The organism is Geobacter sp., assembly GCA_009684525.1.
Lineage (GTDB): Bacteria > Desulfobacterota > Desulfuromonadia > Geobacterales > DSM-12255 > Geoanaerobacter.
Window position 1 is genome coordinate 57,672 of the sequence record WKKR01000003.1, and the last position, 115,343, is coordinate 173,014.

Sequence of the window (115,343 nt, forward strand, 5' to 3'; positions counted from 1 at the left end):
GGGAACGATGCCTTGTCTTTCACGGTGAGGCTCCTTTGCAACAGCTCTTAGGCCATCGGCAGGGTCACGGTTACCGTTGTTCCTCTGCCAGGTGTCGACTCAAAGTGGAGCGTGCCATTGTGTTCGTGGATGATGGATGCGGAGATGGAAAGACCGAGACCGGTGCCTCCCCGGTCGAGTTTGGTGCTGAAAAACGGTTCAGTGAGCCGGTCCATGACCTCCCTGGTCATGCCGGCGCCTTCGTCCTGTACCATGACGGTTACAGCCCCTGCATGCCGGTCCCATGTAGTTGCGACGGTGACTCCGGCCCGCTTGTCCGGCAGGGCCTGGAGCGCATTCATGATCAAGTTTATCAGAACCTGCTCAATTTGCTGGGCCTTCCCGTTGGCCGGCGGCAGATCGTCAGCCAGCGTCAGCCGAAAGTGATCGGTCAGGCTGTGAATCTGATGGCTGAGTATGGTCTTGGCATCGAGAATGATGCGGTTTATGTCGATTGGCCTATGGGTCTTGGAAGTGTCTTCGCGAGCAAAATCCTTCAGGTTGGACACAATGGCGCTGATGCGTTTCGAACCTTCCTTGAGTCCGGTAGTGAGGCGCGGGATGATCTCCACAAGTTCGGAAGAGGGCAATCCGCCGAGGAAAAATTCACCCTCCTCGTTGTGGTACGCCGAAAGGATGGGAAGGATGTCATGCCAGATCTTTTCGAGCAGCATGGCATTACCCTGGATGAACGTATTGGGGTTGTTGATCTCATGGGCAATGCCGGAAACCAGCACCCCGAGCGACGTCATCTTGTTTGCATGAATCAGCCTGGCCTGGGTCGCGCGGGCTTCCTCCTCCAGCCTGATCCGCTCGCTGATGTTACGGATAGAGCAGTAGATGACCTCTTCGTTTCTGAGGTTGATGACCTTGCCCCAGAGAGAAATGGCTATCTGCTCGCCGTTTGGTCTGCTGGCACCGACCTGGCCGAGATGGAAAGAACGTCCTCCATCCTCGAAGGTAAGGGCGTGGAGAACCGTGTTGTAGTATTCAGGTGCAATCAGCGGCCAGAGCCCGATCTCTGCCAATTCCTGACTTGAGCGCTCGGTGAGGGTTTCCGCAGCCGGGTTCGCATCGATGATCTCGAACGTATTGCGGGAAAGGAGCAGGATCGCATCCTCGTTCTGCTCGAACAGTTCACGGAAACGTTCCTCGCTCAGGCGGATTGCCGTCTCGGCGTCCTTCCGTTCGGATATATCCTGCACGGTCCCCTGCATGCGCAACGGAGAACCATCGGTTCCGCATTCCACACTGCCTTGCTCGTGCACGGAACGGATCTGGCCATCGGCAAGGACGATCCGGTGTTCGATGGAGAAGGGGACCCGATTGTCCAGGGAGAACTCGACAGCGTTCCTGACGGCCTCAAGGTCGTCCGGATGGATGAGGTTGAGAAACGCTTCATAGCTGGTGCTGCATTTTCCAGGGTCAAGGCCGAAAATCCGGTAGACCTCATCCGACCAGACCAGGGTATTGGTGCGGATATCCCAGTCCCAGTTGCCCAGCCGGGCGATCTGTTGCGCCTTGGCCAGACGTTTCTCGCTCTCGCGCAGGGCGTCTTCGGCCCGCTTGCGCATGTCGATGTCGCGGGAAATCCCGGTCGTGCCGGCGATATTCCCATATTCATCGATAACCGGCATCTTGATGGTTTCTACCCAGTGTCGCTCGCCGGAAGTATCCTCGACAAGCTCCTCGAGCTGCTTCTTCCGGCAGAGCGTCATGACTTCCCGGTCGTCGGTGCGGTAGGCTTCCGCAAGGTCACGCGGCCAGATATCCAGGTCGTTCTTGCCGACCAGTTTCTGGGGGGTTGATCCACAGATGTTGGCAAAAGCCTCATTGGTTACCACGAATCTGCTCTCCGCATCCTTGAGCCAGACCAGGTCCGGGATGTTGTCCAGGATGGCCTGGACCCTCCTCTGATGGACCCTGAGCGTTGCCGTGGCCTGCTTCATCTCTGTGACATCGACCATGACGTTGACGATCCCTTCGGGAGTCCTTCCCTGTCGGCCAAACGTCGCCTTGCTGAAAATAAGGTCATGGTTTTTGCCATCGGCAAAGGGGAGGGACGCCTCGAAGGTCTGAACTCCCGGATTGGCGAGCAATTCCCGGTCCTTCTCGGTATACCATGCCGCCAGGTCGGGCTCCAGCAATTCAAAGACCGTCCGCCCGATGATATAGCCTTCCTCATGGCCGAGTGCGTGGGCAAATGCCTTATTGCAGCCGATGTAGACCCCGGCGGCATTTTTGTAGAGGACCGGATTCGGGATCGTGTCGATGAGCGTTTTCAGAAAATAGACATTTGCCTGTAGCGAGTCGAGGATATTGTGCCGCTCGATGGCCAGTCCTGCCAGGTAGGTAATACGTTCGGCGAGCTGCAGTTCAGCTTCCTGCGGTTCCCGGACCGTGGGGAAATAGATGGCAAATGTGCCGAGCAGATCGTTGTTGCTGGCGATGATCGGAATGGCCCAGCATGCCCTCAGCTCGTACTTGAGCGGTACAGCGGCACTTTGCGCACAGCGCGGGTCAGTGGTGATGTCGGCAACGATCTCTGGTGAACGGTTATAGGCGGAGGCCCCGCAGGAGCCGCAGTTCGGACCGATCCTGGTTTCGTCGATCTCCCTGGCGAATGCTTCCGGCAGGCTCGGGGCAGAGCAGATTCGCAGAAGTGTCTTGTCCGGGTCCAGGGAGAGAATGACACACCGGGATGACGGTATCTGCCCCTCCACGGTGCGACAGATGAGATCAAGGGTGGCGGTGAGCGGCGAGGCTCCGGCGATCTGTTCCATGATCCATCGTTCCTGGCTCAGGAACTGTTCGGTTTTCTTCCGCTCGGTAATGTCCAGATACGACATGACGCTCTGTGAGGTGCCGGGGATCAGGCAGACACTGGCAAGGATGCAGTGGGCCTCGTCATTCCGATCGATAAAATCGAATTCGTAGACGGAAGGGGCATGTCCCGATCCGCTACGCCGGCGGTAGTGATACCCGAGCATCCGCTCGCGATCATCGCCGGTAACGAATGCGGTCCAGCTTTTCCTCCCTTCGATCTCTTTACGGGGAAATCCGGAAAGCCGGACAAATTCCTCGTTGACAAGGGAGATGGTGGTGTCTTCCTCAATGATAACCATGGCTGTTCCGGTGGTCTCGAAGACGGTCCGGTAGCGCTCTTCCGAGCGCCGCAGCAGGTTTTCCGCTTCCAGTTCTGCCGAGATATCCGAGAAGACGATGACGAAACCGATGACGTTGTTCTTTCCATGCAGCGGCGTGCAGTAATACTGGACAGAGAAACCCGTTCCGTCCTTTTTCCAGAACAGCTCGCCCCTGCCCCTGTGCGGTGTGCCGTTTTCCCTGACCTGATGGATGGGGCACTCCGCAATCGGGTAATCGCTGTCGTCTCCCCTGTGATGATGGAGAGTGGCATGACTCGGCCGGCCGATGAGTTCTTCCACTTCATAGCCGAGCATGGCAGCGGCAGCGGGATTGATGAAGGAGATATTGCCGTCAGGATTGACGCCGTAGATCCCTTCCCCGACCGATTCCAAAAGGAGCCTGGTGTATGCCTCGCTCTGGATGAGGGCCTCGTTGGTCCTGCGTCGTTCCAGTTCGCCTTCGGCTCCGGTGGCAATTATCCTGAACAGGGGTTCCAGCTTGGCCCGATCAGGCAGGCGTTCCTTGCCCAGAATTGCCAGGATGCCGATGAGCAGCCCCCTGGAATCGTAGAGGGGGACCCCCATGTACCCCTCGATCTCCATATCCTTGACTACCCGATCATCGGGATAGAGTGCACTGATGCCTTCCTGGCAATAATAGATGCCCTGCTCGGCTGCCAGGCCGCAGAGAGTGCCATGCAGAGGGTAAGAGAAGTTCGGCACGATGCCGTCGTTGCGGGCAACGGCTATGGTATCTGCTTGCGGGACTGCACCGGAAATTTCAGCGATAAGGGCAATGTTTGACCCGGTGAGCCTGCAGAGCTGCAGCACCAGGTTCCGGAAGAATGATTCGCCGCCGGGTTCCGACAGGACGGTGGCGATATCCCAGAGTCTGTTTTCCAGCTGCCGACGCTCGGTGACATCGTGTACCGTGCCGAGCAGGAGCATCTCACCGTCGAGAGGAATGGATTTGAGCGCAACCTCTGTCTCGACGACGGAGCCATCTTTTCGCCTGTGCAGCCAGGGGAAATATTCGGTCGAGCCGGCCAGGGCCTTTTGCACATGGTCGGCGGATTTTACCGCCGATGACTGTCCATCGGGTTGCAGTTCAGGGGAAAACTGCGCAGGGGTGAGGCCGATCAGTTCGCTGCGCTCATAGCCGAGCAGTTGCAGTGCCTGGGCGTTGCAGTCGATGATCACATCGGAAAAGAGCATGATGGCTTCAGGCGAGTCGGCAAACAGGGCATGGAATTTTTTTTCGCTCTGCTCGAGGGCCTCATCGATCTTGCGGCCGATGGTAAGGAGGGCAAAGGCGAAGATGCTGGCAATGATGCAGAGGAAAACGGAGGTTGCGATGACGTTGCGCCTGATCAGCTGGTAATGCCGGAGATATTCGCTTTCCTTGACCCCGACATAGATGGCGCCGATCATCCGCCCCGAGGCGTCAATGATCGGATCGTAGGCTGCGAAATAGGGTTCGCCGAGGATGATCGATTCGCCGCGGTACGGCACCTTTCTGACGAAGAGGGCCTGATAGGCAGGGCCAACAAGTTTCGTCCCCACGGCCCGCTGCCCCCTCTCGTTCCGGACGCTGGTGGCAATCCTGGTGTCGCCGAGGAAAATCGTTGCAGTTCCGCCGAAGATGGAACTGATGGTGTCGGGCATCTCAAAGTTGTTGTTCAGTACCATGTTGCCGAGATACAGGGTGGATCCTTCCACCCGGAAGGTGCCACCTTTGGACCTGATCAGCTGCCAGAAGGTCTTGATCCCCTGGTCCTGTTCACGATGGGCATGGCGAAGCCCTTCCTCCCGGATCTGTTCGAGGAAATACCTGGTCATCAGCGTGAAGGCCGCAAGGACAATGACCAGGGAGAGCAGGATGGGGCGTGCCTGAAATTTCACGTGCATGTCATCTGCCTGGTTTGGGTTGCTGCACAGTCGTTTCGGGGATGGTATGGCGTCAACGTCGGTCTCCCTGTCGTCTCGTGCAAAGTCAATTTATAAAGCGGATTAATTTCAGGGGGTTGGTTTTTCACCGGTAGGCTCACATATCGGTTTCGGGGGAGATATCTTGAGTTTGCGCCGCGGCACTGGGGGACGAACAGTGCCCGGGCAGGGACGGGACGTGCCAGCGGGTTCAATGCAGGCGAAAAGTGCAAAGGATACGGATATCTGGTTGACAGCCCCTGCTTCTTCGGGAGAAGATGACGGGTCAATGCAGAGAGGGGCACGGGATGTGTCCCGTACAACGATGGGGTGGTTGGGCATGGCCGAACCCCTGTCGACCGCCGGGAGAGAACATGATCAAGCGCCGGACAACCATCAACCGGATTTTCAAAATCTCAGGCATCGGCCTGCATACCGGGTGCGAGATAAATCTGGAGTTTCTCCCCAGGCGCGAGCCCGGGATCGCCTTCGTCAACAAGTCATGTGTCATTCCGGCGCGTTACGATAAGGTAGTGGATACCCGGCTGTCGACACAGATCGCCGGCGACTGTGCGTCTGTTGCTACCATCGAGCACCTGATGGCAGCCTTTTATTTTGCCGGGGTCACCAACTGCCTGGTCTACATCGACGGCCCTGAGGTGCCGATTCTCGATGGCTCGGCGTGGGAGTTCTATCACGAGATGTGGCGGGCCGGGATCTACGAATTCCCCGAGACCGGCGTCTACCTGAAGGTGTTGAAGCCGGTCGAGGTGCAGCACAACGACGCCTATGTCCGGATCAAACCGCTGAATACCCTGGATATCACCATGTCCATCGAATTCCGGGAGCCGGTCGGCAAGCACAAGAAACGGGTCATGGACGTTGAAAATGCCTTTTCCATCTTGAATTCACGTACCTTTGGTTTTATGGAGGAGTTCGAGGCGATCCAGAAGGCAGGGCTGGCAAAGGGGGCCTCGCTGGACAATGTGGTGGCGATCGGGGAGGACAGCATCGTCAACCCCCAGGGGCTTCGCTACAAGAAAGAGCTGGTGAACCACAAGATCCTCGATTTCATCGGTGACCTCTATACCAGCGGCTATCGCATCCTCGGCAAGGTCGAAGCGTCCAAGACCGGCCACTACCTGAACAATATGCTGCTGAAGGAGATTTTTTCCGATCCGGAAAACTACGTAATCTACTGAGCAGAGAGTTTTTTCGCGAGGGTTGATAACATGAGGCCCCGGAGGCGCAACTCCGGGGCCTGTTCTGTTTCGGAAGCGGCGCCGGGGAAGGGGGCGCGCAGGAGCCCCCTGGCTGCCGGTTTTGGGTTTACTGCAGCTGGGGGTGGGAAATGGTGCCGCGGATCGGGATCTGGTAGTGCCCCGGAGTGGTGAGGTATCTGGCGAGGAGGAGGAAGATGAACTTCTGCTGTTCCATGAACTCCGGCCTGGGCATCAGTTCCAGGGTCAGATTGAGGCTCCCCGCAGGTGCTGCGACCAGCGGGATGTCCCCTTTCAACCTGGCATAGAGCCCATCCCCTGCCAGGGTCACGCTTTCCATGATCAGGCGCCCCGCATTGATCCGGAGTGCCCCCTGGATGGTCTTGTAGGCCGCATCCGGCAGGGGCGTCCCGCTGATCTTCACCCCCCGCAGGTCCACATCCCGCACCTCAAACTGTAATGTCCCGCTCGCCTTGCCCCCTTTGCCCCGGATGTTCCCCCGCAGCCAGAGCTCTCCCTTGGCCCTGGCATCGGCAACCGTGGCAAAAAACGGGATATCTTCCAGGTGTACCCCCTGACCCGCCAGTTCGAGCCCGCCGGATCTGGTCAATTCCAGCTCACCCTTCAGGCTGCCCGCGCCGATGGCCGCGTCACCGGCAACAACGATCCGTCCGGCCAGGAGCGGAAGGATCCTGAGCCTGACCGTCGCGCGGTCCAGCTTCATCAGGTTCCCCCGTTCGTCGGCAATGGCAAGTCCGCGCGCATGGAGACCCAGGGGGAAGGCCTTGCCGAAATCGAGGGTGGTCAAGGTGAGGCCCTGTCGGGCGCAGGCTCGCACGGCAAGTCGCTGCACTTCGGAGGCGGGGATGAAGAGCAGGGTTGCCGTCAGAAAGACCAGGCCTCCTCCGCAGACGGCAAGGATAGTGATGAGCCAGCGGCGGGGTAACGGCTTCATTTCGTTGCTGCCGTCTTTTGCAGTGCCATGGTGAGGGTCAGGTCGAGCCGCGCAGGATCGTCGAACCGGCTCTTGAGCAGCACCTTTCTGATCGTTACAGGCCTGCTCCCCTGCTCGATCCGGTAGAGCAGGTTTATCGTCTCGTTGAGGGTCAGGCCGTCCATGCGCACTTCGGCGGCGTCTTCCAGGAAGGCGCCCCGTTCCTCGGCCTTGAGCGGCCTGATCTGCAGGCTTTTCCCCTTGATGCCGATCTCTTCGATGATGCGGGCGGGCGAATCGTCGGGTCTCACTGCAGCCAGGCGGTTCGTGATCTTCTGGGAGGCGGTTCGCGCTTCGCGGTAGCGCTGCTGCAGCACCAGGAGTTCGGCCACGGCAGCCTCGTTGCCGGCGCGTTTCTTCTCCAACCGCCTGACCTGGTCGTTTGCCAGCGAATAGAGAAGCGTCACGGCCAGTAGCAGGGCGCAGCCGATCCCGAAGCGGAGCCTGACGCGCGGGTCGAGTTCGCGGAACCATTCCATGAGGAGCTTGAGTCTCATCGGGTCGCCTCCTTCATGGTGCCGCGGAAGGCAAAGGATACCCCGCCGGTGGTTTTGGTTTTGATCTCGGAAACCTCCGGTGAGTCGAACAGGGCTGCTGCCCGGCCTTGCAGGGCGCTTGCGGCCTGAGCCGACCGCGCATCCCCCTTCAGGCGGACCTGGGTTCCATCCAGTTCCACCTCATAAAAGCCGGTGATCTCTTCCCCCTTGAGTTCGGCGAGGCTGCGCAGCGTCGGTAGGACCCTGGACGCGGCAGCCCCCCCGGTCAGGCGGCGGATTTCGGAGCGAACCTCTGACACGGCGTCCACCGGCTTCTGTCTGGTGGGGAAGATCTCCCGGTAGATCTTTCTGACGGATCCATCCAGGGATGCCACATCCTTGTGCAGCAGGTAATAGCGGACACCGACTTCGACAAAGAGCAGGATCACTAGGCTGACGGCCAGCAGCAGGGTGAGCCTGAGTCGTTGGCGGCTTTTCGCCTGGCCGGCGGTGTAGGCAAGGGGGCCGCTGCGGAAATTGACGCAATCGCCGCTTGTGCAGGCCTTGGCCACGGCATAGGTCCCTGCCAGGTCGAGGGCGGCGGCGCTGTCGTCGGCAAAGGTCTCGCGCAGTCCCGATGCCAAGGAGAGTGACGGCTCTGCAGTCGAACCGGCCCTGCCGTGGCGGATGATCTGCGAGATCCGGATATCCCGGCTCACCTCCAGTGCTGTCAGGGCCCTGGTCAGTTCCCGGTCGTCGCCGGCATCGGGCAGGGTCCGCGCCACAAGCGGTCCCGCGGTAGTACCGACCATCAGCCCCTGGCCGTCGGTTACTGCAACAGGGCCAACGGTATCGGTCGGGATAAGGTGGTGCCAGGCGAGCAGTCCGGCGGTGACGATCTCCGGTTCGAGCCCCAGGGGGGCCAGGCGTCCGAGCAGCTCGGCCACTTCGTGCCGGCGGCACCAGAGGGCCAGGGTTGTCCCTTCCCCGAGGGGAATGCCGTCGAAAACCAGTTCCTCTGCCTGGAGAGCGGTTTCCCCCCCCAGTTCCACCGGGAGGATCTCGCGGATCTTGCGCCGGTCGGAGATGGGGAGGGCAAGTTCGCGGGCATAGACCATTGCCGGGGGGAGAACGAGGATGATTTTCTGTTCCCCCTGCGGCGGATCGAACCCGTCGAGAAGGCCTGCCAGCGCACCGTCATCGGGCAGTGTGCGGCGGCTTCCCTGGAGGAAGGTCAGGGTGCCGCGCCGCCGTTGGAAGCGGGCGACGACGGCATCGGTTTCGTTCAGTTGTATGATCAGTAGGTTCATTGAAAACCTCGGGGAGTTTGTTCCGTTGTTGCGACACGGTTGAGCGGTGCGTACTCCCGCCAGTAGAGAAAGACCGGTTGGCCGCCACCCAGTCGCACTACCGCCTCGATGGCGCGGCTGACATCCTGTACACGACCTTCGGCTCTGATGCGGTAGACATTCCCCTTGACGGTGATCTTGTCAATAAGGCCGATGCCGATGGTCTCGAAACCCGGGACCGTGGTGAGATCCGCGGCGCTCTTGAACGGAGTGTCCCGCCGCCGTTCCATGATCCGCTTCGCCATCTGGTCGTTGATACGGTCGTCCAGCGCGGTGAGGACCTCCAGTGGCGCGGTGTTGATATTGATCGGCCCGGTCGGCGCAGCAGGGACGTCGGGATAGACGGTCACCAGATGCCGGAGCCTTTCCAGGGGCGTACCCGCAAATCCCCGCACCAGGGCAAGCTCCTCCACCGTTTCCAAGGGGGCATTCTTTGCGCTGTAGGGCGGCTTCAGGTTGCGGTAATAGACGTCTTCGCCGCCGCCGGGATGGGGTGTCTCATTCAGATCCACCCAGTCGGCCAGGGCATCGATCAGGTCCGGGCTCAAGTCCAGCTTGCGGAACAGCCGTGTGGCGACCTGCGCGGCATACATCCCCTCATATGCTCCATTGGGCGGCGACACGTAGTTGAGGTTGAGCTTGCCGGTCTCCTCCTCGATGACGATCTGCAACTCCCCCCGTTCGTCGCTTGCTGAGAGCGGTTGCGCCCACTGATCGGCCAGAGAGGTATAGGCCTGCGTGCTGCGGTTCAGTTGCAGCAGCTTGATGCCGCCCGTAATCCCCGATTCCGCCAGGAGGCTTGCTTGCTGGCCTGCCACGAAGTTATGGCGGGCCGAGGTGTCGACAAAGACCTCGGTAGTGAACTCGACGGTCATGGCGACCAGGAGGGCCGTGATCAGCAGGGTGATTACCAGGGCAAAGCCCCGCTCGTTGTTCATGACCCTGCGATCCGTATGGTCGCCAGGGTCGTATACCCTACGGTGCGGCCGTTCTCGTGAAGCTGCAGGGTTACACGGACCGCCTTCGGCATGGTGCCGTTGATCCCGGTATCCCAGCTCCGAACCCATTTCGAACCGTCGGCAGAACACTCGACCAAAAAACCTTCAATATTCTCCATCTGTGGGTAGTTGAGCGGTTCTTCGTCCAACTGGACCCCCTGGGAGGACCGGGCAAGGGTCAGATGCTCTCCCTTTGCCACCACGCTGTAGGTGACCGCCACCTGGTCTGAAACCGGCATGCCCGGAGGAGCCGGTGGTGCCATGGTGGCAAAGGCAAGGCGGGAGGCCGGTTTGCCGAAATGATCGCGGTCTTCCACCACGAAACGGAGATGCTGGTTATTGCTGCGAAACCATGCCCCGTTCAGTTCCCGGCGCAGGGAATCCAGGGTTTCCCGTAGCGCCCGGCGCTCCTCCATCCCCGCGATGGTGGATTCCTTTCCCGCGAACAGGGTGAAATAGGTACCGTATACGGCGGTTGCTATGATGGCAAGCAGCGCCAGAGCGACCAGTACCTCCAGCAGGGTGAATCCTGCCACGCTCCTTGCCGTTCCGGAGAACGGTTTCCGCGACGGCTGTCCGGAACGGGTCATTGCTTTTCCCGGTACTTGGTCAGTATCAGCCGCTGCTGTTCCCGGTTCCACGAGACCGTCAGGTTGAGCTGCTCGATACCTGGCCACTGGGTAGATTCGGTGGCCAGTTTCCAGCTGATCTCCGGCCAGTCGGGGGTAAAGGTGCCGGTTCCCGTTTTCTCGCCGCGCAGGACGGCATCGTCAATCCTGGCACGGGCCAGAACCATGGCGACGGTCTCTTCCCGGTCGCGGGTTGCGATGCCCAGGTGATATCCGAAGGAGGAGATAACCGTCATCAGGACCCCGGCAATGATCGCCAGCGCCACCATGACCTCCAGCAGGGTGAATCCTCTCACAGGTTAGCCTCCAGATATCCCTCCCCAACCGTTACCCGACCGCCGTAGGAGAGGGCAACCACCGTCATCTGCCCGCCGTTGCCTCCGCGCAGGTGAATGGTGGCGACTTCGGCAAGCCCGGCAGGCCCGATGTCCATGGTGACCACGCCGCTGGAGACGGTGCCGAGCCTGGGGGTCTGGACATCAGTGATGGTGACCCCCTCGCGAAGGATGGGGCCGGAGAAGAACGGGTCGCGCGGGTCGCTTTCCGTTCCGTCGGAGGAGACGACGGCTACCCGTATCTCGCCGGTGCCGGGGGTGAGGCGGAGCCGGTAGAGCTGCCGGGTGGTCGCGACCTGATCCTGAAGGTAGCGCAGGGTGGTTGCCAGTGCCCGTGCCGAGCCTTTCAGGGCTGTGCCCTGGCTGTCGGGGAGGCGCGGAATGACTAGGAGCGTCACCAGTGCCAGGATCGCCAGCACCACTACCAGTTCGATCAGAGTGAAACCGTGCGCTGCCAACAGGGGTCGATCCTTGGGCATCGGCAGCCGAAGAGCCCATTGGCGCTTCATCGAGAGCTGCGGAGCATGCACGGTGTCTCCCCTCCCGTCACCGTTGCCTCACTGCTGCAGATTCCAGTTGCAGATGTCCGCACTCGTTCCTTCTCCACCCTTGACACCGTCCGAACCTTGGGAGCAGAGGTCGTAGTCGCCATGCTCACCGGGGGAGAGATAGATGTACTCGTTGCCCCAGGGGTCCTTGGGGACGTTCTTGCTCTCCAGGTACCCCCCTTCCTTGAAGTTCTTGGGGATGACGCCGGTGGTCGGCTTGGTGATGAGGGCCTGCAGACCCTGCTCGGTGGCGGGATAGGCACCGTTGTCCATCTTGTACAGCTTGAGAGCGGTTTCCAGGTTCTTCACCTGGACCTTGGCATCGGTTATCTTGGCATCGTCGGTCCGGCCGATGATCTTGGGGCCGACAATGGCCGCCAGCAGGGCGAGGATGACGATAACCACCATGATCTCGATGAGGGTGAAGCCGCGATTGTCGTGCAACGTATGGTTCATAAGGGCCTCCATGAAGATTCAGTCAATAAGCGATTCCTGTTCCGGGTCTGCTGTTATTTGATCAGTTGATTCATCTGGAATATGGGGAGCAGCACTGCCATCACCACGGTCCCGACGGCCAGGCCCATCCCGAGAACCAGCAACGGTTCCAGCAGTGCCATGCCACGGGTAACGGCGGTCTCGAACTCCTTCTCAAAGGCGGCGCCGGCCCTGATCAGCATCTGCTCCAGTTCGCCCCCCCGTTCGCCGACGGCGATCATATGGATCAGGAGCGGCGGGAAGAGGGGGCTCCTGCCGAGACTGGCGGAGAGCCGGCCCCCCTCGATGATCTCGGCCTTGACCTGGTTGAGCACGCTGCGGTAGGTGCGGTTGGCCACGACCTCGGCGGCGATCTCCAGTGCCCGTATCATCGGGACCCCGCTGACGAGCAGCAGTCCCAGCGCCCTGCCCAGGCGTGCCAGGGCCAGTTTCTGAACCAGCGGCCCGGCCAGGGGGAGCCTGAGCACCATGCGGTCGCGCCACTCTTGGACATCGGGGCGGTGGCGGAGCCGGTCATAGAGCAGTGCCAGGCCGCAGGCGACAATGACCACCAGCCACCACCACTGCTGGAAAAAGTGGCTGACTGCCATGAGGGCGACGGTGATCAGGGGGAGCGCCGCCCGGTTCTGCTCGAAAACGACCACGATCTTGGGGATGACGAAGGCGAGCAGGAACAGCATGACCCCGCCACCCACCACCATCATCAGGATCGGATAGGCCAGGGCTGTGGAAACCTTGCTCCGGATGGCCGCCTGATCTTCCAGGAATTCGGCGAGCCTTTCCAGGACCGATTCCAGGGCGCCGCTTGCTTCCCCGGCAGCAACCATTGCCACGTAACTGTCGTTGAAGACATGGGGCTCGGCAGCAAAGGCCCTTGCCAGGGGTATCCCTTCCCGGAGCCGCTCCCTGACCCTGCCGAGGATGTTTTTCAATTCACCGGGACGCTCCTGCTCCTGCAAGGCGCTGACCGCCTCGAAGACCGGCACAGACGAGCCGAGCAGGGTGGCAAGCCTGCGGGTTGCCAGGGCCTGTTCCGGCAGGGATACGCCGCGGCGCAGCCGCCAGCCGCGAACCTCTCCCGTCCCGGTTCCAAGGGGCGAGATATCCTTGGCAAAGAGCCCCTCCTTTTTCAGGCGCATCTGCGCGTCGCGCAGGCTTTCGGCTTCGATGGTGCCGCTGACCTCCGCTCCGGCGGCCTTGTATGCGCTATAGCGGAAGGTCGGCATAATCGTCCTGGGTCACCCTGAGCACTTCCTCGATGGTGGTGATCCCCGCAGCGACCTTGGCAAGGCCGTCGTCGCGCAGGGTCTGCATGCTGCGGGAGATGGCGTACTCCTTGATCAGTCCGGCGGGTTTGCGCTGCATGATCATGCTGCAGATCTCGCTGTCGATCAGGAGCATCTCGTAGATGCCGATCCGGCCGATGGAGCCGAGGTTGAAGCACTTGTCGCAGCCACGCCCGCGGTAGAGGGTCGGCGGGAGGGTGATGCCGGGATACTCCCGGTCGGGCGCATATTCTTCGCGACAGTGTGGGCAGATGACCCGGACCAGACGCTGGGCAATGACCGCCGAAAGGGTGGAGGCGACCATGAACGGCTCGATCCCCATGTCGATGAGCCGCGTTACCGCACTGGCTGCGTCGTTGGTGTGGAGGGTCGACAGTACCAGGTGGCCGGTGAGGCTCGCCTGCATGGCGATCTCGGCGGTCTCCGCGTCGCGGATCTCCCCCACCATGATGATGTCCGGGTCCTGGCGGAGGATGGAGCGCAGACCGTTGGCAAAGGTCAGGTCGATCCTGGCGTTGACCTGGATCTGCCCCACCCCCTTCAACTGGTATTCGATCGGGTCTTCGATGGTGATGATGTTTTTCTCCGGCGAGTTGAGCCGGGAGAGTGCCGCATAGAGAGTGGTGGTCTTGCCGCTGCCTGTCGGGCCGGTGACGAGGATGATGCCGTTGGAGCGCGACAGAAGCCGCTCCATGAGCGCGACCTGGCCGGGTGCCAGCCCGATGTTGGCCAGCGAGATGACCCCCTTCTGCTTGTCCAGAAGTCGCAGGACGACCCGCTCGCCGAAAAAGGTCGGGATGATGGAGACGCGGATGTCCACGTCGCGACCGGCCACGATGACCCGGAGACGGCCGTCCTGGGGGAGCCGCTTTTCCGCGATGTTCAGCCCGGCCATGATCTTGACCCGGGAGGTCAGGGCATCCTGCACCACCTTGGGGGGGGTCAGCATCCGGTAGAGGATGCCGTCGATCCGGAAGCGTACCTCCAGCTCCTGCTCGAACGGTTCGATGTGGATATCGCTGGCCCGCTCCTTGACCGCCTGGAAGAGGATGGAGTTGAGCAGGCGGATCACCGGCGCCTCGTCGGCCAGCTCCATCAGGTCGCGGGGCCGGGAAAGCTCGGTGGCGATGGTGGAGAGATCTTCTCCTTCCAGTTCCTCCACCACGTCCTGGGCCGATCCGGCCAGGCGGGAATAGTGACGGTTGATGGCGTCGAGCACCTGCGGGCGCGGCACTACCACCCCCTGGGGCGGTGAGCCATAGAGCCCGCGCAGTTCGTCCAGTGCCAGGAGGTCGGTGGGGTCGCCCATGGCAACCAGCAACCTGCCATCAACAAGGTGCAGGGGGAGGACCTGACGGTTGCGGGCGAATGCGAGTGGCAGCTTGTGCAAAAGCACCGTATCCACCTGGGAATCGTCGATCTCTTCCTGGAACGGCAGATCCAGTCGGGCTGCCAATGCTGCTGGGTCGAGAGTTACGGTCATGGCGTGCGGTTCAGCTCATTCCGGATATTCACCGGTTCGGTCCGTTCGGTGGCCTGGCCGAAACGCTCCTTCTGTTGCTGGGAGATGTCGGCCAGATCGGCGGCGTCCCGGACGATCCGGGGGGTGAGGAGGATCATCAGGTTGGTCTTGGTGCGCGAGACCTTCTTGTATTTGAACAGCCAGCCCAGAAACGGGATGTCACCCAGAAGCGGGACCTTGTTGATGGTTTCCTGGTCCTGGTCCTGGATCAGGCCGCCGATCGCCACGGTATCCTTGTCTTTCACCACCACCGAGGTCTTGGCGGAACGCTTGGTCGTTACCAGGTCGGTGGCCTGCCCCTTGCTGTCCTTGACCGCGGAGATCTCCTGGTAGATGTCGAGCTTGACATATTCCCCTTCGCTGATCTGAGGGGTCAGCTTGAGGGTGATGCCGGTGTCCTTCCGTTCCACCGACTGCTGGGAGAGTCCGGTGGAGGAGAGGTTGGTGGCGGTTACGAACGGCACGTTCTCGCCGACGAAGATCTCAGCTTCCTTGTTGTCCGAGGTCAGGATGTTGGGGGTGGAGAGGACGTTGACGGCGCCGTTCGTGTCCAGGGCCTTGAGCACCGCGGCAAAGTTCGCTGGAGTCCCCAGGCTCGGGATGGTGATGAGGTTGCTGGTTCCCGAGGTCGTCAGGGTGGAAAGGATGGTCGAGATGGCCCCCTGCGGGTCGTATTGGCCGACAACGGTGGCGTATTTCCCGTCCGACGCGGCACCGAGCATCCCCCACTGGAGCCCGAGTTCATGCAGCTTGTCCAGAGAGACTTCGGCGATGATCGCCTGGACAAAGACCTGGCGCCGCCGTCGGTCGATCTTCTGGATGACCTGGAGCAGGTTCTGGTAGTCCGTGGGTGAAGCCATGATGACTAGGGCATTGGTCGACTTGTCCGCGGTGATGGAGATCTTCCCCCCTTCAAAGGGGGACTGCTGCGTTGCGGCGGCAGTCTGTGCCTGACCTGCGGCCGGTGTGGCAGTGGAGCCTTTCACCACACCCTCCAGCAGCTTGGCGACCTCGGTGGCATCGGCATTCTCCAGGTAGTAGACATTCACCTTGCTGCTGGTACTGGGGGGGGCCACGTCGACGAGTGCCACCAGCCGCTTCACGTCTTCTTTCATGGCATCGGAGCCGAACACCATCAGGGCGTTCAGCCGGGTGTCGGCAACGACCGTGGTACTGCCGGACGTGGCTTGCATCCCGCCGGGTTTTGTCCCTTTGTCCTTGCTCCCGAGCCATTCGCGGACCACGTTGGCAACGCTCTCTGCCGAGGCGTTTTTCAGGAAGACCAGTTCGAGCCCTTCGCGGCGTTGCTCGGTATCGATCGCCTGCACGATATCGAGGAGCTTCTGGATATTGAGTGCCGCATCGACCACAAGGAGGAGGTTGCCGGGGCCGAAGACGGCAATGCTGCCATCCTTGGAGACCATCGGTTGCAGAAACGCCATTGCCTCGCTGGCGGAGATATGTTGCAGGGAGATGACCCTGGCAACGTAGGAATCGTTCACCGGCAGGCGGTCACCCTCTTCGAAGATCCTGGTGCCGCTCTGCTTGGCGACTGACGTGGGAACGACTTTGTAAACCTTTCCGGAGGGGACAATCGTGAAGCCTTTCAGCTCCAGAACCGACGTGAAGACGTTGAAGGCGTCTTCGGTGGAGAGTTTGGTCGGAGAATAGACCGATATCTTCCCCTTCACCCGTTCGTCCATGATGAAGTTGCGCCCGGTGAGGTCGCTGATGAACTTCACCATGGTGGCGATATCCACGTCGTTGAAGTTGAGTACCACCCCCTTGGCCAGTGCCTGGACCGGCAGGCAGAGGAGGGTAATGGCGATGATGATCCGGGCTATGCGTATCTTCAAGAGAGTCCTCCTCTATCGGCTAGCAGGTTGTTGAAAACCAGCCATCTCGCCGCCGTCCTCGAAAAGCCGCCTTGTGCGGCGTAGCGTGGCTCAAGCCTCCGCGGGGCTTTCTGCGGATGCGACGACCTGACCGTTTTTGAACAACCTGAGGTTTTCGACAACCCTTTAGATGCCGTCGTTAAGCGATCCCCGGTTTGCCGTTCGTGGGCATCTCCTCGGACAGCCATGTCTGTCAGCCTCGCGCTAGCGTATGTCATAACTGAATGTTGCCGGCTGGCCATCGCGGATCAGGTCGAGCTTGATCCTGGTCTGTCCCTTCAGGGATGCCAGCGACTGGATGGCCTTTTCCGGGGAGTCGATGGCAAAGTCGTTGAGTCGGAGCAGAACGTCGCCGTTCTTGATCCCGATCATGGCGAAGATGCCGGAAGGGCGGACCTCCGAGACCTTGAATCCTTCAACCTTCCCCTCTTTGGAGCTGGGGAGCAGGCGGGCGTCGGTCATGGCCTGGCCGATATTGTCGAGTGCGGCGTTGAGGGCGCGCTGGTCGATGATGTAACTCCCGGAGGAGACCTGGGTTGCCAGGCCGGTCTGAGATGGGGGAATCGTGGATGGCGGCGAAGCGCCGGCTGCGCCCATGGGGGCTGTAGGAGAGAATATCCTGATCGGCCGTCCGGCGACCACGATGTCGGCAAAATCCTTGTGGACCGCCACCAACCGGCCGCCGGTGAATACCGTGTCTCCCAGGCGGAAGACGCGCTCTTCCTTGGTGCTCGTTTTCTGGATCAGGGCAAACGTCTCCCGGAACGAGCCGACAGCCGTACCGAGCAGGAGCAGGTCTCCCTGGTTGACCGTGGAGGTTGTCCCCTGCTGCTGCGCGGCAACGATGGGGGTCAGTTTTCCCCTGGTGGCGGGGCCGAACAGCCCCAGTTCCAGGATCGGTGCAAAGGAGGCGAGCCCCTCCACATTTGTAGTAGCCACGGCCGAAGACGTACGTGCCGTTGAGGAAACGGGAAAGGTCTTGGCGAGCCGGGAGGAGAACAGGTCGGCGGTAATCATGGCCAGGGCCATTATGATGAAAAGCGCCAGGCTGCTGTTGACCGGCGTTATCCATTTATCCATGGGAAAACCCTTTGCATGATGGAGAAACTGCCGAATAATAATGAATTTAGGGGTCGTATGCAAGGGAAAAGAGGGGCAGGGCGGGCTGCTGCGCCGGCATCCGGCCAATAAGCCGCCTCTGCCAGAACGGAGTTGATGCAATCCGGGTGCTGTGGTATTATCCCGGCATTTTGGGGGTGGGAGAGCAGCGTATGCAGCCGATCCTGGTGATTGCGTCGGTGGCTCAGGAGCTTGCGCTTCTGGTTCGCTCACTGCAGGGTAAGAGCGAACAGGGAGCGGGTTTTCCCGAGCTCTTCAGCGGAAAGATCCGGGGCCGGGATGTCCTGGTTGCAGCTACCGGCATTGGCAAGATCAATACGGCCATGGGATTGACCTCCCTCATTTTGCAGTGCAGTCCCCGGCTGATCATCAATACCGGCTGTGCCGGCGCCTATCCGGAAAGTGGGCTCGAAGTCGGGGAGCTGGCGCTGGCCAGCAGCGAGGTCTTGGGCGACGAGGGGGTTGCGACACCCTCGGGGTGGGAATCGCTGGAATATATCGGTATCCCCTCCCTGGAGCGCAAAGAGACCCGATATTTCAACGAATTTCCGCTCACCTTTGCCCCGACCGAGCGGGCGATGCAGCTTGCCTCGGCCCTGGATCTCCCCTTGCGTCGGGGGCGCTTCGTGACCGTCTCCACCTGTAGTGGGACTTCCCAGCGTGGGCGCGAGCTCTATGCCCGTTTCAGCGGTCTCTGCGAAAACATGGAGGGCGCTGCTGCCGCTCAGGTCGCCCTTCAGTATGGTATCGACTGTCTGGAACTCCGTGGCATCAGCAATTTGGTCGAGGACCGCGATCTTTCGCGATGGGATCTGTCCCTTGCCATGGAGCAGGCACAGCGCTTCATTCTCAGGTATCTGGAGCATTATTGATCATGGGCTGCCACCAGCACGCCACAACCCTTACCCTGGGCTATTCGCCCTGTCCTAATGATACCCATATCTTCCACGCCCTGGTGCATGGACTGATTCAGACTCCCTTTCTGCTGCAGGAGCGGCTGGAGGACGTGGAAACCCTGAACCGGCTGGTGCTGGCGGGCGAGCTGGATATGAGCAAGGTCTCCTATCACCTGTTCGGGCATGTGCGCGATGCCTATTGCCTCCTCCGTGCTGGAGGCGCGCTCGGCAGGGGGTGCGGTCCGCTCCTCGTGGCCGCGAACCGGGTTTCTCTCGCGGAGCTGCGCAACAAGCCGATTGCCGTGCCGGGGGAGTTCACCACGGCATGCCTTCTGCTCAGGCTGTTTGATCCCGGATTGTCCCGGCTCGTGTTTATGCCGTTCCACCGGATCATGGAGAGCGTGAGCCGGGGCGAGGTGGCTGCCGGCGTGATCATCCATGAGTCGCGGTTTACCTTTGAAGGGCTGGGATTGGTGAAGCTTTTGGACCTGGGGGAGTGGTGGGAAGAGACCACCGGCGCTCCCATCCCCCTTGGCGGGATCGTTGCCAGGCGTTCGCTGGGAAGAGAGGCCATTGCTGCCCTGGATCGGGGGCTTGCTGCCAGCGTGGCCCATGCCAGGGCCAACCCTGCGGCCAGCCTCGATTACATCCGTCATCATGCCCAGGAGCTTTCCGACGAGGTCTGTGCTGCCCACATCAACCTCTATGTCAACGAGTTCTCGCTGGACCTGGGGGAAGAGGGAGTGCGGGCCGTGGAGGTCCTCCTGGAAAGGGCTGCCGCTGCCGGGGTCATCCCCCGGAGTTCCCGCGGGATATTTGCCGACTGATACGAACCGGGCTGTCGCAAAGGAGCACATGGAAGAGCGCGTAATCAAAGTGCTGTTGATCGACGACGATGAGGACGATTACGTCATAACTCGTGAATTCCTTGCTGCCAGCAGGTGGGGGTCATTCGAGCTCGAGTGGGTGTCGGGATTCGAGGTGGGGCGTGAAACCATGCTCCGCAAAAGCCACGATATCTACCTCCTCGATTACAACCTTCGCGGACGGAACGGGATCGAGCTGATCAAGGAGGCAAAGGGCGCGGGATGCCAGGCCCCGATCATCGTTCTGACCGGGATCAACAACCGGGAGATCGACCTGGAGGCGATGCAGTCGGGTGCGGTGGATTTCCTGCTCAAGGGAGAGCTGAACGCAGCGCTCCTGGAACGCTCCTTGCGCTATGCCCTGCAGAGAAACAGGACCGAAGAGGCTTTGCGCAAGAGTGCCGAGGGTCTGGCCAAGGCGCAGATGATCGCCCATGTGGGGAACTGGGAGTGGAATATCCTTACTAACGAGATGACCTGGTCCGATGAGATCTACCGGATTTTCGGGCTCTATCCGCAGGCGTTTCCCGCCTCCTACGAGGCTTTTCTCCGCATTGTCCACCCCGACGACCGGAGCCTGGTCAACCTCAAGATCAACCAGGCTCTCTATGACCGCCAGGCGTACAGCTTCGAACATCGCCTGATCATCCCGTCGGGGGGCGAACGGATCGTGCACCAGCAGGGAGAGGTCACCTTTGCCGAAGACGGCAGGCCTGTCTGGATGGTCGGCACGGTGCAGGATATCACCGAGCGACGCAGTTCCGAGGATGCGCTCCGTCTCATGGAGGAGAAGTATTCCAAGGCATTCCATTCGAGCCCGGACTGGGTGGTGATGACGCGGGTTGCCGATGGGCGCTACATAGAGGTGAACGACGCGTTTCTGGGCATTACCGGTTACCGGCGCGAGGATGTCATCGGCAAGACCTCCATTGAACTGGGGATCTGGTTCGACCCTCGCGACAGGGTCAGGATGCTCAAGCTGCTCGACGAGTACGGCAAGGTCCGCAATCTCGAAACCAGGTTCCGCATCAGGTCGGGGGAGACACGCACCATGCTCTGGTCGGCAGAGGTGATCGAATTCAACGGCGAGGCCTACCTCATCGCGGTTTCCAGGGATGTCACCGAACAGCGACAGCTGGAAAAGGAGCTTTTGGACAGCCAGAAGGAACTGATCAAGAAGCACCACGAGTTGACCCTGCTCTTCAACCAGGTGGAGACCGTCAAGAAAGAGTGGGAAATGACCATGGACCATGTGGGAGACATGGTCATCCTGGCGGATAGCGAAGGAAAGATCAAGCGGTGCAACCGGGCGTTCCAGGATTTCGTCAGGCTCCCCTACAGCGAGATCCTCGGCGCCGACTGGGTCGAGCTGCTCCATCAGTATGACCTGATCACCGGTATGATCTATCTCCAGAGCATGGAACTCTATCACGAGCCGTCCGACCGCTGGTACGTCCTCAACCCCTATCCCTTTCAGGATGAAAAGATGCAGGAGCTTTCCGGAACGGTCATCACCATCCACGACACCACCGAACTCAAGCAGGTTTCAGCGCAGCTCGAACAGGCCGTCCGTGAGCTGGAGGCATCGGGATGCAACACCTTTCCCAGCCGGAAGTAGACGAACCCACTGCAAGACCCTGGTAGTGCCTGCCCCATAAAAATCGTTGTATTACAATATGATACGCTAAAAATACGGGATTTTGCCTTGACCCTCGGGATGAGGGTGTGCTATAAGGTTGCCTCGCCCAAAAAGGAGGTGCGCATGGCGCCAGTGAATCTGCGGGGCAGCCTGTTGGCGATACTTGTCGTCACACAGCTGTTTCTGCCGCTCCACACACTTCCTGTGCAGGCCGAAACCGTTACCGAGAAGAGTGGTCAAGCGCAGAGTGCCGAACAGGCACAACCAGCGGCGGATGGAGACGAGGGGTTTGCCTCGTATTACGCCAAACGCTACAAGGGTAGACGGACAACCTCGGGGGCACGGTATAACCCCGGAAAAATGACAGCGGCACATTCCTCGCTTCCCTTTGGCACCAAGGTCAAGGTTATCTGCCTTAACAGTGGTCGGGAAGTGGTGGTGACAGTGAATGACCGTTGCAAGCCACGCAAGAAGCCGTTCATCGATCTTTCCCGGGCAGCTGCACGCAAGCTCGGATTCCTGGGAAAGGGGACTACTCGGGTCAAGATCATCGCGATGAATGAGGACGACGCGGGGTAACAGGTACAATAAAAAATCACAGGGCGAAAAAAAGGAAACGGCCGGGAGGATTATCCCGGCCGTTTCCTTTTCCGGCAGCGTGCAGGCGGCGAGGCTGCTGTCAGCTCTCCGACCAGTTTGTCGTTAGCGGGATTTGCTCTTGGTTGTCGTCTTCTTTTTCTTTTTTGTTTTCGACACCTTTTTTGAAATTTTCCCCTTTTTTGCTTTCCCTTTTTTCTTCTTGTACTTCTTAGTGTCGGGGGAGAGTTCGTCACGAATGTTGCTCAACAGGACAGTTGGCTCTTCGAGGGTCGGGTCGGCCCTCTTTGCGGACTCCAGAGCCTCTTTTGCCTCGTTAATGTGACCGGTTTTCATATAGACACGGCCGAGGGCGTTCAAGGCTTTTGCATGATCATCCTTAAGAGCGACCGCTTCCTTGTATGAGGCCAGGGCGTCTTCGTAGTTCTTTTTGAATTCGTAGACCAAACCGAGTTTGTAGTGACTGTTGGCGTCCTTGGGGTTGAGTTCTACGTTTTCCTTGAGCAGCGTGATCAAGTCGTCGTAGTTCTTGTTCTTAACGTAGATGGTGGTGAGGGCGTTGCGAGCCTCGACATCGTCTTTCTTCAGCCGGAGTATCTCTTTGAATTCGCGTTCAGCCTCGTCTCCCATGCCGTGCTTGCGATAGAGAAGCGCTAGTTCGTGGTGGGCATCGAGCGAGTCGGGCTTGATTTTGATGATTTCCTGATATTCGGCGATCGCATCTTTGGGGTCCTTGGCATTGCCATAGAGCCTGGCGAGTTTCAGGTGCAGCTGGACATCCTCGTTTCGCAGCTTGAGGAGTTCTCGGTACTGTTCTATTGCCTGGGGGGTGCTGCCGCGCGAGGCGTAGATATCTCCAAGGCGCTGGCGGGTATCCCCTTTTTCTCCAGCGAATTTTAACGACTGCCGGTATTCTACGACTGCTTCGTCGAGAAGCCCTTTCTTTTCGTAGAGAATTCCCAGCTTGTAGTGCAGCCCCTCATCGTCGGCCTTGAGGCGTGATGCTTCCTGGTAGGCGGCAATGGCTTCATCGAGCTTGTCGCTGGCGGCAAGGGCATCCCCGAGTTTCTGCTTTGCTTCTGCCCAGGCGGGTTTTATCTTAATAGCTTTCCGGTATTCGGCCACTGCCTTGTCGTAGTTCTTTTCGGCAAGAAACGCATCGCCGTTTTTCAGATATTCCTGGGGCTGGTCGGCTTGGGGATTCTGGGCAACACCGGCGAGCAGGAATTCATAGTCGGCGGATTTCTTGTCTCCAAGCTGTTCGTACAGTTCTCCGAGGCGCCGGTGGACTTCTTTGCTCTGGGGATGTGCGTTCTGGGCCTTTTTCAGCTCGTCGAGTGCCTTGTCGGTCTGCTTGCGGGCCAGGTAGACCTTGGCCAAGCCAAGGCGAGCCGGCTCAAATGCCGGGTTGATGGAGAGGGCTTGATTGTATTCGGATTCGGCACGATCGAGGTCGTTTCCCTGGATCTGGGTATCTGCGAGGTCGGCATGGAGTTGGGGGTCGTCCGGAGCTGATTTCAGGGCTTCGTTGAAGTGATACTGGGCGAGTGAGTAGATCTTCCGCTGGGCAAAGATGCGGCCGAGGCCACGGTGGTAGGGTGCTGCCGACGAGGATTTGACAGCCTTGGTAAGTTCCACGGCCGCTTCGTCGGTCATCCCTTTCTCCAGATAGAGCAGTCCGAGGTTGCCGCTCGCCTGGGTGAAGCCGGGATCAAGTCGCTCTGCCTCGCGGTATTCGGCGATGGCGCTTTCCAGCTTTCCGCTTTCCGCAAGCCTTCGCCCCTTGACGAAATGTCCGGCAGGGCCTTCGGGGCAAAGTTCCGCTGCCCGTGTTTCTATTCGGGACCTTTCTGCTGCATCGGATCTGGAGGGGATGCCTTCCAGGATCTCGCGGGCATCTCCGCACTTGTCCTTGCCGGCGAAGCCCCAGTCGAATCCGCACGTGAGGGTGGCCGTCAGGCAGAGAAGGATAAGCAAAAGGCGTTGATTCATGGCTCTCCTCACTGTGTCACTATCCGCTGGAATGCTGAAGAAGCGCGCATTATACATGGCGCATGCCGCAAATTCAATCCATATCAAAGTTGGAGGGCGTCCATCCCCGGCAATAGCCGCTTTAGCCAGCCCCTCCTCCGCGTTGCCTTGACTTTCGAGGCAAAGATGGTTAAATCATGAAAGTCTGCCTCGTGGCAGTGATTCCAGGAGATTGTCGTTTATTCCTCTGGAGGGGGATTGATGCCTGTCATACCCAAGGATCCTCTGGACTGGCTGACCTTGTTCCGGCAGCAGGTTGATGTCATTTTCAACTACCTCTCCAGCCTGGAGCGGGGTGCGGGCAAGCAGGAACAGGAGTACGTGCCGCTGGTCGATATCTATGAGACAGCGGACGACTATATTGTAGAGTTTGAATTGCCGGGGTTCGAACGTCGTGACCTGAGGCTCTCCATCTGCTGTACTACCCTGATTTTTGAAGGAGTGAAGCGGCGGGACCATACCCGCAAGGGGCACCGCTTCATCCGGGTGGAGCGGCATTTCGGGCACTTTTCGCGGATGATAGAGATTCCGCCGAGCGTGGATATCCAGAGCGTTCAGGCTTCGTATGACCGGGGGGTACTGTCGGTACGGTTCAAGAGACTGCATGACCGGCAGATGGTAATCCGCGACATAGTTATTGACTGAGAGTGAATCCTTCAAGGAGATAGTGATTTATGGAAACTACCAAGCAGCAGGATGCTGAAGAGCTCAAGATTCCTGACGTTCTGCCGCTGCTTCCGGTGCGGGATGTGGTGGTCTATCCCTACATGATCCTGCCGCTTTTTGTGGGGCGTGAGATTTCTATTGCCGCTGTCGATCATGCGCTTTCCGGTGATCGTCTGATATTCCTCGCGACCCAGAAGGATGTGAGTGACGAGGATCCCGAGCCCGAAGCCATTTACGAGGTCGGGACAGTGGCAATGATCATGCGGATGCTCAAGCTTCCCGATGGCCGGGTGAAGATCCTGGTACAGGGGCTGACCAAGGGAAGGATCAACGAATATCTGGCGTCGCGTCCCTATTATTCCGTCCGGATCGAACGGATCACCGAGCCGGCTGCGCTGGACGATTCGCTGGAAACCGAGGCGCTCATCCGGACAATCAAGGAGCAGCTCAGCAAGATTGTTTCCCTGGGCAAGGTCATCTCTCCCGAGGTCATGGTCATTGTTGAAAATATGCAGGAGCCCGGCAGCCTTGCTGACTTGGTTGCCAGCAACATCGGGCTCAAGGTCGAGGAGGCACAGAAGCTCCTGGAGATTTTCGACCCGATGGAGCGGCTCAAAAAGGTGAACGAACTCCTGAACAAGGAGTACGAACTGCTCGACATGCAGGCGCGGATACAATCAGCTGCCAAAGAGGAGATGGGCAAAAGCCAGCGGGAATATTATCTCCGTGAGCAACTCCGGGCCATCCAGCAGGAGTTGGGGGAGACCGATGCCCGCGCCGAGGAGATTGCCGAGTTGCGCAAGGCGATCGAAAACGCCAAGATGCCGCCACCGGTTGAAAAAGAGGCACTCAAACAGTTGGGGCGCCTGGAGCAGATGCATCCCGATGCCGCTGAATCGGGCATGTTGAGGACGTTTCTCGACTGGATGGTCGAACTCCCCTGGGGGAAATCGACTCGCGATGCGCTCGATATCAAGAAGGCGAAAAAGATTCTCGATGAGGATCACTATTATCTCGACAAGATCAAGGAACGCATCCTGGAGTTCCTGGCGGTCAGGAAACTGAAGAAAAAGATGAAGGGCCCGATTCTCTGTTTCGTCGGCCCTCCCGGCGTGGGCAAAACGTCTCTGGGCAAATCCATTGCCCGCTCCATGGGGAGGAAGTTTGTCCGGATTTCCCTGGGCGGCGTTCGTGACGAGGCCGAAATCCGTGGCCACCGTCGCACTTACGTGGGTGCCCTGCCGGGGCGGATCCTGCAAGGGCTGAAACAGGCAGGGTCCAACAACCCTGTTTTCATGCTGGACGAGCTGGACAAGCTCGGCTCGGATTTCCGCGGCGATCCGTCTTCGGCCCTGCTGGAGGTTCTCGACCCGGAACAGAACTTCATGTTCTCCGATCATTACATCAACCTGCCGTTTAACCTGTCCAATGTCATGTTCATTGCCACGGCCAACCAGATCGACACTGTGCCGGGACCGCTCCGTGACCGGATGGAGGTGATCTCCCTTGCCGGTTACACCGAGGAAGAGAAGCTGCAGATTGCCAAACGGTATCTGGTGCCCCGGCAGACCAAGGAGAACGGCATCTCTGCCAAGTACCTCGCCATCACCGACGAGGCGATCAAGACGGTCATCGCCAAATACACCCGCGAGGCCGGTCTGCGCAATCTGGAGAGGGAGATCGGCACCATCTGCAGGAAGGTTGCACGCAAGGTTGCCGAAGGAGAGAAGCGACACTTCGCGGTGAATGCCTCTACCGTTGCCAAGTATCTGGGGCCGGCAAAATTCCTCCGCGAGGAAGAGATGGAAAAGAATGAGGTCGGGCTTGTTACCGGTCTGGCCTGGACACCGGTTGGCGGGGAGGTCCTCCTTGTCGAGGCGACCATCATGGCCGGCAAAGGCGGGCTCACGCTTACCGGCCAGTTGGGTGACGTGATGAAGGAATCAGTTCAGGCAGCCCTTTCCTGGATTCGAGCCAAGGAAAAAGAACTGAATCTTTCGGAGGATTTCTTTCATAACGTGGAGATCCATGTGCATGTCCCGGCAGGGGCAATCCCGAAGGACGGCCCCTCGGCCGGCATTACCATGGCCACGGCACTGGTCTCGGCTCTCACCAAGATCCCCGTGCGCAAGGATGTGGCAATGACCGGCGAGATTACCCTGCGGGGCAAGGTTCTCCCCATTGGCGGGCTCAAGGAAAAAATCCTCGCTGCTGTCAGGGCCGGCATTACGACCATCATCATCCCCGAGCAGAACAAGAAGGACCTTGAGGATGTTCCCAAGAATATCCTCAAGAAGGTCGAGATCGTCACGGCAAAGCAGATCGACGATGTTCTCAAGGTCGCCCTCGAAATTTATCCGCCGCCGCCCCAGGGGGCTTCAAAGGCATCGGCGCCCGCCAAGAGCGGCGCCCGCAGAGTGACTGCCAAGGCCCCGAGGGCCACGGCTTGAACCTTCGTTCACTCGGTGAATTCGGGCTCATTGACCGTATCGCCGGCAGGGTTGCAGCCGGCACCGGGATAATTCGCGGCATCGGCGATGATGCCGCGGCTGTGAAGCCGAGCCCGGGGACCGTCCAGCTCCTGACCTCCGACATGCTGCTGGAGGGGGTGCATTTTGACCTGACGTTCACCAGCCCGGAAGCGTTGGGGCGCAAGTCCCTGGCGGTCAATCTCTCCGATATGGCGGCCATGGGTGGGCGGTCGCGCCACTTTCTCCTGTCGCTGGCAATCCCGCCGTCGGTGTCGCTGGAGTTTCTCGACCCGTTCATCGGCGGTCTTCTGGACATGGCTTCATGTCATGCTGTTTCCCTTGTCGGCGGCGATACGTGCGCTTCCCGGAGCGGGCTGGTCATCAGCATAACCCTTGTGGGAGAACAGCTTCCGGAGCGGGTGGTCTACCGTCAGGGAGCCCGGCCCGGCGATCTGGTATGCGTGACCGGATTTCTTGGCGACTCTGCCCTGGGTCTTGCCGAGCTGAGAGCCGGCTTACGGGAAACCCCTGCCGTCAGTCGCCACCTGGAACCCTCTCCCCGCTGCAATGAGGGACTTATGCTTGCCGAAGCAGGGCTCCCCACGGCCATGATCGACGTGAGCGACGGGCTTCTTGCCGATCTCGGCCATATCCTGGAGTGTTCGGGAGTGGGAGCAAAGGTCTTTCTTGACCGTCTTCCGCTCTCCGAATATTTTTCGGCCGAGGCGGGCAGACTGGTGTCTGAGCCGATACAATTGGCCCTGGCCGGCGGAGAGGATTACGAACTCCTTTTTTCGCTGCCGCGGCAGTACCTGCCGCAGGCACGGCAATTGTTGTCTGCAAGAGGAATCGGCTGTGCCGTGATCGGAGAGGTGACCGAAGAGGCCGGGCTACAAGTCACGGCTCCGGATGGCTCTTCTTACCAGCCCACGGGTCTGGGATTCAGCCACTTCTGAAAGTCCCTGCCGGCGCACTCTCAAGCTGGGGGTGCTCTCGTCCTTCCTGCAGACCATAACCGCAATGCCGAATGTTCCCCGGGGCAGACTTGAGTCGGAATATCGCCGTTTTTTCAGCCAAGGGTGAGTGATGTCCAGCGAGGGAAGCGGACGAGTCATGGATGCTGTCATACCGGATATCCCCGCTGAGGATCTGGAGCTTATCCGGCAGCTCCTTGCAGAGCGAACAGGCTTCCTGCTGGACGGTTACAAGGACAAATGTATCAAACGGCGGATCAACATCCGCATCCGCGCGACCCATAGTGACAGTGCCACAGCGTATTACCGCCTGCTTGCGCGGGATGGGCGTGAACTGGCACTCCTCCATAAGGTTCTTACCATCCATGTGAGTCATTTTTTTCGCAACCCCTCCATGTTTCGCAAGCTGCAGGAGGAGATTCTCCCTGTTCTCTTCGCCCAGGCGGCTGAAACGGGTAAGGCGGGTTTTACCGTCTGGAGTGTGGGGTGCTCAAGCGGTGAAGAACCGTATTCCGTGGCCCTGCTGTTGAAAGAACATTTTGGCGTCCACTCTGAGCACAATCTGGTCAGGATCATTGCTTCGGACATCAATCAGGAGATCCTTGATACTGCCCGCAAGGGAGTGTACGGAACTGAGAGGCTTGTCGAAGTGGATCAGGGACTCCTGAATCGTTATTTCAAGCCGATAAATGGTAAATATGAATTGTCTCCCGAAATTCGGGGGATGGTAACCTTTTCCCGTGGCGACCTGTTCAACAGCGGGGACTTCCCCGCATGCGACCTTATTTTCTGCAGAAATGTCTTGATCTATTTCGAACGCAGCCGGCAGGAGCGGATACTTGAGGGATTTGCCGCATCGCTTGCCGGCGGAGGATTCCTGGTTCTGGGCAAATCAGAAACATTGGTAGGGGATTCGCGGAAGAAATTCCAGACGGTCTGTCCCGTGGAAAGGATATACCGGGCACTCTGCTGAACAGTGCGGCGAGCCGAGTGGCCCTGACGTTGCCCTGTTTCCGGGCACTGGAGAGGAGGAGGGAAGTAGATGCAAATCCCGATAGGATATAAATTCATACTCGGCTGTATCGTGGTAGTGGCGGTGGTGGCCTTTGTCCCCGACCTGATACGGTTGCTCGGCTATGCCCCAGAGATTACCACGATCCTGACCTATGTGCTGGCAATTACCATCGGCCTCATCCTCGGTTGGTTCTTTTCTCGTCGGGTAAGCCGGAATATCGCCATCCTGACTTCCTCTACCGAGGCGATCAGCGCCGGGGACCTGACACGGGATGTTGCCCTCGGCAGTTCCCATTTCCCTGATGAAACCCACAGCCTTGCCGAATCTATCAATGTAATGGCCGAGAACCTCCGTATCCTGGTCCGGCAAATCCGTGAAACCTCGGGGAGGGTCTCAGAGGCGGCCCGGACCCTTTCGTCGTCGGCGCTGGAAATCAATGCCTCCACCGAGGAGGTTGCCCAGGCAGTAGAACAGATATCCCGTGGTGCCGAGACCCAGGCGGAGATGGTGACCAGGGGGTCGAAGGTGATCCACGAGATGGCCATTTCCGTGGAACTGGTGGCGAAACGGGCGAAAGAGTCGGCCAAGGCAGCCCGCCAGACCAGTGTGACCGCACAGCGCGGCGGAGAATTGGCCAATGATTCGCTGGATCGGATGAAGGGATTCTATGATTCGGTCGAGCTTTCCGGGCGTCTGTTCCTTGACCTGAACAGGAAACTCCAACAGGTCGGAAAGATTGCCGACATCATTGTCGAGATCGCCCGCCAGACCAACCTGTTGGCGCTTAATGCTTCCATTGAGGCTGCCAGGGCCGGTGAATACGGCAAGGGATTCGCCGTCGTTGCCGAAGAGGTTCGAAAACTTGCCGATGGGACCGGTACGTCTGCGGCGGAGATCGTTGAGCTGATCGGGGCGATCAAGGAAGATGGCCAGCGGGTGTACGAAACCATTACGGAAAGCTCCCGCTCCATCGGCGAGGGGAAGAAGAATATCGACATCACGGCCTCTGCATTCCGTGAGATTCTCACCACGGTCATTGAAACCGAACGAAGGGCCAACAGCATTGCCGACCTTTCCCACATGCAGACGGAGGGGGCGGAAAAGATGGTCCGGATGGTGGATGAGATAGCAAAGGTGGCCGAGGATAATGCCGCTTCCACCGAAGAGGTCTCAGCGGCGACCGAAGAGCAGTCCGCAGCCATGCAGGAGATGGCGCTGGCGGCACAGGACCTGGCACGCATGTCCGATGAGTTGATGCGTTGCGTCGAGCGTTTTCGGGTGGCGGGCACACAGGGTGCCAACCCGTGACGGATGCGCCTGGCCGTTTGGTCCTGTTTCGTATGGCCGGGAGACGCTGTGCCTTCGATCTTGCGGAAGTCGCCGAGGTGACTGAACTCCCTGCCGTCTACCCGGTTCCTCTGGCCCCCCCATCCTTCAAGGGGGTAATGAACTGTCATGGCAGGCTGGTGTCGCTGCTCGACCTGGGGGTCTACCTGGGGTTTGAGAGCAGTCGGGAGGGGGGGAAGGTGCTGGTGCTCGACCGGCGTTTTGCCGATCTTGCGCTCTGGGTGGACGAGGTGGAGCGCATTATTCCCGTAGCAGAGGTGCTGTCCGAGCGTGAAGGAGAAGAGGAGCATGTGAAGCAGCTCCTGACCCTCAATGATGGAGAGGTGCAGCTGTTGTCGGCCTTGGACCTTGTTGAAAAACTGGATGCGGAGCTGCAGGTGATTATCCACTCCCCCAATGGCGACAGGGGAGACAGCCGCAGGAGAGAAGCTACCTGACATGGATATGTCACAGTACCGGGATCTGTTCCTGGCGGAATCGCGGGAGCATGTGGGTCGTCTGAATGAGTTGATCCTCTGTCTGGAACAGGTTCCCAGTGATCAGGAAAAGATCAATGCCCTTTTCAGGGCCGCACACTCCCTCAAGGGAATGGCAGCGTCCATGGGATACGATCCCATTGCGGAACTTGCCCACAAGATGGAGGATCTGCTCTGCCGGGTACGGGAAGGTGAGTTCTCCTTTGCCGAAGATGTGGCATCTCTCCTCCTGGAGGGTGCCGACCTCCTGGCGACGCTCCTAGATGATGTTGCCGGGGAGCGACCATTTTCACACAATACCTCTCCCCTGATCCAGCGATTGATCACTTTTTTGCCGCAGGAGGCCGTAACCGACCAATCGAACATTCCCTCCCCGGTCGAAACTGTTTGCACTGATCTGCCGCATTCCGCTCCGTTGCCGCCTTCGAGCCGGGAATCCATCCAGACGGTCCGGGTGCGGACCGAAATCCTTGATCGGCTGATCGATACCACTGGTGAGCTTTTTACCACAAAGCACCGGCTTCTTGATGCGCATCGGCAGTTGCACGGCCAGGGCATCGCCGAAGGTCTGAATGATCTGGCTCGCCTGCTACGTGAACTGCACCAGATGGTGATGAAGGTGAGGCTCATGCCATTCTCGCTGTTGGCGGAGCGCTTTCCTCGGCTGGTCAGGGAACTTGCCCAGAAAAACGGCAAGGAGGTTGCGCTCGCCATAGATGGCAGGGATATCGAGCTCGATCGGGGCATTTTGGAAGAGCTGGCCGATCCCCTGGTCCATATCCTGAGGAATGCGGTGGATCATGGCCTGGAGCCACCACAAGATCGCCTCGTCGCCGGAAAGTCGAAAACGGGGAGAATCCGACTTTCTGCCTGGCGTGAAAAAGATCAGGTGGTCATTGCCGTTGAAGACGATGGTCGTGGCATGGACCCAGAACAGTTGATCGCGGTGGCAGTAGGAAAATCGCTCATTTCCCCGGAAGAGGGGATGCGGATGACTCCGCGAGAAGCCTATTTGCTGACAACGCTGCCCGGTTTCTCAACGGCCCGCGAGGTTACGGATGTATCGGGGCGCGGAGTGGGCATGGATGCCGTACGGGCCACGATACAGGCTCTCGGAGGCGATCTGCTGATCGATTCCGAGCTGGGCAGGGGAAGCAGGATCAGTCTTCGCCTCCCGCTCACCATCGCCATAATCAATGTGCTCCAGATCGTTGCCGGCCATCTGAAGGTAGCGGTGCCGGTCACCAGCGTTCTGAGAACTCTCGAACTGTCCCGCGACCAGGTAGTGGTGAAGGATCGCCGCGTATCGTTTTCCCTGGATGACGAGGAAATCCCGCTCGTTAGTCTCAACAGACTGCTGGGGGTTCCCTTGTCCGCCACCGGGCTGGAGCTGTTGCCGGTAATCGTAGCCGAAATCAAGGGGCGACGGATCGGTGTCGCTGTTGACCGGGTGTTGGGGCAAAAAGAGGTACATGTGAAACCGGTAGGCAGGCCGTTGAACCGGTTACGCGGGATTTCCGGAGGGGCAATCCTCGGGGACGGCGAGATTATCTTCATCCTTGACCCCGCCACGCTCTTCTGACGAATAACAGGTTGCGCTGTCAGTGAAATTATGGCACAATTTCCCGCTACTAAGGGGGCTATCATGCTGCAGTTTCGAAGCTTGTTCCTGGCCTTGGCGCTGCTGTCGGCAGCCGTGATACCATCTTTTGCCGTCACCACGGTGCCGGCACCGGTCAACATCGGGTTGAGAGACGTGATCAATACTGTCGAGCAGTCCTTCTCCTCGGCGAACAGATATGATTCTCCCGATAATGATATTTTCCTCGTTGATCTGACGGCAGACTTCTTCCAACGTTCCATTCTGGCGAAAAACAATCGCGAGTTGCGTGCCGATGGCCAGTTCTATCTGAAAAACGCCGATTATCAGCGGCGCGATCCACTGATGTTCCGTTTTGATTACTACCGGCCCACGACCCATGAAATCGTCTCCGATGGTTCCACGCTCTGGACATATCTTCCGGAAAACCGCCAGGTAATCGTCAGCGACATGAGTTCATTTTTCAATCCGGATCTCTCCGATCCTGCCCGGAATTCCGGTTTCAATTTTCTTCAGGGTCTGTCCCGGATATCCAAGGATTTTGAGATACTCTTTTCGCAGCAGGGGAGGGACATGGATGGTAACTACATCCTCGAACTCACCCCCAGACGCGCCATGGAATCCATCGAGAAACTTTTTGTCGTGGTACGCTTCGAATCTGTGCGCCGTTTTGTGCAGAATGGCCGCCGCATAATCAACCCCGCCTATAAGAACAATCGGCGGGCCGACCTCCCCAGGCCGGAATGGGCGTTTCCCATTCTCTCGACCACCGTGATCGATCACCAGGGGAATTCCACCACCCTTGAGTTCAGCAACATCAAGGCGAACATGGGTTTGTCCGGTGGGCTCTTCAAGTTTGATATCCCTGCGGATGTCCAGGCGGTTCGCCCTCCCGGCAGTCGCTGATGGCAGGGAGCCGGAGTGCTCCGCATGATAAGGCGACATGATCCGGTGTCGCCTTTTTTGTGTAACGGGAAAGGATTGTTATGAAACGATTTACGATGCTGGCATTGGCTCTGGTCATGTTACTGCTTCAATCCGGCACCACGTGGGCTGCGGGTGATGCCGATTTGAAGGCGGTTGTGGCAACCCTTGAGGATGGCTATCGTCTTCTCAAGGATCTGCAGGCGGATTTCAGTCAGAAGACGACCCTGACGGCGCTTAAGCGGGATGAAAAAGGGAGTGGAGAACTGGCCATGAAACGTCCTGCCAATGGTCCAGCCATGTTCCGGTTCGATTACCGCAAGCCCCGTCAGCAGATTGTGTCCAACGGCAAACAGGTCTGGTTTTACCTCCCCGACAACAAGCAGGTTATGGTGAGCGATGTCAATACCATGCTCGCGCAGGGAGGGGTGGCACTCAATTATCTGACCGGAATGGGAAACGTTTCGCGCGACTTTGCTATCTCCTTCTCCGGTACAGGCCGCGATGCCAGGGGTAACTATCTACTGGACCTGACGCCGAAGAAGGGGGGGCAGGCTTTTGCAAAGCTTCAGCTGACCATCGCGGCAGCGGCGGTCGCAAAGTACCGCGATTCAGGAGCAGCCCAGGTGCCGTTCCCAATACTCTCGTCGGTTGTCTACGACCAGATGGGGAATCGCACTGCCATCGAATACGGCAAGGTACGGGCCAACCAGGGGATTGCCGCGGACAGATTCAGCTTCAAGATACCCAAGGGCGTGGAAGTCATCAAGCCGTAACCGCTGCTGCGAAATTCTAAGAGGTGCCTGACCGCCCGGGGAGATCTTTGCTTCGGAGTTTCAATACACCAGGAGGTTCTTGGAATGCCATCATTCGATATCGTGTCAAAGGTTGACATGCAGGAAGTGGACAACGCCGTCAATCAGACGGTGAAGGAGATTGCACAGCGGTACGATTTCAAAGGGTCCAAGAGCGAGATCACCCAGGAGAAGGATACCATCAAGGTGCTGGCCGACGATGACTTCAAGCTCAAGGCAGTGATAGACATCCTCCAGTCGAAATTCCTCAAGCGAGGGATTTCCATCAAATCGCTCCAGTATGGCAAGGCAGAAAATGCCTCCGGCGGCATGGTCCGCCAGATCATCACCATTCAGCAGGGCGTCTCCAAGGAGAAGGGGAAAGAGATCATTGCTGCCATCAAGGAAACCAAACTCAAGGTCCAGGCGCAGATCATGGAGGATCAGGTCAGGGTTACCGGCAAGAATATCGATGACCTGCAGGAGGTCATCGGCCTGCTGAAGGGCAAGGACCTGGGCATCGAGATGCAGTATATCAATTTCAGATCATAGGATGGGTGAGAGCTTGCACAAGATTCAGGATAAGGTCAGCATGGTCAGCCTCGGCTGCCCGAAGAACCTGGTGGATGCGGAAGTGATGCTCGGCTACCTGGCCGAGAAGGGCTACACCATCACCACCGATGAGCATGAAGCGGACATCATCATCGTCAACACCTGTTCCTTCATCAAAGAGGCAAAACAGGAGAGCATCGATACCATCCTTGATCTCGCCGATCGAAAGCACGACGGTCGCTGTCGGCTGCTGGTGGTTGCCGGCTGCCTCCCTCAGCGCTATCAGCAGGAACTGGCCAAGGAGCTTCCCGAAGTTGATGTCTTCATCGGCACCGGAGATTATCCGCGCATTGCCGAGATCATCGCAGAAAAGCAGGAAACCGGGGGGCAGGTCCTCTATACCGGGGACCCCAATTATCTGTACGACATCGACCTTCCCCGCCTGCAGTCCTCACCCTACTACACCGCCTACCTGAAAATTGCCGAGGGGTGCTCCAACTGCTGTTCATATTGCGTGATACCGTCGTTGCGCGGATCGTTCCGCTCCCGGCCATTGCGGCAGGTCGTGGACGAGGCGCGCAGGCTGGTCGAAAACGGCGCCAAGGAGCTCAACCTGGTTGCCCAGGATGTGACCCGTTATGGCAGTGACCTGGCGGATGGTGAAAACCTGGTCCGGCTCATCGAAGAACTCCATGGCCTGCCGGGTCTGCGTTGGATCCGGCTTCTCTATGCCTATCCGGACGGCATAACGGATGAGCTGATTGCCATCATTCGCGATGGGGAAAAGGTCTGTAAATACCTGGATCTCCCGCTCCAGCACATTGCCGACCCGGTCCTTTCGCGGATGAACCGTCGCAGTTCCGAGGCGGATATCCGGGCGCTCATCGAAAAGTTGCGCTCAGCCGTCCCTGACATTACCCTGAGGACTTCGTTCATCGTCGGATTTCCTGGTGAGACCGAAGATGACTTCAAGAAGCTGCTGCATTTTGTGGAAGAGACCCAGTTCGACCGGCTGGGGGTTTTCTGCTATTCCCGGGAAGAGGGGACCCCTGCGGCAGAGATGAAGGACCAAGTCTCGGAGCGGGTAAAGCGTGAACGCCACAAGAAGTTGATGCGTGCCCAGGCACGGGTTTCGTTCAAGCGGAATCGCCGACTGATTGACACCGTTACTGAGGTGATGGTCGAAGGATACAGCGAGGAGACAGAACTCCTGCTCAAGGGGAGAACAGCGCAACAGGCGCCGGACATCGACGGCCAGGTCTATATCACTGCCGGCCAGGCCAATGTGGGTGAAATAGTGCGACTCAAGATCACGGATTCATCTGACTATGATCTGATAGGAGAGATAATTTCTTAATTTATTCAAATAGTTAGCCTCTGGGGCTTTTCCCTTGACAACAAGGGAAATTGCTGTATCATTGCGACGCCCTGGCGGGCGAGGGTTGTTAATTTTTTTTCTGGAGTGTCGTGTATATGGTTGATGCGCAGTCGGAAATGAAAAGTGTTCTCCTTAAGATGAAGGAGGATACTCTCAGCGAAATAAAGAGGGCCTTGAAGTCAGGGGCCAATACCACTACCGGTGAACCGAGTGGCGATATCTATGACCAGGCATCCAGTGAGCGGGACCGGGAGCTTGATCTGCTGCTGGGAGACCGTGAGCGGGAAAAGCTTGCGAACATCGAGGAAGCGCTGTTGCGCATTCAGGATGGTGAGTATGGCATCTGCGAGGAATGCGAAGAGGAGATCCCGCTGGGACGGCTCAAGGTCCTTCCCTTTGCCCGTTATTGCGTCAAGTGCAAGTCGGATATCGAGAAGCAGCAGGCACAGACCAAGCGGTTTGAAGAGGATCGTGTCTATCGCGAGATAGCTCTGGGTGAAGAAGAGGAAATGTAGAAGATTCCGTATTTTCAAGCAGGATGAGATGTTGCAAAGGGCGCCAGACGGCGCCCTTTTTATTTCCCCAGCAGGCGTGCGTAATCGGCCAGCGTGATGGATGTCTGCCAATGGCCGGAGAGTTTCCCCACCAGAGTTCCGCCCCAGAAACCTGCGACCACGAAAATTGCGAACAGGATGCCGTTTATGGCAAGCCGCCCGCCCGTCAGTTTCATCTCCAGGGCTCCGCTGGCTCGACAGTGGCTTATGCAACGCCAGCAGCCGATACACTCGGGAGAGTGCATCCGTTCTTTTGCCATGACCGGAAGGTATGCGGGGCAAACCTGGCTGCAGGCACCGCACGAAACGCACTGCTGGTGCGAGCGGGTCACTTTGAGGGGGGAGAGTGTGGAGATGAGCCCGAGAAGTGCCCCATAGGGGCAGAGATAGCGACAGAAGGCATTGCGGACCGGGATGGAGAGCAAGGCGAGAATGAGAATGAACGCAGCCGCACCCGCCGAGGGGGACTGAAAGAAGGCAAGGAGTCTTACATCAGCGACCTTGTGGTAGTCGGAATAGATGAAGGTCGAAACCGCTGTGCTCGGCATCTGCCAGAGGATCGAAACAAGGAAAAATGCGAGCAGCAGGTACTTGATGCCACGTAGCAGGACATCGAGCCAGTGTGGTAGGCGGACGTTCCTGCGTAGAGTTCTGAACCCTGCCTTCCAGAGGAGTTCTGAAATGGTCCCTACCGGGCAGATCCATGAACAGAATGAGCGTTTGAAAAGAAGCGAAACGCCGATTATGGCCATGAAAATAACCACGGCTGCCGGGTGGATGGGGTTAATATCGCCGTGTGTCAGCCAGTCTTTCATCCCGAGGAGTCCGGAAATTGGCAGGAACCCCTCAATCGCTGCAGGCCTCGGGACAAAGGATGCCGTCCCTCCTGCACGAAAGTAATGGACAAACTGGGCGAATCTGATTCCCAAGTAGAGCATGAACAACAGATAGCACCATTGGATCGCTATTCGCAGTGGTTGTACAAAACGTTGGTGCATGATACCCCCTATGGTCGATCCGAATACCTTATCCCACCTCTGCTGACTTGTAAACCCTCGCCAGTCGAAGTGCTGTCAAGGGATTGACTGCCGTGCTTTTGGCGGTATGCTTGACCCTGTCGCCTTAGCAAAGAGATCGTCATTGCGATTCGGAGACGTACATGGACGCAGTTGAATCGCATTCCCACAATCGGATAATCCTTGCGGCATTCCACAACTCGACCAATGTTGAGCGGATAAGGTTGAGTCTTGAGGAAAGGGGATTCGAGTTTGACCTGGCAGGCAGCGGCGCTGCTGTCCTTGCATATTGCAGATACAAGCGGCCGGATCTGATGATATTCGAAAGTACGCTTCATGACATGGGGGCGGAGCAGCTCATCGCCGAACTCGAAACGATAACCTTTCTCCCCCCTTATGTAGTTGTGGTGCGTCAGGTCGACACGGGCAGTGCTGTAACATTGATGAAGGATGGTGCCGGAGATGTGCTACCGGACGATGCAGACTTGCCTGAACGGTTGCCAGCGGTTGTGTCCCGATTGTTGGATGAAGAAGAGGGAAAACGCCGGCTGGCAGCGCTGGAGCGTTCACTGCGGGAGAGTGAAGAGCGTTTCCGCTCGCTTGCCGAAAACGTACCGGATCTGTTGATCCGCTTTGACCGGAACCTTCGGCACCTGTACCTCAATCCAGCTGCAGAGCGCTTCTATGGGCAGAGCGCTTCGGATGTGATGGGCAAGTGGCTGTCCGAAATGGCTCTCCCTGACGGATTGGCTGTGGCATGGGATGACGAACTTCAGAAAACCCTGTCCTCGGGAGTGGCGCAGGCATTCCAATGGGAGCAGGAGGGTACGCATGGCAAGGTCAGTTATGATCTGCGATTGATTCCCGAATTCGATGTTCTCGGGAGGGTATCGACCATTCTGGTGACAGGTCGTGACATTACCGCCTTGAAGCGTCTTGAGGAGCAACTCTATCATGCCAGGAAACTGGAAGCGATCGGGACCCTCGCAGGGGTTGTCGCCCATGATCTGAACAACCTCTTAACGCCGATTCTTGGCTATGCCAACATCCTGAAGAGAGACATGTCTGGTGATCACCCCCTGGCAAAAGGGGTGACGGTCATCGAGAAGGCAGCGGAACGGGCTGCCGGACTGCTGAGCAGGCTTTTGGTTTTTGCCCGGCAGATCAAGCACCTGAATATACCCGTCGAGCTGTCGGTTCTTTTTGACGATCTGTTGGCAGGACTGAAAGCGCATCCCGGAAAAAACGTGACAGTGATTGATCAGCGTTCCAGCGATACCCCGCCGGTACTCGGGGATCCAATGCAACTGGCGCAAGTGCTGCAGCACATCGTCAGTAATGCCATCGATGCCATGCCGGACGGTGGCGAGTTACGTATCGGTACGGAACGAGTCATGCTGGATGCGGATTTCTGCCGGCATCATCCGACAGTTGCCATTGGCCCCCATGTCTGCGTGAAAATTTCCGATAGCGGTTCCGGTATTCCTGCCGATGTACGCGAACGGATATTCGAACCGTTTTTCTCCACCAAGGGAGTCACACCCGGTCGCGGACTGGGTCTGGCCATGGTCTACAGCATCGTCAAAAGTCATGCGGGTGCCATTGTTGTCGACAGTACGGAAGGGAAAGGAACCACGGTATCTCTCTTCCTCCCGGCTGTGCAGCCCCCCTCTGTTCCCTCCAAATAAGATTTCCCCACCAAGTTTCAGAATAGTTTGTGACATATTGTGACATCTTCACCGGCTATGATTTATTCATCATGGTTTTGGAGGTGAAAGATGGAACCGATGGTTGCGTTCAGTGTACTGGTTGTCGTGTATGGTGGGGCGATATCAGTTCTCGACGAATGGGCGGCCTGGCGGAAAAGCCGGATGAGAAGGGCTGTCAGGGTGTCGGAGGTACGGAGTCGACGGAGCCGTCAGGTACGGAGTAAAGTTTTTTGTCCAAAAGATGGCGTGGTTGGACGTTGGCAAGTGCCCGCAAGAGGCTCTGTTTGACATGAGGAATGCCCTTCTCCAGATCTGCGAGAAGGTTTTTCATGCGTTTGCGCTGCTGGTCGGCTTGTCCGCAGGCAGGACAGCAGCAGCATACAATCGGAAAATTGCGGTCACGGGAAAAACGGATGATATCCGATTCGGCAACGTATACCAGTGGACGGATAACCGTGGTCACCCCGTTATCTGCGAGCATGCCAGGAGCCATGGCCTTGAGAGAGCCGACAAAGAACTGGTTGAGAAGCAGCGTCTCGATAAAATCGTCGAGATGATGACCCAGCGCCAGCTTGTTGCAGCCGAATTGCTGGGCAAGAGTGTAGAGGGTTCCTCTCTTCAGCCGGGCACAGATCGAGCAATATGAAGAGCCGGGCCGTCGTTTTTCCGCAATGATCCGGTAGTGGTCGGTGCTTTCCACGTGGTACCGGATTCCGTGGTTGCGAAGGTGCTGGGCAATGATATCACTGCGATACCCCGGATATCCGGAATCGATGGTGATGGCGAATAGCTCGAACCTGATGGGAGCCCGCTTCCGTAACTCCTCCAGAATATGCAGCAGGGTATATGAATCCTTTCCTCCTGAAACAGCTACCGCAATCCGGTCTCCATCCTTGACCAGACCGTAGTCAGCAATTGCCCTGCCGACGGCATTCTTGATTTTCTTGTACAATCTTTCGTCGCGCATATTCATGTGAAGGGTCTCTAGAACACGTCAAGATCGGCAGCGATGCCCAGTTCTCTACAGAGATCGCGGAAAAGGGTATCAACGGGTGCTGTTGCCGAGACTGGCTTGTTGTGAAGGCCGTTGAAGGCCATGGTACGGCAGTGAAGCATCATGCGGGATGCCTGGGGCCCTCCATAGGAGGTATCGCCGATGATTGGCAGGCCGCAGTGCGACAGGTGTACGCGAATCTGGTGAGTGCGGCCGGTGAGGGGGCGAGCTTCCACGAGTGTCGAGGTCTCGCCTTTGACAATAACACGGAACTCGGTCGTCGACTCCTTACCAGGGGAGATTACGCCGTAGCGGAATTTGTTGAGTTTGCCGATCGGTTCCGAGATGGTCCACGACTCCTCTTTGGGGTGACCAGCCACTACCGCCCAGTAAACCTTGGTCACCCTGCCAGCTTTCAGCTCTGCGGAGATATGGGTAGCCGCACGTTTATGCTTGGGGAAGAACAGCACTCCCGAGGTGCCCCGGTCAAGACGATGGACAATCCGTGCCTGTTCTTTGGACCCGTGCGTGCGGAGATAGCATTCCACGGCATACTCGGCGGTTCCCTTCAGCTGATATGGGGTCCGCTGGCTGTTTATCCCCACCCCCTTGTTGACTGCAAGGTAATCCATATCCTCGTAGAGCATATCAGTGGGAATATAGGCAAGATCAATGCAGCGTTCCTTCTCGATCAGACCGAGGGCTATGGTATCACCCGAATGCAGGGTGCGCGAGGCCACGCGAACTAGTGAGAGATTGACCGTGCAACTTCCCCAGTCGAGGAGGCGACGGATTTCGGTTTTGGAGAGTTGTGGGAAGAGAGCTTTGAGTCCATCGTCAAGACGCAACCCTGCCTGCTCGGAACCGACTATTGCCTGGAGTATCAAGGCCGCCCCGCTGCAGCCCGAAGAAGTGCGGCTATGGTTTTCCCATCGCTGATCCTGCCATCCTGCGCCATGCATAACGCTTCACTCAAAGGGATTCGTAGCGTGGTGATATCTTCATACGGATCTGGTTGGGACACCCCTTGAGAAAGGCCCGTGGCAAGAAAGAGGTGGATGATTTCGTCGAAAACGCCAGGTGAGGTAAATATCTGGCCGAGAGGTGATAGGACAGCAGCCGTGAGCCCGGTCTCTTCAACCAGTTCGCGACGGCCGCAATCGATCGGGTTTTCACCCGGACTCAAACGGCCTGCCGGAATTTCAATGGTGAACTCTTCGACCGCAGGGCGCAATTGACGGATCAGGGTCACCGTATCGTCGTCATGGAGAGGGAGAACGGCTGCCCCGCCGGGGTGCCGAACGATCTGGTAGGTGTGCCAGCCTTTGGAGCCGATTTGTACATCCAGTTGTTCCAGATCTACCACCAGCCCATTGAACAGACGGGATTTATGACGAACTTCCATGGTATATGCCTCCGTACGGTCTATTGATATCATGATCGAAAGGTCATGTGAAGAAATTTGATAGCGCTTTACCGGCGCTTAGTCTGTGTTAAGCTTGAGGAAAATAAACCGCTAGGGAGGGTGCTATGTACGGTTCCGACAGGGTTTACAAAAAGGTGGAGGTAATCGGTGTGTCCAAGAACGGTGTCGAAGCAGCCATCCAGGCAGCTTTGACAAAGGCACACAACACACTGGAAAAGGTTTCCTGGTTTGAGGTGCAGGAAGTCCGTGGTCATGTGGGAGATGATGGCATGGTTTCAGAATACCAGGTGATTCTCAAGGTGGCATTTCAGTTGAAGGATTGACGATGGGGGAAACCCGCAATTGAATAATTCTTTTCCTCATATTCTTTAGGAGTTTTAAACTCAGGCCGATAACGTATTAAAACGTATCTGAAAGTAACGGCTCAAGGGCTTCAGGTCGATACTGCTAGTCGGTTACTACGTCTTAGCCCTTGACTTGAAAGATGCTGGATTAACATGCTTGACGATTGAGCCGGTGCATTCTTGTATATTCCATACGTGTGATAACTCGAGTGAGATTAATTAAAAGAATATGTTATGGTAAAGACTTGATGAAGAAAAATGCCTTTTCTTACCTGTCTCTAAATGGAAATGTTGTATGTGAGTCGGTTGCCGATGCCGGTCAGGCTTGGAGAGAACTTTCAGTGGATAACCGTGGTTTCACTTTGATAGAACTTATTGTGGTTACCGCTATCTTAGGGGTTTTAGCCCTCATGGCGATCCCTGCGTATAATTCGTATGTGAATTCATCGAAAATCGCCAGAGCAGAGGGTGATATCCGGACCATGGAAAATGATATCACTGCATATCTCGTAGACAGGGGAACTTTGCCCGATAACCTCAATGATATCGGCAGGGGAACTCTGCGTGACCCATGGGGAAATCCTTACGAATATTACAACTTCGCAGTTGGCGGGAAAACACCGCTGCAGGATCTGGGCCTTCATGACCTCAATTCTGAATTTGACCTTTACAGCAAAGGTCCGGATGGCGCGAGTGCGGCGGATTATTCTGACCCTTCAAGTGCCGATGATATTGTCAGATCTGGCGATGGTGGGTACGTTGGGAACAGATAAGCGTTTGGAAGCAGGGAATTGATATGTGTGAGTCAAAGATATCTGGTTCATGTTTGCCTTTGCAGACATGTTATGTGAAAAGGTGAACGATTTATGATTTGTGCATGCCCGAAATGTGCCGCACGGAACGAGGTGGATCTTGCCGAGATACCAGAAGGCGGTACTACGACCAATTGTGCAGCATGCAAGGCTCGCTTTCTCATCACTCGTGAGAGTATCGCTCACAGGGCCTACCGGAAAGCAGAAGATGCACATTGCGCAAAGTGCGGCAACGACCTCGGTTCGTCTCTTCACTGCCCCTCTTGTGGCGAATTATATCCTGACTATTTCGTGGCGGAAGCACCCGATGTAGCTCGCAAGAAGATCAGGAAGATTGCAGATGCATTTTCCAGTCTGAAGGACCTTTCTTTCGAATGGGGGGCTAAGCCAAAAGGTGTTTCGGGGTACGCGTCTAAGGCAAAGAGCGTCACACCGGTATCCCGTGAAAAATCGCGTAAGTTTGCAATGATTGCTGCCGGAGTGATGCTTCTTGTGGCAGTAGTTGCTTCGGGTGGGTGGTTTTATCTGCAACATAAGGCTCAGCAACAATATGCGGAAAATTATATAAAGGCGCTGTACGGGGTAAAATCCGGAATGGAGTATGGTTTGACGGCGTGTTCCAAGATTTCTGAAGAGATGAACTCGAGAGGTAATGCTCGGATTAGCCCAGAAGATGAAATAAAGATGAGTAAGGTCAAGGACGAAGTTGACAAGATCATGCAGAAGTTGAATAATCCTCCAGGGAAATTTGATCAGGCAAACGATAAGCTGATGAAATTATATGAGATTTATAAATCTATTCACACCCTCGCCATTTCACCGACAGGCTCTCCGGCAAGGATCTCAGGGGTTGCGAGCAAGGCCGAAAGTGAATTCAGGCAGGGAACGCAGGAATTGAAGAACAGTCTGCCGGAGGAGCTTTCGGCCGCACTCAAAAGAGGTAAGAGCAAGTATCGCGGATTGAGAGATCTATAGCGGCATTCTATCTGGGCAATACCTGGCATGGCCCAGGTGATATTATGGAAAAGGCCACCGGCTTGTGCAGCAAACCGGTGGCCTTTTTTCGTGGAGATAACCAAAGATTGCTCGTGGTCAGTCCGTGAGAGGTGACACTGTCTTCAGAACGCTATTAACGGCTGGGGTCGAGTTCCCTTTCCCCCTTTCCTGGCGGTCAGTTTTCCGTCAGGAAGTGTTGCTCGTAGAGGTCTTCAAGGATCTGCAGGTGACGGCTCTCGTCGGCAAGCAACCGGTCGAACAGGCTTGCATTGGGAGCGCCGGTACACCCCTGTGCCATCCGGGTGTAAAAGTCTATGGCACCTTTTTCAAGATGGATGGCATAGGCAAGGGCCTCACGCGCATCGGAGTTTGGTGTCAATTCCTTTTTAGCGAGCACGTAGCCAAGATTCATGGTCGGAACGGGTTGTACCATTCCTTCGCCTGATATCTGGCCTTCCAGGAGGGCCAACTCCAACTGCTGCTTGTGATGCAACTCGTCAATGGCCGCATCCTTTAGGATTTCTTTGGCCCCCTTGTTCTTCAATATGCGAATAGCATTCAAATAGTGTCTGAACCCTTCCTCTTCCATGGTGATGGCCATCTCAATTGCGGCCTCAAATGTATAACAGACCTGATCCTGATCGTTCATAAGCATATCCTCCCAGTTTGAAGAATTAACGACTTTTTATCACACCTGCTGCGCAAGTACAAGCTGATTGTATACACATGCACACGAGAGGTCGATGTCTGAGCCGTTCGCAACTGGCTTTTGCCGGCGGGTGCGGTAGAATTTGTTCTGCACATTAGCATGAGCAGGGAAGGAGAAGGGAGTCGTGCGGGTATTTATCGCTGGAGGGACTGGCTTTGTTGGAGGTCATTTGTGCCGTGAATTACGAAAGCGTGGCCACGAAATTACTTTATTGACGCACAGCCGGAAAGGCTCTGCACTTGATGGGTGTAAAATGGTCGAGGGTGATGTCACCAATGCCGATGAATATTATCGTGAAATTAACGGCTGCGATGCAGTCATAAATCTTGTGGGGATTATCCGCGAGTTCCCGGCCCACGGGGTGACTTTCGAGAAGTTGCATGTCGCAGCAACCCAAGCCATGATAACTGCGACGCACAAGGCCGGCGTCGAACGTTACATCCAGATGTCGGCCCTTGGCACAAGGCCAAATGCAGTTTCTCGTTATCATCAGACCAAATGGCGCGCCGAAGAACTGGTGCGTGCTTCGGACCTTGCCTGGACCATCTTCCGGCCTTCGGTAATCTTTGGCCCGGGCGATGCCTTTATTTCCATGCTTGCCGGATACATCCGCAGATATCCTGCTGTTCCGGTTATTGGCGACGGGATGTATCGGCTGCAACCGATCGCTGCTGTTGATGTTTGTCGATGCTTTGCCATGGCGTTGGAAATGCGAGAGACCATCGGCAAGGCTTACGAACTCTGCGGTCCTGATCGATTAACCTATATTGAGTTGCTTGATGCAATCGGTACTGCCCTTGGAAAGTCTACGGTTCTCAAGCTGAAAAATCCTGTAGGGCTACTGAAACTGGTGACGCCAATGCTCCAGGGCTTTTCGTTTTTCCCGCTTTCCATGGATCAGATCCAGATGCTGATCGAAGAAAACATTTGCAATGGTGACTGGCGTACGACTTTTGATTTTGATGCGCAGCATTTTGCTGCCGGCATTTCCTTATATCTGCGCGAAAATTGAATGGACAGGTTTGGATCGTGAGTATCGGGCTCAAAACTCGGGTTGCAGTTGCAATTTCGGCCCTCTTCGTCCTTTTTGCCACTCTGTTGGCAATGTATGTTCATTACGCCAGTGAGCGGGATTACCGCCGGACCATAGCAACCCAACAGCTTTTGCTCGTGAATTCGCTTGCAGAAACCATTGATGATAAGCTCTCAGTTGCCCAGCACGCATTGTTGGCCGAATCCGCCAAAGTTCAGACCGATATTGCTGCAAATGCCGACAAGGCGCAGGGTTTCCTGGACCATCAACATTCATTGCATGCCATCTTTGATAATGGACTCTTTCTTTTCAGCACTGATGGCCGGCTCATTGCTGAAAGCCCCTTCCTTTCCGGCCGTCGCAATCGGGACATTTCCTATCGGGATTATTTTCAGATTACGATGAAGACGGGGAAACCGATCATCTCCGCTCCATATCAATCGACCCACTCCCCAGGGCATCCGGCCATCATGATGACTGCTCCCATTTTCTCTGAGCAAGGACGCATTGCAGCAATCATGGGGGGGAGTCTGGATCTGCACGGTAGCAACATCCTCGTAGAACTCCCCCGCCGAAAGATGAATAACCATGGAGATCTGTTTTTGCTCTCGGCGGACGGGATGGTGATCATCCATCCCGACAAGACGATGATCATGCAACGTCACTGGGGAGGTGACAATTCTCAGCTGGCGATGGTTTTGAAAAATCCTGAGGGGACAACCGAATTGGTCAATGCACGCAAACAGCCTGTACTTGCTTCGTTCAAGCGCTTGCAGCGTACCCCCTGGATCGTGGTTGCGGAGTATCCTTTGACACTGATGCTGGCCCCCCTCGAACGGGCCAAGCAGGCTCTCCGCCTGGTGGTGCTGGGGTCTACCATTGTCGTACTGGTTGTGGTTTGGTTGATGATGTACTACCTGATGGCGCCGCTTTCTTCTTTTACACGGCATGTGGAAACACTCGCGGAAAACGGCAGTGAAGAAAAACTCTTCCGCATAAAAGGCGTTAATGAAATTGCCACGCTGGCAACGGCATTCAATTCCATGGTCGTTGCTCTTGACAGCGAGCATGATGCACTCCTGGAGAGCGAAAACAACTTCAAGGCACTTGCCGAGAACGCCCATGAAGGGATGTTGATTGTTGTCGGTCTCGGCATCATTCTTTACTCTAACCGACAGGCTGCAATTCTGCTCGGGCGTGCTATCTCAACGTTGCAGAACGTTTCGGTCGAGAGTCTCGTGCCAGATGAATCACGTCCTCGTTTCATGGAGTATTGTTTACGGGCTTGTGCCGGTGAACAGGTTGAGCCTGTCTTTGAGTGTGAAGTGCTCAGAGGGGATGGAGTGACGATACCCGTCGAGGTCACGTGTGCCCGCACGGTATGGCAGGGGCAGCCGGCAGAACTCCTGGTCATCCGCGACATTTCACAGAGAAAGCTGGCCGAAACCCTCCTTCGGGAAAATGAAGAGCGACTCTTTTTTCTCGCCCATCATGACAATCTTACCGAACTTCCCAATAGACTTCTCTGCTATGACCGATTGCGCCAGGCAATTTCTCGGGCGCGTCGCGCTGGCCAGTTGGTGGGGTTGCTGTTTATCGATCTGGACAGATTCAAAAATATTAACGATTCCCTCGGTCATGAGATCGGTGACATGCTGTTGCGCGAGGTTGCTAAGCGGTTCAGTTACTGGGTGCGCGAGACCGATACCGTTGCGAGGCTGGGCGGGGACGAATTCGTCATCATTCTGGAAGAGATCGAGGATGCACGGTATGCCGCCATGGTTGCCCAGAAGCTGATAGGCATTCTGGCACAACCGATCGTGGTCGGTGGGCACGAATTGTATATATCCATCAGTATCGGCATTACCCTGTTTCCTTCTGACAGTACCGATGTGGATGGTTTGATGAAATGCGCCGATATTGCCATGTATTCCGCCAAGGAAAATGGGCGCAACAATTATCAGTTTTACACCACGAACATGAACCGGCGGACCCGTGAAATGCTTGACCTGGAGGGAGAACTCCGCCGAGGGTTGGACCACGAACAATTCATGCTCTACTTTCAGCCCCAGTTGAGCTTGGCCACGGGAGCCCTGGTCGGTATGGAAGCGCTCGTGCGCTGGCGACATCCGGTACGGGGTGTTGTTATGCCGGACCGATTCATCCCCCTTGCCGAAGACAACGGCTTGATCGTACCCCTTGGTGAATGGGTCATCCATGCTGCCTGCCAGCAAGGCAAGTCATGGCAGCAACGGGGAGGAGTACCGTTTCGCGTGGCAGTAAACATTTCCCCCCGGCAGTTCCGATACGGGAATCTGTCTAAAGTGATCGCCCAGGCCTTGGAGCAAACAGGTTTTGACCCATCCTGTCTGGAACTGGAGATAACCGAAAGCATGATCATGGGGAACGTTGAAGCTGCGGTTCGGATCATGGAAGAGCTCAATGACATGGGCGTAATGCTGGCCATTGATGATTTTGGTACTGGATATTCATCCCTGGGTCACTTGAAGCACTTTCCCATCAGTCGGCTCAAGATCGACAAGTCGTTCATCCGTGATATTTCAGAGAATGCCAATGATGCGGCCATTGCCGCTGCCATCATTGCCCTGGCACACAGCATGAGCCTGGAAGTGATCGCGGAAGGGATAGAGACCGAAGAGCACCTGCGGCTTCTGCGAGAACTTGGGTGCGAACAGGGGCAGGGATATCTGTTCAGTCGCCCACAACCTGCTCACCTTTTGCAGTCTTTTCTCAATCTATAGGGCTCAGAAGTGATTACCAGAGTCTGGGAGTTCTGCAATCTCACTCCTTGACATCCATCACCGCATGGTTTATGAGTTTGTGCTACGTAACTCACTGTCGGTGTTACGTTTTCGCGGGCGTTGCCGGTCGATTTTATCTAAGCTATTGTTTTCTGTGCCTGGAACGCAGAGTGTTCCACTGGTAAACGTCGTTCATCCTCTGATTCCTTCTGTTTCAAGTGGAAGGGATGTTGCTTAGTGAAAGGGCCCGATGGGGAAGCTGGTCAGTATCATGCCGGAGATCGGCTTGCTGGATACCCTGGCAGCAAAAGATTCATTTCTGCACCGGCTCGACCCCCGCGCAAAAATCCTGACAACCCTTGCTTTCATGGTTGCGGTGGTCTCCTTCGACAAATACCAACTTTCAGCCCTGCTGCCCTTCTTCATCTTTCCCGTGGTCATGATGTCCGTGGGAGGGATTTCGCCGACATTCCTGGCTCGCAAGGTGCTGCTTCTCCTGCCGTTCATTCTCGTCATGGGATTTTTCAATCCGATTTATGATCAAACTATTGTCGGAAGCATCGGTAACGTTGCAGTGACCGGAGGGTGGTTGTCATATTTTTCAATGGTAATACGTTTTTGTCTCACGGTCCTTGCTGCGTTTATCCTGATTGCGGTAACCGGATTCAGTGATGTCTGTCTTGCCCTCGAACGTCTGGGGATGCCCCGCGTGTTCGCAGTGCAACTGCTGTTTCTCTATCGCTATCTGTTCGTATTGTCGGCAGAAGGGGGGAGGATGGCTCGAGCACGGTCGCTTCGCTCCTTTGCCGGGAAAGGCTTGGGGATGCGTGTCTATGCATCGCTTGTCGGCCATCTGCTTCTCAGGACCTTCGAAAGGGCTCAACGGATCTATCAAGCCATGCTGTCGCGGGGGTTTCGCGGCGAATTCCCTCCCCGCCGGCCTTTGCGGTTCGGTCTGCTTGATTTTCTTTTTGTTGCAAGCTGGGCTATGCTCTTTCTTTTATTTCGGGTAGTGAATGTTGCTTCCCTGTTGGGAGAACTGATTTCGGGAGTAATGCTGTGAGCCATCATTTGGTTGAAGTAAAGGATCTCTGCTACAACTATCCCGACGGGACAATGGCTTTGAACGGGATTTCGTTCCGTATCACCCATGGGGAGTCGGTTGCTCTGGTGGGCGCCAACGGAGCCGGGAAATCGACCCTGCTCCTGCACCTGAATGGCATACTGATGGCCAGTATGGGGCAGGTACGCATCGGTGATCTCCCGGTGACCCGGGCGACTCTGGCTGAGGTGCGCCGTACTGTGGGGATGATTTTTCAGGACCCTGATGATCAGCTGTTCATGCCGACGGTTGGCGAAGATGTGGCTTTTGGTCCTGCCAACCTCGGATTGCCGAGGGAGGAGGTTGACGAACGGGTCAGGAAAGCGCTGCAAAAAGTCGGGATAGAACACCTGGCCGGTCGTCCGCCGTACCGCCTGTCCGGGGGGGAAAAACGACGCGCTGCCATTGCCACGGTTTTGGCATTGATGCCGGATATTCTCGTGATGGATGAACCGACAACCGGTTTGGACCCCCTGGGCCGTCGCCAACTCATCAAGTTACTTGCTGATTTTCATCATACCAAGATAGTGGCTACCCATGATCTTGATCTGGTCCTGGATATCTGCCCGCGAACCATTGTCATCAAGGATGGCAAGATAGAGGCGGATGGGAGCACAACGGAGATCTTTCGCAACAGTGAGCTTTTGTCCGCGTGTCATCTGGAAATGCCTCTCGCAATGCAAGGGTGTCCGCTGTGCGCTAGGATAGAACCTGCTGAGGAGGTAAAGGAGAATTCCCCTTAAAGCAATCCTTTGTCAGCAAGGCTGACATAACTGCCGTCACCGATAATGACATGGTCGAGGAGGCGGATTCCCATCAGTTCGCCCGCTTCCTTGAGTCGACGGGTCAATTCCAGATCTTCGCGGCTGGGGGTCGGGTCGCCTGAGGGATGATTGTGGACGATGATGATGGCGGCAGCCGAGTCGCGGACGGCGGGGTTGAAGACTTCGCGAGGATGAACGATGCTTTGGTTGAGCGATCCTTCAGAGATTTGTAGATTCCGCATGACCCGATTTTTGCCATCCAGGAGCAGGGCATGCACATACTCCTTCCGGCGCTCACGGAAGTGGGGGTAGTAATGTTCAAAAACCTGTGCAGGCGAGGTATACCGGTCACCATCCGACAGAGTTCGGGCTGTACAGCGGTTGGCAATTTCGATTGCGGCCTTGATTGAAACCGCCTTGGCAGGACCGATCCCCTTGACGCGGCAGATTTCCGCTATGCTCGCACTGCCGAGACTGCGCAGGTCGCCGAACTCCTTGAGCAGTTGCCTGCCCAAGTCGATTGCACTCTGTTTGGCTGCGTGATCGCCGGTTCGCAGAATGAGGGCAAGCAACTCGGCATCACTTAAACCTTCAGAGCCTTGCCTGATCAATCGTTCCCGTGGCCGCTCTCCCTCAGGCCATCCCTTGATCCCACCTGACATCTTCGTCTCCTCTATAGCAGGAGTTTAATGGAAGATAAACAGATACCCGATCACTCCAAAGCCTACCAGTACTCTGTACCAGACAAACGGATAGAGCGAATTCTTCTGCACATATTTAAGGAGGAAAGCCACACTCACGTAACCGAAAATGGCTGAAGCTGCAATTCCGATGATCAATGAAGGGAGTTCACCTGCGGGCATGCCGTGCCTGATCAGATGTCCCAGTTTCAGGATGCCAGCCCCGGCAACGATGGGAAGTGAAAGGAGAAAAGAGAAACGGGCTGCAGTTTCGCGGGTGTATCCGAGGAGGAGCGCAGCCGTTATGGTTATTCCGGAGCGGGAGACTCCGGGGACAAGGGCCAGGCATTGGGCCAGGCCTATAGTGATGGCTGCACCAAAAGTTATCCGTTCCATTTTCCAGCGTTTTGCCCCTATCGTGTCGGCAAAGGCGAGTAAAATGCCGAAGCCGACCAGGAGGATGGCGATGAGCATGGGACTTGCACGGAAGATGGCCTCGATCGGTTCTTCAAAAAGCTTTCCAACGATGGCTGCCGGGAAGGTGCCGACAATGATATAGAAGGGGAGGCGTTGAGCGCTGCTTCTGCTTCCTTTTGTTGAAAATGAATCACAGAAATTGAGCCCGAGTTCCAGGATATCTCGCCAGAAGTAAGCACAGAGCGCCAGTAAAGTCCCCAGGTGGAGGGCGACGTCAAAGGTGATTCCTGATTCCTGCCAGTGGAGGAGCCAGGGAACTAAAATCAGGTGAGCTGAACTGCTGATGGGCAAAACTTCGGTGAGCCCTTGCAGGGCACCGAGAATGGTCGCGTGAAGCGGGTTCATGGAATTTGGCTCTCCTTGGGGGTGCCCGGACACATTAGACTAACAGGTCGGGAAAAGCAAGGAATGCCCTTTGATCCGGCTTGGCAGAGTCCGCATGGTGCGATATTGTAACATAGATGTAGCATTGGTTCCATTTCTGTGATAAATATATGCGGTTTTATTGAACGGCGACAGTTGCCGATCTGCAGCGGAGGATGCCATGTTCGGACTCATTCCCAAAGACGAAAAGTTTTTTGCCATGTTTAAGGAGATGACCAGAAACATTATTGAAGGAGCGCAACTCCTCAAGGATATGATGGACAATTTTGAAGATCCTGTCGGGAGCCAGCGACGGATCAAGGATGTGGAGCACAAGGGAGACTCCCAGACCCATGATATCATCAAGAAGCTGAACAAGAGCTTTGTTACTCCATTTGACCGTGAAGATATCTATGCCTTGTCGTCGGCTCTCGATGACATACTTGACCTGATAGATGCCTCTGCCCAGCGCTTCGTCATGTACAATGTGGAAAAGCCGACCGCAGAGGCGAAAGAGTTGGCGTTTCTGATCCTCAAGTCGTGCCAGACCATCGATAAAGCGGTTGCCCTGTTGGGTGGGAAGCTCGAGCCCATAGCGGAATATTGCGTCGAGGTAAACGCCTTGGAGAATGAGGCGGACCGCGTCTGTCGCGAGGCAATCAGCCGGCTTTTCGACGAAGAGAAGGATCCTATCCAGCTGATCAAGTGGAAAGAGATTTACGAGACCTTGGAACGGGCCACGGATAAATGCGAAGATGCTGCCAACATACTCGAAAGTGTGGTGGTAAAGAATGCTTGATACTGCATTCCTCATGCTCTGCCTCGTTATATTCTCTGCCTTGGCATTCGACTATATCAACGGTTTTCATGATACTGCAAACGCAATTGCCACCTGTGTTTCGACCCGGGCATTGTCGGTCAAGGCTGCAATCGTTATGGCTGCCGGACTTAATTTTGTCGGGGCAATGGTATCCACCAAGGTTGCAGCTACTATTGGCAAAGGTATAGTTGATGCCAACCATATAACCCAGATGGTTGTTTTGGCCGGAATCATGGGAGCCATTATCTGGGATTTGATCACCTGGTATTATGGCCTCCCCTCATCATCTTCCCATGCCATCATCGGCGGCCTCATCGGAGCGGTTATCGCACATGACGGGGCGTCTGTCCTGCATTGGGGCGGGCTGGAAAAAATCGTGCTGTCACTGGTGATTTCACCGATTGTGGGAACCATCATCGGTTTCACTTTTATGGTGATCATGCTCTGGAGCTTCAGGCATTCCGCTCCAAGCGGTCTCAATAATAGTTTCCGCAAACTGCAGATACTTTCGGCTGCAGTTATGGCATTTTCGCATGGTACCGCAGATGCCCAGAAATCCATGGGGGTCATTACCATGGCGTTGGTCAGCTATGGGGCACTGCCGTCCTTTATCGTCCCGACCTGGGTGAAAATTGCCTGCGCAGTGGCGATGGGTCTCGGCACTGCTGGCGGTGGGTGGCGGATCATCAAGACCGTCGGGAAGGACTTCGTGAAACTGCAGCCTGTTCACGGTTTCTGTGTGGAGACGGCGTCGGCAGGGGTCATTCTCGGGGCATCGTCGATCGGTATGCCGGTCAGCACCACCCATGTCATCACCTCGGCCATTCTCGGGGTAGGCCTTTCGAAGCGTCTCACGGCGGTAAACTGGAATGTGGCGGGAAGGATTCTGGTCGCCTGGGTTCTCACCATTCCGGCATCGGCCATTGTTGGTGGGATGGCATATCTGGTCATGAGCCCGTTCCTGGGTAATTAGCCCTTACGGTATTCTACGGCACCCTTTCCCTTATTCATCAATTTCATCTCCTACCTCTTCCATTTCCCTGGTTAGTTCTGCCAGGGTTTCATCCTTTTTCCTGAATCGTACGACCAGGTAATAGCAGGCAAAGTACGCGACGATTGCGGCTGCAAAGCCAAGGACCGAAGTGCCGATCAGAAGCGATGCGGCATGGGTCTTGAGGTGATGCCATGCAATGCTTTTGAAATGGAATTCAAGGGGGGGGAGTCCACGGAGCATCTGCCCCAGCTTGAAACTCAGGCCAAGAATGGGGAGAACGGTGATTGGCGTGTTGACCCATGCGCCTGTGACGCAGGTGACCTTGTTGAGCCTGAAGATGAATGCGGCCCCAATGGCCATCAACGTATGGAATGCAAAAAAAGGGGTGAAGCTGATGAACACCCCTACGGCGAATCCAGCTGAAATATGTCCCGGATGGCTGTCCAGAGAGAGAATCTCCCTGAAACGTTTTTTCCACAATTCCTTGTTGAACACACGCAATCCCTTCAGTGCCTGCGCGCAGTCTAGAGCCCGGCCGGAGGTTTGTCAACCAAATCCGCTCTGGTCAATTCACGGGAAAACTCCATTAGCCTGCAATATTATTCTTGAAAATTGTCGAAATGCTCGATAACTTTCCAATTGACAATATGACCGCAAGAATATATATACAAAACAATATATATTGCACTTACGTAGTCGACGATCGATAAACGAGGTGAATGACGTGATCAGATTTCTGGCTGCTGGGGCTTTGGTGCTGTTCTTTAGCGGTGCTGCGATGGGTGAAGAAAGGAGCCTCGGGCTCAGACAGGCAATAGAACTGGCCCTGGAGAATAACAGCCTCCTGCAGGCTGCACACTATGAACAAAGTGCTGCAGAGTCAGGGGTGGCCATCAGCCGTTCGCGGTATCTGCCGAAAATTACGTTCGAAGAGCGGGCGGCAGTCACCAATTCCCCGACAAAGGCCTTCATGATGCGGCTTGACGAAGGGAGGTTTTCTCTGGCCGGTGATCTGAATCATCCACCGACCACGGGAGACTTTCAGACTTCACTCACCCTGGAACAGCCGCTCTTTGATGTCGGGATTGTGCGGGAAAAGGCCGTCGCTGAGCAGGAGTATGTATCCCGCTCCCATGCCTTTGAGCAACGTCGCCAGGAAGTTGCCTTTCAGGTTTATGGTGCATATCTGGCTGTCCAGCGGGCAAGGGCTTATGTATCGGTTGTCGAAAAGGCCGTGTCCGACGCGCGCGAGCATCAACGACTGGCAGCCGTGCGCAACGCAGCCGGAGTCGGTCTCAAGTTCGACGAATTGCGCATCGGGACATTTCTGGCTGAAATCGAACAGCAGAAGATCACTGCGGTAAACGACCTTGCCCTTGCCCGGTTGCGCCTGGGGCAGGTAATCGGTCTGCCGGCCGGCACAGCTCCCGACATCGCAGATACGGTAACCGCCTATGATCTCATGCTTGACGGCAAGGAGCTTGTTGAAACTGCACTTTCGGGCAGGAAGGACCTGCAAGAGCTGGAAGCGCAGCTTGCCAAGTCCGAAGCGGGTGTTTCCCTTGCGCGTGGGAGCTATTGGCCGACCGTCTATGCTGGAGCCTCTTATCAGATGAATGACCGTGATGTGCCCCTGGGGCGTGACAACGATAGCTGGATGCTTGGCGCGAACCTTCGGTGGGAGCTTTTTGATGGGTTGAGGCGAAATAGTGAGGTGTCACGCGCCCAGGCGGCTCGCAATGCAGTGGGTGCGTATCTCGCCGAACGTCGGCGGGATGCCGTACTACAGGTCAATGAAGCGATGCTGCGTCGAGAAGAGGCGATAAAAAGGTTGGAAGTAGCACAGCGTGCGGTAAAGGATGCGGAGGAGATGGTCAGGCTGGTCAACAAGCGCTATGAGAATGCGCTTGCCACAACGGTCGAGACCCTCGACGCCCAGACAGCACTCAACCGGGCCAGGGCTCAGCTGGTTGATAACGAAGCCGGTTATGCGCTTGCTAATGCGCGTGTCTACCATAGCGCCGGGCTGTTCCTCAAGGAGGTTGTCAGATGATGCTACGCTCTGGCGTAATGAATGTCGTGCTGCTCGCAGGGATGCTGATGTCGACTTCCGGCTGTACGAAAGAGCATGACCGTGCTGTTCCGGCTGCCCCGGCTGTGGTAAAGGGGCTGGTTGTCGATACGGTCCACGTGCAGGATGTTTCCGAGCGTCTGGAGATGGTCGGAACCGTCAAGGCGGTGAACAGCTCGGTTATAGCTGCGCGGGTTGCCGGGACCGTAACAGCTCTGATGGTGAAAGAGGGGGATCGGGTCCGCAAAGGGCAGGTTCTGGGAAGCATTGAGGCAGTGGAAACCCTGGCAAGTGCCGCAGCAGCCCAGGCCGGTGTTGAAGAGGCCCGGCGGGCGCTTGATGAGGCGCTGTCGCGCAGGAAGTTGGCCGACGCCACGTTCCAAAGGTACAGCCGGCTTTTTTCCGAGCAGGCTGTGACGCGGCAGGAATATGAAACACGCCAGTCCGAACAGGAGATTGCGGCGCAAGGGGTCTCCCGCGCAGAGTCGCGTTTGGTGCAGGCTCGTGAGAGTGCCCGCGCAGCAGTCACCGTTGCTGCCTACACGAAAATGATCGCCCCACTTGCGGGAATGATCACGAACAAGGCCATAGACCGCGGGGCAACGGTATTCCCTGGGATGCCACTCATGACGGTGGAAGGCGAAGGTGGCTTCCTCCTTGAGGTGCAGGCCCCCGAAACCCTGAAGGGACAGATCAGCACCGGCAAGACCATCGAGGTCGTGATGGACGGTATGACTGCTCCTGAAACCGGGCGGGTTGTGGAGATCGTTCCTACTATCGATCCGGCCAGCAGAACCTTTACTGTAAAGGTTGCCGTAGCGGGCAGAGGCCTTCGCTCCGGCTCCTACGGGAAGGCATTCGTTCCGGTAGGGAGTGTCAAAGGGATCGTGGTGCCGAAAAAGGCGCTGGTGGAACGTGGTGCACTGAATTTGGTCTGGGTAGTTGATCCGCAGAATATCATCAGAATGCGGTTGGTAAAGGCAGGCAGACAGATTGGCGAACAGATTGAAATCCTTGCCGGGCTCAGCGACGGTGAGCGGATCGTGGTGAGCGGCGCAGAGAAGGCTTCCGACGGTGGAAAGGTGGAATAGATCATGCGTGACCTCGGGTTCGCAGGCAAGGTCGCCCGCGCCTTCATAAATTCCAAGCTGACTCCGTTGATTGTCATTGCATCCCTGCTGCTCGGCATCTTTGCGATAAAGATGACCCCGCGGGAGGAAGAGCCGCAGATCGTTGTGCCGATGATCGACATCTTTTTGCCGCTTCCCGGGGCAACGCCTGCCGAGGTGCAGGAACGCGTCGTCACTCCCTTCGAAAGAAAACTCTGGGAAATCAAAGGTGTTGAATATCTCTATTCCATGAGTCGGCCTGGCATGGGGATCATAACGGTCCGCTATCTGGTCGGCGAAGACATGGAGCGGTCGCTGGTCAAGCTCTATAACAAGGTCATGAGCAACAGGAAGCTGCTCCCTCCAGGAGCCGGCGAGCCGCTCGTTGCCCCGAAATCCATCGATGACGTGCCGATCCTGGCGGTGACGCTCTGGTCCGATCGGTATGATCACACCATGCTGCGCAGTGTGGCAAAAGAGATCTGCGAAGAGCTGAAGAAGGGCGAGAACGTCGCCGAAGCGCAGGTTACCGGCGGGCTTTCCAGGCAAGTCAGGATTGTTCTCGACAGCGGAAAACTGGCTGCGAGAGGCATATCGCCCTTGGAGGTAGCGGCTGCGTTGCACAAAGGGAATGCCAGCAGTGCGTCGGGATCTTTCAGTGGCGACAACCGCGAAATGCTGGTACATGCAGGCCAGTTTCTGCAGGATGTGGAGACCGTAAAGCATCTGGTGATAGCGGTTCGCGACAGCAAACCGATTTATCTTTCGGATGTTGCTACTGTCAAAGACGGTGTTGCAGAATCCAAAGACTATGTCTTTTTCGGGCTGGGGCCGGCTGCAGTGACCAAGGGGCTGCAGGGGAATCCCCATAAGGACTATGCTGCAGTCACAATATCGATTGCCAAGAGGACGGGAGCCAACGCCACCTGGGTAGCAGAAGATCTGATGAAAAAGGTGGAGTTTCTGAAGGGGAAGATCATCCCTGCAGATGTACAGGTCACGGTGACCCGAAACTATGGAGAGACGGCAAAGGAAAAGAACAACGAACTTCTCTTCCACATGTTTCTTGCGGCCATCTCGGTGACCATCCTGATCGCCATCTTTATGGGGTGGCGAGCAGGAGCGGTGGCAGCGATTGCCATCCCCGTTACCCTGGCCCTCACCATGCTGATCTTTTACCTGATCGGGTACACCCTGAACAGGATAACCCTCTTTGCACTGATATTCTCCATCGGCATCCTGGTTGATGACGCCATTGTCGTGGTCGAGAACATCCACCGCTACTTCACCACGACCAAGTTCAAGCCGCTGGAGGGTGCGATCCGGGCCGTGGACGAGATCGGCAACCCAACCGTGCTGGCGACCTTTGCCGTCATTGCCTCGATTTTGCCCATGGGATTCGTCGGCGGGCTGATGGGCCCGTACATGCGGCCGATCCCGGTGGGGGCCAGCATGGCCATGCTGCTCTCCATGTTCATTGCTTTCATCGTAACCCCCTATTTTGCCTATCGGCTGATGAAGGGAGAGCATCATGCTGACAGCGGCGAGGCGCCGGACGACTCGAAACTGACCGCTTTCTACCGGAAGGTGATGGATGCGCTGATCCACAAAAAGCCGCTCAGGTATGGCTTTCTTGCCAGCGTGGTTGTACTGCTTCTGGCAGCCTGTTCACTGATTTACTTCAAGCTGGTCACGGTCAAGATGCTCCCGTTTGACAACAAGAACGAACTGCAGGTGATCATCGATACTCCGGACGGTACCCCGCTGGAGGCTACGGCGAGGGTGGCTGCCGAAATGGGCGATGCGTTGCGGACCATTCCGGAGGTGACCGATTTCCAGACCTATGTCGGGGTCAATTCTCCGTTCAATTTCAATGGTCTGGTCCGGCATTATTACCTGCGTAAAGGCCCGCACCTGGCCGATATCCAGGTGAACTTGACCCCCAAGGCAGACCGGAAAGAACAGTCACACGACATCGCCAAGAAGGTGCGGCCGCTGCTCAAGAAGATTGCCGATAAATATGGGGCACGGGTCAAGATCGCCGAGATACCTCCAGGACCTCCGGTGCTTTCGACTTTGGTGGCAGAAGTGTATGGGCCGGATGACGCCACGCGGGCTGATATTGCCCGACAGGTGAAGGATATCTTCATAAAGACCGCAGGGGTAGTGGACGTTGACTGGTATCGCGAGGATGATCAAGCCAAGGTGACCTTTGCGGTCGACCGGGAGAAGGCCGCCTTGAACGGTATCGCTGCCGAAGATGTGGCCAGTTCCTTGGGGCTTGCCCTCGGCGGGATGGATGCGGGTCTCCTGCATGTGGCTCGGGAAAAAGAACCGGTAACCCTGAATCTGCGTCTCCCCGTGGCAGACCGCAGCTCTGTGGCGGGACTCTCGTCGATCCAACTTCCCGGACCGAAGGGGATGGTGCCATTATCCCAATTGGTGCGGCCGATACGCGGAACCGAAGAAAAGTCGCTTTACCGGAAGAACCTGAAGAATGTTGTCTATGTCATTGGTGACGTAGCCGGTGAGATCGAAGCTCCGGTGTACGCCATCCTCAAGATGCAGAAAGAGATTGCTGCCATCCCCCTTCCTGGTGGCTACAAGATCGAGCAGCTTGCGTCAAGACAGCCGTGGAGCGAGGAAAAACCGGGTCTCAAGTGGGATGGCGAGTGGCATATCACCTATGAAGTGTTTCGCGATCTTGGGGTAGCCTTTGCTGCCGTGATGGTACTCATTTACATCCTGGTCGTTGCCTGGTTCCGGGACTTTACCACGCCGTTGGTGATCATGGCGCCCATCCCGCTTACCCTGATCGGTATTCTGCCGGGTCATGCCCTCTTCGGCGCTTTCTTTACCGCTACGAGCATGATCGGTTTTATTGCCTTGGCAGGGATTATCGTCAGAAACTCCATCATCCTGATCGATTTTGCCGAGATGAAGCGCCGTGAAGGGCTCCCCCTCGATCAGGCCATCATCGAGGCCGGTGCGGTCAGGTTCCGTCCTATGCTCCTGACTGCGGCAGCAGTCGTTGTCGGCAGCTTCGTCATTGTTTTCGATCCGATATTCCAAGGGCTGGCCATTGCCCTCATGTGCGGGGAGATTGCGTCGACGACGCTGTCGCGGGTGACGATTCCCATCCTGTATTATCTTGTGCAGAGCTGGAAGGAACGACATGCAGTAAAGAATGACGAAATGACGGAGGTAGGATGATTTGGTTCAAGAAGAAACAGGCGGACCTGGAAGATCTTGCTCTGGCGGAACTCTGCCAGCTGGAGGCAGAGGCTCTGTATCGCTCCGGGAAAATGCACTGTGCAGAGGCTGTGGTGTTCACGATCAAAAAGCACTTCCGTCCCGAACTTCCTGACGATGTGGTGCAGATGGTTAGCGGATTTGGTGGTGGTTCAGGCTCCGGCTGCGTTTGCGGCGCGGTTGCTGCGGGCACCGTTGCGATAGGGCTGGTGCTGAAGGAAGACAAGAAGCGAATAGCCCATCTGACACGTGAACTGCATGCCTGGTTCAAGGAAAAGTATGATGTGACGTGCTGCAAGATCATCAGGTCCAATCACAAAGGCGCCTGCCCGGTGTTGACCGGCGAAGTTGCAGGCAAGATAGCAGATATGCTGTCGAGATCGTAGAGAGGAGTTTCTCATGTACATCGAGCGTATTGTCCGAATAGTAGCCGGGGCATTTGTCCTGATTTCGTTGCTTTTGGCACACTTTCACAATCCGAACTGGCTCTGGGTTACCGGTTTTGTCGGGCTGAACCTGTTCCAGTCAGGATTTACTCAGTTTTGCCCGTTGTTCAACATCCTTGACAAACTGGGTGTCCCCCGGTTTCCCAAAGATTGCTGCCAGAAATGAGCGTCAGGGTTACGATCCTCTGTGATAACACCGTCGGCCCTATCGCCGGTACGTTGGGGGAGCATGGTTTTTCCGCGCTGATCGAATGGGATGGCGGTTCCCTGCTGTTCGACACGGGTGGCGGCGAAACCCTGTTGCATAACGCGTTGCGGATGAACCGCAACCTCCGCTTGATCAGCGCGGTTGTGCTTTCGCATGGGCATTATGACCATACAGGTGGTCTGCGACAACTGCTGCAGTTGACGGGAAAGAGGCCGGTCTATGCCCATCCAGGTGTTTTTGCGCCTCGTTACCGGGTCAAGGATACCGGGGAAGCGGTGCCGCTCGGCATCCCATTCAGCGAGGATTTCCTCCGGGTCCTCGGGGCAGACTTTGACCTTTGCTCCACCTTTCGCAGGATTGCCCCCGGAGTGTTCCTCACCGGCGAGGTTTGCCGCAGCACTGCATTCGAGATCGGGGATACGGGACTGTACGCCGATTCTCTCGGCAACCTTCGCGATGAGCTGATTGACGACCAGTCGCTGATCATCAAGGGGGAGCGTGGATTGACGCTGGTCCTGGGCTGTTGTCATGCCGGTCTGATCAATACCATCCGGGCTGCACGCGAACTGACCGGTGTTCAAGAAGTGCAGGCGGTAATCGGTGGTACCCATCTGGGGTTCAGTTCGACTCAGCAGCTTGATGCCACAGTGTCCGCACTGAGAGAATTCCGGGTGAGGAAGATCTATGGCACCCACTGCACCGGGTTCACTGCTGCCGCCAGACTCCACCGGGAATTCCCCGGACAGTTTCTCGCCGCACAGGTGGGAACGAGTCTGGAAATTATATAAATTCTGCTGAGAGGATTTGATTCATGCGCAACATTCTTGCGATTTTCCTTCTGTTGGTCGCCACGGTTACCGCTGCTTTGGGTGCTGGCTATCGCAACGTCATGTCTGTGGAAGCGAAAAGGATCATCGAACAAAAAAAGAACGTCTATCTGCTGGATGTCCGCACCCCCGAGGAGTTTCGTCAGGCACGGATGAAAGGCGGGATGCTTATTCCCTTAAGCGAAATCGAACGGCGACTTGTCGAGGTGCCAAAGAATCGCCCGATCCTAGTCTACTGTGCGGTCGGGTCGCGCTCCAATCTGGTGGCAAAGTATTTGGTGAACAGGGGATATGGAGAGGTTTACAACATGGTTGATGGACTGGTTGGCTGGTATCGCAACGGCTATCCCATTGAGCGGTGATGACAAATGAAAACTCCTGATGCAACCGTGGAACAGAGGGCGTTGCTGCTCAGAACGCTGGGGCACCCGGTCCGTCTGCGGATCGTCGCTGGGCTTGCCGGTGGGTGCGCCTGCGTCAAGGAAATATGGGAGTGTCTCGGACTCCCTCAGGCAGTAGTGTCCCAGCATCTGAAGGTGATGAAAGAGCACGGGATACTGGATGCACGTCGTGACGGAGCCCGGGTATGCTATTCGCTGAAGGAGAAGATGCTGGCAGAACTGGTCAGAATTCTTGGGCTTCAGGTATAATGGCTGGTTCACTGGATTGATGCCCCAATCCTATGGGAGGCGCCGGTGTTTCGATAGCCGGATGGGATATGGGGAGCTGTGCCTGTTGCAACAGGTAGATTTCATTGATGAGTGCACTGATCTGCTGCATAATCTGTTGTCCATTGAACACGTTGTCCTGCATCAGGAAGCCTGATTCGCCAATGCTCGTCTTGAGCTCCTCGACCAGTGCATGCTGTTTCAAGGCAGTAGAGTGCAGTAGCTTAATTTTCTCATTATCATTCAGTATGTTGTGTAAATAGAGACGATTCCCCTGGGTTTGTTCCCGAGTTGAGGTGATGATCCTGTGGGAAAGTTCCCGCAGATTTTCCAGAGCCTCAACGATCATCATGGTGCCGCGCTCCTGCTCCTTGACCGCCCTGGTTACCTGTCTGACCCGCTCAAGATTCTTGTCCGCTTCTTCGCTGATAACCCTGCTGCCTGCCGCCTGCTTGACGGTTGAGGCGGCAATCTTCTGGATCATCTGAGCCACTTCGGTTGAGGTCGATTCGATCTTTGCCAGTGCATCACTGGTAACCGCGGATATTTTCACCCCACCTTTGCCCCTGTCCTTCCCTTGAGCAATCGCGCGCTGGACGGAGGCAGTTTCCTTCTGAATATTTTTCACCAGTTCTTGGATCTCGGTTGCCGATGCTGAGGTCCTGTGGGCCAGAGATCTTACCTCTTCTGCAACAACGGCGAAGGCCTTGCCCCGCTCTCCGGCCTGTGCGGCAATAATGGACGCATTCAGGGAGAGGAGATTGGTCTGCTCCACGACTTCCTGGATCACCTTTACGAATTCGCCCACTCGCGCGGAATGAACAGCCAGCCGGCTGATGGCATTATATGATTCTTCATTGTTCTGTTCGATTTCATGCATGGCTTTCAACGTCGCCGACATTGCCCGCATGCCGTCCTGCGCCAGCATCCTCACGTTGACGGAGCTCTCAACGGCCTTTTGGGTATTGTCGCGGACGTTGTTGATGGCCGAGCTGATTTGCTGAATGGAGCTGGAGGTCTGTTCTGTTGATGATGAAAGGGCCTCTATATTCGCCGAGATTTCTTTGATGCTTGCAGCCATTTCTTCAATGGATGAAGAGGTATTGGTGACGGTATCCGAGTACTCTCTGATGTTTTCGGCAATAACGTCGGTGGTTGCGCTCATCTCCGCGGTAATCGAAGCACGCTCGTCACTCCTCAGGGTCAGTTCCTCGATTTCCTTGAGCAGGATGCCAAAAAAATCGGTCAACTGTTCCATTGACTGGAGATTTTCCTGTTCCTTGGCAAGCTGTTTGTCATTGCCAAAGACGATCACTTGCGATCTTTCTTCCAGTTGACGGTATTTGATGAGAAACGCATCGGTAATGCATTTCACATTCGTCATCATTTCCCGCATGCGTTTGAGGAGCATGTCGCAACGGAATTGAATAAGCTCCAGTTCATCCTTGCTTGCACGGGTTTCGCCATCGTCGATAGTCCCGACAAGGCAGGAGATGGCACTAAACTGGCGTTCCAGCTGCAGCTTGAGCGCCTGCTTGATAATGTACCAGCAAAACAGTCCGACCAGCAGTCCAGCAATGAGGCAGCCTGCGATATACCATGGGGTGAATGCACGGGAACCAAAGAAGAGGGCCGAATAAAAAGGGAAGATGATACCCATGGCAAGGCCGAATGAAATCATAAGGACCATGGTTTTTCGCAATGATGACAAATAGGCTTTCAGCATAGGTGCCTCGCAGGGGTCGATTCAGCTTATCCATACATCTTTACCATGGCAATGGGGCAACGTCAAACCCGTGCGCTCGGTATGTTACTGAATAATAGAGATCTTGCGACAGTGCAGGGCAGGCATAAGCACGTAAACATGGAAACTTTTCCTCAAGTCGCACGCTTGCCTTCCCGATACGAGAGAGTATGGAATACGCACGGTTAGAGCATGATATGCGGCATATGAGCAGGCACGTTGAAGCTCATTTTGCCGCCATCTCAACAGATCCTTTGGTGGAAAACCTTTCCATCGGGATTGCTCTCGTTGATGGAGAAGGTGTGGTTCGCTACCTGAACCACAAAGCAGAGCAGATCCTGCAGGTTGGAAGAGATGCGGTTATTGGTAAGTGCGTCTATATGCTTCCGCTACGTACAGCTATCTATAAGGTGCTGAGTGAAAATTGCCGTGATATCGCGATCGAGATGGCAATTAATGGTCTGGTGATCCAGGCCAAGGCAACATCGGTGCTGTGCGGTGACGGCTCCTGTATCGGAGATATGTTTGAGATGCGGGATATTTCAACGGAACGTCAGGAGCGCCGCCGGAGCGATGAATTCGTGGCAGCTATGACTCACGATCTCAAGTCACCCCTTACCGTCATGTTTGGGTATCTTGATGCCTTGAAAAATGACGCGGATGGGCAACAGGGTGAACAGGCACAGCAGTATTTCTCGGAAATCGAGCGGAATGGCAGACGGTTACTGGGAATGATTGAAGATATCCTGGATTCTTACCGACTTGATATGGGGCTTATGCAGATTCAGAGTGAATCGTGCAATTTGACAGAACTCATGGAGGAGTGCTGTCAGGAGCACGTCAGGGATGCTGAGGCCCATGGCCTTGACTTTACCTATTTCATTGCACCGGGTATTCCGATTATCAATGCCGACGGCAAACAGTTGAAAAGGGTCTTTGCCAATCTTATCGGCAATGCGATTAAATTTACTGGATGCGGAGGAACGGTGCGCGTGAGAGTCACTGTTGAGGACGTTGCAGTGCTGATTACGGTCAGTGACAGCGGCATCGGCATTTCTGCCAGAGATCGGGAAAGGATATTCACCAAGTATTTTAGATCGACTCAGGCAAAGGGATATAAAGGTACCGGGTTGGGGCTTACCATAAGCAAGGCAATTATCGAGGAACACGGTGGGAACATTGAGGTTGCCAGCAGTGAAGGCGCTGGAAGTCATTTTACTGTCAGGCTTCCTGTGGATTCAGGAGGATGATCCTCTATGCCCTGCAGTTTGGTGTTGTTTAAGTAATGTTGCCACTGCCACTGTAACCCGAAGATGGTACAGAGTTTGCTTTTGCAGAAAAGCCTGGAAACTATTGCACAATCTTCGTTGCAGTGAGTTGGATGGTCTAAAGTTTTAACCTATGTTGCCGAATGAAAAGCATATACCTAAATCAAGGAGGATGGATCGGGATGGCGTTACTTACATGGAATGACAGCTACAGTGTCAAGGTTAAGCAGTTGGATGATCAGCACAAGAAATTAATCGACATGATCAATCAACTTTACGACGCCATGAAAGTTGGCAAGGGGAGCGAAGTGATTGGGCCGGTATTGAAGTCGCTGATGACCTATACCCAGACTCATTTTTCCACGGAAGAGCAATTGATGAAGCTTCATGGCTATCCTGATTACGAAACCCATAAAAACGAGCACACTCAGCTAGTTGCACAGGTTGGCAATATTAAGAAAGAGATGGATGCCGGGAAAATGCCGCTGACCCAAAATGTCATGAATTTTTTACGGGACTGGTTGATAAAGCATATACAGGGTAATGATAAAAAATACGGGCCATTTCTGAACGATAAAGGTGTGGTATAGGGATGTCTGCACTGATTGCCTGAATATTGAGTTATTGTGGATGGAGGAGGGGATTATGAGACAGCTGCCTAGTAGTGAAGCCGATGAGTACAAGACGATGGAAGACACTGTAGACAAGTCGAATCTTCAGGCAATGGATCTTTTGATCCGTTACCACGAACCCCAGGAAGAGAGTGGACGGAATGCTCCCGGAATGGTTGGGCTTGCTGAAATGGCAGATCGATGCATCAGTGCCAGCAATGAGTTCTCGCGGCTGGCGCGAAACGTAGCTGCATTGCGGCAGGTGCTGAACTCTTAGTTTCAGTGCTGAATCCGAGGTAACAAAAATCTAGTGACGACGATACTTACATAACCCATTACGCCAAAGGAGGAGCATTGACATGGCAAACGTTCTGATTGTCGACGATTCATCTACCATGAGGAAAATCATATCGCGTTCTCTGCGACAGGCAGGCCTTGCTGTGGATGACATATTCGAAGCCGGCGACGGCATTGAAGGATTGAATTCCCTTACGAGCAATAAGGTCGATCTGATCCTATCCGATATTAACATGCCGAACATGGATGGTCTGGAGTTTATCAAACAAGTGAGAGCTAATGGCAACAAAGTTCCCATAGTGATGATCACGACCGAAGGGGGAGAAGACATCCTCCGTGAGGCCATGAATAATGGTGCCAGCGACAGTATCAAAAAACCGTTCACTCCCGAGCAGCTTAATGAGAAACTCGGAGGCCTTTTATGACGCTGAACACGGCTGTTTCACAGTCGGCCAATTTGCAGGAAGAGGACCTGCGTGGTTATGTGATCCATGCTACGAAAGAGGTCTTTGGGACCATGGTGATGATGGACGTGCAGGACTGTTTCCCGTTACGCGAGCCGGTCACCAAATTTCAGTGCAGCATTACCGGCATGGTTGGACTTGCCGGTACCTACACGGGCATACTTTCCATACACTGTCCGCGCCCCCTGGCACTTTGCATAACTTCAAACATGCTTGGAATGGTTGTTGACGAGGTCGGAGAGGATGTCAACGACGCTCTGGGTGAAATTGCCAACATGCTGGGCGGATACGTGAAGCAGATCCTCTCCAAGGGTGGGCTCGACATAAGCCTTTCCATCCCAACGGTGATTTCCGGAGAAGAATATACAATCAATGCCATGACTGACAGTGATTGCGTGATCATTCCCTTTACTCATGAATCTGATCGATTTCTGGTTGGTCTCAAACTCAGCAAGGAAAACTAGAGACAAGGCAAATTTGACATGGCAAAGAGTATTAAACTCAAAGAAATGATCGACGACGCCCTCGTTCAGACGGGTGAAGAAAGCAGCATGCTGCTTGGCCAGCAATTGAAAGTTGATGAGAATGATAGCTTAAATACCAATAAAATAAGCTATTTTTCCGGCATGGAAGATGCCATATTTGTTGCTAGTGTCGAAACGCGAGAGGAATATCCCGGACAGTTCTACATGATATTTTCCCTGCGTGATGCCATTCTCCTGAGTGGCCTCTTGTTGGGGATCCCTCTGCCCAGGATCTCAGAAAAACGCAAGCTTGCCATCATGGAGGCAGACGACGTCGATGCCTTTGGCGAGATCATGAACCAGGTCATCGGTTCGTTCAACTCGGTTTTCAAATCGAGTCTCCCCGAGAAAATCCATCTGAAACTCAATGCTCCCAAGAAATTCATCCCCGGCATTGATGAAATGTCTGATGACGAACCTATTGTCAATGACGAATACGTTCTGTTTCGTTCCCAGATGAATATGGATGGTGTCGAGATGGACCGTCTCGACATCCTTATGCCGGTTTCTTTGGCGCATCTTATCGAACCCCCTGCTGCCGAGCCTGAGCAAGCTGAAGTCGCAGAAACGGGAGATGGGCTCTCGGATGTTGTTGCGGGAGAGAAGCCAGCTACCATCAATGTAGGTAACAAAACAATTCTGGTTCTTGAAGACGACGAACTTGCACGTGAAAGTTTGAAACAGTATCTGAGTGCTGCTGGATGGTCGGTGGTAGATGCACCGCTCAAGGCAGACATTCGTGAGCTCTTTGCCAATAATGATGCCGAGGTTGCCGTCATTGGCGTCGCTGAAACCGAAGACAGGGAATTGGCACTTTGTATCAAGATCAACGCCATGCGCCAGGGATCCCCGCTGCCGATCATCATGTGTGCCTCCCAGTGGACCCGCACCGGGGTATTGAAGGCTCTCAAATATGGGGCCAAGGAGATTATCCTTAAACCGTATGATGCTGATGAGCTGGTAAGCAAAGTGACCAAATTTCTCAAAGCAGCATAATGTCCGGGTTGAGTGATCAATTACATATCAAGGTAAAATCTGCGGTACATTGCCCATGTTTAGTGCTGTACACATTACATGTAACAAAAATAGAACCGTTGAAAGACCCATTGAGATTGAATGCGCCTGGTGTGTCTTGTTCATGCACCGGTTCTTGATAGTATCAATACTGATCAGTAGCCTGCTTGCCCCACTATTTTTTGCCATTACCGATGCACATGCCGAAATACCTTCCCGACTACGCAGGATTGATATCCGACCCCATGCGGAATTCACTCGACTTGTCTTTCAGTTAGACCGCCAAACGGATCACACCTTCACAGAGCTATCTTCCCAACGCGTCAGACTTACCCTCGATAACAGCAATGGACCACTTTTCCGTCGGCTTCGCAGCTATGCTGACCGGCACATTGGCGGTATCTGGGTTTCCCAACGTGGAGAAACTCTGCTTGTAACCATTACGCTGAAAAATGGAACTGAAGGGATGCGGGTTCTGGATGGATGCGGCGAGGTTTTGACCCTGGATATCGGCCCGTCATTCCAAAAAGTAAGGACTGCTCCATCTCTTCCGGAAGGACGCGAATCCATCTGGAATGGTGCAGGCAGGTTCATCAGCGAGTACGACCCGGTGCTCAAGTCTGACCTTCCGTTTGTTCCAACCGACAGTCAGGCTCTTCGCGGGCAATTGAACGACCAGGAAGCGAGGTTGTTCCTGTTGGGTGAAGCTGCCCTCTACAAAGGAGTTGCAGCTGAAGCCAGTCAGATATTCGAAACCTTTCTGGGTAAAGAGTCGACTGTCCGCTCTTTGGCAGCTTTTCGCGCCGGTGAAGCCCGCTATCTCCTGCAAGACTATTCGCGAGCCCTTCAGCTTTTTCGCGAGGGAGAGCGTCTCTGGCCTCAGTTTTTGCAGTTAAGTCCCGGAACTGCTTATTATTATGCAGACACCTTGGTGAGAAATGGCGATCTCCCAGCGGGAAGAAAACTGCTTGCCCGTTTGATTGCCAGTAATGCAGAAAAAAAGACCGCTCCCATCCTGATGGTGCGTCTGGCAGATATTCTTGCACGGCAAAAACGAGATATTGAAGCTGTTGTGCTTTACCGCACCGTTGTAAAATATTTCCCGGAAAACAAGGCAGCCAGTCATGCTGCTCTCAAGTTGGCCGACCGGCGTTTTCTCACTGTTGATGGTGTTGAGTACACTCCCCTTCGGGACGATTACCGGAGGATCGCCCTGGGATCAAGCGACTTCCTCGTACGGGAAGAGGCATTATTCAAGGCAACCCTGCTCGATGCACTGTTCAGTCCCAGCATGGAAGCACTCTCTGCCGTGTCAAGTTATGAAAAGCGCTACCCACGAGGCATTTTTGCCAGCATTGCGCATTCCATGCATGAAGATATCCTACCAGTGGTCTACCGTGATTTAATGGCGGCACATGACGACGGGACCCTTATAGATGTAGCAGAAGGGCATGTCTCATATCTGGAGAAATGTCTTTCCGATCAGAACTTCATTCGGGATCTCGACAAGGCATATACAGACCTAGGACAATTACAGGGCGAACTGCATCTATTTGCCAGGCTGGTGCGCCGAGAATGGGCGTCTTCCCAGGCGCCATATATGTATAACCGCATGATTGGCAATGCCCTCGCCTTGGCAGACTGGAAGACGGCTGAGAGTACAGCCCGGGAGTACCTGCAGCATTTTCCGGCTACGACGGATACCTCAAGGGTTCGAGAAATTCTGGGGGATATCGAATATCGCAAGGGGAATCTGACAGGGGTTCGCGAAGAGCTGGCGTGGCTGCTGAACGCAAGGACAAAGGCCGCTTTCCCTGAAAGTTATTACTATCTGGGGAAATCCCTCGAGGCTGAAAAACAGTCGAGATTGGCCGGTCGGGCAATGGAGCAGTTTATCGAAGAGATGAGGCAAAGAAAGGCTGCTTCGCCTCTTGTCGCCGACGCATACTTTGTCGCAGCATCGGCTCTTCATGGCGCAGGGAACATATCAACGGCGCTCGAAGCATACCGGACTGGGCTTTCCTTGGCTGCACCCGACAGCCGCGATCGATTCCTCTATCGAATAGGGGATATTTGTCTTCGGGAGGGGAGGAATACCGAAGCAAAAGGTTATTGGGACAAGATTCTCAAAGAAGGGAGCGATGCAGTTTGGCAAAAACTTGCGTCTCAGGCAATGGCCGACCTGGAATGGAGAGAGCGGACCGGGGCACGCCTCTGAGGTGAGTCAAAAAAATGGCATTTGTCAAAAATGGTATTCGGGCCATCCTGCAGGGTGGCCCGTTTATTTTATAATATGCTGTAAATATTGAATAAATTAACTGGTACAGCTTTTGCTCATAGGCATTGACACGAGGGGGTGTGCTATGCCGATAGATGGAATTTTCGGGTCGACCATTGAATTACTGAGCAAAAATATCGATCTCCGGGCAAAAAATCATAATCAGATATCAGCGAATCTTGCCAATGCCGAGACGCCGAATTATGTCCCCTCGGTGCTTTCATTTGAGGGAGAATTGCGAGATGCCCTCAAATCCCAATCAAACAACAAGAATAGAGCTACAGGCAGCCTCACCAATCCCCGTCATATTCCCTTGAAGGGGATGGCTGGAGGCGTATCGGAAGTCCATGGTACGGTCATTCAAACTCCTGCAGCCATTCCCGGTCGTGACGGCAATGCCGTGGAAATGGAGCAGGAAATGGGAAACCTGGCGTCCAACCAGATTATGTTTAATGCATCTGTGCAGATGCTCAATAAGAAATTCGAAGGGCTGAAATTGGCTATTAAAGGGCAGTAGCAGTAAGAGGAGGAGCAAATGGATTTCTTTTCATCAATGGACATCAGTTCTTCAGCATTGACTGCTGAACGGACTCGAATGAACCTGATTTCCAGCAACCTGGCCAATGCCAACAGCACGCGGACTGCCGAAGGGGGGCCTTACAAGCGAAAAGACGCTGTATTCGCGACGGCTCAGCCTCAAACCGGCTCATTTGGTGCCGCCTTGGAGAGGGCTGCGCAAAAAGGAGGGCAGAGGGTACAGGTGGTTCAGATCGTAGAAGATCAGAATCCGCCTCGTTTGCAATACGATCCTTCGCATCCCGATGCGGATGCCCAGGGGTATGTGGCCTTCCCGAATGTCAATGTAGTGGAGGAAATGGCCGACATGATCGCTTCCAGCCGCACGTACGAAGCAAACGTGACCGCGGTTCAGGCCACCAAGAGTATGGCAATGAAAACCTTGGAGATTGGGAAATAACCGGCTGCAGCCCTGCTTGAGTAAGGCTCCGATTGTGAGGAGGAATGATGGATATCAAGGGAATTGAGAGTGGATTCGGTATATCGGGGGCGTTTCCTTCCCCTAGTGGAGCGAAATCAGCTGCTCCTGTAGAGGGTTTCAGCAAATACCTCGGTGAAATGATCGACAAGGTCAACAGTTCCCAAATGGCATCTGACAAGGCAATTCAGCAACTTGCTACAGGGGAGACAAAAGCTCTTCACGAAGTCATGATCGCCATGGAAAAGGCCAGCGTCTCGTTTCAGTTTATTACCCAGGTCCGCAACAAGGCAGTAGAGGCCTATCAAGAAATCATGCGGATGCCGGTTTAACCTGTTGTCAAAGGAAACCTGGCAGTTTCCTGAACTTAATCACGTAGGATAATGCATGCAGGATAGCCTGAAAAAAATTCTTGAGCCATTTCTCGCACTGACCCCTGGCAAACGTTGGCTGGTTGGGGGTGTTGTCGCCCTTTCCCTTGCTGCCTTCACTGTCCTTATCGTTGTTGCAAATCGGACAGACTATCGACCGCTCTTTGCCAACCTCACTAGTGAGGATGCGGGTGAGATCGTCAAGAAACTGAAGGAACAGAAGGTCCCCTACCGTATTGCCGCAGACGGCAAGGCGATCCTGGTGCCTGTCGACAAGGTGTATGACTTGCGACTTTCGCTGGCATCAGAAGGTCTTCCGCAGGGTGGAGGAGTTGGGTACGAGATATTTGATCGCAAAAATTTCGGCATGACCGAATTCGTGCAGAAGCTCAACTATCAGCGAGCCATGCAGGGGGAGCTTTCGCGCACTATTTCGCAACTGGCAGGAGTCGAACAGGCGCGAGTCCATCTGGTCATCCCCGAGAAGAGCCTCTTCAAGGAGGCTGAGAAGCCGCCAACGGCTTCAATCGTCCTCAAAATCAAAGGCAATCGCACATTGAAGGACAGTGATGTCCAGGGGATCGTACACCTTGTGGCTGCGTCGGTAGAAGGCCTGGACACTGACCACGTGACGGTTCTCGATGGCAAGGGGAAACTCCTGAGCCGCTCCGGGTCCCAGGATCCCACCACGAAGCTGACCAGTTCCATGCAGGAGACGCAGCGGACATTCGAACGGGCAACAGAGGAACGGCTCCAGTCATTGCTTGACAAAGTTGTGGGGAGCGGCAAGTCAGTTGCCAGGGTTTCAGCGACATTCAACTTCAAGCAGGTTGAGAAATTCGAGGAGCGCTACGATCCGGAAGCAGCGGCAGTTCGCAGCGAGCAGCGTAGCGAAGAGAAGGGTAGTGGCGGTGCGCTAGCGGGGGTCCCCGGAGTGCAGACGAACCTCGGCCGCACCCAGGGCGCTCCCCAGCAGGCTGCTGGCGGTAGTTCGAAAAGCGACGAAACCCTCAACTACGAAGTGAGCCGTTCCACTGCACGGACCATCGAGCCGGTAGGGACGCTGGCCAAGGTATCAGTGGCGATCCTGGTGGACGGCAAGTATGAGCCCGGTGCCCCAGGGAAGGATGGGGTGGCGGCAAAGGCGAAATATACCCCACGATCCCCCGATGAACTGCAAAAGATCGAAGCACTGGTAAAGAGTTCCGTAGGTTTCAATACCGAACGCGGAGACCAGGTAACAGTTGCCAATATTCCGTTCCAGGAGACGGAAGAAGGCGGTACAGCTGATAAGGAACCCTGGTGGAATGCCCCCATATTCCTGGCACTGATCAAGAATCTGCTCATCGGCATAGGGTTTTTTGCTCTCCTGTTCCTTGTCATCCGGCCGTTGCTCAAATCCATCGGCAGAGGAGTAGCAACAACGACGTTTGAACCATTGGAATCCCCTGAGGAACAGATCAAGCAGATGATTCAGGCTCAAAAACAGCAGCTTTCCAGTCAGGCGGCCAGTCAGGTGGAATTGATCGAGAAGATCAAAACCGAGCCCTACCAGGCTTCTCAGGTTATCAAAAACTGGCTGGAAAGCAGCAAGTAGGGAACCGTAGATCGGGAATGTAGAGGGATGCTATGACGGGAGCTGAAAAGGCTGCCATATTATTGCTATATGTGGGGACCGAAGCGACCAGCAAGGTCTTTTCGCATCTGGACGATCTTGATATCAAAAAGATCAGTCAGAGCATGGCCAATCTTGGTCATGTCACCCTTCCGGTCATTCAGGAAGTAGTGAGTGAATTCCATCAGATTACCAGTCCGGAAGCGGGTTTTTTCTCCAAGGGAGACGAATTCGTCCGTAAGATCCTGGAAAAGGCGCTGGGACCGCAAAAGGCCGAGATGCTGCTCCAGGAGATGCAGACGGCCGACTATGGCGACATAGAGGATATCCTGTCCAACATGGACGCCAAGACGATTGCCAACTTTCTGTCCCAGGAGCATCCACAGACCATTGCCGTTATTGTCGCCAAGCTGAGACCCAAGCAGACCAGTGAAATCGTGGGGCATTTACCACTTGATCTCCAGGCCGAAGTGGTTATCCGGATTGCTGACGTGGACCAGGTTTCTCCCGAGATACTCAATGATATAGATGACGTGATCCGGCGCGAATTGACTGCCATGGGAGGGATACAGCGCTTCAAGGTCGGTGGTGTGGAAAAGGTCGTGGAGATGTTCAATCATCTGGACCGCAGCAAAGAGAAACATATCCTCGACAAACTGGATGTCATGAATCCGCCATTGGCCGAGATCATTCGCAAGCACCTCTTTACCTTCGAGGATATTTTCAAGCTCGACGATCGTTCGATTCAGGCAATCATGCGCGAGGTTTCCAACGATACACTCACCCTTGCCATGAAGGCCACTACCGACGAAGTGAAGGACAAGATATTCCGCAATATCTCCAGCCGCGCCGCCGAGATGATCAAGGAAGACCTGGAGGTCATGGGACCGGTGCGGCTTTCCGATGTGGAAAAGGCCCAGTCGGAAATCATCAAGATCGTGCGGAAGATGGAGGAAGACGGCAAGGTTGTCATTGCGGGCCGCGGGGGCGACGATGTTCTCGTCTAAGGTCATCAAGCCCGATCAGCTCAAGGATCATCGGGTTCATAATGTCAATTACCAGGTGCTGATCGGGAATGCCGACGACGAGAATGACGCGAAAAATGTCTACCTTGAAGCTGACGGATTTACTCCGTTGTTTTTCAATGACGCGGCAGGGCCGCGAGGAGAAGAAGCTGAACACCGAGTACTGGGATTGACTCAGGACCCGCTGGATGAGGCTGGTGGCGAATCGGTCAGGGAAACTTTGGAAGCAGGGATGATCGCCATTGCCGAGGATGATCTGCAACGTCGGGTCGCCGAGGCTTACGCTCGTGGGTTGGATGAGGGGAAACAGGCTGCGGAGCGCGGCCTGTCCAATGTGTTCAAGGCATTGCGGGATGGGCTGGAGGGGCTTGATTCACTGCGCGAGAGGGTTTTCCGGGAGAGCGAGGGGGATCTGCTCGCTCTGTCAATCCTTATTGCGCGCAAGATCATCTTGCAAGAGTTGAAAAGCGACCAGAGGATACTGGCAAATATCGTGAACGAAACGATTAACTGCTGTTCAGAGTTTGACAAGATCACTGTTCGTCTCAACCCGGACGACTATCGTCTATTCATGGAAAACAGGCAGGAGTTTCTCCCGGTGGCCGATGAAGAAGGTCGGATTACCCTTGCTCCCGACGAGTCGGTGAAGCTCGGCGGGTGTCAAGTGGAAACGCCGACCGGAACGGTCGATGCGCGGGTTGAGGTTCAGCTTGAGGAGATATTTCGCCGCTGCCTCGAAGAACGGGGAATACCCTATGAACCGTCCATCAAACTTGCTGAAGAGGGATAGGCCGTGAGTGAATCGGCTATCCATCTGCCGCGCTACATGTCGGTCATAAACGACCTGAAACTGGTGCGCTTTCATGGGAAGGTGACCCAGGTGGTCGGTTTGGTAATCGAGGGTTACTGCCCCGATACTGCGGTTGGAAGCCTGTGCGAGATTCACACCACTGATGGAGACCCCATTCTTGCCGAAGTAGTAGGGTTCCGTGACAACAAGACGCTCCTGATGCCGTTGGGAGAGTTGCGGGGGGTGGGGCTGGGGAGCCTCATAACCATGCGTCGGCAAAAGGCATCCATGAGGGTGGGGCCTGGCCTGCTCGGTCGTGTTATTGACGGGCTCGGCATTCCCATCGACGATAAAGGGCCGATCGTTGCCGAGGAGGAATACCCCATTTACGCGACACCGGTCAATCCACTCAAGCGTTCTCCCATCAGAAAGCCGCTCGACTTGGGGATCAGGGCGATCAACGGCCTTTTGACCTGTGGCGAGGGGCAACGGGTGGGGATATTTGCCGGCTCCGGTGTGGGGAAGTCCACCATGCTCGGTATGATTGCCCGCTACACCGAAGCCGATATCAACGTGATAGCACTGATTGGGGAGCGTGGCCGGGAGCTGAGAGAGTTCATCGAAAAGGATCTGCAGGAAGAGGGCCTCAAGAAATCGGTGCTGGTGGTTGCCACATCCGATCAACCACCGCTGGTTCGCATGCGTGGCGCTTACATTGCCACAACCATTGCCGAATATTTCCAGTCCAAGGGGAAGAAGGTGCTCCTGATGATGGATTCGGCTACCCGGTTCGCTATGGCCATGAGGGAAGTCGGATTGGCGATCGGTGAACCGCCGACAACCAAGGGGTATACGCCGTCGGTCTTTGCCGCTTTGCCCAAACTGCTTGAAAGGTCAGGCAACTTCCAGAACGGTAGCATCACGGGGCTCTATACTGTCCTGGTAGAAGGAGATGACTTCAATGAGCCGGTTTCCGATGCCATGCGGAGCATTCTTGACGGGCACATTACGCTTTCCCGCGAACTCGCAGCACGGAACGTCTATCCTCCCATCGATGTCCTGGCCAGTGCCAGCAGGGTCATGATCGATGTGACCGAGCGAGAGCAACAGCAGATGGCAGGGAAATTCAAGGAATTGATGGCAGTGTATCGACAGTCTGAAGACCTCATCAACATTGGTGCCTACAAGGCGGGGAGCAATCCGAAAATCGACAGCGCCATTGCCAAGATGGAAGATATGACCGCCTTCATAAAACAGGATATTCATAATGGCATCAGCATAGGTCAGGCAGTGGAAAAGCTGAAAGGGCTCTTTGGCGAAGGGCTGGCGCATTGACTCCGGACAAGATTGGAGTCGGGGTGGCAGGAGTAAAAGATGCATAAGAAGGGATTCAAGCTTCAACAGGTATTGAACTACCGCAAGGAAGTCGAGAAGGTGCGGACACTGGAATTTGCGGATGCCAAGCGTGAATTAGAGCATGCTGCGGAGCGGTTGCGGCGCGAAGAAGAGCATGCGGCTCATGTTGCCCATGAGTTTGTCTGCAAACAGACGGATGGGATCGATGCCGTAGAGCTGCAGATGTATGCAAACTTCTTCCGGAAAAAGCAGGGCGAAATCAATCAGCAGCGTGATGAGGTCCACACCCTGGACTGCAAGGTTACCGAGAAGCGGGAGACCCTTCTGCATGCAGCAAAGGAAAAGAAAGTCCTTGAGACCTTCAAGGATCGTAAGATTGCAGCAGATGTGAAGGACGAGATGGCCAAGGACCGGCATTTCCTGGACGAGATTGCGATTCAGAAGAAAGGTCGCTGAGACAGATGAAAAAACTGGTCATAACCGTGCTTGTTGCAGGAGCCGTTGCAATCTGGCTCATCAGCGGGGGGGCGACGGTGCTGCACTCGGCGATGCCTGTGGGGGGAGCCGCTAAAGGGACTGATCCGGGCAAGCCGGAGGCCCAACAGAAGAACGTGGCGGAAGAGCTGATGGGGCTTGAGAAGCGTCGCCAACAGCTCATGGAGAAGGAAGCGGCACTTGCCGCCAAAGAACAGGAACTCAACCGGATCTCTTCCGGGCTCGATGCCCGTCTCAAGGCACTGAACGCAGCCCAGAAGAGCTTTGAGGATGCCCTTAATGAAAAGAAAAAGCGAGAAGCGGAGCTGGCAAATGCGAAATACATGAAAATGTTCAAGCTTCTCAAGGCCATGCGGCCGGAAGAGGCGGCCAAGATCATGGATAAGCTGGAGGAGCCGATTGCCATCGGTCTTCTAGAGAAATACGACCAGAAGACCGTACTGAAGCTGGCAAAATACATAAGCCAGCAACGGTTGTTGAAATGGATCAAGGAAAATCTTCAGTCAGGTATCAAGCGTTGACGGTTTCTCCAGGATAACCGGGAAAGCCGGCTGTTCTGGGGTGGTGCAAAATCCAAAAATGAAAGGAGGTGAGACAGATATGGAAATGTCAATGATGTGCAGTATGGTGCAGGTTGCCAGTCAGAATGTCGTGACAGCAGGGAGTCCCGCAGGGGTTCAGGTTCAGGATGGGGCGGCTACTGCCGGCAAAGCCGGTAATGCTCCGGCGTTCGGGGAGTTGATTTCCCGACTGCTGGGTACTCCTCACCAGGAGATCGGTTCGGAAGCCGTTCTGCCGCTGGTACAGGGGAATAATGGTAATACTCCAGAAATGACGACTTCCGCTCCTCTGCTTGCAGAAGGGCAACTGTTGCAGGAGATGGGAACAACGGCAGAAAAGCCCGCGGACGAGAATGATTCGACCCTGCCAGACCCTGCAGTTCTTTCCGGGGAAAATGCAGCGGCACTATCGGTAATACATCTGCTCAATGCCCTTCACAACCAACTGACAGAAGGTCGGAAGGTGGGAAGCAGTGAAAGCGAAAGCGCAGATGCTCAAAAGGTTGAGCAACTCCTGGAAGAAGTCCGGAGCCTGATGACCCAGGGTGGTTCGTTGACTGAAGCCACGCAGGAGGAATTGCGCGGAGCCTTAAACCCTGCGACAACCATAAAGGAAGGAGAGTTGACAGGTCTCCTGATGAACGAGTCGGGCGGACAGCCGGACCAGACGAGTGAGGCACTGGAAACACTGACACAGCTCGTATCGGCGCTCAACAGCTCGCTCATGCAGGCACAGCAGGGGACGAACAATTCCTCTGCCGACCAGTCGGTCCTGCATGCAAACGGGACAGCTCCGGCTCTTGCTCCAGTACAGGCAGGACCGGTCGAGCGGCGTGCAACTGAACAGCCGTCACCTATGAAGCTGACAGATAACAACACGGTCGGAAGCCTGACAGGGGCTGCCCCTGAAGTTACTCCCCCCGTTGCCCGGGATTCCTCCACGCAGGTTGCAGTTTCTACCGATCTCCATGAAGTAAAGGCCGGCAGATTCCTGCAGGAAAAAGCGATGTTTGCAGCCCAGGCGACCCAGAAGGGGACTGCCGGCGAGAGGATGGCTAGCGAAGAGCCTCTCCAGTCAGCTGCTGAGCAGGAGGGGATGGATCCCGGTAAGATCGAGATACTGGTGGTGAGCGAAGAATCTTCCGCCCAGGAACAGGGAACTGGCCTGGATCAGCGGAATTCGCAACCTTCCGATGTCAAGAAAGAAGGGCTCCAGCATGGCATGCACAACCTGTTTGCGAAAGAAGCGGCTTCCCAGCAGCTGGCAGCCGGACAGGCGACAGCACCTGAGGGGACTGCCACACCGTCCCGAGAGCAGATCGTCAATCAGGTGAAGGAAAAACTGGCTGAGCATCGTTTTGTTGCCGACAGCAGCCAGGTTACCATCAGGTTGCACCCAGAACATTTGGGTGAGCTGAAGATCAATGTGCGCATGGACGACCAGAAGGTGCGCGTGGAGATCGTAGCTGAGAATCAAACGGTGAAGGACGCATTGCTGCAGGGTGCTGACTCGCTGAAGGAAGCGCTGGCAAGGCAGAATGTGTCTATGGAGCGATTCGACGTTTCGACTGACAGTCGTCAGTTCTTCAACCAGGGTTTTCGCGAAGGGCGTCAGCAGGAGCAGCCGCAGGTTGCTCCCCGTCTGGCGAGTTGGTTGACCGGCCATGCCGCCGGAGAAGCGGAGCAAGCAGCGGTACCGTCCTGGAAACCTCAGGAAAACGCCCTGCTGGACATGATCATGTAAAGGAGGTGACACCTATGGTCAATGCAACTACTACAGCAACTGACGCCAGTTCCGGCGCGGCCGCCATGAAAAAGGCGACCGGCATGAACAAGGATGATTTCCTGAAGCTGTTCATTGCGCAAATGCAGAACCAGGACCCGCTCAACCCCATGGACGGCACGCAGTTTGTCTCCCAGTTGGCACAGCTGACCCAGGTGGAGCAGGCGTACAATACCAATTCCAATCTGGAAAACCTGATCAACGCCCAAGGGAATTCAACCAGTGTTGCAGCTGTTTCGTTCCTGGGGAATACCGTTACCGCCAAGGGCTCGCAGGTCAATCTTGCCGATGGCAGCCAGCCAACGCTCTCCTTTACCCTTGCATCATCTGCCCAAAAAGTGTCGGCAGAGATACGTGATGCAAACGGTGCCTTGGTGAGAACACTCACTGGGGGGAAGTGCCAGGAAGGGCTTAACAGCCTCACTTGGGATGGCAAAAGCAATACCGGCCAAGCTCTTCCCGCGGGGGCCTACACCTTTGCGGTCAAAGCAACCAATGCAACCGGCCAGGAAGTTACCGCTACGACTCTGGTGCAGGGAAAGGTTGATGGCGTATCCCTGGAAGGGACGGTTCCTGTCCTCTCCCTGGGAGGAATAGACGTACCGCTGGACGATATTATCAACGTGAAAGGAGCCTGATGTGGTTGACAGGATCTTCATCCCCAATCCGATCCAGGTCACCACGCCGCAACCTGCACCCCGGCCGAAACAGTCCGGCAGCGCAGAAAACCGTAACCAATTTGCCAGGATACTCGATGAAAAGCTTCCGTCGCAGGGAGTCCGGTTTTCCCAGCATGCCCAGGAACGGCTGCGGTCCCGGGGGATTACCCTGACCGAAAGCGATCTGCAGAAACTCGAAGGGGCAGTGGACAGCGTTGCCCAAAAAGGTGGACGAGAGTCGCTGGTAATGCTTGGCGATGCGGCACTGGTCGTCAGTGTGAAAAACCGCACCGTGGTTACGGCTGTCGACAGAGAATCGATGCGGGGAAACGTGTTTACCAACATTGATTCAGCAGTGGTGATTTAGGCTAAAGAACAGCACGAACAACAGCAATACGGGCTGGCCCTCCAGAAGGAAGCCCGTGGGGTACCGACCGACTGACGTACCCGACAACAAGAGCCAGAGGAGGCAATCATGAGTATTACATCCGCAATGTTTACCGGTATCAGCGGTCTCTCCGCCAATGGTGAGGCAATATCGGTTCTCGGCAACAACATCTCCAACGTCAATACCACCGGCTTTAAATCAGGCAGGATGCTTTTCTCCGACGTTCTTTCCGCATCAGTCGGCAACAACTCCCAAGTCGGCCGCGGCGTCCAGATCCAGGCGGTCCAGAACAACTTCGGCCAAGGATCATTCGAGACCACCGAAAATGTGACCGACCTTGCCATCCAGGGCGATGCCTTCTTTGTCGTGCAGAGCCCCGGTGAGGCCATGCGCTATACCAGGGCCGGCGCATTCAGCTTTGATGAAAACCAGATTCTCGTCAACCCGGACGGACTTCAGGTCATGGGTTATGGTATCAACCAGACCACTGGGACGAGCAACGGGGTTTTAGGTGCCATTGACAAGACCAATTTCGCTACTCTCGCACCGAAGATGACAACAACCCTCGAAACGGTTATGAACCTCGACTCCACCCAGACCATTCCCGGTGGCGTGAGTTCTGCGCTTACCCTGACTGGTAACCTGGACTCCGCCACTGCCGTGGGGGGGACCGTCGGTCCTCTGGCTACAACCATAACCGACAGTAGCGGTGTGACGCGAGACGTCAACATTACCTTTACCAAGACGGCAGCCGATTCCTGGTCATGGTCGGCTGACGTGACCGGTGCAACCCCGGCAACCGCTTCTGCTTCCGGTAGCATCACCTTCCCCGCTCCCACGGATGCCACCACCAGCATCACCATAGACGGCACTGCGCAGCAGGTTGTCTTCGGACTTTCCGGTGTGACGCAAAATGCCGCAGCATCCACCGCGGCTGTCTCAGCCACTACGACTACCCCGGCTACCGCCTTCAGTACGACCGATCCGGTGGGAACCTCCAACTTCTCCAACAGCATGACCATCTACGATTCCCAGGGGAACCCGCATACCACCACTACCTATTTTCGGAAAACCGGCGTCAACGCCTGGGAATGGCATTCCAACATAGCTGGGGGAACGCCTTCCTGGGTTGACGGGACACTCACCTACAGCACGGGAGGCATTCTTACCTCTTCCGACGTCACCTCTCCGACTGCGGGACCGTCTGCCACCACTGCCCAGAACATCTCATTCCCCGGGGTTACCACTCCGCAACCACTCCTTTTTGATTTCGGGGTGAATACCTCTACCCAGTACTCCAGCTCTTCCGTGGTGAATTCCAAGAATCAGGATGGCTATTATCAGGGGAGCCTGTCCAGCGTAGCCGTTGATGAAAAGGGTTATGTGGTTGGCGTTTACACCAACGGGCAGTCACAGAAATTCGCCCAGGTGGCATTGGCACGCTTTGCCTCCACTGACGGGCTTTCCAAGGTGGGGGGGACACTCTATGAAGAGACCCTCGCATCAGGTCAGGCCCAGCTCACCGATGCGAGTACGCCAGGGGTCGGTAAGGTTCTCTCCAATTCACTGGAGCAGAGCAACGTCGATCTCGCAGCTCAGTTTGTGAAACTGATCCAGGCACAACGGGCTTTCTCGGCAAACTCCAAGACCATCACCACTGCCGATGAGATGACCCAGGAAGTGCTGACCCTCAAGCGGTAATCTTTGTGACCACCCGAATTGGCTGGAGAGCATTGGCTCTCCAGCCAATTCCCTCCTGCTGACCCGAACTGTCAAATTCCTGACCCACCTTCTTCCAAAAACCTGTCTCCGGATTACCCCCCTCTTTTTGCACCCGGCATAAAAACCTCGTTCAATGCGGAAGTTGCAGCTCTAGTGCCTGCTCGGGCGGACAAAGTCTTGACTTGGCAATCGGCAGCCATACTGGCACCCCAGTTGCAAAGGGTCCGCCTGTGGTAAAAAGTTCTTGTAATGCGGAGAAGGAGGGAGTGGATGGCTGCCAAAGATGAACAAGGCAAGGAAGAACAGGCGCCGGCAAGTAAGAAGAAGCTCTTCATCATTATCGGTGCAGCTGTTGGCGTAGTTATTCTGGCGGTTGTGCTGGTATTAACCCTCGGCGGTGGCAGCAAGAAAGAGGGGGGCGGAGAGGCAAAGGCTGAGAAAAAGGCCGGCAGCCATGGTGGCGGGGGTGCAGAAGGTGCACCTGTAGCTGGTACGGTGTTCCCCCTGGAGCCTTTCATAGTCAATATTTATGACGGTCAGGAAGTACGCTACCTGAAGGTCAAGGTGGAGTTCGAGATGTCCGGCCCGGAGGTCAAGCCGGAGATAGATGCTCGCCAGGCGCCGCTTCGTGATGCCATCCTGGTGCTGCTTACCACTAAGACACTGCAGGAGATTCAGGACCTGCAGGGCAAGAATCAATTGCGGGAAGAGATCTTGGCGGCAGTGAACAAGATCCTCCCGCCGGGCAAGGTTACGCGCGTCTATTTCACCGATTTTGTGGTGCAGTAAGGATGGAAACGGGTATGCACCGTTTCCTGGCGGAATAGGACTACGGCTATGGAGAACATCCTCACCAAGGAAGAGATCGACGCCCTCTTGTCGGCGGTTTTTGAAGGCAAGATCGACCCTGAAAAGGAATTGGCCAAGGAATCCGGGGGGGTAAGCAATTACAACCTCTTCAGTTCCGATTCCTCCAAAGGGTATATCCCGAATCTTGACATCATCTACGATAACTTCATCCGCTACAACCGGGCCAGTCTTTCCAACCGGTTGCGCAAGATTGTGGAGATCAAGAAGGGTGGCGCCCGCGCCTTCAAGTTCGATGATTTTCTGCAGACTCTTCCTTCGCCGGTCTGTCTGGCAATCTACAAGATCGATCCCCTCAAAGGTGCTGCGATGATAGCTTTCGACAGCACCCTGGTGTTTGCCATAGTCGATGCCATCCTGGGGGGAACCGGTACTCCCAAAATACCGGAGAACAACCGCACCTTTACCTCCATCGAGCTGAGGCTGGTGGAGAAAATCGTCAAGGACATGCTCGCCGACATGGAAAAGGCGTGGGCACCGTTGCACCAGACCCATATGAGCATGCTTAAGATGGAAATAAACCCGCGCATGGTCAGCATTGTGCCGCCGGACTACATGGTCATTACCATGAGCCTGCAGATTCAGATCGAAGATACTGTGGGCAACTTGGCGTTTGTCTTGCCCTACATGACCATCGATCCGATTCGCGACAAGCTCAAGGCCGGTGCCCAATTCGACATGATGGCCGTTGACCCGCGCTGGTCCTACCGACTGTCCGAGGAGCTCTTGGAAGCACCGCTCGAATTGTCGGTGGAAATGGGTCATGCGCAGATTACCCTGGCAGACCTTCTGCACCTCACCCCCGGCGATACGGTGATGCTGGACAATGTCCGTTCTGGAAACGAACTGATGATAACGGTTGGTGGTGTCGGAAAATTGCTGGGGCTGCCGGGAGTGCGTGGCGGCAACAAAGCGGTACAGGTAACAAAACTGGTTGAGAGAGGGGGCTAAGGTGGCAGATCCCGTTGACAACGTTGAAATAAAAGAACCCATCCCGGAAAAGAAGAGTCTTGATTTCATTCTGGATATTCCGCTGCAACTGACAGTGGAGCTGGGCAGAACCAAGCTGTTGGTCAAGGACGTCCTGGAGTTGAACCAGGGTTCGGTAGTCGAACTGACCAAGTTGGCCGGTGAGCCGCTGGACGTGTTTGTCAATTCCAAACTGGTTGCCCGCGGTGAAGCTGTAGTGATCAACGAAAAGTTCGGTATCCGCTTGGTTGATATTGTCAGTCCCAACGAACGGGTGGAGAAGGTGCTATGAGATGGTTCATGCCCGTTGGCGTTATTGTTGCGCTTTCGGGCAATGCATTGTCTGCGGGACAGCCACCGGCGCCAAGTTTTAGCCTGCTGGGCAGTATCCTGCAGATGATAGCTGCCTTGGCAGTGGTGGTGGGTCTGATACTCCTCTTTTATTATGTCAGTAATCGTGTGCTGAAAAGCGGTGCTATGGCGGGAGGATCGCCCCGCTACATCCGCATGATCGAGACCCGCTTTCTTGCCCCCAAGAAGGCGCTGTTCCTGGTTGAAGTGGGAGGCGAGTACCTGCTCCTTGCCAGTTCCGGGGAGGGTCTTCAATTCATCAAGCAGATCGATATGCTGGAAGAGATAGAAATCATCGATGGCCAGGGGATTGGCAAGCTGGTTCCCGATGCGCTGCAGAACAAGATCATTGACCTGGTGGCGCGGTTGCCGAAAAGTAAAAACGGCGCCGGTGCCGGCGATGTCCGGGCGCATGCGGGTGGGCTGTCATGAAGAAGCGTTCTCTGGCACTAACAATCCTGCTGTTGCTGGTTGCTGGAGCGGTTTGGGCCGCGCCCGAGCCGATCGCACTGCCGACCATCAGCGTTGGCGTCGGCAAGGTCACAAAACCCGGCGACATCTCGGTAACCCTGCAGATCCTCTTCCTGATGACCATCATCTCCCTGGCACCGGGCCTGCTCATCATGACCACATCATTCACACGTATCGTGGTGGTACTCTCCTTCCTGCGCAACGCCCTCGGCACCCAGCAGTCCCCCTCGAACCAGATCGTGGTCAGCCTGGCGCTCTTTCTGACGTTTTTCATCATGAGTCCGGTCTGGCAACAGGTCAACAACGATGCCCTGGTGCCCTACAAGGCCCAGACCATCACGCAGGAAGAGGCGTTCAAACGGGCAGTGGCGCCGATGAGAAAATTCATGCTTTCCCAGGCTCGAGAAAAGGACTTAGCCCTTTTCATAAATATCTCCAAGATGCCGCGGCCGAAAAATGCTGATGACATCCCTACCCTCACCCTGATTCCGGCGTTCATCATCAGTGAACTGCGAACGGCATTCCAGATCGGGTTCCTGGTCTATATCCCCTTTCTGGTCGTGGATATGGTGGTCGCTTCTGTCCTCATGTCCATGGGGATGATGATGCTTCCGCCGGTCATGATCTCACTTCCCTTCAAAATACTGCTCTTTGTCCTCGTGGACGGGTGGGGGCTGGTCATTGGCTCGCTCATTGAAAGTTTCGGATAGGAGACCCCGCAGATGACCCCCGAGCTCGTAGTCCAACTGGCCCGTCGCGCCTTTGAAACGACCCTGCTTCTTTCTGCACCGTTGTTGATTTTCAGCCTGGTGGTGGGTCTCATCATCAGCGTCTTTCAGGCAGTGACCTCGATCAACGAAGTAACCATCACCTTTGTCCCGAAGATCGTTGCAGTCATGGTTGCCATGATCATCTTCTTCCCCTGGATGATGAGCTATCTCTCCGACTTCACCCGTGAAATCTATGCGCTCATAGCTACCATGAGACGTTGAGCGATGTTTCCTTCGCTCCCTTTTTCCACGGTCACCGAATTCAGCTTTTTCACCCTGGTGATGGGGAGAATCGCCGGCATCTTTGCCGCAACGCCCATCTTCGGCGGCAAGATGGTGCCGGTGAAGGTAAAGGCGGGCCTGACCTTTGTCATGACCCTGGTGCTCTACCCGGTCATCAGGGTCAAGCTGCCTGAGCTCCCCACCGATTCCGTGTTCCTGGTGCTGCTCATCATCCGTGAGACGCTGATTGGCATTACCCTGGGCCTCGTCGCCCAGGCCATCTTCTCTGCCGTGGAATTCTGCGGCCAACTGGTGGGGACGCAGATGGGTTTTTCCATCGTCAGCCTCTTTGATCCAACGCAAGGGACCCAGACGCCCATTCTTTCCGTTTTTCAGGCACTCCTGGCAACCCTGCTCTTCATGGCCCTCGGGGTACATCATGTCTTCATCCGCGCGATCGTCGAGAGCTACCAGACGATCCCGGTCGGTGGGTGGCACATGAGCGAAGAACTGCTGAAATTTATATCTGCCGTTATCACCAACATTTTCGTCCTGGGGGTCAAGCTTGCGGCACCGGTCATGGTTGCCCTGCTGGTGACGACCGTCGTGCTCGGCATTATGGCGCGGATCTTCCCCCAGATGAACGTTTTTCTCGTCAGCATGCCGCTCAATATCGGCCTCGGTTTTTTGATTCTCGGCATGACGCTGCTCTCCTTTCTTCATACCCTGGAAAACTCCTTCGGAGTCGTGGCACAGCAGATCAAGGTGTTGTTCCGCCTTCTCGGGTAGGTTCCCTCCATGGCCGAACAGGATAAACATTCCAAAACAGAAGAACCTACCGGTAAAAAGGTTTCCGAAGCGCGGTCCAAGGGAAATATCCCGCGCAGTCGGGATCTCGCCTCCACAGTTACCCTCCTGACTGCCTTCATAACCCTGTACATTACCGGCGGCTACATGGTGGCGGTGCTCAAGCGAACCTTCAGCGATTACCTGGGGGGTATCGGCAAATTCCAGATCAGCGAGGCTAATGTTTATTCGCTCTTTCTCAAAACTTCGGCGATCATTTCCATTGTCCTTCTTCCTTTCCTGCTAGTCATGATTATCGTCGGTATCGTGGCCAACTTCACCCAGGGTGGTGTTGTCCTCTCTACCGAGCGGCTGAAATTCGACCTGAACAAGCTGAATCCTATCAGTGGCATGTCCAAGCTCTTTCAGAAAGAAGCCCTTTTTGAAGGGGCAAAGTCACTGGTCAAAATTGTCATCGTCGGCTACATCGGCTACAAGGTGCTCCGCGATGAGGTCGGGACGTTCATCTACCTGACGGAAAAGGATGTGTCCGGCATTATCGAATATGTCAGCCATATCTCTTTCAAGGTTGTGCTACACACCTCTGGGGTGATGCTCATCCTGGGGGTGCTCGATCTGATGTTCGTCAAGTGGCGATTCATGGAGAATCTGAAAATGACCAAGCAGGAGGTCAAGGATGAATCCAAGGACGCCGAGGGCGATCCGCAGATCAAGGGAAAGATCAGGTCGATGCGTCTTGCCCAGCATCGACGCAGATTGCGGAAGATCATCCCGACTGCGGACGTGGTTATAACCAACCCGACCCACTATGCCGTGGCGCTCAAGTATGACCGGATCTCGATGGGGGCGCCGGTAGTTCTGGCCAAAGGGGTTGACTATCTTGCGCTCAGGATCAGGGAGATTGCCCAGGAGCACAGGATCATGCTGGTGGAGAACCGTTTCCTCGCCAGAGAGCTCTACGCGCAGGTAAAGGAAGGCGAAGAGATCCCCGAATCTTTGTATGCCGCTGTAGCCGAGGTTCTGGCATATGTTTACAGCATCAAGGGCAAGATATGAGACGTGTGATGCGGTTTCCTGGGGGCCATTCCAGAGCCATGCTTCTCCGCGAGTTCGTTTTTGCCAGAGCCATCGTGTCTAGCATTTTCTTGTCCTGGTCCCCAGGGCTCCCGATTATCTGACGCTTGTCAAAACATTGACCCGCCGGCATTCAAAATGACGTCGGATCCTTAACTCCAGACGTATCCTCCAGCTGACATACTACCTCCCATGATGCCTAAAGGGTGATCCCTGTTGCCCTTGAGCGCCCTGACCCCAAACAAAATTTGCCACTAAATTGCTGGCATAACGGTTGCACATCACCTTTCTGCATTAATATCTCTTGCACCTAGAAACGGAATTTCTGGAATGGCACAGACATCGGCACCAGCTGTCCAGCTTACAACGACCAAGAGCAACTCTGATGTCTATCTGGCGTTGGCTTTTGTCGGCGTTCTGGCGTTGATGATCATTCCACTTCCGCCGCTGATCCTTGACGTGTTTCTCGCCACCAACATCACCATTGCGCTTGCGATTCTGCTGGTATCGCTCTACATCCAGCAACCGCTTGAGTTTTCGGTCTTCCCTTCGCTGTTGTTGATAACCACTCTGTACCGGCTGGCGCTGAACATTGCCTCCACCCGGCTGATTCTGCTGCACGGAAGTGAAGGAGCCGAGGCGGCAGGGGCGGTCATCAAGTCCTTCGGCCAATTCGTTGTCGGCGGGAACTACGTGGTCGGTGCGGTCCTCTTCCTGATCCTTGTTGTCATCAATTTCGTAGTCATCACCAAGGGTGCCGGCAGGATCGCCGAGGTTGCCGCCCGCTTTACCCTCGACGCCATGCCCGGAAAACAGATGGCTATCGATGCCGATCTTTCCAGCGGTCTCATCAACGATACCGAGGCCAAGGTTCGCCGGCTCAAGCTGGGCCGCGAAGCAGACTTTTACGGCTCCATGGACGGTGCCAGCAAGTTCGTCCGCGGTGACGCCGTAGCTGGCGTACTAATCATGTTGATCAACATCTTCGGTGGCTTCATCATCGGCGTCTGGCAGCAGGGAATGCCACTCGTGGACGCGCTGTCCAACTACACCCTGTTGACAGTCGGTGAAGGGCTGGTGGCCCAGATCCCGGCGCTGATCATTTCTACTGCCGCTGCCATGATCGTGACACGTTCGGCGGATGAGAAAAACTTCGGGCACGAAATTACCGGGCAACTGCTCCTTTTCCCCAAGGCATTTTACATTACATCCGGCATGATGTTCTTCCTGGGGTTGATCCCGGGGCTTCCGCACTTTGCCTTCTTCCTTCTCTCGGGCGCCGCTTTCATGGCTGCCAAGATTGGCGGGGTCAAGCCTGATGTGATTGCCGAAGAGGACATCACGGATATGCGGGCAGCTGAGGAACCGATCGAGCAGACCGGGACCATCAGGCCGCTGGATACCCTGGAACTGGAAGTCGGCTACGGGCTGGTGCCGCTGGTTGACGCGTCCCAGGAAGGAGAGCTTCTGGAGCGGATTCGCTCGATCCGCAAACAGTTCGCCCAAAAGATGGGATTTATTGTTCCGCCTATCCACATTCATGACAACTTGCAGCTCAAGCCACATGAATACTCTGTTCTTATCCGGGGTGCCAAGGTGGGTGGCGGCGAACTCGCCGGGCAATTCCTGGCCATGGATGTGGGCACCAGCATCGGCCAGCTTGACGGCACCCGCACCACCGAACCGGTATTCGGGCTTCCTTCCGTATGGATCAAGGGCGGCGATCGCGAGCGTGCCCAGCAGCAGGGGTATACCGTGGTGGACAACACCACGGTCATAGCTACCCACATCAGTGAGGTCATCAAGAAACATTCCCATGAACTGGTCGGTCGCCAGGAGATGCAGCAACTGCTGGATAATCTTGCTGCAAGCTTTCCGAAGGTTGTCGAGGAACTGGTCCCGAATCTGCTCAACCTGGGAACGGTCCTGCGAGTGGTCAAGAACCTCCTGAAAGAGAACGTCTCCATCAGAGACTTGAGAACTATCCTGGAAACCCTGGCAGATTATGCCAGCGTGACCAAGGACCCGGATATCCTCACCGAATTTGCACGCCAGGGGCTTGGCCGCTACATCGTGGAACAGTACAAGCGTGACGACGACCTGCTCTTCCTCATTACCCTTGACAGGGATGTGGAGGAACTGGTGGCCGAGTCGGTGCAGCATACCGACCAAGGGAGTTACCTGGCCATCGAACCTGCAACGGCACAAAAGATCATCAACAGCATCAGGTTGCTGCAGGAAAAATTCGAACAGAGCGGTACCACGCCGGTATTGATCGCATCTCCCAACATCCGGCGGCACGTCAAGTACCTGACGGAACGTTTCGTGCCGAATCTTGCAGTCCTGTCCCATAATGAGATTCCACCGCACATTAAAATTCAATCTCTAGGAGTGGTGAGCATCAATGCTAGTTAAAACGTTCAAAGCTGGCGACATGTCCGAGGCGTTGCGCATGGTGAAGGCTGAGATGGGTGCCGATGCAATGATTCTTTCCTCGCGGAAGGAGAGGCGCAAAGGGATTCTGGGTCTCTTTTCCAAGCCGTTTTTCGAGGTTACGGCCGCCATCGACCCGAAACCGACGCCACGTCCCAATCCCTACCGGGAAAAGGAGGAGCGAGAGCTTACCACCAAAGAGGAATTCCAGAAGTCGATGCTCGGGCCCATAGCCCGTGAGTTGCGCGATCTGCGGGACAAGGTGGAGAAGCTGTCCGTACGCGAAACGCCGGCACCTGCCCCGTTTCAGCAAGGCGTTGCGGCCATGGACGGGATGTCCCGCACCTCAGAATTCGGCGGTCAACGGGTTATCGGCAAAGAGGAACTGGAAGATCTGAAAAAGTACCTGCTTTCGGCCATCAAGGTGAAGGACAAGTCTGAAGCGGTCCCGGTGGTGTTCCCCACGCAAAAGACCGGAAACGAAGAAGTCAAGGTTCTTGCCGTAGACGTGGAGGGGGCAGAGGCGATCCTGTCCGGTCTTGCCGGGGAACTCGGTGCTGCCGGGATCGAGGATGAGGCGGTCAGGTCGCTGTTGGAGCATGTCCGTCCGATGGCCGAGACTACCGATGATCGTGAAGAACTGCGTTATTCTTTGATTGAGGCCTTCGCCAGCGTCATCAAGTGTGCGGGGCCGCTACGGATGAAGAAGACCGGGCCGAGGATCATCGCATTGGTCGGCCCGACCGGCGTCGGCAAGACAACGACGACAGCAAAGCTCGCCGCCATGTATGCCATGAACAAGGGGGCAAGCGTGGCACTGATTACGACCGACAACTTCCGGGTGGGGGCCTTCGAGCAGCTGAAAACCTATTCCAAGATCATGGGCTTGCCTCTGGAGAGCGCCGGAACGCCCAATGAGCTGACAAAAGCAGTTGAAGCCCATGGGGAAAAGGATCTGATCATTATCGATACGGCCGGTAGAAGTCCGAAGGATCAGGATCGTCTTGAAGAACTCAAGTCGCTGCTTGATTCCGGCCTCAGTATTGAGACGCATCTCTGCGTTTCGGCAACCACCAAGGACAAGGAACTTTCCGATATCATCTCCCGCTTCAGCGTCCTGCCCATCTCCAAGCTTCTGTTTACCAAGCTGGACGAGAGCGAAAGTCTGGGATGTATCGTCAATGTCCATCTACGCAGCAAATTGCAGCTCTCCTACTTCACCAACGGACAGATGGTCCCCGAGGATATTGTGGTGGCCACTCCACGTAAACTGGCAAATCTTGTCATGAGGGAGAACCCCTAAATGAACATCATGAGCAGCCGACCGGACCAGGCCGATTCATTGCGGCAATTGGCCAGGTCACTGAGCGGCAGGAAAAGGATCCAGCACCAGGCACAGAAGGCGGATGCCGCAGGACGCGGTGTGCGTGTCATTTCCGTGACCAGTGGAAAGGGAGGGGTCGGCAAGAGTAACGTCGTTGCCAACCTGGCCATTGCTCTTTCACAGCTGGGACGGCGGGTGCTGCTGATCGATGCGGACCTGGGGGTAGGGAATATCGATGTGCTGCTGGGGTTGTCGCCGCACTATACCCTCAATAACGTCCTCTCCGGGGAAAAGCGTCTGAAGGACATCATCGTTACAGGGCCGGCGGGAATCAAGCTGGTTCCTGCCGGATCAGGGGTACAGGAGTATACCAGCCTCGGCATCCATGAACGGATACGTCTTCTGGATGAACTGGACCAATTGGAAGAGGAGTTCGACGTCGTCATCATCGATACCGAAGCCGGCATCTCTGAGAATGTTACCTACTTCAACACCGCGGCGCAGGAGATCGTGGTGGTCGTCTCTCCCGAACCGACCTCCATCACCGATGTCTACGCCTTGATCAAGCTCCTGGCGACCAGATACGACGAGCGCCGCTTCAAGGTCCTGGTGAATATGGTTCGTGACAGTCGGGATGCCCTGGAGGTGTTTGCCCGGCTTTCTCATGTTACCAGCCGCTTCCTTGACATCTCGCTCGATTATCTTGGTTGTGTCCTCTGGGATGAAAGGCTGGTGGAGTCGGTAAAGCGCCAACGCGCCGTGCTCGATCTTTTTCCAGAGTCAAAGTCTGCCCGATGTTTTTCCGGTCTTGCCCGTTTGATGAATGACCATGTCGGTTCGGCCCGGGTCAAGGGGAACATCCAGTTCCTCTTCCGGCGCAATTTCGCACCGATCTATGGCAGGGAGAGCCTATGAACTGCCTTCTCAAAGCATATGAAGAGGAAGCACAGCGGGCTGCCAATGTAAACCGTGACGATCTGATCGTCTCCCATCTGCCGCTGGTGAAGTTCCTGGTGGGGAAGATTGCCTCACAGCTCCCTCCGCATCTTGACCGCGAGGACCTGATGAGTGCGGCAGTCATTGGTCTCATCACTGCGGCAGAGCGGTTCGACCCGATGCGGGGGGTGCAGTTCAAGACCTTTGTCGAGCAGCGTATCCGTGGCACCATCATGGACGAACTCCGCTCCCAGGACTGGCTGACCAGATCTCTGCGCGAGAAGTTCAAACGCCTGGAACGCGAGTTTGCCAAATTGGAGCAGCAACTGGGACGCAACCCGACCAGCGAGGAAGTTGCCAAGGCCATGCAGATGGATCTGGAAGACTACTTCCGCCTGTTGGAGGAGGTGCATTTCCTTTCAGTGGTGAGCCTTGACGATTCCTGGGAAGATGAGGAGGGAAGTCCCTTCGGCCTGCTGGATGTCCTTGAGGATGAGCGGGTGGTAAACCCGCAGAACCAGCTGATGGCCCGGCAGACGGTCGACGGTCTGGCAGAGGCCATTGAAGGGCTGCCGGAGAAAGAGCGGATTGTGGTCACCCTCTACTATTATGAGGAACTCAATCTGAAAGAGATCGGCGCTGTCCTGAGTCTCACCGAGTCGCGGATATGCCAGCTGCACAGTCAGGCGATCATGCGGCTGCGGGCAAAAATGAAGAGCTACCGTTAGTCCTGCAGGAGGAGAAATTTTATGAATAGTGGCCTGTATGCGGCGCTGACCGGCAACATTAATGCCATGAAAAGGCTGGATGTGGTCTCCAACAACCTGGCCAACGCCAATACCCCCGGGTTCAAGAAGGACCGCTTGACCTTTGAAAGCGTACTGAACGGGGCGAATGGCGGCACACAGTCTCCCGCAGGTGTTGACGCCGGTCCGGTCTACAGCGGCGACCGCTTTTATACGGACTACTCGGTGGGGCCGATGCAACAGACCGGTAATCCGCTCGATCTGGCCATCGAAGGGGACGGATTCTTCTCCGTAACCTCACCGCAGGGGACGGCATATACGCGGCAGGGCAATTTCCATCTGGATGCAGCCGGCCGGCTCCTGACCTCCGACGGGTATCCCCTCAGCCCGGAGGTCGTGATCCCGGAAAATGCCACTCAAATAACGGTTGGCAGTGATGGTACGGTCTCTGCCTATCTACCGGGGGAATCCACGCCGACTACTGTCGGGATGCTGCAGGTTGTCGATTTCCCGAAGCCGTACGCCCTGCAGAAGATCGGCAGCGCACTGTTTGTCCCCGCAGATCCCCAGGTGGTTCCGCAACCGGTTACCACTGCAAGCGTCAGTCAGGGTGCCATTGAGGGATCGAATGTGAATACCATTGGTGAAATGGTGCAGATGATCGAGGCATCCCGTTACTTCGATGCCTGCCAACGGGCGGTAAAGAGTTTTGACGACATGACCGGCAAGGCGGTCAATGATCTCGGCAAGGTTTAAGGTACCGTTGCTTTGCCGATGAGGCGACAGGATTGCATCGTCAGCCCATCCAGGGAAAGCAACGCTTCAACAGGAGGATTTTCATGATTCGTGCATTGTGGACGGCTGCTTCAGGGATGCAGGCACAGCAGCTCAACATTGACGTGGTTTCCAATAACCTGGCCAACGTCAATACTTCCGGATTCAAAAAGAGCCGAGCCGATTTTCAGGATCTGATGTACCAGAATCTGAAGACCACCGGCGCTCCGTCGACCAGCTCCACGCAGATACCATCAGGCATCCAGATCGGCCTGGGGGCAAAGCCTGCGTCAGTGACCAAGATCTTCACTGCCGGCAATATCAACCAGACTGGCAACGAGCTCGATATCGCCATCGAGGGGGAAGGTTTCTACCAGATACAGATGCCCGACGGCACGACCGCCTATACCCGTTCGGGAACCTTCAAGAAGGACAGCGAAGGGCGCGTGGTAACGTCCGATGGCTATCCGATGCTGCCGGAGATCGTTATTCCCAACAATGCTACCCAGGTCACGATAGGCAATGACGGGACGGTGTCGGTCCTCCAATCCGGACAGAACACGCCGACCACCGTGGGGACCATCCAGCTGGCCACCTTTTCCAACCCGACCGGGCTTTCCAGTATCGGCAAGAACCTCTACCTGAATACCGATGCCTCGGGCGAGGCAACAACCGGCACTGCCGGGCAGAATGGCGTCGGCACCCTTGCCCAGGGGTTCCTGGAGATGAGCAACGTCAGCGTCATGGAAGAGATGGTCAACATGATCATCGGCCAGCGGGCCTATGAGGTCAACTCCAAGGCGGTGCAGGCAGCCGACGAGATGCTCCAGCAGGCAAACAACCTGCGCAGATAACCGTTCATCGTGAAACGGTTGTCCCGTAGCGTAGGATTACGTGGGAATACCATGAAAAGTCTGACTCGAATCGCAATCTGCATGCTCTTCCTGGCGTTCTTCTGCAGCGAGGCATGTGCTGTCCCCTCCGGACAGGTGGTCAAGGCTGATGCGGTGCGTCAGGTGCTGACGGACTACATCAAGAACCGGACTGCGTCGCTTGGCCTCGAGGTCAACGTCAAAAGGATTGGCTATGGGGGAGACCTCTCCCTTCCGGCCGGACAGGTAGACTATGAGGTGGTTGCTCCCCAGCAGTGGGAAGGATGGGGGAGCGCTAATCTCGCACTAATCGTGCGGGTGAATGGGCAGGTGAAGCGAAACCTGCCGATAAAAGTCGAGGTCGAGGCTTTGACGGAGATGGTTGTTACCACCCGGCAACTGGAGCGGGGCCAGGTGATCGCTGCATCAGATGTGGCGCTGCAGAAGCGCGATCTGGCAACTGCTGGGGGAAAGATCTGCAACAACATCGCTGAGGTCGTCGGGATGCGATTGAAGAATACCATCCGCGGGAATGTGCCGTTGCGTGGCGACCAGCTGGAAAAGATCCCCATTGTCAAGAATGGCCAACTAGTCACCATACTACTGGAGAACGATTCATTGCGAATAACTGCAACAGGTCGCTGTAAAGGGACAGGTGGGGCCGGCGACTTGGTGATCGTGCAAAACATGTCCTCCAAAAAAGAGATACCCGCCAGAATTGTCGATGCCGGAATGGTCAGGGTAGAGTTCTAGCCTATGGAATCCATGATGAACAAATCAGTGTTGTTGCTTTTCCTGCTTCTGTCTGCCTGCAGCTTCCAGAAGGCAGATGTCAGAACCCCTGCCTTTGATGAGCAACTCGCAGTTCCCAAACCGAATTACAGTAACGGTTCGATCTGGCAGGCATCGTCTGCGGGGCTGGCAGAGGACTTCAAGGCGAGGAGGAAAGGGGATACCCTCACTATCCTCATTACGGAGCAGGCAAGCGCCAGCAAAGAGGCAAGCACTGCAACCGGTCGGGATAGCAGCGTGGCCGCTGGTGTGCCGAATCTCCTCGGTCTTGAGACCAATATGACCGGGGTCAGGAACTGGATGGATCTCTCCAAGCTGATCAATGCCAGTGCCAGTTCCAAATTCGATGGCTCAGGATCGACCACCCGGAAAGAAAATCTTAATGCCACCATAACGGCAAAGGTGGTTGAGGTGCTTCCCAACGGAAACTTCCTGATCGAGGGGCGGCGAAACGTCAAGGTCAACAATGAGGACCAGGTGATTCTGATTGAGGGGACGGTGCGGCCCAAGGATATCAGTGCCGACAATGTGGTGAACTCCGGTTTTGTTGCGGATGCACGGATTACCTACAGCGGCAAGGGAATTATCAGCGATCGGCAGAGCCCTGGCTGGTTGATGAACATAATCGATAAGGTCTGGCCATTCTGAGTCTGCCCGATGGTCATCGTTGCCGCGCTGCGGAATTCAGCTCCGCATGCTCGTGAGAGAAGAGAGTGAGCGCTCAATTTTGAGTGAAAGACCATGAAACAGATACTTTACGCAATCATTGCAGCCATTGTCCTGTTCAGTCCTGATTTTGCCCACGCCATAAGGATCAAGGAGATAGCATCCTTCGACGGGGTCAGGGACAACCAGTTGATCGGCTATGGTCTCGTGGTTGGCCTGAATGGTACCGGCGACGGCAACCAGGTGAAGTTTCAGGTGCAATCTCTGGTCAACGCCCTGGAGCGGATGGGGGTAACCATCAACCGTGCTGATGTGACGGTGAAAAACGTTGCGGCTGTGATGGTCACTGCAACATTGCCCCCCTATTCCAAGCAAGGGATGAAGATAGATGTCCTGGTTTCTTCCATGGGCGATGCCAAGAGCATTGCCGGTGGGACTCTGCTGATGACCCCGCTGAAAGGGGCTGATGGACAGGTATATGCGGTTGCCCAGGGTGCTGTGAGTACCAATTCCTTCTCGTATGGAGGCCAGGCTGCTGCCGCACAGAAGAACCATCCCACGTCCGGCAGAGTTCCGGAGGGTGCCCTGGTTGAGCGCGAACTGCCCAATGTGCTGAAGGAACGTGCCCAGCTCAAACTCAATCTGCAGCAGCCGGATTTTACGACTGCAGCGCGGATCACCGCAGCCATCAACGAGAAATTCAATGCCCAAGTTGCCACGAGTGCCGATGCCGGTTCGGTTGTTCTCACCATACCCCCTGCCTATGAGGGACGTACGGTTGAATTCATCGCTGCCATGGAGCGTCTTGATGTTCGCCCTGATGGCGTTGCCAAGGTGGTCCTCAACGAACGGACCGGGACCATTGTCATGGGAGAGAACGTACGGCTTTCTTCGGTGGCGGTATCCCATGGGAATCTCACTCTGCTTATCCGTGAGACGCCGCAGGTTTCTCAGCCGTCCCCTTTGAGCAAAACAGGCGAAACCGTAGTGGTGCCGCGGACGCAGCTGAAGGTTTCCGAAGAGGCAGGAGGATTGGCCTTGGTGCGCGAAGGTGCAAGTATCGGAGAGGTTATCAGGGCATTGAATGCCCTGGGTGTCACCCCTCGCGACCTGATCGGCATCATGCAGGCGATCAGGGCTGCGGGTGCGCTACAGGCCGAACTGGTCATCATCTAAGGGGGAGACCGTGGATTGCAAGGTTGTATCGCCTGATCTGATGGCTGGCATAGAGCAGAATTTCAAAAAGAAAGAAGTGCTCAAGCCGGGAGCGGAGCTGGACGAAAAGACACGCGCGTCTGCCCGCAAGGTTGCCAGGGAGTTCGAGGCGGTGTTCACCGGTTTTATGCTCAAATCCATGCGTGAAACCGTGGGGAAAGACACTCTCACCGGAGGTGGGCGAGGGGAAGAGGTCTACCGGTCGCTACTCGATCAAGAGTATGCCCTTACCGTTGCTCAGCAGGGTTCCCTGGGTCTTGCCAACACCATCGAGAAACAGATCCTTGAGGATGCCAGCCGCAGGACTGTGAAGATACACAAAGATACGTCGGGTTCGCGATGACCCGAAACGGAGGAGGAACGAAGTTATGGCCAGTTGTCTACCGGAATTCATAGAGGCTCTGACCGCAAAGCGGGCAGCCATGGAAGAATTATTGACGATCCTGGAAGCTGAGCAGCGGAGCATCATCGATGTTGATATCGCGAATCTGGAGCAACTGGATCAGCGAAAACGTGAACTCCTTTTCTCAATGGAACGGACCAATGCCGCCTGTCGGCTTCTACTCAGGAAATCAGCTGAGGAGTTGCAGGTCCCGCAGGCCGAGAGCCTTTCTCCACTCATGCCCAAGATCGCATCTCCACTGAGGGAGAGGTTCCGCGGGTTGCAGTCGCGGATTCTTGAGCTTGGAGATGCGCTGCAGCGGGTCATTGCGTTCAACCGGAGTCTCCTTGAAGGTTCTTTGCAGCATGTTCAGGAGTCTGTGGAATTCCTTAATGCCCTTTTTACGCGTCGGTCCACCTATGGCCAGGCAGGGGGCATGGTAAGCAGTACGAATGATGTCAGGCTGGTCTGCAAGGAGATCTAAATGGGGATTGAAAATATCATGAACATAGGGGCTACCGGGATAAATGTAAACCGGCTGGCCATCGAAGTGACCAGTGAAAATATTGCCAATGTCAATACGGACGGGTATTCGCGTCAGCATACCATTCTGGAGACAGGACCCACGACGTTGGCAAATGGCTTTCCCTTGGGATCGGGTGTGAAACTTGCGGCGGTGCAACGTTCCTATGACGGCCTGCTGCAACTCCAGCTGGTGAACAACACCAGTACGTATAACCAGAGCCTTTCCCGGCAGACAGCACTTCAGCAGCTCGAACCTCTGTTCAATGAGCTGACGTCCGATGGTTTGAATGATTCCATGCAACAGTTTTTCAATGCCTGGCAGGATCTCTCCGTGAACCCCCAGGGGATTCCCGAACGGCAGGCAGTGTTGACCCGTGCCCAGATCATGGTGGACAACTTCCAGCAGGTCAGCTCCGGGCTTACCGATACGCAAAAAACCGTCAATGACATGCTAACCGGCATAACAGCCGATATCAGCGATAAAGCCAAAAATATTGCCACCCTCAACAGCCAGATCTCCCAGGCTGAACAGTCGGGTGCCAATGCCAATGAATTGCGCGACCAACGGGATCTGCTCATCAGGCAGTTGTCAGAAGATGTCGGGGTCAGTTACTTCGAGGCACAGGATGGGACTGTCTCCGTCTCGCTGCCCGGGGGAGAAGAGCTGGTTACCGGCTATCTCTATCGCACGGTTTACCCGTCGTCTTCCGCTACCTCTGCAATCATGATCACGCCGCTGGGCAATCCACCACCGTCGTCAGATTCGACAACAGGGACGGACATCACCGCCACAGTGGGTGGGGCGAACAATTCGCTGGGGAAGATCGGTGGGATTCTGGAGGTGAGGGACTCCGTCATCCCCGGATATCTGGACAAGCTGAACGAACTGGCCAATGCCGTGGCCAGGGAGGTCAATACGCTGCACGAGACAGGTTATGGTCTGAACGGGTCTACCGGCAACGATCTCTTCACCGTGTCGTCTACCACGTTGGCAGGTACGACTACCGGCAGCAGTAACGTTATCAGCAATATCGATACAACTGGCCTGTCCGTCGGGATGGCTGTTTCTGGTCCGGGAATACCTGCGGGTACGATCATAACCGCAACTCCGTACTCATCACCCCCGGCTGCCGCACATTCAATCACCCTTTCGGCAGCAACTACCTCGGCAAACACCAATGCCAATTACATCTTCTCCGGTGTTAACAGTGCCACCCTTTCGGTCGCTATCACCGATCTGAACGATCTTGCTGCGTCGTCCACCGATCCCGCCAGCTCCAGTGGAGGGGCGGGCAACAATGAAAACGCCTTGTCCATTGCACAGATATGGGAAACATCCCTTACCTTTTCCAGTGGGTCCACATCACTGGGCGGTTTCTATAATGCGTTCACCAGTACCGTAGGTGTAGATCTGCAGAGCGTCAATAATGAGGTCTCACAGGGGGAGGCGTTTCTCAAGCAGTTGGACAATCTGCGCGAGTCCAACTCCGGTGTTTCGCTGGACGAGGAATTGACTAATCTCATCAAATACCAGAGAGCCTTTCAGGGGTGTTCCAAGGTCTTGAACACAGCCACAGAGATGCTGGATACCGTTCTCGACATGGTTAGATAGGAGAATCTCATGCGCGTTACACCGATGATGACATCAGAAAATGCTTTGTACAACATCCAGGAGGGACGTGCCCGACTCGATCGGCTCAATGAACAGATCAGTGCGGGTCTGAACATCCTCCGCCCCAGTGATGATCCCATTACCTCACGGCAGATCCTGGACTTGCAGAATAAGGTCAAAGAAGGGGATCAATACCTGAGTAACATAACAAAATCAAATCTGTGGCTCGATTTCACCGAGACGGCACTGCAGGGTGTCAGTGATGTGCTCAACAACATCAAGGGGGTAGCTTCCACCATCTCCAGCGGCACTACTGATACGGCGGTACGTACCAACAGTGTCTCGCAGTTGAAGGAGATGCGGAAGCAACTGCTGGATATGGCCAATATCCAACTTGGCGACCAGTATATATTCGGTGGCTACAAAAACAGTACCCTGTCAGTGGCAGGTGATACCAACGGAACCACCGGAATTGCCAATATCGATGTGACGAACCTTTCTGTCGGTATGGCGGTAAGCGGAGACGGGATTCCGGCGAATACGGTGATCAACAGCATCGGGCCGGGGAATGCCATCACATTGAACAACAGCGCAACAGCATCGGGTAGCGGGGTTCGGCTCACCTTCGGCCCTCCCTTTAATGCGGCTCCGTTTGCGGGAAGTGCCCTTAAGGGCGATCTCAACGGGACAAACAGCATTACCGGTCTTGATACCAGCACTCTATCGGTGGGGATGCCGGTTAGCGGAGAGGGTATCCCTGTCGGGACGAAGATTGCGGCCATTCCGGCCTCGGGGACCATCACTCTTGATGCTCCGGCAACAATCACCAAAACAGGCGCAAGTCTTCTTTTCGGCGGTAATTTCCGCGGCACTGACGACAAGATCCAGGTAGAGGTCTCGCGTTCGTCAAAGGTGGAGATAAATGTTTCAGGTAGCGAGCTTTTCAGTGGCACAGGAACCTACGGTTCGGTGGACCTGTTTGCTGCACTGGACGGGCTTATCGCAGCCATTGAGAGCAATAATGTCCCTGCCATACAGCTGAATGCCGCAAACCTGGACAAAGGTTCACAGCAGGTATCCAATGCACGGAGCGATGTGGCCGGCAGGATGACACGGCTTCTGAGTACCAAGAAAATGGTTACTCGCGACCAGAATACGGCGAAGTCGATCATCTCGGAACGTCAAAACGTGGATTATGCAAAAGCAGCCATTGAACTTACACAACAGCAAACCGCTTTCGAAGCTGCTCTGTCGGCGACGGCCAAAATCAGTCAACTTTCATTGCTCGATTACCTCAAATAGAAATCATGTCAATGCGAAAAATGAGCCTGTCGGGTTGCCTGCCACATGGAATCATTTTGTGTCGAGCGTGAAATATACGTTTCACGAGGGTTAAATCTGACGAAGGCTTAAGAATTGCCGTGGTTTAGCCGAAGTTAATCAATAGATATGGAGTGAGAGGGGACAATGATCAGGCTGACAAGACTTGATGGAAGTGAGATGTACCTCAATCCAGCGATGATCGAGGTGGTGGAGGAGTCCCCTGATACGCACATTACCCTCTCCAATGGCAACCGTTATCTGGTTCTTGAACCTGCCAGGGTCATCATCGAGAGGATCGTGCTTCACCAGGCAAGAATCCTTCACCGTGCCGCACCATCGTTATACAAGAAATATCTTCAGCGGCGCAATGCCGAAAAATTTCGCCCCTATTGCAAGCTTGAAAGGCAGTAACCAGCAACCCATTTTCCGCAAGTTACCGAGGGTATATGGATTTAGCAACGATAATTGGTCTGGTGCTTGGGTTCGGAGCCATCGTCGGTGGAGCCGCGCTCGAAGGACTGCACATGAAGGCTCTCCTCCAGCCGACTGCTGCCTTGATCGTTCTGGGTGGCACGTTTGGCGCGGCATTCGTCAGCTTTCCGTTGCCTGCAGTCATCAAGGCCTTCAAGGATGCGCCAAAAGCCTTTTTCATGCCCAAGGAGAAGCATGAGAACATCATCAAGGATATGATCGGTTATGCTGCCAAGGCTCGTCGAAACGGCCTTATCTCTCTGGAACAGGAGGCGCAGACCATCAAGGACCCCTTTACGAAGAAGGGGATATCCCTTGTTGTTGACGGAATCGACCCCCAGAAACTTCGGGAAGCTCTGGAGATCGAGATCGAATCATACGAAGAACATGAAAAGGTCAGCGCGGAGTTTTTTGAATCAGCAGGTGGGTATGCTCCGACCATCGGGATCATCGGCGCGGTTCTCGGGTTAATCCACGTCATGAGCAACCTGTCCGACACCTCTAAGCTCGGTGCAGGGATCGCCGTAGCTTTCGTTGCCACGATTTACGGTCTTATGACAGCAAACCTTGTCTGTATCCCCTTCGGCACCAAGCTCAAGCACCGGATCAAGGACGAACTGCTGCGTCGTCAGATGATCATCGAAGGCCTCATTTCCATACAGAATGGCGAGAATCCGCACTTTATCGAACAGAAACTGCGGGCATTCATCCCGGATCACGGCCCGGAGAAGAAATAGCGGGGAGTAATGGCACGCAAGAAAAAGCACGAAAAAGAGGCAAACCACGAACGTTGGCTGGTTTCCTATGCCGACTTCATTACGCTGCTCTTTGCGGTGTTTACGACACTTTACGCCATGTCCCAGACCGATAAGAAAAAGGTCGAAGAGGTCATGCAGTCATTGCGCGAATCGTTCGGATACAGCACTACTTCCATGGGAGGCAAGCCCGCGGTAATCGATGCAGGCAATATCAGCATCATCCCGAATCTCAGACCACAGGTTGCCCCTGTCCCTGTTCGGAAACAGGTTGCCAAGTCACGTCAGCGCTCCCATGCGGAGGAAAAGGATTTCCTGGCAATCAAGGCATCCATTGAAGCCTATCTGCTGAAAAGCGGTGCCCAGGACAAGGTTAGCCTCAGCATCAACCGTCGTGGTCTGGTGGTGAGCCTCAAAGAGGCCGGATTTTTTGATTCCGGCAGCGCAACAGTGAAAAAGGGTTCTGGTGAACTCCTGGCAATGATAGCAGAATCTCTCAGCCAGTATTCAAATCCATTCCGTGTTGAGGGCCATACGGACAACATCCCGATTCATTCTGGTCAGTTCCATTCCAATTGGGAATTGTCCACGGCACGTGCCACCAATATCGTTCATTACCTGATTGAGACCTACGAATACGATCCAGACAGGATGTCGGCTGCCGGTTATGGTGAATACCGACCGGTTGCCGAGAATAGCACTGATGAAGGACGGGCAAAGAACCGCCGCGTAGATATCGTTATGTTGTCGGGAGCAAGTGAACTGGGTGAGCCGTAGATGATCTTCGTTCCGGATTTGCCGTGACGCAATGCTTGATGTCTCAACGTGTCCGCGGGTATCCTGCAGCGTCGGTCTTGCCCGCGCACTGCAAAGTCGTTGCTGTTAGATTTCGTTCTGGATTCGCAGGCTGTTGCGTTGCTCGTTGAAGAGGTAAGAAATGATGATCTCACGATCCTTGGTGGAGAGATGGATGAATTCCATGGCAGTGACGTAGGAGGGGTTGGGCTCCAAGTTGAGCAGAACCTCCGTGGAGCGTATGACAGAACCGACTGCGCTGATGACGCGTAGGGTAGTTGCCGGCAGGAAGATATCCAGGTCTACCAGAGTCCCGGGAGTCAACTGCTCGGGTATTTTTATGCGAATCCCCCCGCCGCTTAGATTGACCCTACAGGGATCGATGTTCGGGTGATCATTCCAGTTGAGGATCTTGAAACTTCCCTGCCAGGGGATCGTCCTTGGGGGAGGGCCACTTTCGGTCATCATGCGTCGAGCTTTCCACATCCCTTCGACCGTAGTCATCTGCTGATCCGCAGGAACAGCATAGACAACGGGGATATAGACGTCCATTCTGAAAAATTCCCGCCGCTGCTGAATTTCCAGTTCCCCACGGATCCTGACTGCAAAGTTGAGGTCAATGGCAGCCTCGAAGATTCCTTCTCCTCTGCAGAATGCCCATGTTTCGCTGCTCATGACGACTACTCGGGCACCGTGAGGGACTATGGCAAGCTGTGTTTTGCTGCTGCGGAATGTCTCCATGTGCAGGAGGTCGTCCTCAATACGAACGATCATGGCATAGAGATCGATGATGGAATTGTCGGGAAGATGTATTGCAACCCTAACTTGCGTGTCAGGGCGCAGATGCGCTTTGAGGTCGACGGAAGGTTTCTGGGTCATTTGCACTATCTGGTCGCTGTTGTGTGATTAGAACGGTTCGTTAATGATACCGGCAAATTCGTCGGCAGAAGAGTCGATCAGTTTGCCATTGATATCTTTACCGCTGAATTTGAAAACCAGATGGGACGGATCGATGGTTCCCGTGCCCGAAGAGTTCTGGCTTATGGTGAAGGTCAGGGTTGCCTGCTTGGTAGTCGAATCGTACATCACCGACTTCGGCAACGGGGCGATGATGGCATCGTTATTCGATGCCACATAAGACCCTGTGGTTGCATTTGCAGCACGGCGTATGGACCAGTTGGCGATATTGGTCACCGAGGCGACATCCATGGTGCTGTCGAACTGGAATTGCATGGTTAAGTCTTTGCTGGCATTTGGTGCGTTCAAAAACGACATGTCAAGCATGTAAAGCGGCGTTGCCGGGCCGAACGTCGGAATAAACGAGCTATTTGCCTGATTAAACGAAAAAATCTTGGGTGTGGCAAGTGACAGAGAAAGCTGATCAGCAAGGTCGACGGCCTGAGATGTCTTGATGCCCTTCAGGGTGGTAAGCTGGTCCTGAGCCAGATCCTTCTTGTCGAGGCCGCTATAGGCCAAACCGAGTTGGTAGATGGCAAGGGCAAAATCCTGTTTCATGGAGGTCGCCTTGGTCAGTTGTGTTACGGCATTTCCGTAATCACCAAGTTTGTTGTAGGTAACTCCCAGGCTGTAGTAGCCGTTTGCATCTCTCGGTGAAAGCCTGGTTACTGTCTTGAGTTCCGTTTCAGCCTCTCGGAGTCGGTCCGTCTGTATGTACATGTTTCCCAGGGTGTAGTGTGCAAGGGTGTTGGCAGGATCATTGAGTATGGCTGCTTTCAGCTGGGATTCGGCTTCACGGTAATTTTTGTCGTCGATATAGATATTTGCCAGATTGATTCGAGGGTCGACCTGGGTACGATCGACGCGTAACGACATCTTGTAGGCTTCAGTGGCTTTCTTCTTGTCATCCAGTTGCAGGTATGCTGAAGCCATCAGGTTATATGCATCTACCTGGTCCGGTTTCATGGCGATCGACTGCTGAAATGAGGAAACAGCCTCTTTATACTTCTTTTTCTGCAAGAGGCTAACGCCACTGGAGAGAGAGGAATTGGCCACGCTTTCTCGTACCGTCTGCTGTGCAAGTAAAGCGGAAAACATTTTTTCGGCGGCTTCAACAGCCATGATAACCTCCCGGTGACTTTCGAAACCTCACAAAAGGGTGTTTGTCAGGAGTGATTATTGCAAAATGCTCAGGTGCATTGTCTCTGGAAGCAAGATGTATGCTAAGGAGCGAGGGGCCGGAAAGCCTTCTACTCTCCGTGTTCTGGCAGCATTTTGCACCTTGTTCAGATAATATCGGCAAAATTGCCTTGAAATTGAGTGGGATATTGGCACGTTGTGTCAATATCCTGACTTCTGGGGTTTCACGACAATACTCGGAAAGTCGAGATCATGAGACAGGAGTAGTTCTTGCCGAGCATGATGATGGAGCTAGCACGAGAAGAGAGCAGCGAACAACTCGATGCCAGGGTTGTTCGTGCCGAGGAGTTCCACCGCCGGGGCCAGTATGCGGAAGCTGCCGCTGCATACCGGCAGATCCTTGCAGATAATCCGACTTTGGCGGAGACAGCGTATAATCTTGGCCTCGCCTGTCGGGAGTTGTTGCAGTTCGAGCAGGCCGAAACAGCATTTCGACATGCACTCCAACTCAAACCCTCTCTGGAGGAAGCGGCACATAACCTCTGTGTCAGCGTGCAGGAGCAAGGCCGAATCAAAGAAGCGCTCGCAATGAGCCTCAAGCTTACGGATCAATTCCCCAAATCTGCCGACCTGCAGTTTGCGCAAAGCCTATTGCAACTGTTGCTCGGCGAAATGCCGGCAGGTTGGCGAGGGTATGAACTCAGGTTTATGACCCACGATCCGGTTCCCTGGCGCCATGCCGATCATCCCTTGTGGGATGGCGGCTCTGCAACTGGGAGCGTCCTGTTTCATGCCGAACAGGGATTTGGCGATACGTTGATGGTCCTCAGGTATCTTCCGCTGGTACGTGCTCGTGGCATAGATGTCCTGCTGGAAGTTCCTGCGATTCTGAGAAACCTTGCCGGCAGAGTCGCGGGGGTGAAGAAATGCTATGCTCGCGGTGAAGAGATACCTCCCTTTGCTGCGCAATTTCCGTTAATGAGCCTTCCGGGGCTGTTCGAAACGACACTTCAGACGATCCCGGCAACCGTTCCGTACATTCTCCCCGACCCCGACGTGACGAACAGGTGGCACATGCGGTTGCCCAGTGATGGGCGGCTGCTGGTGGGTATTGCCTGGAGCGGCCGTCAGGATCAGCCGGTGAACCGCAAAAGGAGCTGCCCCCCGGAGCTGCTGCTCTCCCTGGCCCGGACTCCGGGAGTGGCTCTAGTGAACCTCCAGGTAGACGGTGCTTCGGCAGGCCCTCTGCAACCCTACCTGACAGATTTGACGGCAGATATAAGGGATTTCCACGACTCGGCTGCCCTGATTGCCGGACTCGATCTGGTTGTTACCATCGATTCAGCGATGGCACATCTGGCCGGAGCACTGGGAAAGCCGGTATGGGTGATGCTCCCTTTTGTTCCAGACTGGCGCTGGCTTCTCGACCGTGAAGATTCTCCTTGGTACCCGACCATGCGGCTTTTCCGCCAACAGATGCCTGCCGATTGGCATGGTGTTGTCAGCCGTGTCAGCCGTTATCTGGCTCAATGGGCTGAAGCGCTTCAAAGGGAGAGGTCTGCCCCGCGCTCCGGGGAAATAGTGGTGGAAGTGCCGGGAAATTCAGACGGGCAGGGCGACTCACTGGGACAGGGCAACGCTGCTCTCGATTATTTTCTGCGCCAGGGGGACCTGCTACAACGGCAAGGGTGCCTGGAAGAGGCTGTAGCGGTCTATACTGGGGCGCTTCAGATCGATCCTGCGTGGGGAGAGGTACATCACAACCTGGGTAATGCCTATCTCGAATTACGGCGTTTTGCCGAAGCTCTGGAGCATTACCGGGAAGCGGTACGGCTTCTGGCAGATTTTGCCGAAGGGTATGTGACGATGGCAACTGCCCTGCAGTCTCTCGGTCGCACTCACGAAGCCCTGGCTAGTTGCCAGCGGGCTTTGGCTATCGATCCCGGCAATGCAGAAGCGCACTGGAACCGCGCCTTGCTTCTGCTGCAGCTGGGCCAGTACCCGGAAGGGTGGCAGGAATTCGAATGGCGTTGGCAGAAAAGGCGGTACACGTCGCCGGTTCGCACCTTTGCCCAGCCCCTCTGGAACGGGGAATCGCTTAGAGGCAGAACCATTTTCATCCATGCGGAACAGGCGTTTGGCGATACCATCCAGTTTGCCCGTTATCTGCCAATGGTTGCGGACTGCGGTGGCGAGGTCATCTGCGAGTGCCCGGCTGCTTTGACCTCCCTCATTGCAACGGTGCGGGGAGTGCGGAAGGTCTGCCACGCGGGTTCGGAACCGCCGCCGTTTGACTGTCATCTTCCGCTCCTCAGCCTGCCGCGGATCTTCGGGACTACGGTTGAAAATATCCCTGCAACGGTACCCTATCTCAGGCAGTCAGATGAGAAGATGGCAGAATGGCGCCGGCTGCTGGCTGCATGGCAGGGGATGAAGGTCGGGCTTGCCTGGGCTGGCAGAAACTTTCCCGACCCCGGTCGAACCTGTCCGTTCCACAATCTCGCGCCGCTGTTCGAAATCCCCGGCATTACCTTCATTTCCCTGCAGGTAGATCTGGGGAGGGAGGATGCCCGTGCTGCCGCGGACAGGTTGCCTCTGGTCGATCTTGCCGACAGGATTCACGATTTTGCCGACACGGCTGCACTTATGGCAAACCTCGATCTGGTCATCAGCATTGATACCTCGGTTGCGCATCTTGCCGGTGCACTGGGGATCGTGACCTGGACCCTGCTCCCGCATGCAGCGGACTGGCGGTGGCTGCTGGAGAGGGAAGATTCTCCCTGGTATCCGACCATGCGGCTTTTTCGGCAGCGGTATGCCGGAGAATGGAACGAGGTGATCCGGCGGGTCAAGGATACGTTGCTCGCTTTCGTTGAGAAGAGCCGGAAGTATCCGTCTCCCGCTTCTCCGGAAGCGCAGGGGCTCGAGCATTACAATGCCGGGATTGCGCTCTTTGCTGCCGGAGATTTCAACGGGGCTGCAGCAGCGTTTCGCCTTGCCATCGCCGAGGTGCCGGAATTTGCCGAGGCCTGGCATAATCTGGGCCATTCCTGCCGCCCCTTATCATCAGTGGATGCCGAATATGCCCTGCAGAGGGCAACGAGGCTTGCCCCCCGAGAAGCGGGATTCTGGCATACCCTTGCGGATTTCTATTTTGATCAGGAGCGGTATGGCGAGGCACGGAGGTGCTTTGAGCGGATGCTTGCGCTCCAGCCCGAGAACATCCTCGGACTGAATGGTCTCGGTGCGGTTCTGCATCGCCTGGACATGGCCGACAGGGCAAGATCCTGCTTTGAGCGGGTCATTGCACTTGATCCCGATAATCCCTACGCAAGGAACAATCTTGGCGTGGTATTGCGTGAGCTCGGTGAGGTCGAGTTGTCGCGCTTCTGCTTTGAGCGATTGATCGCTGTGAATGCCGATGATGCCGATGCGCACTGGAATCTTGCCGTCACCTTGCTCCTGCAGGGGGATTTCGAGCGGGGGTGGCGGGAGTACGAATGGCGTTTCCGCAAGAGCAACCCGGTGGAACTTCCTGTGCCCGACGTTCCGCGATGGCACGGCGAGCCACTCCGCGGCAAGACCCTCCTGCTGTTGGCAGAGCAGGGATTCGGCGATACCCTGCAGTTTGCCCGTTTTGCCACCAGATTGGCCCGGCAGGGTTGCAGGGTCGTACTTGAGTGCCAGCGCAAGGAATTGCAGGCGCTCCTTGAAACAGTCCCGGGCGTTGCTGCAGTGATAAGCCGGGGAGAACCGTTACCCCGCTACGATGTCTGGTCGCCACTTTTGAGCATTCCTTGGCTGATCGGCATGGATCGCGCGGAGCTATCGGCTGACGTACCCTATCTAACCCCACCGGATGTGCTTGTAGCGCAGTGGTCGGCGCGGTTGGGGAAGCGGGAAGGGAAACGGATCGGTCTCGTTTGGAGCGGGCGGAAGCGGCCGGACCCCCGCCGTACCTGTCCCGCACAGGAGGTGGCGGCATTTAGCGCGGTTCCGGGAGCCACATTTTTCTCTCTCCAGGTTGAACCTGCGGATGACGATTTGGCACTTCTTAAGAAGTCCATAGGTCTTTTGGACTTCACCAACGAGATCGGGAGCTTTGCAGACACTGCAGCGATGATTGCCAATCTCGACCTGGTCATAACCATAGATACGGCCGTCGCCCACCTGGCAGGCGCAATGGGGCAGCCTGTTTTCCTGATGCTTCCCTATGCCCCTGATTGGCGATGGATGCTCGATTGCTCGGATTCCCCCTGGTATCCGTCCATGCGTCTGTTCCGGCAACGACGCCCTGGTGACTGGGCAGGTCTGTTCGGGGACGTATTGAAGATGCTCATGGTTGGCGGAGAGAGTGACATGCCCGGATGGAAACACCCATGAATGGCCCATGTTTCGATGAACTGTCGGTATGCTATGCCGATGCCCGTCATGCACTCGCTGCAGGGAATCTGGCCGAAGCCGAGAGGTTGCTGGAGAAGGCAATCCGGCTGGACGACACCGTGCCCGAGCTTTACAATGCACTGGGCGTTCTGAGGATGCAGCAGGAAGATCTTGCCGCTGCGGAGATCTACTTCTGCAGAGCCCTTGCACTGGAGCCGGAACAAGGCGATGCCCTGCTGAATCTGAGCAACCTGTTGTTCGCCAGGGACTGTCTTGCCGATGCGATTCAGGTGTGCCAGCGGGCAGTAGCACATCAACCTCACAACGCCAGGGCCTGGCAGAACCTCGGTGTACTTCTGCAGGCAAACAGGTCGTTTGTGGAGTCCGAGGCGTGTTACCGCCGGGCATTGACGTTGCAGCCGGATTATCCTACCGCACTCTGGAACCTGGCCCAGTGGTTACTGCAGCAGGGTCGTTTTGCGGAGGGATGGGAGGCATTCGAATCCCGTTTTTCAAAGACCGACCCTGTTCCGCTTACGCATCAGCATATTCCGCTCTGGGGCGGGGATGAACCGGCTGGCGCAACGGTCCTGGTCCATGCAGAGCAAGGATATGGGAGTACCATCCAGTTTGTCCGCTATCTCCCTTTGTTGACAGATCGGGGATATCGGGTGCTGTTTGAATGCCAGGATGAAAGCATCCTGCCGTTATTTGCGTCCCTCCCCGGAGTGGAGCAAACCTTCACCCGTCTTTCCCCGGCCATGCGGGTGGATTGCCATATCCCGCTGATGAGTCTTCCGCGAGTCTTCTGCACAGACCTGGAAAATCTGCCACACCAGGTTCCCTATCTCACGTGCGATCCTGCACTCAGGGCATCCTGGCAAGAACGGCTGGGGGAGCATGATCGTCTGCGGGTGGGCCTCTGCTGGGCCGGAAGGTCAAAGCCAGATCCGCGCAGATCATGCCCGTTAAGTGTACTTACCCCTTTGGCCGGGATTGCCGGTATTCGTTTCATATCCTTGCAGGTCGATAGAAGCATGACGCACCTCATGGAGGGGCTTGACCGATTCCCAATGGAAGACATGACTCCATTGATGAAGGATTTTGCGGATACGGCTGCCCTTATTTCATGTCTCGATCTGGTTATTTCCGTTGATACGGTGGTCGCACATCTTGCCGGGGCTTTGGGTGTCCCCACGTGGACCATGCTCCCCTATTCCGCGGACTGGCGCTGGTTGCTGAACAGGTCGGATTCCCCCTGGTACCCGAGCATGCGGCTCTTTCGCCAGGAGCAGCCAGGGGGGTGGGGGCAGATTGCTGAAGAGATCAGGACGGCATTGCTCTGTCTGGTGCAGGGGTGCTTTGCTGAAAAGGCCCGCTCGACGGCCACGAAACTGGCGGGAAACCTGCTTGAGATGGCAAACGGATGGGCAAGTGCGCAGCAATATCCGCAGGCCGTGACCTGTTACCGCAAGATAACGTCCATAGAGACCTCCATTGATCCTTCTTTACGCAGCACCGCGCATCACAACCTGGGGGTCGTCTTCATTGAACAACGGCGTTTCGTGGAGGCCGAGGAGCAGTTTGTCGCGGCTTTGGCAGTCGAACCTGATTCGTCCCGCAATCATAATGCCCTCGGCATTGCCCTGATGAAACAGGATCGTTTCGCAGAAGCTGTGCACAGCTTTACCCACGCCCTTGCATGCGAACCCGCCAACCTTCATGCCATGAACAATCTGGGAACAATCTACAAGTTTCAAGGACAAGGGGAATTGGCCATCGGGTGCTTTCAGCGCATTCTCGCGATAGATCCTTCCTATGCCGATGCAGAATGGAACCTGTCCCTGGCCTATCTGCTGCTGGGGAATTATCGAAAGGGGTGGTCCCACTACGATGCCCGCTGGACAAAGGCAACGAGCCCGGTGGAGAAGAGGGTATTTGCCGGGCATCAGTGGGATGGGCACATGGTTCCTGACGATACGATTCTGCTGTATGCCGAACAGGGCTTTGGCGATACCCTTCAGTTTATCCGGTTTGTCCCCGAAGTAGCCAGTCGCTGCAGGCGGGTAGTGGTGGAATGCCAGACCCTGCAGATCCGTTCGATGCTGCAGCGTGTTGAAGGTGTTGCCGAGGTGGTTGTAAGGGGAGATGTGCTGGGTGAGGACTACCAGTGGTATGCCTCGTTGCTGGATATTGCGGGAATTATTGACATTACCCTGGAGAAGCTTCCGTACCGCGAGCGTTATCTCGTTCCCGATGTAGACAAGGTTGCGACCCGGTATGCGGAGCTTCGGGGGTATGACGGCATGAAAATAGGTCTTGCATGGGCCGGCCGCCCGGAACACGAAAACGACCGGCGACGTTCGTGCTCGCTGTCCCAGCTTGCCCCGCTTTTGAACACTCCCGGAGTGGTCTTCTTCCCCATTCAGTTTGGAAACGCTGTCCGGGAAATGGAGGCCCTGGCAGGCAACTACCAGTTCGTGGATGTGACCTCCAGTATTGCCGATTTCGACGATACTGCCGCACTGTTGGCCAATCTGGATCTCGTCATTACGGTGGATACCTCATTGGCACATCTTGCGGGGGGGATGGGGGTGCCGACCTGGGTGCTTATTCCCTTTGTCCCCGACTGGCGCTGGTTGCTCGGTCGGCAGGATTCTCCTTGGTACCCTGTCATGCGGCTCTTTCGACAATCCGAGCCCGGCGATTGGGACGGTGTTGCCCGGCAGATTGCCGGAGAACTGGGGAAGGTCCTTTCCTTGAAGGAGAAGCCATGCGGGTAGCCATGCCTCTCGGGCAGTATCACGGGTGGGGTACTGTCAGTTGCTGAGATCGTATCGCTTCTTGAGCAGGCCTACCAGGACAGACAGTCAGTTCGTCGCAAGGAACGACAGGCGGCTCAGGATATGGCGAAACTTGCATGGCCCGCTGCAGCGCGTCAGTTTCACCGGACCGGCCTCAAACTGCTTGATCGGGAGTGATGAGATTTCGTCCGCTGTCCTGGCTGCACCAGCGGCGCCACATGGTGCGGTAAGCCTGTTCCAGGTTACGGGTGAACGTGGCTGCATCGAGAAGTGTCGAGTTGAGCATCATATTTCTGAGGTCCCGGCGGTACCGGGCAAGTCGTTCCCTGTTTTTGGCAAGTTGCACGGCGAGTTCCAGATATTCGTTTTCCGTCTGCGCTACGAGTTCGGAGAGTCCGACACTGCGGAGGATGCTGGCACCTACCCGTGAAACATGTGTGCTGCCGGAAAGGGTGACAACCGGAACGCCCATCCAGAGCGCTTCGCAGGTGGTGGTGGTGCCGTTGTACGGGAAAGTATCAAGGGCAATATCGGTCTGGCTGAGCATGGTCAGGTGGCTCAAGACATTGGGGGTGCGGCCCAAAAGAATCACCCTCTCATCCGGGATGCCGCAGGCGCGGAATACGCTTCTGATTTCTTCTCGGATGCTCTCGTCTTCGAGGCCAAAGGCCTTGATGAGAAGGGTTGCATCTGCGACCTGCAGGAGGATGTTCGCCCAGACAGCCATCATCTCGGGCGAGACCTTGGCGAGATTGTTAAAAGAAGAAAATGTCAGCGGTCTGGCAGTGAGGTGCTCCCGCTCAGCAACGGCAGGGGCATTTGCCGGAGGGCGGAAGCAGAGAAAGGCCCCTGGCAGGCGCACCAGTTCTTCACTGTGGTGTCGTTCGGTCATGCCGACCGGATCTGCAACGACATCCGAAAAGCGGTAGTCAATGGCAGCTACCCCCGTGGTGTCGGGATATCCCAGCCAGGTAACTTGCAACGGGGCTGGTTTTAAGGTGAAAAGCGGGAGTCGGTTCTGGCAGGTATGTCCTGCCAGGTCCACGAGGATGTCGATACCGTCATTTTTGATGAGTTCTGCGCACTCTGCGTCGGTCAGGGAAGAGATATCCCGCCAGACTATGGGAAGGAGCTGCAATTGCGCGGTGATACTGTCGGGTCGCGACACATTGGCATAACAGAAAATCTTATGGGATGCCTGATCGTGGGAGGCAAGTATCGGTTCGATGAAAAAGGCCACGGGATGTGCGCAGAAATCGGGAGAAACGTAGCCGACCTGCAGGGGGCGTTGCGGCTCATCCGCCTTTGCGGGGATGGGAGTGCGGAAATGGCTGGAGGCAAAGAGCCGGGCCCATTGCCGATGCTCCTCCGCGATCTCGTCCGCACTGTAACGGTTCGTGTAGTGCATGGCCAGCAGGATATTGTCGTATAAACGCCGCCCGGACACGCTATCGTCCGCCAGAGTCATAGCCTTTCTGAAGCACTGGACTGCTTCCAGGGCTTTCCCGGTCTTATACGAGGCGATTCCTTTAATGGTCAGGAGTTCGGTCTGGTCCGGCGCCAACATGAGGGCTCTGTTGCAGTACGCAAGTGCTTTGCCGTAAAGACCGAGTTCTGTAAGGGCTGAGCTGATGCTGCTCAATAGCTTTATGTCGTCGGGATAGGCTTTTAGCCCCTGTTCATAGGTCTCAACAGCAGCTGCAAAGTCCACCTGCTGAGCCTGGAGCAGTCCGAGATTGGTGTAGCTCGCAAGATGGCGGGGATTGAGTTGCAGGGCCTTTTTGTAGCAGTGGATCGCTTCCGTGACGGATTGCTGGTCCTGTCTGACCAATCCCATGTTGTACCATGGGAGATAATAATCGGGATTCAGGGCAATGGCCGCTGCAAATGCCTCTAATGCTTCGGATAATCGTCCTGATTCGCGCAAAAGCAGACCCCGGTTGTTTTGAAAGAGCGGGATGCCGGGATAGAGTTCGCACCCGCGCGAAAAGAAATAGAGTGCAGCCTCGGTCTCACCGAGAGCATGGTAGGCGTTTCCCAGGAGTTGCAGTCCTTCGCGGTTGACCTGGTCGCGTGTCAAAAGCAGATGGGCTGCAGAGGCTGCTTCGGCGAAGCGACCCTTTTCCAGAAGCTGAGTTGACCGGAGGATGAGATTTTCGATCTGTTCTTCCTGCATGTGTGAGCCTGATAGATGGAGTAGGAAAGTATTGTATGTATGCGACGGATGCAAATACAAGCGGTTTTTGCCAGAGAGTGCTATGAGTAACGGACAGCCGTTCATGGACGAAAATGAAATCCAGGCAATTGCCTGTTGTCTAACTCTCTTCGACCGCCCTGTCAAAGTTCTTGAATGGGGCAGCGGTGAAAGCACCGGCTATTTCAGCAGACTTCTCGGCCCAGGCAGTGCCTGGCTCGCGGTGGAGCATCAGTACGAATGGTTTCGGCATGTTCAGGCTTCAATATCCGGTCTGAATGGCTGTTCGGTTGCAGTGGTGCATGTCCCGCCTAGCAGGGAATATGTCGAAGGGGGGGATGATGGCGACGTTGCAACCTTTTCTGCATATATCCAGGCACCTCAGCGCTTTCATGAATCCTATGAATTCATTCTTG

The 115,343-nt window shown here is 55.6% G+C and carries 108 protein-coding genes (1 of these 108 only partly in view); 81 read left to right on the forward strand and 27 right to left on the reverse strand.

Translation table 11 applies throughout. The annotated features are described in order from the left end of the window. Both GJT30_11250 and GJT30_11255 read right to left on the reverse strand, forming a co-directional pair. A protein-coding gene (locus tag GJT30_11250) for a response regulator (protein ID MSM40183.1) crosses the window boundary here: on the reverse strand, positions 1-23 show its 5' portion. The gene continues 1,393 nt to the left of window position 1, outside the view; the window shows 23 of its 1,416 coding nt (coding positions 1-23); its start codon is at positions 21-23; its stop codon lies off the left edge, out of view. Positions 24-47: 24 nt separating this feature from the next. Next, positions 48-5,093, reverse strand: coding sequence for a PAS domain S-box protein (locus tag GJT30_11255; protein MSM40184.1), 5,046 nt, complete (start codon positions 5,091-5,093; stop codon positions 48-50). Positions 5,094-5,485: 392 nt separating this feature from the next. Between GJT30_11255 and GJT30_11260 the strand changes: the two genes are divergently transcribed. Continuing rightward, a complete protein-coding gene (locus tag GJT30_11260) occupies positions 5,486-6,313 on the forward strand; it encodes a UDP-3-O-acyl-N-acetylglucosamine deacetylase (protein ID MSM40185.1) in 828 nt (275 codons plus the stop codon). A gap of 127 nt (positions 6,314-6,440) precedes the next feature. Here the strand turns inward: GJT30_11260 and gspN are convergent, their stop codons facing one another. From gspN to GJT30_11320, 12 genes are all read right to left on the reverse strand, one after another. Continuing rightward, positions 6,441-7,286: a type II secretion system protein GspN gene (gene gspN / locus GJT30_11265; protein MSM40186.1), complete on the reverse strand. Its 846-nt coding sequence runs from the start codon at positions 7,284-7,286 to the stop codon at positions 6,441-6,443. Then, a complete protein-coding gene (locus GJT30_11270) occupies positions 7,283-7,822 on the reverse strand; it encodes a general secretion pathway protein GspM (GenBank protein ID MSM40187.1) in 540 nt (179 codons plus the stop codon). Before GJT30_11270 ends, gspN begins: the two co-directional genes overlap by 4 nt. After that, entirely contained in the window at positions 7,819-9,111 is a 1,293-nt protein-coding gene (locus GJT30_11275; GenBank protein ID MSM40188.1) for a general secretion pathway protein GspL, read from the reverse strand. The genes GJT30_11270 and GJT30_11275 overlap by 4 nt, the downstream gene beginning before the upstream one ends. After that, complete coding sequence (locus GJT30_11280; GenBank protein ID MSM40189.1) at positions 9,108-10,088, reverse strand: general secretion pathway protein GspK; 981 nt, start codon at positions 10,086-10,088, stop codon at positions 9,108-9,110. The genes GJT30_11275 and GJT30_11280 overlap by 4 nt, the downstream gene beginning before the upstream one ends. Further along, positions 10,085-10,738, reverse strand: a complete 654-nt coding sequence (locus tag GJT30_11285; protein MSM40190.1) for a prepilin-type N-terminal cleavage/methylation domain-containing protein — start codon at positions 10,736-10,738, stop codon at positions 10,085-10,087. The genes GJT30_11280 and GJT30_11285 overlap by 4 nt, the downstream gene beginning before the upstream one ends. After that, positions 10,735-11,073, reverse strand: a complete 339-nt coding sequence (gspI, locus tag GJT30_11290; GenBank protein ID MSM40191.1) for a type II secretion system protein GspI — start codon at positions 11,071-11,073, stop codon at positions 10,735-10,737. The genes GJT30_11285 and gspI overlap by 4 nt, the downstream gene beginning before the upstream one ends. Then, entirely contained in the window at positions 11,070-11,642 is a 573-nt protein-coding gene (locus GJT30_11295; GenBank protein ID MSM40192.1) for a prepilin-type N-terminal cleavage/methylation domain-containing protein, read from the reverse strand. The genes gspI and GJT30_11295 overlap by 4 nt, the downstream gene beginning before the upstream one ends. A gap of 27 nt (positions 11,643-11,669) precedes the next feature. Further along, positions 11,670-12,116: a type II secretion system protein GspG gene (gspG, locus tag GJT30_11300; protein ID MSM40193.1), complete on the reverse strand. Its 447-nt coding sequence runs from the start codon at positions 12,114-12,116 to the stop codon at positions 11,670-11,672. A 53-nt stretch (positions 12,117-12,169) separates the two neighbouring features. Beyond that, positions 12,170-13,381 (reverse strand): type II secretion system protein GspF, encoded by a 1,212-nt coding sequence (gspF, locus tag GJT30_11305; protein ID MSM40194.1) that lies wholly within the window; start codon positions 13,379-13,381, stop codon positions 12,170-12,172. Continuing rightward, positions 13,362-14,924 carry a type II secretion system protein GspE gene (gspE, locus tag GJT30_11310; GenBank protein MSM40195.1) on the reverse strand — a complete coding sequence of 521 codons (1,563 nt, stop codon included), beginning with the start codon at positions 14,922-14,924 and terminating at the stop codon, positions 13,362-13,364. Before gspE ends, gspF begins: the two co-directional genes overlap by 20 nt. Then, positions 14,921-16,819 (reverse strand): type II secretion system protein GspD, encoded by a 1,899-nt coding sequence (gspD, locus tag GJT30_11315; GenBank protein MSM40196.1) that lies wholly within the window; start codon positions 16,817-16,819, stop codon positions 14,921-14,923. Before gspD ends, gspE begins: the two co-directional genes overlap by 4 nt. Before the next feature lie 243 nt (positions 16,820-17,062). Further along, positions 17,063-17,938: a PDZ domain-containing protein gene (locus tag GJT30_11320; GenBank protein ID MSM40197.1), complete on the reverse strand. Its 876-nt coding sequence runs from the start codon at positions 17,936-17,938 to the stop codon at positions 17,063-17,065. Positions 17,939-18,129: 191 nt separating this feature from the next. On the opposite strand from GJT30_11320, the gene mqnB reads away from it, so the two are divergent. From mqnB to GJT30_11340, 4 genes are all read left to right on the forward strand, one after another. Further along, the gene (gene mqnB / locus GJT30_11325) at positions 18,130-18,849 is read left to right on the forward strand and encodes a futalosine hydrolase (GenBank protein ID MSM40198.1); all 720 of its coding nucleotides are present in this window, start codon (positions 18,130-18,132) and stop codon (positions 18,847-18,849) included. A 2-nt stretch (positions 18,850-18,851) separates the two neighbouring features. Continuing rightward, entirely contained in the window at positions 18,852-19,700 is an 849-nt protein-coding gene (locus tag GJT30_11330; protein MSM40199.1) for a 1,4-dihydroxy-6-naphthoate synthase, read from the forward strand. Beyond that, positions 19,579-21,357 (forward strand): PAS domain S-box protein, encoded by a 1,779-nt coding sequence (locus GJT30_11335; protein MSM40200.1) that lies wholly within the window; start codon positions 19,579-19,581, stop codon positions 21,355-21,357. The genes GJT30_11330 and GJT30_11335 overlap by 122 nt, the downstream gene beginning before the upstream one ends. Positions 21,358-21,501: 144 nt before the next feature. Beyond that, positions 21,502-21,957 (forward strand): septal ring lytic transglycosylase RlpA family protein, encoded by a 456-nt coding sequence (locus tag GJT30_11340; GenBank protein ID MSM40201.1) that lies wholly within the window; start codon positions 21,502-21,504, stop codon positions 21,955-21,957. Between the two features lie 123 nt (positions 21,958-22,080). Here the strand turns inward: GJT30_11340 and GJT30_11345 are convergent, their stop codons facing one another. Further along, positions 22,081-23,967, reverse strand: coding sequence for a tetratricopeptide repeat protein (locus tag GJT30_11345; protein MSM40202.1), 1,887 nt, complete (start codon positions 23,965-23,967; stop codon positions 22,081-22,083). 240 nt (positions 23,968-24,207) lie between these two features. On the opposite strand from GJT30_11345, the gene GJT30_11350 reads away from it, so the two are divergent. The 12 genes from GJT30_11350 (at position 24,208) to GJT30_11405 (ending at position 36,718) form a co-directional block, all read left to right on the forward strand. After that, a complete protein-coding gene (locus GJT30_11350; protein ID MSM40203.1) occupies positions 24,208-24,651 on the forward strand; it encodes an Hsp20 family protein in 444 nt (147 codons plus the stop codon). Positions 24,652-24,680: 29 nt separating this feature from the next. Continuing rightward, positions 24,681-27,122, forward strand: coding sequence for an endopeptidase La (gene lon, locus GJT30_11355; protein ID MSM40204.1), 2,442 nt, complete (start codon positions 24,681-24,683; stop codon positions 27,120-27,122). After that, positions 27,119-28,099: a thiamine-phosphate kinase gene (gene thiL, locus GJT30_11360; protein MSM40205.1), complete on the forward strand. Its 981-nt coding sequence runs from the start codon at positions 27,119-27,121 to the stop codon at positions 28,097-28,099. Before lon ends, thiL begins: the two co-directional genes overlap by 4 nt. A 157-nt stretch (positions 28,100-28,256) precedes the next feature. Further along, positions 28,257-29,090 (forward strand): protein-glutamate O-methyltransferase CheR, encoded by an 834-nt coding sequence (locus GJT30_11365; protein ID MSM40206.1) that lies wholly within the window; start codon positions 28,257-28,259, stop codon positions 29,088-29,090. 69 nt (positions 29,091-29,159) lie between these two features. Beyond that, entirely contained in the window at positions 29,160-30,440 is a 1,281-nt protein-coding gene (locus tag GJT30_11370; protein MSM40207.1) for a HAMP domain-containing protein, read from the forward strand. Next, positions 30,437-30,916 carry a chemotaxis protein CheW gene (locus GJT30_11375; GenBank protein MSM40208.1) on the forward strand — a complete coding sequence of 160 codons (480 nt, stop codon included), beginning with the start codon at positions 30,437-30,439 and terminating at the stop codon, positions 30,914-30,916. Before GJT30_11370 ends, GJT30_11375 begins: the two co-directional genes overlap by 4 nt. 1 nt (position 30,917) lies before the next feature. Further along, positions 30,918-32,537 carry a chemotaxis protein CheA gene (locus GJT30_11380; protein MSM40209.1) on the forward strand — a complete coding sequence of 540 codons (1,620 nt, stop codon included), beginning with the start codon at positions 30,918-30,920 and terminating at the stop codon, positions 32,535-32,537. A gap of 63 nt (positions 32,538-32,600) precedes the next feature. Then, the gene (locus GJT30_11385) at positions 32,601-33,461 is read left to right on the forward strand and encodes an outer membrane lipoprotein carrier protein LolA (protein MSM40210.1); all 861 of its coding nucleotides are present in this window, start codon (positions 32,601-32,603) and stop codon (positions 33,459-33,461) included. 80 nt (positions 33,462-33,541) lie between these two features. Continuing rightward, positions 33,542-34,255: an outer membrane lipoprotein carrier protein LolA gene (locus GJT30_11390; protein ID MSM40211.1), complete on the forward strand. Its 714-nt coding sequence runs from the start codon at positions 33,542-33,544 to the stop codon at positions 34,253-34,255. An 84-nt stretch (positions 34,256-34,339) separates the two neighbouring features. Next, positions 34,340-34,825, forward strand: a complete 486-nt coding sequence (locus GJT30_11395) for a YajQ family cyclic di-GMP-binding protein (protein MSM40212.1) — start codon at positions 34,340-34,342, stop codon at positions 34,823-34,825. Positions 34,826-34,838: 13 nt separating this feature from the next. Beyond that, the gene (rimO, locus tag GJT30_11400; GenBank protein MSM40213.1) at positions 34,839-36,182 is read left to right on the forward strand and encodes a 30S ribosomal protein S12 methylthiotransferase RimO; all 1,344 of its coding nucleotides are present in this window, start codon (positions 34,839-34,841) and stop codon (positions 36,180-36,182) included. A 116-nt stretch (positions 36,183-36,298) separates the two neighbouring features. After that, on the forward strand, positions 36,299-36,718 hold the full coding sequence (locus GJT30_11405; protein MSM40214.1) for a TraR/DksA family transcriptional regulator: 420 nt from the start codon (positions 36,299-36,301) through the stop codon (positions 36,716-36,718). Positions 36,719-36,777: 59 nt separating this feature from the next. Here the strand turns inward: GJT30_11405 and GJT30_11410 are convergent, their stop codons facing one another. Next, positions 36,778-37,755, reverse strand: a complete 978-nt coding sequence (locus tag GJT30_11410) for a 4Fe-4S binding protein (protein ID MSM40215.1) — start codon at positions 37,753-37,755, stop codon at positions 36,778-36,780. A gap of 161 nt (positions 37,756-37,916) precedes the next feature. On the opposite strand from GJT30_11410, the gene GJT30_11415 reads away from it, so the two are divergent. Further along, a complete protein-coding gene (locus GJT30_11415; GenBank protein ID MSM40216.1) occupies positions 37,917-39,461 on the forward strand; it encodes a PAS domain S-box protein in 1,545 nt (514 codons plus the stop codon). 196 nt (positions 39,462-39,657) lie between these two features. Here GJT30_11415 and ttcA read toward each other — a convergent pair whose 3' ends face one another. Genes ttcA through GJT30_11430 form a run of 3 tightly spaced genes read right to left on the reverse strand, consistent with a single transcriptional unit; the run spans position 39,658 to position 41,881 of the window. After that, positions 39,658-40,455: a tRNA 2-thiocytidine(32) synthetase TtcA gene (ttcA, locus tag GJT30_11420; protein ID MSM40217.1), complete on the reverse strand. Its 798-nt coding sequence runs from the start codon at positions 40,453-40,455 to the stop codon at positions 39,658-39,660. An 11-nt stretch (positions 40,456-40,466) separates the two neighbouring features. Next, positions 40,467-41,363 carry an RluA family pseudouridine synthase gene (locus tag GJT30_11425; protein ID MSM40218.1) on the reverse strand — a complete coding sequence of 299 codons (897 nt, stop codon included), beginning with the start codon at positions 41,361-41,363 and terminating at the stop codon, positions 40,467-40,469. Continuing rightward, on the reverse strand, positions 41,360-41,881 hold the full coding sequence (locus GJT30_11430; protein ID MSM40219.1) for an NUDIX domain-containing protein: 522 nt from the start codon (positions 41,879-41,881) through the stop codon (positions 41,360-41,362). Before GJT30_11430 ends, GJT30_11425 begins: the two co-directional genes overlap by 4 nt. A 125-nt stretch (positions 41,882-42,006) precedes the next feature. Here GJT30_11430 and GJT30_11435 point away from each other — a divergent pair, with 125 nt between their 5' ends. The 3 genes from GJT30_11435 to GJT30_11445 all read left to right on the forward strand — a co-directional run bounded on the left by GJT30_11435 (position 42,007) and on the right by GJT30_11445 (position 44,033). Further along, positions 42,007-42,225 (forward strand): dodecin flavoprotein, encoded by a 219-nt coding sequence (locus tag GJT30_11435; protein MSM40220.1) that lies wholly within the window; start codon positions 42,007-42,009, stop codon positions 42,223-42,225. 269 nt (positions 42,226-42,494) lie between these two features. After that, positions 42,495-43,019 carry a prepilin-type N-terminal cleavage/methylation domain-containing protein gene (locus GJT30_11440; GenBank protein ID MSM40221.1) on the forward strand — a complete coding sequence of 175 codons (525 nt, stop codon included), beginning with the start codon at positions 42,495-42,497 and terminating at the stop codon, positions 43,017-43,019. 132 nt (positions 43,020-43,151) lie between these two features. After that, the gene (locus tag GJT30_11445; protein ID MSM40222.1) at positions 43,152-44,033 is read left to right on the forward strand and encodes a hypothetical protein; all 882 of its coding nucleotides are present in this window, start codon (positions 43,152-43,154) and stop codon (positions 44,031-44,033) included. A 196-nt stretch (positions 44,034-44,229) separates the two neighbouring features. Here the strand turns inward: GJT30_11445 and GJT30_11450 are convergent, their stop codons facing one another. Then, the gene (locus tag GJT30_11450) at positions 44,230-44,703 is read right to left on the reverse strand and encodes a ferritin (GenBank protein ID MSM40223.1); all 474 of its coding nucleotides are present in this window, start codon (positions 44,701-44,703) and stop codon (positions 44,230-44,232) included. Between the two features lie 184 nt (positions 44,704-44,887). On the opposite strand from GJT30_11450, the gene GJT30_11455 reads away from it, so the two are divergent. From GJT30_11455 to GJT30_11470, 4 genes are all read left to right on the forward strand, one after another. After that, positions 44,888-45,775, forward strand: coding sequence for an NAD(P)H-binding protein (locus GJT30_11455; GenBank protein ID MSM40224.1), 888 nt, complete (start codon positions 44,888-44,890; stop codon positions 45,773-45,775). A gap of 17 nt (positions 45,776-45,792) precedes the next feature. Continuing rightward, positions 45,793-48,558: an EAL domain-containing protein gene (locus GJT30_11460; GenBank protein MSM40225.1), complete on the forward strand. Its 2,766-nt coding sequence runs from the start codon at positions 45,793-45,795 to the stop codon at positions 48,556-48,558. A gap of 250 nt (positions 48,559-48,808) precedes the next feature. After that, on the forward strand, positions 48,809-49,621 hold the full coding sequence (gene cbiQ, locus GJT30_11465; protein ID MSM40226.1) for a cobalt ECF transporter T component CbiQ: 813 nt from the start codon (positions 48,809-48,811) through the stop codon (positions 49,619-49,621). Beyond that, positions 49,618-50,403 carry an ATP-binding cassette domain-containing protein gene (locus tag GJT30_11470; GenBank protein MSM40227.1) on the forward strand — a complete coding sequence of 262 codons (786 nt, stop codon included), beginning with the start codon at positions 49,618-49,620 and terminating at the stop codon, positions 50,401-50,403. The genes cbiQ and GJT30_11470 overlap by 4 nt, the downstream gene beginning before the upstream one ends. On the opposite strand, the gene radC is transcribed toward GJT30_11470, so the two are convergent. Both radC and uppP read right to left on the reverse strand, forming a co-directional pair. Continuing rightward, on the reverse strand, positions 50,400-51,086 hold the full coding sequence (radC, locus tag GJT30_11475; protein MSM40228.1) for a DNA repair protein RadC: 687 nt from the start codon (positions 51,084-51,086) through the stop codon (positions 50,400-50,402). The genes GJT30_11470 and radC overlap by 4 nt on opposite strands. A 24-nt stretch (positions 51,087-51,110) precedes the next feature. Further along, positions 51,111-51,926, reverse strand: coding sequence for an undecaprenyl-diphosphatase UppP (gene uppP, locus GJT30_11480; protein ID MSM40229.1), 816 nt, complete (start codon positions 51,924-51,926; stop codon positions 51,111-51,113). 199 nt (positions 51,927-52,125) lie between these two features. On the opposite strand from uppP, the gene GJT30_11485 reads away from it, so the two are divergent. Next, entirely contained in the window at positions 52,126-52,743 is a 618-nt protein-coding gene (locus GJT30_11485; protein MSM40230.1) for a DUF47 family protein, read from the forward strand. Continuing rightward, positions 52,736-53,737 (forward strand): inorganic phosphate transporter, encoded by a 1,002-nt coding sequence (locus GJT30_11490; protein MSM40231.1) that lies wholly within the window; start codon positions 52,736-52,738, stop codon positions 53,735-53,737. Before GJT30_11485 ends, GJT30_11490 begins: the two co-directional genes overlap by 8 nt. Positions 53,738-53,767: 30 nt before the next feature. Here GJT30_11490 and GJT30_11495 read toward each other — a convergent pair whose 3' ends face one another. Beyond that, positions 53,768-54,253, reverse strand: a complete 486-nt coding sequence (locus GJT30_11495; protein ID MSM40232.1) for a DUF2062 domain-containing protein — start codon at positions 54,251-54,253, stop codon at positions 53,768-53,770. 232 nt (positions 54,254-54,485) lie between these two features. Here GJT30_11495 and GJT30_11500 point away from each other — a divergent pair, with 232 nt between their 5' ends. The 8 genes from GJT30_11500 to GJT30_11535 are packed head-to-tail and all read left to right on the forward strand — an operon-like array spanning position 54,486 to position 62,321. Further along, positions 54,486-55,811 carry a TolC family protein gene (locus GJT30_11500; GenBank protein ID MSM40233.1) on the forward strand — a complete coding sequence of 442 codons (1,326 nt, stop codon included), beginning with the start codon at positions 54,486-54,488 and terminating at the stop codon, positions 55,809-55,811. Further along, positions 55,811-56,920, forward strand: coding sequence for an efflux RND transporter periplasmic adaptor subunit (locus GJT30_11505; GenBank protein ID MSM40234.1), 1,110 nt, complete (start codon positions 55,811-55,813; stop codon positions 56,918-56,920). The genes GJT30_11500 and GJT30_11505 overlap by 1 nt, the downstream gene beginning before the upstream one ends. Before the next feature lie 3 nt (positions 56,921-56,923). Next, complete coding sequence (locus GJT30_11510) at positions 56,924-60,151, forward strand: AcrB/AcrD/AcrF family protein (protein MSM40235.1); 3,228 nt, start codon at positions 56,924-56,926, stop codon at positions 60,149-60,151. Next, entirely contained in the window at positions 60,148-60,576 is a 429-nt protein-coding gene (locus GJT30_11515) for a hypothetical protein (protein ID MSM40236.1), read from the forward strand. Before GJT30_11510 ends, GJT30_11515 begins: the two co-directional genes overlap by 4 nt. A gap of 13 nt (positions 60,577-60,589) precedes the next feature. After that, entirely contained in the window at positions 60,590-60,802 is a 213-nt protein-coding gene (locus GJT30_11520; GenBank protein ID MSM40237.1) for a DUF2892 domain-containing protein, read from the forward strand. Continuing rightward, on the forward strand, positions 60,799-61,632 hold the full coding sequence (locus GJT30_11525; protein MSM40238.1) for an MBL fold metallo-hydrolase: 834 nt from the start codon (positions 60,799-60,801) through the stop codon (positions 61,630-61,632). The genes GJT30_11520 and GJT30_11525 overlap by 4 nt, the downstream gene beginning before the upstream one ends. 23 nt (positions 61,633-61,655) lie before the next feature. Further along, entirely contained in the window at positions 61,656-62,033 is a 378-nt protein-coding gene (locus tag GJT30_11530) for a rhodanese-like domain-containing protein (protein MSM40239.1), read from the forward strand. A gap of 6 nt (positions 62,034-62,039) precedes the next feature. Next, complete coding sequence (locus tag GJT30_11535; protein ID MSM40240.1) at positions 62,040-62,321, forward strand: metalloregulator ArsR/SmtB family transcription factor; 282 nt, start codon at positions 62,040-62,042, stop codon at positions 62,319-62,321. Here the strand turns inward: GJT30_11535 and GJT30_11540 are convergent. Beyond that, positions 62,296-64,065 (reverse strand): methyl-accepting chemotaxis protein, encoded by a 1,770-nt coding sequence (locus tag GJT30_11540; GenBank protein ID MSM40241.1) that lies wholly within the window; start codon positions 64,063-64,065, stop codon positions 62,296-62,298. The two genes, GJT30_11535 and GJT30_11540, sit on opposite strands and share 26 nt — an antisense overlap. 188 nt (positions 64,066-64,253) lie before the next feature. Between GJT30_11540 and GJT30_11545 the strand changes: the two genes are divergently transcribed. From GJT30_11545 to GJT30_11760, 44 genes are all read left to right on the forward strand, one after another. Further along, a complete protein-coding gene (locus GJT30_11545; protein MSM40242.1) occupies positions 64,254-65,333 on the forward strand; it encodes a PAS domain-containing protein in 1,080 nt (359 codons plus the stop codon). Positions 65,334-65,533: 200 nt separating this feature from the next. Beyond that, entirely contained in the window at positions 65,534-65,941 is a 408-nt protein-coding gene (locus GJT30_11550; protein MSM40243.1) for a bacteriohemerythrin, read from the forward strand. A 55-nt stretch (positions 65,942-65,996) separates the two neighbouring features. Further along, positions 65,997-66,239, forward strand: a complete 243-nt coding sequence (locus GJT30_11555) for a hypothetical protein (GenBank protein ID MSM40244.1) — start codon at positions 65,997-65,999, stop codon at positions 66,237-66,239. A gap of 82 nt (positions 66,240-66,321) precedes the next feature. Next, positions 66,322-66,684 (forward strand): response regulator, encoded by a 363-nt coding sequence (locus tag GJT30_11560; protein ID MSM40245.1) that lies wholly within the window; start codon positions 66,322-66,324, stop codon positions 66,682-66,684. Further along, positions 66,681-67,187: a chemotaxis protein CheX gene (locus tag GJT30_11565; GenBank protein MSM40246.1), complete on the forward strand. Its 507-nt coding sequence runs from the start codon at positions 66,681-66,683 to the stop codon at positions 67,185-67,187. The genes GJT30_11560 and GJT30_11565 overlap by 4 nt, the downstream gene beginning before the upstream one ends. Positions 67,188-67,205: 18 nt before the next feature. Continuing rightward, complete coding sequence (locus GJT30_11570) at positions 67,206-68,243, forward strand: response regulator (protein MSM40247.1); 1,038 nt, start codon at positions 67,206-67,208, stop codon at positions 68,241-68,243. A 55-nt stretch (positions 68,244-68,298) separates the two neighbouring features. Further along, positions 68,299-70,479 (forward strand): tetratricopeptide repeat protein, encoded by a 2,181-nt coding sequence (locus GJT30_11575; protein MSM40248.1) that lies wholly within the window; start codon positions 68,299-68,301, stop codon positions 70,477-70,479. 145 nt (positions 70,480-70,624) lie between these two features. Next, positions 70,625-71,056 carry a flagellar basal body rod protein FlgB gene (gene flgB, locus GJT30_11580; GenBank protein MSM40249.1) on the forward strand — a complete coding sequence of 144 codons (432 nt, stop codon included), beginning with the start codon at positions 70,625-70,627 and terminating at the stop codon, positions 71,054-71,056. Positions 71,057-71,074: 18 nt separating this feature from the next. Next, positions 71,075-71,515: a flagellar basal body rod protein FlgC gene (gene flgC, locus GJT30_11585; GenBank protein ID MSM40250.1), complete on the forward strand. Its 441-nt coding sequence runs from the start codon at positions 71,075-71,077 to the stop codon at positions 71,513-71,515. A gap of 47 nt (positions 71,516-71,562) precedes the next feature. Beyond that, entirely contained in the window at positions 71,563-71,865 is a 303-nt protein-coding gene (gene fliE / locus GJT30_11590) for a flagellar hook-basal body complex protein FliE (GenBank protein MSM40251.1), read from the forward strand. A 55-nt stretch (positions 71,866-71,920) separates the two neighbouring features. Continuing rightward, on the forward strand, positions 71,921-73,501 hold the full coding sequence (gene fliF, locus GJT30_11595) for a flagellar M-ring protein FliF (protein MSM40252.1): 1,581 nt from the start codon (positions 71,921-71,923) through the stop codon (positions 73,499-73,501). Positions 73,502-73,533: 32 nt separating this feature from the next. Next, complete coding sequence (gene fliG, locus GJT30_11600) at positions 73,534-74,526, forward strand: flagellar motor switch protein FliG (protein MSM40253.1); 993 nt, start codon at positions 73,534-73,536, stop codon at positions 74,524-74,526. Beyond that, positions 74,423-75,334, forward strand: a complete 912-nt coding sequence (locus tag GJT30_11605) for a flagellar assembly protein FliH (GenBank protein ID MSM40254.1) — start codon at positions 74,423-74,425, stop codon at positions 75,332-75,334. Before fliG ends, GJT30_11605 begins: the two co-directional genes overlap by 104 nt. Before the next feature lie 36 nt (positions 75,335-75,370). After that, positions 75,371-76,669, forward strand: coding sequence for a flagellar protein export ATPase FliI (fliI, locus tag GJT30_11610; protein ID MSM40255.1), 1,299 nt, complete (start codon positions 75,371-75,373; stop codon positions 76,667-76,669). Between the two features lie 39 nt (positions 76,670-76,708). Beyond that, complete coding sequence (gene fliJ, locus GJT30_11615; GenBank protein MSM40256.1) at positions 76,709-77,146, forward strand: flagellar export protein FliJ; 438 nt, start codon at positions 76,709-76,711, stop codon at positions 77,144-77,146. Between the two features lie 5 nt (positions 77,147-77,151). Further along, positions 77,152-77,706, forward strand: a complete 555-nt coding sequence (locus GJT30_11620; GenBank protein MSM40257.1) for a hypothetical protein — start codon at positions 77,152-77,154, stop codon at positions 77,704-77,706. 58 nt (positions 77,707-77,764) lie between these two features. Continuing rightward, a complete protein-coding gene (locus tag GJT30_11625; GenBank protein ID MSM40258.1) occupies positions 77,765-79,489 on the forward strand; it encodes a hypothetical protein in 1,725 nt (574 codons plus the stop codon). Between the two features lie 14 nt (positions 79,490-79,503). Beyond that, positions 79,504-80,166 (forward strand): flagellar hook assembly protein FlgD, encoded by a 663-nt coding sequence (locus tag GJT30_11630; protein ID MSM40259.1) that lies wholly within the window; start codon positions 79,504-79,506, stop codon positions 80,164-80,166. Between the two features lies 1 nt (position 80,167). Next, positions 80,168-80,554, forward strand: coding sequence for a flagellar protein (locus tag GJT30_11635; protein ID MSM40260.1), 387 nt, complete (start codon positions 80,168-80,170; stop codon positions 80,552-80,554). Positions 80,555-80,662: 108 nt separating this feature from the next. Continuing rightward, positions 80,663-82,276, forward strand: coding sequence for a flagellar hook-basal body complex protein (locus GJT30_11640; GenBank protein ID MSM40261.1), 1,614 nt, complete (start codon positions 80,663-80,665; stop codon positions 82,274-82,276). A gap of 291 nt (positions 82,277-82,567) precedes the next feature. Then, positions 82,568-83,086 (forward strand): flagellar basal body protein FliL, encoded by a 519-nt coding sequence (locus tag GJT30_11645; GenBank protein MSM40262.1) that lies wholly within the window; start codon positions 82,568-82,570, stop codon positions 83,084-83,086. Between the two features lie 48 nt (positions 83,087-83,134). Next, the gene (gene fliM, locus GJT30_11650) at positions 83,135-84,115 is read left to right on the forward strand and encodes a flagellar motor switch protein FliM (GenBank protein MSM40263.1); all 981 of its coding nucleotides are present in this window, start codon (positions 83,135-83,137) and stop codon (positions 84,113-84,115) included. Positions 84,116-84,143: 28 nt separating this feature from the next. Then, positions 84,144-84,425 carry a flagellar motor switch protein FliN gene (fliN, locus tag GJT30_11655; protein MSM40264.1) on the forward strand — a complete coding sequence of 94 codons (282 nt, stop codon included), beginning with the start codon at positions 84,144-84,146 and terminating at the stop codon, positions 84,423-84,425. Positions 84,426-84,433: 8 nt separating this feature from the next. After that, positions 84,434-84,916, forward strand: coding sequence for a flagellar biosynthesis protein FliO (locus GJT30_11660; protein ID MSM40265.1), 483 nt, complete (start codon positions 84,434-84,436; stop codon positions 84,914-84,916). Further along, a complete protein-coding gene (fliP, locus tag GJT30_11665) occupies positions 84,913-85,665 on the forward strand; it encodes a flagellar type III secretion system pore protein FliP (protein ID MSM40266.1) in 753 nt (250 codons plus the stop codon). The genes GJT30_11660 and fliP overlap by 4 nt, the downstream gene beginning before the upstream one ends. Positions 85,666-85,677: 12 nt before the next feature. After that, positions 85,678-85,947: a flagellar biosynthesis protein FliQ gene (gene fliQ / locus GJT30_11670; protein ID MSM40267.1), complete on the forward strand. Its 270-nt coding sequence runs from the start codon at positions 85,678-85,680 to the stop codon at positions 85,945-85,947. A 3-nt stretch (positions 85,948-85,950) separates the two neighbouring features. Continuing rightward, positions 85,951-86,736 (forward strand): flagellar biosynthetic protein FliR, encoded by a 786-nt coding sequence (gene fliR / locus GJT30_11675; protein MSM40268.1) that lies wholly within the window; start codon positions 85,951-85,953, stop codon positions 86,734-86,736. 9 nt (positions 86,737-86,745) lie between these two features. Further along, entirely contained in the window at positions 86,746-87,810 is a 1,065-nt protein-coding gene (flhB, locus tag GJT30_11680) for a flagellar biosynthesis protein FlhB (protein ID MSM40269.1), read from the forward strand. A gap of 348 nt (positions 87,811-88,158) precedes the next feature. Continuing rightward, positions 88,159-90,243 carry a flagellar biosynthesis protein FlhA gene (gene flhA / locus GJT30_11685; GenBank protein MSM40270.1) on the forward strand — a complete coding sequence of 695 codons (2,085 nt, stop codon included), beginning with the start codon at positions 88,159-88,161 and terminating at the stop codon, positions 90,241-90,243. Continuing rightward, positions 90,233-91,564 (forward strand): flagellar biosynthesis protein FlhF, encoded by a 1,332-nt coding sequence (flhF, locus tag GJT30_11690; GenBank protein MSM40271.1) that lies wholly within the window; start codon positions 90,233-90,235, stop codon positions 91,562-91,564. Before flhA ends, flhF begins: the two co-directional genes overlap by 11 nt. Further along, positions 91,565-92,500: an AAA family ATPase gene (locus GJT30_11695; protein MSM40272.1), complete on the forward strand. Its 936-nt coding sequence runs from the start codon at positions 91,565-91,567 to the stop codon at positions 92,498-92,500. Then, complete coding sequence (locus GJT30_11700) at positions 92,497-93,249, forward strand: FliA/WhiG family RNA polymerase sigma factor (protein ID MSM40273.1); 753 nt, start codon at positions 92,497-92,499, stop codon at positions 93,247-93,249. Before GJT30_11695 ends, GJT30_11700 begins: the two co-directional genes overlap by 4 nt. A 21-nt stretch (positions 93,250-93,270) precedes the next feature. After that, on the forward strand, positions 93,271-94,023 hold the full coding sequence (flgF, locus tag GJT30_11705; GenBank protein MSM40274.1) for a flagellar basal-body rod protein FlgF: 753 nt from the start codon (positions 93,271-93,273) through the stop codon (positions 94,021-94,023). 83 nt (positions 94,024-94,106) lie between these two features. Next, on the forward strand, positions 94,107-94,895 hold the full coding sequence (flgG, locus tag GJT30_11710; protein ID MSM40275.1) for a flagellar basal-body rod protein FlgG: 789 nt from the start codon (positions 94,107-94,109) through the stop codon (positions 94,893-94,895). A gap of 51 nt (positions 94,896-94,946) precedes the next feature. Then, on the forward strand, positions 94,947-95,666 hold the full coding sequence (flgA, locus tag GJT30_11715; protein MSM40276.1) for a flagellar basal body P-ring formation protein FlgA: 720 nt from the start codon (positions 94,947-94,949) through the stop codon (positions 95,664-95,666). A 12-nt stretch (positions 95,667-95,678) separates the two neighbouring features. Then, positions 95,679-96,353 (forward strand): flagellar biosynthesis protein FlgH, encoded by a 675-nt coding sequence (locus GJT30_11720; GenBank protein MSM40277.1) that lies wholly within the window; start codon positions 95,679-95,681, stop codon positions 96,351-96,353. A gap of 93 nt (positions 96,354-96,446) precedes the next feature. After that, entirely contained in the window at positions 96,447-97,547 is a 1,101-nt protein-coding gene (gene flgI / locus GJT30_11725; protein MSM40278.1) for a flagellar basal body P-ring protein FlgI, read from the forward strand. 40 nt (positions 97,548-97,587) lie between these two features. Next, entirely contained in the window at positions 97,588-97,929 is a 342-nt protein-coding gene (locus tag GJT30_11730) for a rod-binding protein (protein ID MSM40279.1), read from the forward strand. A gap of 25 nt (positions 97,930-97,954) precedes the next feature. Continuing rightward, positions 97,955-98,452 (forward strand): hypothetical protein, encoded by a 498-nt coding sequence (locus GJT30_11735; GenBank protein MSM40280.1) that lies wholly within the window; start codon positions 97,955-97,957, stop codon positions 98,450-98,452. After that, on the forward strand, positions 98,453-100,105 hold the full coding sequence (gene flgK, locus GJT30_11740) for a flagellar hook-associated protein FlgK (protein MSM40281.1): 1,653 nt from the start codon (positions 98,453-98,455) through the stop codon (positions 100,103-100,105). Between the two features lie 9 nt (positions 100,106-100,114). Beyond that, positions 100,115-101,407 carry a hypothetical protein gene (locus GJT30_11745; protein ID MSM40282.1) on the forward strand — a complete coding sequence of 431 codons (1,293 nt, stop codon included), beginning with the start codon at positions 100,115-100,117 and terminating at the stop codon, positions 101,405-101,407. 165 nt (positions 101,408-101,572) lie between these two features. Beyond that, positions 101,573-101,839: a flagellar protein FlbD gene (locus GJT30_11750; protein ID MSM40283.1), complete on the forward strand. Its 267-nt coding sequence runs from the start codon at positions 101,573-101,575 to the stop codon at positions 101,837-101,839. A 35-nt stretch (positions 101,840-101,874) separates the two neighbouring features. Continuing rightward, positions 101,875-102,636 carry a flagellar motor protein gene (locus GJT30_11755; GenBank protein ID MSM40284.1) on the forward strand — a complete coding sequence of 254 codons (762 nt, stop codon included), beginning with the start codon at positions 101,875-101,877 and terminating at the stop codon, positions 102,634-102,636. Positions 102,637-102,645: 9 nt separating this feature from the next. Continuing rightward, positions 102,646-103,431, forward strand: a complete 786-nt coding sequence (locus GJT30_11760; protein ID MSM40285.1) for an OmpA family protein — start codon at positions 102,646-102,648, stop codon at positions 103,429-103,431. A gap of 105 nt (positions 103,432-103,536) precedes the next feature. Here GJT30_11760 and GJT30_11765 read toward each other — a convergent pair whose 3' ends face one another. Both GJT30_11765 and GJT30_11770 read right to left on the reverse strand, forming a co-directional pair. Beyond that, positions 103,537-104,328, reverse strand: a complete 792-nt coding sequence (locus tag GJT30_11765) for a hypothetical protein (protein ID MSM40286.1) — start codon at positions 104,326-104,328, stop codon at positions 103,537-103,539. A gap of 27 nt (positions 104,329-104,355) precedes the next feature. Then, positions 104,356-105,528 carry a tetratricopeptide repeat protein gene (locus tag GJT30_11770; protein MSM40287.1) on the reverse strand — a complete coding sequence of 391 codons (1,173 nt, stop codon included), beginning with the start codon at positions 105,526-105,528 and terminating at the stop codon, positions 104,356-104,358. A 297-nt stretch (positions 105,529-105,825) separates the two neighbouring features. Here GJT30_11770 and GJT30_11775 point away from each other — a divergent pair, with 297 nt between their 5' ends. After that, positions 105,826-109,929, forward strand: a complete 4,104-nt coding sequence (locus tag GJT30_11775) for a tetratricopeptide repeat protein (GenBank protein MSM40288.1) — start codon at positions 105,826-105,828, stop codon at positions 109,927-109,929. Continuing rightward, positions 109,914-112,712, forward strand: coding sequence for a tetratricopeptide repeat protein (locus GJT30_11780; protein ID MSM40289.1), 2,799 nt, complete (start codon positions 109,914-109,916; stop codon positions 112,710-112,712). The genes GJT30_11775 and GJT30_11780 overlap by 16 nt, the downstream gene beginning before the upstream one ends. 175 nt (positions 112,713-112,887) lie before the next feature. Here the strand turns inward: GJT30_11780 and GJT30_11785 are convergent, their stop codons facing one another. After that, positions 112,888-115,014, reverse strand: coding sequence for a tetratricopeptide repeat protein (locus tag GJT30_11785; GenBank protein ID MSM40290.1), 2,127 nt, complete (start codon positions 115,012-115,014; stop codon positions 112,888-112,890). Positions 115,015-115,343 lie beyond the last annotated feature (329 nt).

Bases quoted from the DNA above. Each gene is read 5' to 3' on its own strand.
- GJT30_11260 (MSM40185.1), top strand. From the start codon at position 5,486: ATGATCAAGCGCCGGACAACCATCAACCGGATTTTCAAAATCTCAGGC.
- mqnB (MSM40198.1), top strand. From the start codon at position 18,130: ATGCAGCCGATCCTGGTGATTGCGTCGGTGGCTCAGGAGCTTGCGCTT.
- GJT30_11620 (MSM40257.1), top strand. From the start codon at position 77,152: ATGAAAAAACTGGTCATAACCGTGCTTGTTGCAGGAGCCGTTGCAATC.
- GJT30_11320 (MSM40197.1), bottom strand. From the start codon at position 17,938: ATGGATAAATGGATAACGCCGGTCAACAGCAGCCTGGCGCTTTTCATC.
- GJT30_11735 (MSM40280.1), top strand. From the start codon at position 97,955: ATGGCCAGTTGTCTACCGGAATTCATAGAGGCTCTGACCGCAAAGCGG.
- GJT30_11430 (MSM40219.1), bottom strand. From the start codon at position 41,881: ATGGAAGTTCGTCATAAATCCCGTCTGTTCAATGGGCTGGTGGTAGAT.
- GJT30_11535 (MSM40240.1), top strand. From the start codon at position 62,040: ATGAAAACTCCTGATGCAACCGTGGAACAGAGGGCGTTGCTGCTCAGA.
- GJT30_11335 (MSM40200.1), top strand. From the start codon at position 19,579: ATGTCAACGAGTTCTCGCTGGACCTGGGGGAAGAGGGAGTGCGGGCCG.
- flhB (MSM40269.1), top strand. From the start codon at position 86,746: ATGGCCGAACAGGATAAACATTCCAAAACAGAAGAACCTACCGGTAAA.
- uppP (MSM40229.1), bottom strand. From the start codon at position 51,926: ATGAACCCGCTTCACGCGACCATTCTCGGTGCCCTGCAAGGGCTCACC.
- GJT30_11440 (MSM40221.1), top strand. From the start codon at position 42,495: ATGAAGAAAAATGCCTTTTCTTACCTGTCTCTAAATGGAAATGTTGTA.
- flhF (MSM40271.1), top strand. From the start codon at position 90,233: ATGCTAGTTAAAACGTTCAAAGCTGGCGACATGTCCGAGGCGTTGCGC.
- GJT30_11625 (MSM40258.1), top strand. From the start codon at position 77,765: ATGAAAGGAGGTGAGACAGATATGGAAATGTCAATGATGTGCAGTATG.
- GJT30_11490 (MSM40231.1), top strand. From the start codon at position 52,736: ATGCTTGATACTGCATTCCTCATGCTCTGCCTCGTTATATTCTCTGCC.
- GJT30_11275 (MSM40188.1), bottom strand. From the start codon at position 9,111: ATGAACCTACTGATCATACAACTGAACGAAACCGATGCCGTCGTCGCC.
- GJT30_11545 (MSM40242.1), top strand. From the start codon at position 64,254: ATGGAATACGCACGGTTAGAGCATGATATGCGGCATATGAGCAGGCAC.
- GJT30_11700 (MSM40273.1), top strand. From the start codon at position 92,497: ATGAACTGCCTTCTCAAAGCATATGAAGAGGAAGCACAGCGGGCTGCC.
- fliR (MSM40268.1), top strand. From the start codon at position 85,951: ATGTTTCCTTCGCTCCCTTTTTCCACGGTCACCGAATTCAGCTTTTTC.
- GJT30_11660 (MSM40265.1), top strand. From the start codon at position 84,434: ATGCCCGTTGGCGTTATTGTTGCGCTTTCGGGCAATGCATTGTCTGCG.
- GJT30_11385 (MSM40210.1), top strand. From the start codon at position 32,601: ATGCTGCAGTTTCGAAGCTTGTTCCTGGCCTTGGCGCTGCTGTCGGCA.
- fliI (MSM40255.1), top strand. From the start codon at position 75,371: ATGTCGGTCATAAACGACCTGAAACTGGTGCGCTTTCATGGGAAGGTG.
- GJT30_11345 (MSM40202.1), bottom strand. From the start codon at position 23,967: ATGAATCAACGCCTTTTGCTTATCCTTCTCTGCCTGACGGCCACCCTC.
- GJT30_11565 (MSM40246.1), top strand. From the start codon at position 66,681: ATGACGCTGAACACGGCTGTTTCACAGTCGGCCAATTTGCAGGAAGAG.
- GJT30_11750 (MSM40283.1), top strand. From the start codon at position 101,573: ATGATCAGGCTGACAAGACTTGATGGAAGTGAGATGTACCTCAATCCA.
- fliM (MSM40263.1), top strand. From the start codon at position 83,135: ATGGAGAACATCCTCACCAAGGAAGAGATCGACGCCCTCTTGTCGGCG.
- GJT30_11390 (MSM40211.1), top strand. From the start codon at position 33,542: ATGAAACGATTTACGATGCTGGCATTGGCTCTGGTCATGTTACTGCTT.
- GJT30_11450 (MSM40223.1), bottom strand. From the start codon at position 44,703: ATGAACGATCAGGATCAGGTCTGTTATACATTTGAGGCCGCAATTGAG.
- fliF (MSM40252.1), top strand. From the start codon at position 71,921: ATGCAGGATAGCCTGAAAAAAATTCTTGAGCCATTTCTCGCACTGACC.
- GJT30_11270 (MSM40187.1), bottom strand. From the start codon at position 7,822: ATGAGACTCAAGCTCCTCATGGAATGGTTCCGCGAACTCGACCCGCGC.
- GJT30_11525 (MSM40238.1), top strand. From the start codon at position 60,799: ATGAGCGTCAGGGTTACGATCCTCTGTGATAACACCGTCGGCCCTATC.
- flgG (MSM40275.1), top strand. From the start codon at position 94,107: ATGATTCGTGCATTGTGGACGGCTGCTTCAGGGATGCAGGCACAGCAG.
- GJT30_11630 (MSM40259.1), top strand. From the start codon at position 79,504: ATGGTCAATGCAACTACTACAGCAACTGACGCCAGTTCCGGCGCGGCC.
- GJT30_11560 (MSM40245.1), top strand. From the start codon at position 66,322: ATGGCAAACGTTCTGATTGTCGACGATTCATCTACCATGAGGAAAATC.
- GJT30_11550 (MSM40243.1), top strand. From the start codon at position 65,534: ATGGCGTTACTTACATGGAATGACAGCTACAGTGTCAAGGTTAAGCAG.
- GJT30_11510 (MSM40235.1), top strand. From the start codon at position 56,924: ATGCGTGACCTCGGGTTCGCAGGCAAGGTCGCCCGCGCCTTCATAAAT.
- GJT30_11255 (MSM40184.1), bottom strand. From the start codon at position 5,093: ATGCACGTGAAATTTCAGGCACGCCCCATCCTGCTCTCCCTGGTCATT.
- GJT30_11745 (MSM40282.1), top strand. From the start codon at position 100,115: ATGCGCGTTACACCGATGATGACATCAGAAAATGCTTTGTACAACATC.
- lon (MSM40204.1), top strand. From the start codon at position 24,681: ATGGAAACTACCAAGCAGCAGGATGCTGAAGAGCTCAAGATTCCTGAC.
- GJT30_11395 (MSM40212.1), top strand. From the start codon at position 34,340: ATGCCATCATTCGATATCGTGTCAAAGGTTGACATGCAGGAAGTGGAC.
- fliQ (MSM40267.1), top strand. From the start codon at position 85,678: ATGACCCCCGAGCTCGTAGTCCAACTGGCCCGTCGCGCCTTTGAAACG.
- GJT30_11755 (MSM40284.1), top strand. From the start codon at position 101,875: ATGGATTTAGCAACGATAATTGGTCTGGTGCTTGGGTTCGGAGCCATC.
- gspN (MSM40186.1), bottom strand. From the start codon at position 7,286: ATGAAGCCGTTACCCCGCCGCTGGCTCATCACTATCCTTGCCGTCTGC.
- GJT30_11780 (MSM40289.1), top strand. From the start codon at position 109,914: ATGGAAACACCCATGAATGGCCCATGTTTCGATGAACTGTCGGTATGC.
- fliE (MSM40251.1), top strand. From the start codon at position 71,563: ATGGATATCAAGGGAATTGAGAGTGGATTCGGTATATCGGGGGCGTTT.
- GJT30_11695 (MSM40272.1), top strand. From the start codon at position 91,565: ATGAACATCATGAGCAGCCGACCGGACCAGGCCGATTCATTGCGGCAA.
- GJT30_11520 (MSM40237.1), top strand. From the start codon at position 60,590: ATGTACATCGAGCGTATTGTCCGAATAGTAGCCGGGGCATTTGTCCTG.
- GJT30_11340 (MSM40201.1), top strand. From the start codon at position 21,502: ATGGCGCCAGTGAATCTGCGGGGCAGCCTGTTGGCGATACTTGTCGTC.
- GJT30_11415 (MSM40216.1), top strand. From the start codon at position 37,917: ATGGACGCAGTTGAATCGCATTCCCACAATCGGATAATCCTTGCGGCA.
- flgB (MSM40249.1), top strand. From the start codon at position 70,625: ATGCCGATAGATGGAATTTTCGGGTCGACCATTGAATTACTGAGCAAA.
- GJT30_11555 (MSM40244.1), top strand. From the start codon at position 65,997: ATGAGACAGCTGCCTAGTAGTGAAGCCGATGAGTACAAGACGATGGAA.
- GJT30_11760 (MSM40285.1), top strand. From the start codon at position 102,646: ATGGCACGCAAGAAAAAGCACGAAAAAGAGGCAAACCACGAACGTTGG.
- GJT30_11575 (MSM40248.1), top strand. From the start codon at position 68,299: ATGTTTAGTGCTGTACACATTACATGTAACAAAAATAGAACCGTTGAA.
- GJT30_11605 (MSM40254.1), top strand. From the start codon at position 74,423: ATGTGGAAAAGGCCCAGTCGGAAATCATCAAGATCGTGCGGAAGATGG.
- GJT30_11435 (MSM40220.1), top strand. From the start codon at position 42,007: ATGTACGGTTCCGACAGGGTTTACAAAAAGGTGGAGGTAATCGGTGTG.
- GJT30_11540 (MSM40241.1), bottom strand. From the start codon at position 64,065: ATGCTGAAAGCCTATTTGTCATCATTGCGAAAAACCATGGTCCTTATG.
- GJT30_11770 (MSM40287.1), bottom strand. From the start codon at position 105,528: ATGGCTGTTGAAGCCGCCGAAAAAATGTTTTCCGCTTTACTTGCACAG.
- flgA (MSM40276.1), top strand. From the start codon at position 94,947: ATGAAAAGTCTGACTCGAATCGCAATCTGCATGCTCTTCCTGGCGTTC.
- fliG (MSM40253.1), top strand. From the start codon at position 73,534: ATGACGGGAGCTGAAAAGGCTGCCATATTATTGCTATATGTGGGGACC.
- gspF (MSM40194.1), bottom strand. From the start codon at position 13,381: ATGCCGACCTTCCGCTATAGCGCATACAAGGCCGCCGGAGCGGAGGTC.
- fliP (MSM40266.1), top strand. From the start codon at position 84,913: ATGAAGAAGCGTTCTCTGGCACTAACAATCCTGCTGTTGCTGGTTGCT.
- GJT30_11785 (MSM40290.1), bottom strand. From the start codon at position 115,014: ATGAACGGCTGTCCGTTACTCATAGCACTCTCTGGCAAAAACCGCTTG.
- GJT30_11720 (MSM40277.1), top strand. From the start codon at position 95,679: ATGATGAACAAATCAGTGTTGTTGCTTTTCCTGCTTCTGTCTGCCTGC.
- flgI (MSM40278.1), top strand. From the start codon at position 96,447: ATGAAACAGATACTTTACGCAATCATTGCAGCCATTGTCCTGTTCAGT.
- GJT30_11530 (MSM40239.1), top strand. From the start codon at position 61,656: ATGCGCAACATTCTTGCGATTTTCCTTCTGTTGGTCGCCACGGTTACC.
- GJT30_11285 (MSM40190.1), bottom strand. From the start codon at position 10,738: ATGACCCGTTCCGGACAGCCGTCGCGGAAACCGTTCTCCGGAACGGCA.
- gspG (MSM40193.1), bottom strand. From the start codon at position 12,116: ATGAACCATACGTTGCACGACAATCGCGGCTTCACCCTCATCGAGATC.
- ttcA (MSM40217.1), bottom strand. From the start codon at position 40,455: ATGAATATGCGCGACGAAAGATTGTACAAGAAAATCAAGAATGCCGTC.
- GJT30_11570 (MSM40247.1), top strand. From the start codon at position 67,206: ATGGCAAAGAGTATTAAACTCAAAGAAATGATCGACGACGCCCTCGTT.
- GJT30_11380 (MSM40209.1), top strand. From the start codon at position 30,918: ATGGATATGTCACAGTACCGGGATCTGTTCCTGGCGGAATCGCGGGAG.
- GJT30_11485 (MSM40230.1), top strand. From the start codon at position 52,126: ATGTTCGGACTCATTCCCAAAGACGAAAAGTTTTTTGCCATGTTTAAG.
- GJT30_11280 (MSM40189.1), bottom strand. From the start codon at position 10,088: ATGAACAACGAGCGGGGCTTTGCCCTGGTAATCACCCTGCTGATCACG.
- flhA (MSM40270.1), top strand. From the start codon at position 88,159: ATGGCACAGACATCGGCACCAGCTGTCCAGCTTACAACGACCAAGAGC.
- GJT30_11515 (MSM40236.1), top strand. From the start codon at position 60,148: ATGATTTGGTTCAAGAAGAAACAGGCGGACCTGGAAGATCTTGCTCTG.
- GJT30_11505 (MSM40234.1), top strand. From the start codon at position 55,811: ATGCTACGCTCTGGCGTAATGAATGTCGTGCTGCTCGCAGGGATGCTG.
- fliJ (MSM40256.1), top strand. From the start codon at position 76,709: ATGCATAAGAAGGGATTCAAGCTTCAACAGGTATTGAACTACCGCAAG.
- GJT30_11765 (MSM40286.1), bottom strand. From the start codon at position 104,328: ATGACCCAGAAACCTTCCGTCGACCTCAAAGCGCATCTGCGCCCTGAC.
- GJT30_11640 (MSM40261.1), top strand. From the start codon at position 80,663: ATGAGTATTACATCCGCAATGTTTACCGGTATCAGCGGTCTCTCCGCC.
- GJT30_11365 (MSM40206.1), top strand. From the start codon at position 28,257: ATGGATGCTGTCATACCGGATATCCCCGCTGAGGATCTGGAGCTTATC.
- radC (MSM40228.1), bottom strand. From the start codon at position 51,086: ATGTCAGGTGGGATCAAGGGATGGCCTGAGGGAGAGCGGCCACGGGAA.
- gspE (MSM40195.1), bottom strand. From the start codon at position 14,924: ATGACCGTAACTCTCGACCCAGCAGCATTGGCAGCCCGACTGGATCTG.
- GJT30_11330 (MSM40199.1), top strand. From the start codon at position 18,852: ATGGGCTGCCACCAGCACGCCACAACCCTTACCCTGGGCTATTCGCCC.
- flgC (MSM40250.1), top strand. From the start codon at position 71,075: ATGGATTTCTTTTCATCAATGGACATCAGTTCTTCAGCATTGACTGCT.
- flgF (MSM40274.1), top strand. From the start codon at position 93,271: ATGAATAGTGGCCTGTATGCGGCGCTGACCGGCAACATTAATGCCATG.
- cbiQ (MSM40226.1), top strand. From the start codon at position 48,809: ATGGGGAAGCTGGTCAGTATCATGCCGGAGATCGGCTTGCTGGATACC.
- GJT30_11775 (MSM40288.1), top strand. From the start codon at position 105,826: ATGATGATGGAGCTAGCACGAGAAGAGAGCAGCGAACAACTCGATGCC.
- GJT30_11410 (MSM40215.1), bottom strand. From the start codon at position 37,755: ATGCACCAACGTTTTGTACAACCACTGCGAATAGCGATCCAATGGTGC.
- GJT30_11370 (MSM40207.1), top strand. From the start codon at position 29,160: ATGCAAATCCCGATAGGATATAAATTCATACTCGGCTGTATCGTGGTA.
- GJT30_11645 (MSM40262.1), top strand. From the start codon at position 82,568: ATGGCTGCCAAAGATGAACAAGGCAAGGAAGAACAGGCGCCGGCAAGT.
- GJT30_11730 (MSM40279.1), top strand. From the start codon at position 97,588: ATGGCTGGCATAGAGCAGAATTTCAAAAAGAAAGAAGTGCTCAAGCCG.
- flgK (MSM40281.1), top strand. From the start codon at position 98,453: ATGGGGATTGAAAATATCATGAACATAGGGGCTACCGGGATAAATGTA.
- GJT30_11350 (MSM40203.1), top strand. From the start codon at position 24,208: ATGCCTGTCATACCCAAGGATCCTCTGGACTGGCTGACCTTGTTCCGG.
- GJT30_11405 (MSM40214.1), top strand. From the start codon at position 36,299: ATGGTTGATGCGCAGTCGGAAATGAAAAGTGTTCTCCTTAAGATGAAG.